We start from the raw sequence: 108,951 nt of genomic DNA, 5'->3' as shown, positions 1-108,951 counted from the left end.
TTACATAGTCACGTCTGGTGGGTCGGCCTATCTGGTGCAAGCAACTCGACCAAGCCCGAGCAAGCCTGATCGGTTATACCTGGACTGCCTGCGCTGGGTACCGGACCAGATACCCGCGGATGCCAGATGTTACAAACTCAACTGGTACCGTCGTTAGAGTCGATCAGCGGGAAGAAGGAAGCAATTTCCTGGTTAAATGCAGCGGCTCTGCTGAGACAGGTTGAAAAAAAACCCGTCAACTGGACGGGCTTTTTCATCATTTGCCACAGGTTTCCATTATTGGTCCTGGCCAGATGGAAGCTTCGCTCCCACAGCAGAATCTGGCGCAACATCAGAAGCACTACCCGCCTCAGTAGAAGAATCCGCCGCACCCACTGCTGGTTTGGCATTACGTTGCTCGTGAGCCTCGATCATTCCAGAGATGGTCGCGATGAGCTTTTGAATCGGCAAAGCGCCCGAAACCAGTTTTTCCTCGCCGGTCAGGCTGTCGACGATCAATGTTGCAGGAGTACCCGTTACCTTGTACTTCTCGGCGAGCTTCATATCCGCCTGGATCCGCTGGTCATACCGCCCACTTTTCAGGCAGTCCTGGAATTTGTCGGTGTCGAGACCAATCCCCGCAGCAAATTCATCCACGTCAGCGATTCCCTGACCGTTACCGCGCGTCTTGTTGAACATTTCCTCGGCAGCCACCCAGAAGCCTGCGGCGCCACGTTGTTCCGCGGCGCATTCTGTCATCACAGCTTCGCGTGTAGCCGCAGGATTATGGAAATCGAGAGGCATATGCCGCCATTCCCACTTCACGTGGTCTGGCGCCTGATCGACTAACTTTTTCGGGGTCTCATGGTAGCGCTTGCAGTAAGGGCACTCGAAGTCCGAGAATTCTACAAGCGTAAAGCGCGCTTCGAGCTTTCCATAGATCCGACGTCCGTCCGGTGCATCGTTAACCGCCAAGTCCTCGTACTTGGCCAGCTTTTTGTTGACCTCAGCAGCGTACTGTTCCGCCCGATTGAGCTTGATACTTTTGGCCACCATCACGTTGAATTGTGCTTGGTTGTCCGCAATGAACGGTTGGGTCGATTTCCAATAATAAAAAGCGCCAGCAGCGGCAGACAACGAGATCACCACCGACACACACGCCGTTCCGAAAAGGGCTTTGAAGGTCATATCGAGATATCCAAAATTAGGTGCAGGAAGAGTAAGAGCCAGGTCCCCGCATCCATCAGGCAATTGCCCCCCGCGGCGGGGGCAAACCTCACTCTCAGAAGCACTTCGCTCGATACAATCAAATGAGCAAAAAGCCGAGCAACCCATGTCGGGGAACTCAATCAGAGGACGCGTGAATGAACAAAGCTGAATTGATCGATGCAATCGCACAAAGTGCGGATCTGTCTAAAGCAGCGGCAGGTCGTGCGCTGGACGGACTGACTGATTCCATTACCAGTGCCTTGAAGGCTGGGGAAACAGTAACGCTGGTCGGGTTCGGTTCCTTCCAGGTGAAAGCCCGCGCTGAACGAGGGGGTCGTAATCCAAGCACGGGTGAAGCAATTACCATCCCAGCGGTCAACAAACCGACTTTCAAAGCGGGTAAAAGCCTGAAAGATGGCTGCAACTGAACACTTGGGGGCCTGGAAATTTTGGGCCCCCGACCTCTCGATCTAGGCCACTCTCAAATGTTTCTCGCGCAGCTCCTGTCTTTGCTTGGCTTCAATGCACAATGTGGTGGCAGGTCGAGCGAGCAAACGCTTAATTCCAATAGGCTCCCCGGTCTCCTCGCAATAACCAAAGTTGCGATCCTCAATTCGCTCAATTGCGCGGCGTAATTTCGGCAGATTCATGCGATCTCGCTCAAGCATTCGAAGCAACTTTTGCCGCTCTTCCTCGACCGATGCCTGATCAACATCATCGGCAGGTTTCTCCAATGCAGATAACCCCTGCTTCCCCCCGCTCACTCTCTCAAGACACTCCTGAATCTGCGATTGAAGTAACTCTTTGAAAAAGACCAGGTGATCGTCGTTCATGTAATTTGAATCACTAGACGCTAACAGCTCTTCTCTTGTCATCACAGACTCCAAAGCATGGAAAACCAGCACCGATCCTAGGAGGAAGCTGTTCAGAGCCACGGGCGGAATTGCCCCCTTGGAGGGGGACGTTTGGGCCGATGGCCCTGGAGAAAGGCCGCGAACATTGGAGCATTGATCGAGAAAGGGATTGGAGTCGTAATGATGTTCAAAGCGAGGTTTGCAGTCATGTGGCTGAGTGTTGCATTGATGGGAGGCTGTACCTCATCCATCAAAAACTTCTCAACCGAAATTACCGCGGCAGGTGGCCGTGCAACAGTTCTGCAAACGACCCCCTTCCCTCTGTTGGCGGCTGTCAAAAAACATGCTGAAGAATCGACGACGCTGCGCGTTTACATCGAAGACGACGGTAGCAAGGCATCAGAGTCACAGGGATCAACGAACCCTACCCCAAAAAAACTGATGCTGGTCAAACTGGCCCTCAACGATCCAGCCCCATCTGCGTATCTGGCGAGGCCCTGTCAGTACGTCTGGAGCGAACGTTGCGTTCAAACGGAGTGGTCCGAAAGACGCTTCAGCTCAAGCGTCATCACCAGCTATCAAGAAGCGCTGGAGTTCCTTAAAGGTGTCCATCACAACCAAACATTTGAACTGGTGGGCTATGGGGGGGGCGGCGCCGTAGCATTGCTACTGGCAGCTACAAGAACCGATGTGATTCAGGTTCAGACATTGGGTGGAAATCTAACGCCTTCAACCTGGAGCCGACTTCACCAGACGGCACCTCTAAAGGGCTCAATCGATCCAATAAGATTCGCCAAAAAACTGCAGATCATCCTGCAGCGTCACCTGGTCGGGAAAACCGACTTGGAAGTTCCCCAAGCGGTCGCAGAGGCCTACATGCTTGCCCTCCCGGAGGCGGACTGCCTCGAGGTCACCTTGGTAGAAGCAGATCACTCTCAGGGGTGGGAAGAGGCTTGGGGACGATACCGGGATCAGCCTGTCAGATGCCATAGACCCGATTTCGTCCCCTCACATTCGGTGCCAGGCCAAGAAGGTGAGGACGATGAGGATGAAGCCTTCAAGAATGACTTCAGCTTCGAATGAGGATGGGGTCGCCATTCAGTGAGCGTAAAATTTCAGATTTTGAAGTTTTGGCGGCTGGTTTTGCAGTTTCGATAAGGCTCAAGCGGAACTTGTCGAATAACCAGGTGGGAATCAGCCCCGTCATAAAGGTGCAAGCAACATTGAACTGCTCAATCAGCCTGCCTTTAAGTACCTGACGTCCAGACGGGGAAATAATGCGGCCCTCATCGGGATCGAAGACAAAGAAAGCGAAGCCCTCTTTGTTGGCGATTTCGAACCGATCATTGAACGCGTTCAGCGCGGCCTCGGCTGAATCCGCCGAGTTTAGCCCAGCCTCGACCTGGGCTTGGTAGATTCCTGGTACCAGCAAATCCTCTTCCATTGGCTCGCCTATCGGGAGCACCGCGATGTGCAGAGTCTTTTCCTTTCTTGCGTTCATATCCTTGAGTACCTTTTCGAGTTATTCGGACAGTTGCGATGTGTCTCAAACCTAGAATGACACCATCAAAAAAAACGCAAGTGACATGATTCAATTGTCACAAAAAAACCCCACTGTCAGAGTGTGACGGTGGGGTTGGGTGCTTATTGTTTCGTTACGACGGACTTAACTTTCACCGGGACATTTTCCCTCGTTTCAATCTTGAGCGGGAACCTGAGTGATGGAGCATCATTAATGGGGTTGACGGTAATCTGAATCGATGCAGGGAGAGACCACCCGCCCTCTTTATCCATCGCTCTGTATGTTAACGACGTCGTTCCATTCCAGTCCTTAAATGGAGTGAATGTAAAGACATCTCCATCAATTCTGCCGGTGCCTTTCTGCGAAGGTGATTGTCCTACTATCTGGAAAATGAATGGCGGTGAGCTATCAATATCTGAAGCAGTCAATCTCAATGTGCCAGGTATATCTTCATCTGTGGTCAAAGAAACATTCTGAACTACAGGTACATCGTTTACATTGAGAACAGTAATAGCAACTGTCGCCACATTTGAATAGGCGCCAGCTCTGTCACGAATTCTATAGGTGAGCGAAGTGGTACCAAACCAGTTAGGTGTCGGAGTAAAGGTTAATCGGTTCCCTGAAATCGATGCAGTCCCATGCGCTGAGTTTGGTGCTGCAACAATTTGCCAAGTGTGACTATCGCCTTCGAAACTGAGATCAACATCAGTCACGGGAAGGGTAATCGTTGCAGATGTATCTTCTGACAACGTCATGGACTGATCGGAGGCCAATGGTTGATCGTTAACCGGTGAAACTGAGATGGGAATCGAATACGTAAGTGAGCCACCCCCTCCCGCATAGACAGCGTTATATTCAAGGGATGTTGAGCCGTTCCAGTTCGCATTTGGGATAAACACGATAGAACTGCCGCTAAAATATGCGCTGCCATTCGCTGGCTGCTTCAAAATCTGGTAACTGATACCTGGATAGGACCCAAGGTCTACGGCCTTAGGGGTGTCTTCTTGTGTAGTAATTGCTACCTGAGCGCCCACGTATACACTTACATACCCCATGTTCGCCGATATCAAGAAAGGGTAGTTGTCCCTTGTACACGCATAGGTAAACCCAGTTGTACCGATAAACGATCCGCCCGGATTATAAACCATCAAACTGCTCCAATATGAAGCAGAACCAACGGAAGGTTGTGAGTAAATTGCTGCGACGGGATCGCCAGGGGTATTCGCGCATACCGCGCCGCCCCACCCTGTTTGGCCTTGGACTGTATAGATATACGTATTGCTAGTTACCGGATGCCCTGCGGGGTTCATTGAGCCATTAATACTGATGTTGTACGTTACAGGGCCAGACGCTGCACCAGTAGAGTCGTACGCTTGAGCAACAAACGAGTCGTTCCCGGTAAAACCATATGGCGGCGTGTAATACATCGACCCCGCCAACGCGGTAACTTTACCGTAGGTTGGTCCGGATAAAATCGTTGCAGTATCTTGTATTGCCCCCCCGTCAGGATCACGAAAAAGCGCCGAGATAGGGCCAACCCAGTTTTCAAACCGCCCCATCTGAACAAGAACTGGATTGCCTTGGGTACTCACAGGTGGTTGGTTTGCCAATGCTTGTGAACTCAACATTGAACCCAGCAGTAAACCTATAACGGAAAGTACGCTTAGCGGTTTGGATGCAGTAATAGGGTGTTTGATCATTAGGCGAACCATTGGCTAATTTAGGTTTAAGTGAGCTTCAGACGTTCATGAACATGATGATGAAGCTTCGCCTCCCCCCTTGGCGCCTGTGTTTGCCCCCTCGGTGGGGGTTAAAACGCCGCCAGTCTAGAGCTGCTTTGGATCAAGATGTCGGCATCGACACCGTGATCGTAGGGTTACGATCCGGGTCAAAATGCGCGAGGGCCAAAATGTGAGCGGTAAGAAAAAAACCGAAATCTGGATACACAGTTACAGTGCAGAAGGTGGCCTAAGGCACGCCTCAAAGGTTCATCCGCGCGCATTCCGATCAGTTGACTCCAGGGATCAGCAGTACCGGCGCTGGCTTCAGGAGCTGCTGCGCGGAGCGCCTGAGTCTCCATTGGCGATGTACATCAAATGCACGCGCTTCGTTGATCTCGCGAAGCCAGAACATCGAGAGAAGGCGCTGACTCCCCTGCCGTTTGTTTTTTTACACTACCTGCGTGAGTCCAAAGGTTGGACCTTGCCACAGCCTGGTTCGCCAGTCCTGAACCTTATCGCCTTCGATTGGCTGACTGCTGGTGGAAGCCAGATGGTTATTCCTCACTCGGTTCAAAGCTCAAAGTCGATCGATCAGATCGAGTTAGCAGGTCAGATAAACGAAATCTTTGAAGGTCTGAAATCTTCACGCCCCGACTTGCTTCCGAAAAACTTCACCAAAAATGCTTGACGAGGCCTTTGTTAGCCCAGTCTTGCGTTTTCCTTGCGCCGCTTATCTTGAGCCTGATGTCGCCTACCTCTACTGCTCATCATTAGCCCCCAACTCGGGGGCTAAAAGATCACAACGCAGAGGGGATCGATATACAGAATGAACATTGTCGCCGGTGAAGCAGTATCACTGCAGATGACCGACAGCATCCTCAAGTTCCAAGGAAGCAATGCCTATGAGTGAGATCTTTTCGACACAGCGGCCTGTCACCGCGGCCATGCATGCACTGCAACAAATGACCAACAGCAGTGGTTGTTTCTCTATTGGTTCGTGCCCGCACGACCGTAGTGATTTTGAACGCTCTCTCGGCACAATTTATACCGAGCTTGGGCACCTGTTTTTTGAAGAGACAGGTCCATCTGAACTCGGAATTTTCATCAGTGAAACGACTCTCCAGGGAATTACCAATCCTGGGATCTTGTTAACCGAGATTGTCAGGAATTTCATGCTGGCCTACAGCGACAAGGATCATCAAGGATCGGCCAGGGCTTTGTTCGACGAGCTTGACGCTATGGCTCTGTCAGTAAGAGAGCGCCGAGCCCCCGCTTTGAAAGCTGCGCTATCTGAGTTGGAGGACTGGCCAGCAACGCCCCGATCGCTCCCGTCGGTGACGGCTAAGATCCTGCCGTTTAGAAAGCGTCCAGTAGGGAGTTGAGGGTAATGACCGCTCTAGAAATCGTTCTGCTTTTAGCCGTCGCTGTGCTTTCAGTATTTCTAAGGCGCGTCTACGGCAAGCTCGTTGCCGAGAGGAAGAGCAACGATCAACTCTCGTTCGAGGCGCAGCACTTACGCGACCACCTTTACAGGATCGTCATGCATGTAGAGCACTTCAACGGAGGAGTGCTTTACCGAATTCACGAGTGCCGTGAAACCACAGAGGCCATCCTCAAGCATTCCCCGCATGTGTTCCGGAATGAAACAGGTTTGGTCCATTGGTTGAGTGCAGCAGACCAGTTCCTTACAGAGCTTGACCGAATCGTGCTCATCGATGGCCCCATGGCCTCCGAAGCAGCCAAACAGTCGGAGCTACCAGCCGAAAGACACCCAGCGACAATTTACAACCGAATCAAATACGGCCCCGCGATCGGTGCCGGTGATCAGTAGCGCTTGCGTTTTACGAGTTGGATGGATGATTGCAGTGCTCCACTCAACTCAAAACTAATACGTCCCCCTCCCATCAATTGCCAAGTGAGTTCATAAATGACTACTCAAGCTTCTCAACCTCAGCTGTTTCAACATCGCGTACAGCAGCTTTTCGTTCCTGGTTTGATTTACCTCCTGGGCACTGCGGGCGCGTTGGCCGCAACCTGGTGGTTGAAGCATCACCTGGAGCCAGTTCTACCGATCCTTCCATTCTTCGTTGCGCTGTTTATCCAGCAGAGCGGAGCTCGTGAGGATTTGACTCGGAAGGCCCGGGTCGGCAACGCAATTGCACTCACCGTCCTTGCAATTGCATGCGAGATTTTTTACCAAGCAGCAATTGGTTTCGATACGCCCACTGCTTACTTTTTTTACCCTTTCCTGTGCGCGCTTGGGCTTCTTGGTGACACTGCGTGCCGCTGGATCGACCACGCGGAGCAAAAAGGCAGTCCCTTTGTGAAGGTACTCGGCATCGCCATCTTCCTGACTGGTATTGGAATTGGTCTATACGCGTTCTACCTGAACAGCGTGTGAGTCTGAGATTACGAAATAGGGGGCCTTCGGGCCCCCTTGCGTTTTCTGCATGCCCAATATGCTTTCTCACAAAGAACCACATACCGAGAACAGACGGCAGCCATGAAAGAAATCATTCAGCCTCAGCAACCGAAGGATGCTTTTGAGCGCCTTGAGAAATTTCAGTCTCTATCTGCTGGCCAGTATTGGCGGGCATTAGTGGATGTACCCAAGTACGCAATCAAGCAAGACACGGTCCTACTGATCGAATCGATCGCCTGGGTAGATAATCAGCCTCATACCATTTCTGTCCGGGCGCATCCTGATCAGTACGGTCAACATTTGGAGGTGGAATGGACTGATGAGCAGGGCCAAAATCGGCAGGGCTACGTCAGATGTCAAACACATGATTTTCGGACATCGAGCTTCCTTCAACAGTTTGAGTTCGAACCAGCCCACGAGCAGATTCGCCAGCGGGAGTTAGCCGCCGCACAAGGCCGGGTGTTCGCTCTGCAGCAGGATCTCGTGGACACACAGTCGAGCCCAGAAAAGATGGCACAACTCATCGCTGAAGGGCTCGAGGAGTTCGCGCGCAAATCTGCAAATTCCAACCCAGCAGGGCAACTGCCAATCGCCATTGACCATAGCGCTCGTGTACCCCAGAACCTATCCAGCTTCCTCTCCTCCGGGATCACTGAAAGCTCGATCGCAGTAATGAAGGCTCAAGCTGAAAGGTCCCACACCATTGCAACGATTCAGGGGAATTGGATCACAAGCAAAACCAAAGAAATTGAGCAGGCAATCAAACGCATGACTCCGTACTTTGACGAGTATGGGGCCGCAGCGCTGGCCCACACTGAAGAGGTGCGCGTCTACGTCGACAAAATCATGGCAGGAATCAAGAGCCTCGATCTGTACATTGGCAAAGACGTTAAAGTGACAGCTATTCGCAAAGGCACCAGCGCTTGTAGTTCGATTCCTCTGACCATCATGCAGCGCAAGCTGATCATGGTTGAAGAAATAGCCGTGTTCACCCACGTCGATGAGGCCTCAGATCACCGAAACTTCAAAGGCTTGAGTCAGTTGCTTGCGTCCAACGACGAGTTTGTTGCTCAGATATTCCCTACCGAACGCTGCATCGTCTGCATGTGCAGTACTCGACGTGATGTTTATTACGAAAACGCATTCGAGGGGATGCAGCGCAATCGAACCAACCACGAAGTTTTCCTTCTGGTCAGGGATGGCGAAAATATTCATTGCGTGGATTCCCCAGTAACAACACACCTTGGTGCCTCGCGGCTTTTCCCATCGAAGAATGAAATTGATGAGCTATTCAAAGGTGTTGGTGGAGAACAGATCACATTTGACTCGTTGAAATACACAAAATCGCTCAGTGCATTCGAGGCTCAATCGCTCCACTACAAAAGGTTCCTGATCCTGATGGCGGGATTAGATCACCGTCTGCAGCTATTTGGTCAGTTTTACTCCGAGCCTCAGGGCCTAGATTTCGTGACCCTCTCCTTTCAGGAAAAGTACCTGCGGTTCATTCATGACGATGATGGGGAGTCTATGCTCCCGCGTGAGCAGCTGCAGCACGTCTCTGAGTGGATCAAGGAGATGAACAGCTACCTTGCGCCGGGATCGCGGGTCTACTGCCTCTGGCATCGTTTGAGAGGCGAAGACGTCTCTCCGGGCTTACTTCACTTCAAAGCCGATCCTGTTCGTAATAGTGGGATTGCGCTGGCATATAGAGATGGGAACGACATCTGTGTAGACGTCGACGCCAGGAGGCCACGCTGGCACGACAACCAGAACGTCTTTCAATCGAAGGTTTTCCTTAGCCGAACCGGCAATCTCACTCCGGGTGCCGAGCCCTATCTTGTTCTTGATGCGGTTCAACCCGATCAGCTTCGCCGCTACATCTATGATCGAGAGTCACGGGTGCATTCCGTCGAGTACATCGAGTTGTTCAAACAAACTCTTAAATTTGTGCAGCAAGAAAGGATGCACGAAGAACCCATGCGCTTTCGGATGCGCCAAGCACTCATTGAGGGGGGCATTATCGAGGCTTCGGAAGCTGACGCCCTTGTCGACAAAGCAGTCATTCGCTGGAGGGCTGCAAACAAAGGCGCCTCACTACCCAGGTTCGAAGGTTCAACCCCTCCGGAAGAATGGTCAGTCTTGCTCAATCTCCTGTTCATGCTGCAGCACCGTTCATTAGCGAGTCAGCGCGCCATCGAATCCTTTGCCCGAGACCGATCCTACAGTCCACTACGGTTGGTCCTGACTGGAAAATCGCAGTTAGTGCTGTATACCGCTCCGTCCCCCGCTGAGCGCGATGATCGCGTCTGCCGTTTTGCGTGGGTTCATCGAATTGTTTTACGGGTAGGAAAGCGCTCGATCGGAGAGCTTTCTCGTAAATGGGTGCTGCTCCAAGAGAAAAGCGCAGCGGAGCTTGTCCAGTATGAGTGGCCAGAGGCCAAAGAGTGGGAATCTCTCGAGTCTCCCTTTAAAAGCCCCCAGGCCAAGGTTGATGTCTTCAACCGGTTGACCTTAAACGCCGACCTATTCAAAGATTTTCTTGAAAGCGAGAGCGCTTTTGGCGAGTTTTCTAAAGCTTGGCGCCGCGAACATCGCCTGTCCAATGCGGGCCCACAGCGCACAATCTACCGCCCCACGTTCTTCCTTCCCATCGGACTAATTGGCCGTGGTACGAGCTTGAATTATGTAGGGTTTGGAAGCCAGAACGGTGCTTTTGCGCTGGCGAACTGCACCGCTTCGGAAGAAGCGTGGGAAGAGGTGGTTTCGGAGTATTTGCGCTTGAACAAATCCGCGCACATCGAAAACGAATTGCGCTCCCACCGAAATGGTCGGAGGGACCTGAGCGTGTTTCGGATTCATGAGATGCGGCTTTCGTCATCTCCGCACTGCACGCTTCCATTATTTCACGGGATAAAAAGCCCGAATGAGCATCAAGAAAATTACCTGAGAACCTCGGTTGATAACCCAGTGTCGTTTGACCAACGATTCCGCGCGCTCTACCCAAAGGACGACACAGGGGAATCCCGATTAGTCTGGATAGCCCCACCGCTTCGTGCTGGGGGAGAATCTTCCGAAGACTCATCCAATGTGCGTGTGGATGAATGGCTGGGCCTTGAAGGCATCCTGGCTACCGTTGCGATGAAGACCATCGTCACAGTGACTTTCACAAGCGAAGGCGCCAGCTTTCCCTACAAAAGCATGATGTGGGCATTTGACGGGAAGGTCGATACGTCTACATCGTCACTGTTTGACTTTAAAGGCTGGAGCGGAGCTTCGTACCGTCACGAGTACTACCGGTACCAGGACGAATACGACGCGGAATTTCAGAAACTGGAAAATCAGGCGATACCTATGGACAAAGCTCCTCCTGAATACCCCCAGCCGAAAAGGCCAGACAAGCTTTTAGCGTGCTGGTACCTGCCTGCCTGAACCGTTCTTACCACTCAAACGAGATGCCAGAAAATGATGAAAATAAACCCGCTTCATGCTCTTACAGTTCCAGCCGTAGCGATCGGCATATTCGTGCTGTGGCGCGCATTCCATCACGATGTAAATGACCTCGCCGCCGTCGACAAACAACCACCAGGAAAATATTTCCTGCTCCTAAAAGAGACTGGATCCGGACAGCACGACGCGGCAATTGTTGCCAAGAGTGCCGACGGCAAACAAACCGTACGCCGCGGTGTTGCAAAGGGTGACATCAATAGCCCGGTCAATAACCAACGACTGATCACCTTTTCGTCTACGAGTAAAGGCTGCGAAGGAACCGTCGTCGAGTTGCTACAGTATGGCGGCTCAGTGAAGGTTATTGGGCCAGTGAGCGTCGATCCAAGCTGCTCGCTTGACCAAGAGTTGCCCGAAAACACGGTACTGAAAAAACTTTAAGTAACCGCCCGCGGGGCTTAACCATGGCAGATCAGAACGGAACCTACATGCCAGACAAAAAAAAGACGTTCTCCGGTCCATCATGGGTGATGATCCTGGTCATCATCCCTGTTGCAGCCTATTTCGTGTTGACGCCGTTTACGCACGATTGGTTTTTACGTCAGGAGGCGTCTGCATCCGGCTACGCGATCGTAGCGGAACACTATCCGGAACTTTCTGCTCAGGCTCAGGAAGCAATATCAAGCAGGATTGCAAAGGGTTATCTTTCGAATGAAGACTTGCATCATCTGATGTCGGTGATGGTGAAAGAAACACCTGGCGGAATCCAAACCTACCCAGCTCCTGATTTTGGGGATGAGCGTGAATCAGCACTCACTCAGACAATACAAAATCTGTGGGGGGTGCCGCGGAAGTCAAAAGCTAAAGTTATTCTGCTGAGCCTTACCAGTCGTTAACCAACCATCATTCTCGGCGTCATCCCCGCTTATTCAAGCGGGGGCACGCGATCCAAGACGTTTCGCAACGTAAGTTTCGGCCTTCAGGCAAAGCGCCTTGATTCGCTCATCAGCTTCTCTGTACGCTCGATCAATTGCCTCCACACCATGTGTTGCAATTGCATCCTTACGAGCCTGTATGACCGCGGGGTGATCTTTGATCCGCGACATGTCCATGACAGGCATACCCATGTCATCAGGCGCCGGGGAAGAGTACATCTGCACCTGACTGCTTCGCGCCAACTCCACCTTGAATCCCAACCGCTCATAAAGCGGAACGCTCTCTACGAAACAAGTGAGCGTGGCTGAGGGGTATCGGCGCAGCATATGGTGGATCAATGCTGAGTAGACGCCCCGTCCTCGGAATCCCTCATGTACCGCACCGTAGTTGACTCCACAATGCTCTTGAGAGCCGGTGAGCGGCATGTAAAGCAGAAAGCCAATTAGCAAGCCCGGATGCTCATCGTCATCGAACGCCACCAGCACCTCCCCATTACCACCGCCAGGCTGACCGATCGCACTGAGGTATGCGTGAATTTCGAATTGCAGATAGATCTGGGAGATTGGATAGAGCGGATGGTCTGGTGGGCACGCATCCATTGCGAGTTCAGTGGTGTAACGCGCCGACATACCGATAATTTGCTGTGCAAGAGCCTCTGGTACCGCGTCGTCGTAAAGACCAAAACGAATCATGAAATAAGCCTATCAGAGACGTGTGAGTTTCGTTGAGATGCTCGAGTATACATTCGCGAGAATGTTGCTTCGATGCAATTAGCCGTTTCCCCCACCCTGTTGTAATCGCCCTCGAATATTCCGCGAACACCAGGGCATGCCTATGGTTAGAGCTCTCACACATCTCACCCCCATGGCATGGCTGCGAGATCGATTCCATCAGTTTTAAACGACTAATTGCTCCCTTTAAGGGGGCAGTTTCATGCTTGCTTTAATTTTTCACATGGGATGATTGCGAAGGTAAACGCCATGACCGCAAAAGAGCAAAGCACGCTGAAAAGCCTGCAATCAAAATGGGGTCAACGCACCGCTACACCTCGCGAGGGCTGAGCGCTGCATGGAACAGGAACAGAAGGCCCGCGCAGTAGCGCGTTCGTAAAGGAATAACGTGAATAACTCAAGATGGAAACTGTTCGGCATGTCGCCCAAAGCATTGGTTGCGACCGTCGCTGTGGGCATTGCACTGATGCTTCTGTTTAGCATCTGGATCGGCCTGGTTGCCGTCCTGATCGTATCTGGCGTTATCCAATATCGGAACTACCGCGAAGGTCGACCAGAGGCTGCGTATGAGGTCACTGAAAGCGGCACTCGGCTGCTGTGGAATGACGGCCAAAAAATGGTCGCACTCCACGTCGCGGCCTTATTGTTAGTGGAAAACACAAAGACAGGAGCTGGAAATGATTGACGCACAAAAGCAGAAGTCCGGATTTTTTGCTGAAAACATCCGCTGGGTTCGGCCACTAATCATCGCGTTAATTTTACAGGTTGTACCGGGCATTGCCGACCAGCTCGGCGGGATCAAAATGCCCTCTGCCGTATTCCTCCTCCTCGGGCTGCTGGCCATGGTTTACGCAGGCATCATGGCCCGTCTTACAGATACATTGGCTGCCAAGATTTTCACCTACATTGTGATCGCGGCGGCAGTGATTGTTCTAGGCGTGAAGCTGGCCCAGTACATTTAGCCCATTCACCACGGAAAGCGCCGCCGATATCAGCCCGCCAAGTCGCGGGCTTTGGCAGTACCAAGGCGCAGTTTCCAGCCGCCGTAATTACAGAGGATGAAGCATGAAAAGAATGAGTACGTTCAATCAGATCGGTGCAGGGTTACTTGCCGGTTTCGGTATTTCTTTTGTCTTGGGAAACATCGTTTTCCAGGCCGAAGTTTTTCGCCAGGGTGCAGAGTCTATTGGCGTTACGTTTTGGGGGTTCGGTTACTTCTTCGGCGGTCTGCTGACCAGCCTCATACTTTGGGCAGCATCGAAACGTGCCTACCATGGCAAGTGGCTGCTGTTCTTCTTTTTCACAATAGTGGCTGTCGGCTCCATCGGGCTGAACAACATGATCGCTGACCCATACGCAACGAATTCTCTGTATTTCCAGCAGAACATTGCTGCTATGGCGCAGCTTGTAGCTCAAATTCTCTTCTACGGCGTTCCGGCTGCGCTGGTCTTGTTCTACGGCAGTGGTCTGCAATCCCGGTCCAAGGCCTAGGAAAAATGATGGCGACCACTATCACTGACCGCGTTTTTGGGCTGGAAATTGACCGCCGTGCTGAACTGGCTGCGCTGGAGCGCGCCGAGCAGTCCGGCAACCATGTAGCTGTGGCTATCAATCGCGACCGACTCAGTGCCGCAACGAAGCGGCTTGGGGAAGCCGCTTCGTTGATCAGCCCCATCGAGCTAAGCGACGAGGCTTAAAACCTTGATCGCTCACAGCATTAAAGTGTTCTAGGAATCCACGGCGGATCTGCCGTCCAGGTACACCACAAGCAGGGAGTAGCCCATGAGCAACACATTCACCCTTCAACACACACCGATAAATTCGGGTAAAGGCAGAACTCCGATTGCTGATGCTTACGAGCAGATCCAGGCAGCGCTTGCGACTTATCAAGGCCTCCTGACAGCCGAACTGGGGAGCGAGGCCGATAGCTACGAGTTGGCTTGTGCTTCCGTGGTTATGGGACGCGAGAACGTCGGCATCGCTTTCAGTGTGAAAGATCACTGTGTCTACGTTCTGGTTTCGGACGATGGTCGGCCAGATCTGAGCTACCTGCCGAATTGGCTCCTGGATATGGCCAAGTGGCTCACAGAATCCTTGCGGACGTTCGTGGTGCCAGATCAGGGAAGCGAGTTCCCGTACTGGGGTGATAGCGAGCGCGGTCGGTTCATCGCATACAAATTCAAAATGGCGGATTCTCCGGCGAGCATCGTGCCCGCCGGCACAGAGCCGAAGTAAGCATGGGATTCGGCGCCCAAGCTGTTCTTTGGTATGGCCTTCGCGGTGAGGACAAATGATGAAAGGTTTGCTTATCAGTTGTGCAGTAGTACTCGGGATAGTGCTGTTTTCTAGCCTGCTCTGGGTGCCGGTGATCGAGTTGTTAGCTTCCGCGTGGTCAGATATCGACGCTGAAAAAAACTGGTTCTTGCTCTCAGGAATGATAGCGACCGGTGCTGTGGCAGCGTGCTTAGGTTGGCCCCTGTACGAGTCGAAGAAGCCCGCTGACCTTGGCAAACACAACTGAATTTACGGAAAAGTCATGTTCTACGAAACAGTCAAAGCAGCGTACGAAACTGGAAAAGTTCGGGTTGGCCTTCCGGCCCTCGGTGGGGGTAATCGCGTCACCATCGAGGCGAAAGGCCTCATCGGCTTTAAGGTAGCTTTTCTCTCCGAAGCAGAGCGGCAAAAGCTGGCCGAGCTTTCCAAAACCGATGCTATGGCGATGAAAGCCCGCCAGCCTAAGTAATAGGGAAAAAAAAGGTGCAACTATGAAAACAGTTCCTGAACGCAAAGTCGCTCTGAGGAAGCCTTTGATGATCATGGTGGGTGTCTTGGCGCTGGTGTTGGTCGCCATTGTCTGGGTGTCGATCATCCGGGCTCAACAGCGAAACCATTACGTGACGACTGACCCTTTCAGCAGACTTCTCGTTGTTAGTGCGCCGGGCTGCGAAGTTAATGGGCCTGATGGCAAGTCGCTCAGAGATGAAATAAGCAGTAAAGCTATGGGTGAAAAAATGCTTTTTCCCGAAGGCACAACTTTTACCGGTGACTGCTTTCCCGTTATCCCCAAGGAAAAGGTCAGCGCCGATGAATGAGCAGGGTTCCTTTCTCCGATCTCCCCAGCCATAGGGAAAGTCGCTGCCGATCCAGCCCGCCACCGCGCGGGCTAAGTCCGTAAGAGAGGGGCTACTCCAGCCCCGCAATCAGAGGGTGATGCAATGAGTGACCTTTACGCGGCGATCATGAATTTACCGTGCGACCCAGATTCGTCGAACCATGCCGAACGACTGGCATTCAAGCGAGGCCACAAGCAGGCACGACACACTGCAGCTGAGCTGGCATCTGAACACCTAGTCGAAGCAGATCTGCTAAGGCCCGATGCGGCGGTAGCAGCCATACAATTCGCCCTGAACGACGATGATGGCATGCAGTTCCTGCGACTTTGGAACGGCGGTGATTTCGATGTGATTCGCCGCGAGTGGCCCGAAGCTCCCGAGGAAGTTTTCATCGGCGCCGATCCGTTGCACAAACCATCGAAGTGAGCAGGCTATGTCTTGGGGAGATGCAGCGGCACCGGTCGTCGCAGAAGTGATTCGCAACGTGGGCCGGAGCGACATGAAAGCGCTGCGAAAGGCTTTGACCGAAGCCTACCCTTGGGGAGAGCGAGAAAACACGCCGTACAAAGCTTGGCTCAGCGAGATTCGTCGTCAGTTGGGCCATCCGTTGAATGCGCCTAAAGCAGATCCCGCGAACAAGCAAACTGACATGTTCAACCAGCGGTAGAAAAAATAATGCGAAATCCGATATTTCAATTTTCGACGATAACCGAGGTAGCTGCCCGTGATAATCGCACTGGAACTTCGCATGCGGTTAAGCACCAGTGCTCCGAGCAGACTCTATGCGGCATCGCGCAGCGCGAACTGGACGGCTCCTTGTGGGGCAGTCTAAGCGAGCACGATGGGGTCGTAAGCTGCGAGTCCTGCATGTCTGAACTTATACAACACAACGTGGTTGGTATGAACGCAGGCCCGAGGCCATTCATCAATGAGGCTGTCGTCGTAGATGGGGTAGTGCTCAATGACTTCGGTTGGGGCGTCTTTGATCGTAGCTACGAGCATTTCTTTGCTTACGGCTATCACGCACCAGGTACTGTCCTTGAGATCGGAAGAAAGCTTTCCGGAAACAGCCTGACATCCTGGGGTGAACTGCAGACGACAATCTTTGCGCACTGGACCATGTCCGTTGAGAGCGAGCCGCAAGACGGTCCCTACTGCTGGCTTGCTTGGCGAAAATCTGCTGAATCAGATCTCACGTTTCCCTCGCTGAAGATCGTTCCTCATGAGGTAACGGTGCTTCGGCATGATGCCTGGCTGATTCTTGGTGAGCAGGATATGGAGACAGAGTATTCGTGCAGGAGACTGAGAGATTGGTATAGCAGCTCTACCAAGCTCGGCAGGCCGGCAACTCTGGACGATTTCAATCCTGAATATGCCCCTGGTTACACCCTTTGGGGCATTCCTGAGGGGGATTCGGAAACGACTTGTTTGGAATGGCCAACTGCCGACTTTGAAGAAGCGTTAAGGTTTCTGAGTAAGTGGGATTTGGCTGGTGCAACTCAACTAGAAATTTCCGGCGACTCGATTTCCGTAAGCAAAGACCAGCTGGAAGCTGGGGCTACAAAAATCATAAGGCATGGAATTAGAAACCATGGCCGGGATGTTCCGTTCCACAATTTCCTTGAATGGTATCAGCTTAGAGAAGGCTGATCGCCTCGGAAATATAAGGAGCCTGCCGCATGGCACTCATTCACGTCATCAGACAAGGCACAAGCACTCAGCAACAAAGCGGTGTGGATTTTGATTGCTGTGATTGGCGCGGCTTGTCTTACGCTTATCGTAAAAACCATAGGCGTTCTGTTTAAGGCCGGATATTGGTGGCTGGCCCTGTTGATTATTGGTCCCTTGGGGACAGGCTTAACCTGACAGCGCTTTGCCCCTGTACGACATCTTAGAAAACGGTTCGCTCTGCTAAGCCGAGCAACCTTCGAGAAGGACGGAGCAAATTGGGAAAAACCTTGTTGGCAGGCTCTGTCCTCTTTCTGGCTGTCTGCTGCACACAGACTTCATATGCTGAAGAAAGCACCTGGAATCAGAATGGCGAAATCTTGCCTCTGGGGGTTGTCAGGAGATGCATAGGCGACCAGTTCTATCTATTGGTTGTGAATGGTGGTGTCCCCGGCGGTGGCTGGCCCCTATCAATTACCCCAGCGCTTAAAGACGGCCTGCCAGAACGATGCAAACAGCCCTCAGCTTCTGACGCATCTTCCGACCCAGGCCCTTATGGGCAGCGTCTTCGGGAGTTGGAGGCGGATAAATTGCGTCGAAAGGCTGCTGGGCATTCTTCCTAGCCAAAATTTCAACAAGTTGCAGCTGCCACTCCGGCCCATGCCGGGCCGAGGTGTACAAGGCGTGGCGATTACTGCGGTCATGATCTGGAAGGGTAAAAATGAGTACATGCGCGAACATATTTGTTCTTTTCAGTGGCACGCTCACAGACGCGCGTATCTCTGAAATTGAAGAGACGTTATCCAACAGAACTGCGGTGCCCGTTGACCACGACGAGAAGCGCTATGGCCGACTCTTTGCGCTTGAGCATGCGGATGAGTTTTTCGAAATATCAGATGATGGCGTTTTTCAATATCAAGACAATATGCGGTGCTTTGCGCCGAAAACCACGAACCTGCAAGGGCGTTTTTTTCACATCAGCTATGTCAGTAGGTGGTGGGACAAAATCTACCCGGAGGGTCCTGCGATCTTCTATTCACTGACCATGCTTTGGCTGATGTCTCAGGCAGACGTGGAAGGCGTTTGGTATACGAGCGATAGCTACAGTGAAGGTGATCGCTACCCGCGAATGAGCAAGTCCGAAGTGCATCAAATGATTGATGACTTTGTGGCTACCGGCGATATCACCAACGATCGGCCGACCCGGTACATCCGTGCAGTAGACGGCAGCATTATCAGCGTGTGACGAAATTGCGGCTCATACCGCGCACTCTCTCAAAATCCCCTCCCAGAGTGACGATACTTACGTTGACTCGAATAGCTGCACAAAAAAATAGGGGCCGCGCTTTAGCGGCCCCTATTTGTTGTTCACAGCATGATCCCAGGAACGCGCTGAACCATGTTCACCGCTGGCTGGGAACCGCGTTTCTCTTCAAGTGGCGCTATCCAGTTACAAACCTTTTCTTGTCCAATCATCTGGCAGTTAGGCACTACTTGGGGTAACGGGATAGAGGTGTAAGCCTGATCAGTACTCGCAGTGCGCTCGGGATGCCCGGTGCATCCGAGAAGAACCACTGAGAACAGATATAGGGCGATATCGCGGGCATTGATAGCAAAGTTCATGTGTGTCTCCAGGAAAAGGAGGCACGACTACCCCAACGGGGCAATAGCGCCCCGTATGGGTAAGGATTGGTGGGTGTTTGTTTTGAGTGATCACCGGTCACTATCAAACGATCAGTCTCAAGACTGAACGCAAGAATCTGCTTTCGTCGGCGCCAACGCCGCGGAAGAAGACTCCGAAATCAGTGTAGCAAAAAACCATATCGCCACTACGCGCTCGTTGAAAATTTCTGCCGAGCTACGAGTCCGGCTTGCATTTTTTCTATGACAGGCATGATGGATTCAAGAGGCAGGCATAACTCGAAGTTAATGACCGGCCAATATATCCAGACGTCCAGAAGGCGGTCCCTGCCACAAGTGGGATAGAGCCCGCAGAAGGTGCTCTCGACGATGAAGTCGGTAAAACAGCTGCAGTCTGTGATGGTTCGCGGACTTGTATCACCTGGTTTGGTTTACCCAGCGAAGGTACGAGCAGGTCACCTCCAGCAGGTCGATACGGTTAGTTCCGGTAGATCTGTCCTTCGCTACTTGTAGCGTTGGCCCCAACGGGAGAACCAGGCACAACCGTAGCCCCGCGTTAAGGGGCATTTATTCCCATGGCCCAGCAATGCTGGGCCATTTTTCATCTAAAAAAAACAAACACTCTTATTCGACGGGACAACCCACACCAGCCCACGTCGAGCACGAAACCCAAAAGGAATCCCACCTTTCAGGGGGGGCGTCGATAACCAGCAATTTGCGGCATCGCGTTCGTGCATCGTTCTTTCTTCAATCCACAACTTCTACATGATCCATGCTGCCTTTCCAGCGTGCTCCAGTATCTTTTTCAAGCACGGTTACAGCATCAATGGCCTCATGAACCTCAATTACTTGACCCTCACCATAGCTGGCATGGTCAGTCTGGAAATAGACGGACTTACCAATAAGGCCATGTGCTTCTATCTGTTGGTGATCGGTAACCATCTCCATCATTCCCTCATTAAATCGGTGGGTCACTCGGGGGCGTCCCCAGACCACCGCATAGATATCGGAGACCGACTTAAGCATTGCATCGCTCGGTCAAACGGGCCGCGCGCGCGATCAGGTTTCGTAGCTGCATTGGTTAGAGCGCTCACCGACTGTCCCCGAGGCAATTGTTGCAAGTGGGCAATGAGCGCTCTACCAATACAGCCCATGTCCAATGGGCTGCTCAAAATCGTTTTACGAACTATTGCAGCCGCACCCCAGAAATCCCCACCATCTGCGAAATCTCGTTTGCAACCGATGCGCCAAGTTTGCTTGCGAATCGATCAAATGGATTTTCCTTACGCGTAAAATCGACGATCGTTTCTTGCTGAATAACGTCGCGCGCCACCAGGTCGGTATCACCCAATTGATCAATTAGCCCCAGCTGCAAAGCCTGCTCACCAGTCCAGATCAAGCCGGAGAACAGCTCAGGGTGTTCAGCTGACTTAAGGCGATCGCCGCGACCATTCTTCACCGCCGTTATGAATTGCTGATGGGTCGTCCCGAGGACGTTTTGCCAAAACAAGGTTTCACTCTCGTTCCGTGGCTGGAATTGATCCAGAAACGCCTTGTGCTCTCCTGAAGTGTACGCACGACGCTCGACACCGAGCTTGCTCATCAGATCGACGAACCCGAAGGTCGCCGCCGTTACACCGATTGAGCCGACCAGACTGGCCTTGTCCGCGTAAATCAGGTCAGCAGCACTCGCGATGTAGTACGCACCTGACGCCCCTAGATCACCAATAACGGCATACACCTTGACGTCAGGATGTAGCACCCGCTGTCGCTTTATTTCATCGTATATGAGCCCCGCAGCTACGGGGCTTCCCCCAGGACTGTTGATTTCAAGTACGACGCCACGGGTTTTTGGGTCTTTAAATGCTGCAGCTAGGCTTCGCTTCACATTGTCAGCACTGGCTCCAGCACTATCTCCGATCGGTCCGTTCACCTCGATCTTGGCAGTTTGGGCACGTCCATCTCCCTCCCCTACCAAGTCTAACGGACTGTTCAGCACCACGGCGCCCACAACCACTGCAAAAGTCATGATTCGAAAAGCAATCTTCCAGCGCCTTGCTCGACGCTGCTCTGTAACCGACGCCAGAAGCACGCGCTCCAGGACTTCCAAATTCTTATCCATTGTTCGCCTTGAGGTAAGTCAGACCAAAATTAGGTCGGGAAACATCCACGCTGCACACGACAGGCAGGAGATGTTGAGGATCACCACCAGAGCAAACCTGTTGCGAAATCCATTTTTAAGAGAGCTGTAACCGATAAGCCCTCTCGCGATTAGACCGCCACCCCAACCGCCAAACGCATCAAAACCGAGCAGTTGCCACTCAGGGAGCCGCGCAAGGCCTGCAATAGCTTTCCGCTTGTCCATCATGTGAATCGTGAAAGAAGCCGCACTGGCTAGCAGTATGTAGAACAGCAGACCATGGGTCGTTTTCACGAGAACCCAGTTAATAAAGAAGGCGCTGGCTAAGGCCATCACACCCAGGAAGATTCGATTCAGTCTCGTCATGCGCAGGCTCCAGACAGTGTTTTTTCCTGGAAGAATCTTCTGCCGTCACTTTGGAACAGGCAGCTGGAAGGTAGGTAAAGCGTAAATTGCAGGATGTTTGCATGTGAATCGAATCTGCCCCCCAGCCAGGGGGAATCATTGAGGCTCATCCGCTCGCTATCACTAACTAATCGGCTCGTGGTGGTGCACTGCTCGCGCCACTAACGGTCGATACCAAATCCCGTATTTGCCCCCTGATAGGGGGGAGATTCGACGCTCCCTTCCGGAGATCGGATGCAACCATCTCACCATCACTCGAATGGCAGGGATGACAACTTTATGAAACTCGCACCCCCCCTCCTCCACGCGTGTTCTCCAGCGAACACACCGCTCGGGTTGTTCTGCGACCGCACCTAACCCCTTGCATTTTCCAAGGGTCAGGAAAACTGGAAACGCAGAACCCGAATCGAAACGCTCGCTAAAAGAGACCAGCGAGCGACCTTATTCAAGCCCCCGTGGGAACCACGCATGAATACCCAAGTGGAACAACTGAAGCGCGAGGTCATACCCAAGCTCTTCCTGGACTCCTCGTCGATTGGCACCTATGGCCGCGATGAGCAAAGCCTCAAAGTCATCAACGGACACTCCGATCTTCTGGAGCATTCGCCGGTCGCGAAGCTGACGCAAAAGCTGGCGCAAATCATGACAAAGATGTCCGACGCGGACCCTAAAACCATCAACGAAAAACCTAACTGGCTTCAGCGCTTCACCGGTCAGGCCGTCGAAGCGCAAGTGCGGTACGAGCACGCGCGCAAGTGTCTCGAAGACTTGCTACGCGAGGCGCAGGAACTTAGCCGCGAGGTCGACCGTACTGTGGTCAAAATCGACGAGATGCTGGCCAATAGCGGCGCTGAAGAAATCCGACTTAAAAATCTTATTCAGGCTGGGCGTGAATATCTTGATGAGAATCCCGACGCGGGTATCCCGACAGAGCACGAAGTTTCGTTCGACAAACCTCGTGAGCGGTTTTCGCGCAAGTTAACGAACCTGGCAACCTTGCTGGCATCCAGCGAACTCAGCAACAACCAACTCCGGCTAGCCCGCGCGGTGGCAATCGACATGCTCGATCGACACGGCGAAACCGCTTCCACTCTGGTTCCCGTTTGGCGGCACCACACGCTGGCCCTGATCACGACAAAGAACCTGCAACCCGAAACCATGGCCGCGGCCACAAAAGCCCACGATGCGCTGAAGCAAAGCCTTGCTATCGCGCTTATGAATCAGAACGGCTAACGGAGGCTTCACGATGACAACTCAAAAGAACACCAGCACCAGCGAGCTCGCTGTCACCGAGGCCACCACGCTTCTTCCCGCCGCTCTGGACCAACGCACCCTCGAAGGATTAGGTGTCAGCGCCCTGGATATGGCCCGAATTCGAGAAGTTGCCCAGAAACTCGACCCTAACGTGGTGCAAACGGTTTCAGAGTTCGGTCGTGACATTGACGGCGCTAAAGTCGATACCGATGACTTGCTTGGATCGGTCACAGCCGGTGACTTGGATGAAGCAGGCAAAAAACTTTCCCAGGTCGTGCACATCGCCCGTTCCATCAACCTCAAGGGTGCCTCCTCGCTCCGCTCGCCAATACCAGTAATTGGGCCGTTGATTGACCGCTTCAGCTTGTCGACCAGCAAGTTGCGCGGCCAGTTCGAATCAGCAAGCGTTCAGATCGATACGCTGGTAGCAGAGGTGGAAAAAACACAGAACAACCTCAGCCGCCACAACGCCTCACTCGAAAACATGAAAACCGCGGTGAAGCAGGACTATCGCGAAATGGGGATTCATATCGCCGCAGGCAAGCTGCGACTTGCGGAACTCAGCGACGAGCTCGCGCACCTCCGATCCACCGCTCAGACGCCGTTGGAAGTTCAGCAGGTTGCGGACTTGGACGCCTATATCTCGAACCTGGACAAACGGATTGGCGACCTGACAGTTTCTCAGCACAGCACTTTGCAAGAGCTGCCGATGATCGCGGTCATTCAGTCGAACAACACAATGCTGATTGACAAATTCGGCACTATTCGTGAAATCACAGTCCCGGCGTGGCGACGTCAGTACCGTCTCGCGCTGAGTCTGAAGCAACAAGAAAACGCTGTGGCCATGGCCAATGACATCGACAACGCAACCAATGAGCTGATTAAGCAAAACGCTCTTCTTCTAAAGCAAAACGCCATCTCGACCGCGAAGGCCAATCAGCGTCTGGTCATCGATATAGAAACCCTCAAGTTTGCACAGGACACCTTGATTGACACCGTCGAGGAGGTTATTCGGATCCAGAAAGCCGGAGTCGCAGAAAGACAAAACGCGGAGAAGCAGATCGAAGGTATGCGCCTGATGCCGCTGAGCCGCTTGACCAACCACAACAGCTCAGCTGTGCACTAAGGGGGTGTAAGTGGATACCTCTCGCGATAATTCAAAACCATCTCAACTGACGTTTGAGGAGTCTGCCAGCTCTGGGTCAGCTCCGCTGTTCATGAGCGAAATTGAAGCTCTCGAATTGAGGGCGTCAAAGATCAAAAAAATTGGCTGGATCACTTCTGGCTTAACACTGGCTTGCTGTGTAGTTGCTGTAATCGCAGCAGTAGCAAGTGGTGTCTTGGGGCCTGATGCGAGTCTTTCCAGCATTGACGTTCCTCAAAGCGTGCTTGACCAGTTTCCGGAACGATCAGCTTTTACCAGCATCAGCGCTGGAAATGATTCGTACAACCCTGTTTCAGGCCCACTCGAATCGTTAACCACCGCTATGACTGAAAAAATGAAGTTCATTGGCCCTTTATTGTCCGCAGTGTGCGTTCTCTTCGCGATCGTGCGTCAAAGCATAGCCCCCATTATGCTAGCTGTAATGATGGGATTTACCCCCTTCATAATGTCAGCTTTCACTGAGAGCACTGGTAATCGAAGCACCAGCTCTGGAGCAGTCGCTGAGGAGTCTCCGAGAAAGATTTTCGAGAATGCTATCGACGATCTCGATTACAAGAAAATCGAGAAAATGAGCGTTAGCCCCAACCAACAAAGCATGGCTACCCGATATTTGGTCGCACAAATTTCGGCAGCCATAGCATTGCGTGACGTTGACAAGGGCGATGCAGCGGTCAACCGTGATCGAGCAAAATCTGATATCGCCAACCTGTTCGCCGTCGATAATGGGGCATTCAAGGACCTCACCGCCAAACCACAAATTCTCTATGCACTGGATTCATTCGCCCATGACAAGGTAGTAAGCCCAATAGCTCAAGCATATGAGATAGACCGGCTGGCCACAGTCGCGGCCGCCGACACTGTACGGAAGCTCAGCACAAGTACAACATGGTCGGTCGCTGGGATGGCCACGCTTCTTATGGCTGCGGCGGGTTTCCTGGGTGCTCGAGTAAGGCGAATCAAGTACCTACTTGAACCAGGCAGTTTCGTTGATAGCCCACGCAAAATGTCAAAACGTTTTATCCCGATAAAGTGAACACAGCCCCAGCCTCAACTGGGGCTTTTCATTCAGGCCGTCGTCAGTTTGTAGACACCACCGTCAGATGCTTACCGCAGTACCCAATGACTACCACGCCATCAATAATCTCGAAATAGATACGCATTCCACGAGCAGATCCCGAGCAGTTTCCGATGCCAATGTGCTTTTCAAAAAAAAGCGACTCACCGTCTACTCGGAACGTTCTCTCTGAGCGCATCGCAGGAACCAAGCCAACGCTCTGAGATTCTTTGGCGCTGTACGCTGATCCGAGAATGTTTCTCGCTTCTGAGTCAGGTAGTCCATTTCTAAGCGCGTCACAATAGTCGAAAACAAGCTTGTCCAGCAGGTCCAACATACGCGCTGAAAACTCAAACCTTTCTGACTCTTTGGCAGATCTCCAGGCCGAAGGCAGGATTCTTAATCTTCCTTGGGCCAGCGTAGACATGAAGGTCAGAATTTCAGTGGGTGTGAGTTGTTCAGGATCGTTTATTAGCTTGCGCATCACCGCTGTTGGGATCTGGGCAATTGCGCTACAAGGACTTCCTTCATCCGCTTCCAGGTGAGCTGCCTTAACTCGAAGGTGGTGAGTATCACGCTTGAGGCTCTGCAGTTCGGCGCTCAGCGTTGAAACCTCCTGCAGAGCAAGCTCCAACATTTGGGACTCATTACCTCCCTCTGGGATTTTGGTTTCCAAGTGAGAGCCCTCGACAAGATTCGTCCAGCCCGTCATCACCGAAGAAAGCAATTCGAATGGGCCCAACAACTTATGAGCCGCATCAGCAATCAGGCGCTCAATGTCTTGGGTTGCAGCAGAAACCAACGATGCCTCATTAGAAATCGCCTGAACGTCCAGGTGGGTCTTCTGAGAAAGGCTCAAGATGCTTGCTCGCCTCTGAACGATTTCCGCCGTGCGCTCTTCGACTACCAAAACTTGCGTTTCCAGCTCCTTAAAATACGTAGCAAAATCGACTTTTGACCACAGAGGTGACAGTACGGCTACGTGGGCCTCAACCAGTGGCCCCGTATGCTCTTGGAGCTTGAAATCGTCGACTACACACAACGACCCCAAGCTCTGACGCTCGCCTTGAAAAGCTGCACTTTCCGCCTTTTCGAGTCGACTGAAAAAATCTTTGAGCCTTGGCAGCACATAGGCATTGGCGACCTCCTCCGCGGCTATCGTGAAACCTGCTTTACCATCACCCCACATTGCGTGAAGACTCGCCATAACACGTAGCAGATCGGTAGGATCGGACCAGTCCGCGTCGAGCTGTCGGGTTTGCTTCATCAGCGCTCCCCTCAAGGAGTGAGCAGACGTTAGAGGCAGACGCCCCTCAGCCCGGTGATGTTTCTCAATGGAGAGCTTGTGGGCCAGCACACCATTCAGTGCATTTCCTACCTTTTTACTGGTACTCAGCTGCGCAAGTGGAACATGAGTATCGATCAGCACCGTCATACAGGCGTATGCAGCGAAACAGGCTTGGAAGTACCGCTCTCCTCTTTCCGATTCGATCAGCTCCAACACGTCACGTAGAACCATCAAGGGGCTATAGAGCAAATCACTCCAACCAAAGCTGAACGCATACCTCGAAGCCGGAAAGCGTTTACAAATCGCGGCCTCAACTTCGGACGGATTCCCACTATTCAGTACCGACTGTTGCCGCTCTATTCCCTCGGGCCCTATCAAGTTTTCGATGAATGACCCGACGATCGACATTGGATCGAACTGGTCGAGTTGCTGCAGAGGCAGTTGCTTCGCTAACTGATGTAGCAGGTCAGGCTCTGAAAAATAAGCCGTTAAAACATGCGCGTCTTCCTGGATCTTCATTTGTTTTCTGCTGACCCAGGTACTACGAATTTTTACCTTTCGCAGCTTATCCGCCAAATCCTTTACTCGCTTATGCGAGCCCAACACAGCAACCCAGGCATCTGCTGCATCGCTCGTGACAAAGCATAAAGGTAATGGGGGCACATCCAGCGTTAATGCTGAAGGGAGCGCAAGATGCTCAGAATAACCTGCATGCCTAAGGGTCGTATTGCCGCCACCAGCAGCGCCATGCACAGAAATTGCCATATAAATCATTGCTCCATGTCTGGGTGGTAACGAACGCCGCCCACCTTTCAATTCAAGCTTCCATTACAAACTTTGAGTTTGCCGCTTTGCCGAGGATTCACTTTTATCGGCATACACACAGGTATCTAAACCCTGAAGGGTTGAGCGCCGATCCCAATAGTCCTACTCCATCCCCAACGTTGCATTTTTCTGGGGCGCTGGATACTCCCGCTATCGAAATGGGAGTACTCCATGATGAGCATTACGAAAGAAGTCCGAAGCGTCCCTTGCGGCCTTCAATGGTCAGTTAAAAACCGTGACATGACGCGACAACTCCGCTGGGGGTTCAGCGTTTCACTGGAACAATGCGACGATCAAGCACCTGGTGGACGCAGCCTCCTGAGGGTGTTCTTGCAAGCGGAAATTCATGGGGAATGCCAACAGGTTCTCGACACTCACCTGTTTGGCCAGGAGAGCTATTGGGAAGCCTGCTGCCAGGCAAAGGCATTCATTCGTAACAATGTGAAGCCCCTTATTTCAGAGCTCATCGCTAACCTGTTTCTGCCACCTGACGACGTAAATACCCGAGCTGTAATCGCCCCATTTTCTCCCCGCACGGCGATCTGCCTGCAATGACCTTTTCCAGCTCAGGAGCTTCATCAGTGGACATTCTCTACCCCAACATTCCGTGGGCTCTTCGGTGGGAAGCAATCAAACGGGCTTTGCACGATGCCAACACTTCGCTCGAGCGCATTGCGCGTGAAACTGGCGTTACAGCTCCAGCAATGGTCAAAGCCAAACACTACCCCTCCGGACAGCAGGCCATCGCCGACGCGCTTGGAGTCGCACCTGAAACGCTTTTCCCCGAGCGTTACAAAATAGTCTGGAGCGACCACCATCAACAGGAGATCAATCGGGTAATGGGGCCGCTATTAGGGCTAAGTGTTGGTGAATCGCAGAAGCAGTTCCGAGGTACGATAGAAGCCTGGTCAACCCAACCAGTTGATGTCAGCACGATGCCAACAGAGCCTAAGGCTAAGTGGACCTGGATCAAGGATCACCTTAGAGAGCGTGGCTTGGGAATCAAACAACTAGCCAATGAGTTGGGCCTGCGCCGAAGCGCTATCTACAATCTCGCGCATCATGCATACGAAAAGCCTCAAACGCTCATTGCCAAGTGCTTGGGCATAGATCCCCAATCGATATGGCCTGATCGCTACACGGCGGACGGTTCGCCTCTCAAATCCCGTGGCAGCAAACCTGCCTTTGCAACGCAACGAATAATCGACCCGCGTCATATGCTTGATCTGGTTGAAGGGCTCTGGCTTCCCATCCAAACGATCGAGGGACTTCCCGGTATCGCGTCACGAAGGGAATACGTCAGCGGCCAGGCTGAGCGCGAAGGATGGAAACTTCGAGAGCGTGAAGGGCTTATTGAGGTGGCCTTTGAGTGCCTTCCTAACCTTGCCAAGCTGCACCTGACCAGAGGATGGACGCCAAAGGATTTGGAAACGTCGGTCTCAGATGTTGGCGATTCAGGGAACACATTGGATCGCAGTGTGGAACTGAGCCGTGATCCACTGGCTGATCGTCATTTTGTGTTGAGGATGTCGACCTTTGGCCTCACAGGGCTCGCAGAACTTTCACTTACCTGTTTGAGGTCGAGTACCGGCGAGATTTTGAGTGAGCTCACAAGCGAGGTATCCGCCAGCAGCCTGCAACAGCTTTCACTGATCCTGAACGAGGTCAGAGGCTTCGCGGTTCGGTAGAGTGGTCAGTGTCACTCTTTCTCTTCAAGATCCACAAAGCTGTTCTTGTACTGGCTAATAACGGCACCTAACTCCGCGCTTTCGCCTTCGATGTAGTCAGGCCACGGCACAAACGGAGCGCCGCTGAACTGGTTCATGATGAACCCCTTCGGGCAACGATATTTAGCGGGTTGACCTTCAATAAATTTAGCCAAGATCAAGTCACTGCCACACTTCATGTCAGTGACTGACTCTCTGAAAAATTTGAAATTCACCATGCCAGAATTATCGTCGACAAAGCTTAATTGCTTTATGGTCGCCATCACACCTACCCCTCCTAGCACAGCACTGAGGACGAGCGCGCCCATCGACCAGAACCTGATCTGCTTTTTCAGCATTAGTGGCTGGACAAGACCATAGAGCGCGTGAGCGACTATCAGCAGAGCGCCGATCAGAGATAGCGAGACGACTAAAACACCCTGGGAAGGACTGACCTCCGCACCGGAGCTAAATCTAGCAGCGTCATAGAAGGTTGTGATAACTGGTGCAGCCATCAGCAGCGGAGCCGCAAGCCAAAAGAACGTTCGGACGCTCGACTGAAAATCGCTGAAAAAAAGCGCTTTAACGTGATTCGTAATCGCTAAAAGGAGGAGCGCCGTGCAAGCCAATACAAACATGTTGATCCCATTGTCCAGAAAGTGGACGGATTTTATCTAGTCCGTAGCGCTCAGCAAGCCAAATGCTATGTAAGTTTCATTAGCGCATCGCAACGACGCCCCAAAAGGTCGCTTAAAAGCTCTGCGTCCTGCGCTACGTCTACAGGGTCACGAACCAGAGCTGTCTCCAAGGCAGTATTAAGCCAACGACTGGTGGACGGAGACGAAACCAGAACCCGGATTTCTTCGTCCAGTTTGGCCAAACCATTTTGCTCGACAGGCATCTCAGACCTCACCATGAGTAGTAGAACGTGCCCCCATTATCCGCTGCGTGTATGGAGGACGCGTCATGATTAACCCCTGGCCAGGGGAAGGCTATAGATCCTCATAACTCCTCCCTAACACGGCACCGCCCTAAATTCCGCTGGTCGCTGGTTCAAAGACAACGATCAGCCCCCTTATAGGGGCCCATTGCGGATCCATCTTGTCGATCGTCATGGGACAATTGTGATTCCTGCCAGACCATTCCCCCCCTCGGCAGATGCAAAGCTCGAGCAACTAAACATCAAGGAACTGAGCCTCATGCATAGCTCATCGCAGATTCACGAACAGCGGTCGACAAGTCGTCCATTGCACACCTGGGAAGGTGAGACCGACGTGATCAAAACCGCAACTTTTGGCGGTCAGCAAATGACGGCGATGCAATGGTCAGAGGATGGATCTGAATACGCTCTTATCTACCTGGGGCAGACTTCTACCGGATATGAATCACTCACTGAGGCACAGCTCGCCGCCTCCAGCTTCGCGATTTCTGTCCTTGCAAAGATGAGCGCCTCAATCTCTGCCGTAGCTTGATCCCCGACGCCATTCTACAATCAGGCTTTGCCAGGATCCGGAAGCCTCATGCCCCACCTCGACGCCTCAGTATTATTCACGCTTGGTGACTTCAAAGCAGACATCGCAAAGCTTTTACAGTCGTCTCCTGTCATCTACGTCTGCGAACAAAGCCCTGAAGGGGCTTATGTTGTCCAATTGGATAAGTCCAAGCACCTTGTTGTCGACGATAAGCAGGGGCTAGCCGTATCACTTGGAGATCTGACCGCAAAGGTAAAACCGTCACGGGATGGCGGACGCATGGAGCTTCGCTTTCGCGCAGTAGAGCTTGACGTGTATGGAAGCGGTGACCACGCCCAGGTGAGCTCTGAGCATGGGAAAGGGATAGTGTTTAAAGAAGGTGTCAAAGTCGTGCTGATTTTCGGCGCTGAAACGCCTATCGAGTCTGGCCTGACTGGCGTATTGAAAAGTGAAATCAGTAGGGTTGCGAAATGGCGAGGCGGTGTCCTGAAATTCAAAGCTTCGCAATAAGCTCCCTCCCCCGAGCGCCGAAGAAGAATCTTCTCGCCGGTACGTAGTTTCTTCACCGGCAAGGAGCACGCCCCAAGATCGCCGGGGCGTGGAGCTGATTAGGTCCTCTCGCTTTTGTACCCCTCTAGAACATCAACAACGCCTGCCTCTGCGAGTCGCTCACCAAACAACCTATTGGCCATCAGTCGTGGTCCGCGAAGGATCAGGGCACCATGATCAACCGCGTCTTTGAACCAGTGCTCAGTGATCTCCGATTCGGTGAAACACCCACCAACAACAATGCCATCGGCTTCGACAGCAATGTATGCCTCGTCGGTTTGAAGAGGAGCTGTGTGTGCTGTAACGGCTGTAAACCCTTCAGGTAAATCAAACTTGTGCTGCTGTTCGCGCATCGTTACTACCTCGTTTTTCGGACGCGAAATGTCGTCCCATGAAATCCTCCCACGACCCAAAAAAATGCAAGCCAGCCGTCTGCTCCCAAAAGTGGAACAATCATTAATTCTGAAGGAAGTGAGGCAGCTCGTTTATTCTGAAGACTGGTCTGAAGGTGCATCCTCCGCGAGGCTTCGATACTCCGCAGTGCCCACCAGAAGTGAAATAGCCCCGACTGGCGGCCTTCGTCGACAGTGCACTAGGACATTCCCGGCGCTGAATGAGCGTCGATAAACTCTGCGGTTATTCCTTCGCCGTGCTCCCCTTCACCGCTCGCGTAGTCAATGACACTCACCAGCACGTCTGAAATGTCATCGTGACCGTACTCAGCCTCGAACGCTTCAACCCAGGCAGCCTGCGCAGCCGCCGCCTTTGCGTGAGCCTTTGCCGCAGCCCTTGCCAGTCTCACCAACGTTTTGCTCGCCATTGTTCCGGTCCCCTTTTGTTCAAAGCACCGGATAGCACGACGGTCGATCTTTCGAATCAATGCAAAGTTGTAAGTCGCTACCGCGAGCTTTGATAGTCACAGCGTCACCTTTCGACGCCGATACTGCAGCTTCCGTTTGATACCAGCCTTCGGATGTTTCTACAGTCGTAACCGTTGAAAAAGTGGTTTCGTGCAGTTGTAGATCGTTCACGACCCCAGCAGGACGAATTGTGGTTTGAGGCCAATACACATAGGCCAGCACACTAATAACAATTGCGACTACAGCAAATGTACAGCCACCAATTTTCCCAATATCGATTTCATCGTCCACCATGTTGCCCCCTTAGGCTTTGTGTCTGAATCGCAAGAGTGCAGGCGCCAAATAAATAAAAGTGCCTGCGACCAGGAGATATAGCCAACCACGAGCCAAAAGACGAAGTCGCTCAGGAGTTAACCCATCACCGATCTTTGCCATATCAATAAAGAGGTCGATCAGCATCGCAGCAAAAAAACCAATAATTCCAACGATTACCCACAACGCAACGAATAGTAGGGTGTTGCGAAATGGTGTTGATCTATAGCCACTGAGCACAGACGGAGGGGCAGACTCAGTCGACGCCTCCACTTTAATCTCTCCTTGAAGATCAGCTTCGATATCTGACACCGAACATTCTTTATTTCCGACAACCAACACCGTCAAGATTCGCCCTGATTGAGTGATGACTCTGAATTTTGTTTGGTTTTGTTGAGCCCGCATATCGTGACGACTCCGTATCATTAAAAAAAACATGGGTGGTGGACTGCTCAACAAGCTCTGATCTCAAAAGGGCCTTGGTGTTGTCGATCAGGGGTTGCTCCAACAGGGGCGTAGTCACCGCGTTCTGTTCATTTTGGACGCGAATCCGCGATCATGTACCGCTAAAGCCCGCGACTCGGCGAGCTTATATTGGGCATGTAGAATCTTTAGCCTCTAGGCTTAGGATCTCGCAACCAGTAAGCAACACCGGCCATGAGGAGTTGAAGGATGGTCGCGAGAATCACAATGGTTTTGATCGCGCCTGGAAACGGCTCAGCCCACTGCTCACTCCCCAGCCACAGCGCCACAGCGCCAATGACCAAAAAGGTCATTGTAATTTTCTGATGACCGCCACTGAGCTGGTGAACTACAGCGGCGATCGCCGAAGAGGCAAAAAAGAGCCCAACCAGAAATGGCGGAACAAGGTCGAAAATCAGCATTTTTCTTCTCTGCGGATCATAGTTCTCTACTATTTTCAGCTGGTACGCACACATCCGTGTCAGAGGAACTACCGCCATCGTAGGTGCCAACATCGCTATCGAGTTGTGAGCGTGATGGCTGGGATAGTGCGTTACTGGTGGTTTCTTACACGTCAACGCGTTGCTCAAAGAGGCCTGCATAAACCCCTTCTTCCTGCATCCGCTGGAGGGCTTTGAAAAGCGGTTCAAGTGGTTTGTACACCTCAGGCTCGATGCCAAGAATCGCATCAAGGAGGTCAATTACAGTTGCGCCCTCTGGCAGATCCGCAAGAACCGATATGAAAGTCGCCCTCTGGCTTTCATCGAGCGTTACGCCTGCTGCATGCTCAAGCAGTTGCAACATAAACACTGACTCCCTGCGGGCAGCGGTCAAAGGATCGAATCCAGAAGATTTTTTATTCGCTCCAAGCAAGAAACTGTTGCTTTTAACGAAGCTGGAAGCCTCGGAAAGATCCACCGACAGCTCGTCGCCGGTCGAGGTTTTGAACTTCAAAGTGTGCACATTCGAACCGAACGAAACGAGGGCGCCTGCGTGCGGTGCTTTGCTCAACTTGGCCTTCGCCTCGTTTTCAATGTGAGCGACCATCCTGGCCAAAATTCCTGCCTCGTCCTGGTTGAGCGCTTCCGCGTCCAGTAAACCAACCACGTATGCCTTCGTAACCAAAGTCGCCTCATGGATCGCGGTTTCAGTCGCAGCTGTCGCAACCTGATTGACGTTGGCATAGAAATTAGCCTTGATGCGCTCGCTCAAGTTCGGGAGTTGGCTTTCCCAAACGATCTTGTAACCGCCAATAGTCATAAGTCCTTCCCTTCCGTTCTCGAGCACGAAAATCGTGCTTGTCTCTAAGGCCACGGCCCGGTTTTGAGTCCGGGGCGATCGTTCATCCAACCAACATCCTTTACCGCCCAGGAGTTGCCAAAATCATCACTGGGTGGCCCGTAACCTTACCCGGTTCGAAGAGAACAACCAGCGATTGGCCAGCCTTTTTGGGTGTCATGATCGAGAATCCATTCGCTGCAGAACGAATATTCCACTCTTCCGGATTGCTGATCACAGCAGAGCTAAATTGCTTCGCGTTTATGCAGAGGCTTTCTTTCACTTCAATCCTTGTAACCCCCGCCACTTCGGTGCTCAGGTCATCCAGCGAAAGGATGGATCCGCACGCGGGTTGAAGCGGCTCAGCTAAAACAAATGTCGAAAACAATGCCAGAGCGATTCCGAGGGTCAGTTTCACGATTTTTCCGCTCTAATGCGATTGTCTTGGCAAGTGCGTTGTAGCCCCCGCACGTTATTTTCAACCGGTTCAAGACTAAGGACATAACTGCTAGAGAACGCCGCCACTCCTGAGCCGCCAAGCCCAAAAGCTAACCAACTCAGGGTCGAAAGCCAACCATCATGCCCCCCGTTCAGAAAATGATTCCCCAGCCCCCCTATGGCGCCCAAAATCATAAGCACGCTGAAGGCTGCGCCGATGATTATCAGAACAAAATTTTCATCATTCTTAGCTGATTTACTCATAATCCAACACTTTGGTTAGGTGAACGGCAAAGCGGCATCTCTCTGCGATCACAGCCCCACAAATGCAGGACTATGGCGCTCCGTTTAAACAGTGATGCATGCCAATTGCCGCGATCATCCCATGACAAGAAATAATGCAAACCCTTAACTGCCCCCAAAAAAGGAGCAGTTATGCGTTCCAAACCGTGGGGACATTCAACGCGATGCATCACTTTGAGTGGCGGTACTCCCAGGGTGCCGTCGGTTTAGGGTCTCGCCACAAGCCGAGTTGCCCCCGCCGCGCTTCCTCTTCTAATGCTGGAAGCCTGCTGTCACGGTTGTACCGCGCATACACCCAGGCGTATCCCGCCTTAACCTGCTCAGCGTTTACGTCCAACCCGCCAACAGAAAGCGAGCCAATCGTTCGACCATATTTATCACGGCCATGGTCAACAACATCGACCAATTTCCCGGCCACCATGGAGGCCAGGTTTTGCTTCGATCTTTGGCCATAGGCTTGGCTTTTTTCCGGCGCATCGATGCCCGCCAACCGAATACGTCTTTGCTCATGCTGATCGGTAAGCACTTCGACGGTGTCTCCATCGAGAACAGCTACAGTCACGCCGCGGAAATTGTCAGCGGACCAAGCAATCAAAGGACCGCCTAAAGAGGTACATAGCAACAAGATTGTGAGAGAACGCTTTAGGGTCACGATAAAAGCCTTGAGATTGGTTGTGCTGGTTGAGAGTTCTAGCGTGACGCTGACTCGAAAATTGGGCGCCGACTTTCCCAGAGATGGGCGTAGTTTGGCTCAGCTAAATCTCGGACCCAGGGATTGGTTCCAAGACGCTGACTGATTTTTCTTAAAGTCGTCTCGAACTGCTCATAATTTTCAGAGCAGATCCTGACCTTCACAGCGGACAAAACTCCTGGAGAGACATACCGGCGCTGTGAAGCCTCAGCCCTACCCAAGAGCTCATCAAACCATGCTTCGGGCATACCCGCGGCTTGAAACTCTGCCGAACAGGAGAGGCGTCCAGGATCACCCGTCAAATCTTCAAACCAAATGCCAAGCTCCATATATCTGAGCTCTTGCACCTCACGATCACGCAGTGGCTCGCAGATTTTCGAGATGATTTTCACTGACATCGCACCCGCATCAAATGCAGCCTGCTCAATAGTTAAGGTTTCTAAACGAGTCAGACCGCGTCCGTCAGGGCGCCTAGCAATAATTTCAATCGCAGGACGAAGGGTGAAAAATCTACCGCGCTGTAGGTGATTGAGTACGAGATTCAGTTGGGCACTTAACGCATCAGCGTCAGCAATGAGATCCTTCCCACGAGAGAAAGTCGGCAGCGTAGACGTGTCAATGATCTCGGCATTAGCCGTGATCTTGTTCGCCTCGATCTCAATTTTTATGGGGGCATTTCCTTGCCTGCGCAATATGAATGGGCCGACGAAACCTATGCCCAGCGATAAAACAATGAGCATGGCGAACAACAGATTATTAAAACTTTGCAAAACAGCCTGCCCCATGAACTGCATGGGAAAAATCAGGTGAGTAAAATTGTTATCAATGATCCCCGCCAGGGAAAAAAGGATCAATAAAACAGCACTATATCGCCCCATCGTTAGGATGCTCTTTAGCAGTTTGTTTGTGTTTTACGCCTACTTTCACAGGCAGTTCGACAGGAACGCAAAACAGGCCCCAGGCAATTACCCGCCGAAGTGTCCTCCTTACCCAATCTCTCCTCGGAAGATTGTCTTCAACCATCACCGCATACGCCCCGGACGCCATCAATCGAGCAGACCAATACCGAGACCAGACGCGCGGAAGATGCATGAAAAACCAGCGACTCACTGCAGACGGTTGACCACCATCTGCAGCTGGCTCGCGATCAGCGCCCTCTTCAATATTCAATCTGGACTTCGCCCAGGAGCACATCTGGCAGGCGCACAGGTACCCGCTCCATAATCCGATCGATGATTTCAGAAAGCGGTACCTTTGGTTGGCTGGAACAAATCTCGAGCTCAGATAGTCGGCGAGCGACCCTCTTTTTCCTCACCTCAGGTGTCGGAATCTGGGCATGGATCAAGCTCGGGTTGTAGAAAACCAAGCTGTAGTCATCCCATGAGACCACGCTGTAGGTCACTCCAACCGTACGAGGCGTACTACGCCCTGGCAGCGCAGAATTCCACGCCTCTTGACGTGAATTCCATTCATCATCGGAAATATCTTCTGGTCGATCAGTGGAGGTCTGGAAGTGGTAGTCCTTGAAGCCGACGCCAAGCAATGCCTCGCGGTAGCCAAGATCCGATTCAACGTAATAAATCGCCAGTACGTTACCGTTCGAAGGGATCAAGCAAACATCGAACGTGAAATCCCACTCGGTATTACGAACGCCTTTCCCGAGCACAGAGACCTTGGCCAAGTCGAATTTTTCCATGAGTTTCCAGGTTCTAAACGGCTGGATCTGTTCGCCCAGTACGCAGAAGTTTGCAGCTAAATCGACTGAGTAAGCCATCTCACGGGCACACACCTTGGCAGCTGCTTGTTCGGCAGCATCGACACACTGTGACTTGATGGATACAAGATGCTTCAGCGCTTGCTCAATTGAGCTGTCTCGCAGAATCAACCCGTTGTAGATCTTGGTACTCATTGCCGGAATCCTTAGTCGATGCATGTCAATAGCAGTGCCTGACTCATGGTTTCATGCGAAGCCTGAGTCGTTGCACGGGGTTCAACCCCGTTCAGGGGGTAGTTTTTGAACTCGTAATGATCAGTAAGCCGTGGCCACGCAATGGCCGTGGCTCATGCGGTACTCCCTGACTCGCTCATCCGACCAATCTCCGAACATTCTTCCGGCCTCCTGGATCTTCTTGGGCAGCAAGTCGAGTCCGAACACGCCATAGTTTCGATTCACCACTTTTGGGCCACTTTTCGTGGAAACGATGACGCTCTCTTGGCTTCGGTGTTTCTCGATTTTCGCAGCTTCAAGTTCAACCCACATTTCGAGGTGTGCTGGTTCAAAACGCCTCAAATACTCAAGCTCTTGCAGGCTGAGCCACGGACAGCTGCGGCAGTTAGATGGAGGGGGAACCATTTGGCCTGAATTGGCGATGTACTGCTGACACGCATCACGGTCCATACCGAGATCAATCAAGGGGTACAGATTCGAAATGCTTTCTCGGTACCAGCGATTGGGGTTTTTATCAGGCGATGCGACGCGGCGCTCTTCACCCTTGGCAATGCCAAGCATCACCTGAATTTTTCCGTAACACGCGGCGAACTCGCGTATTCCCTGCTTCCTGTTGCAGACAACCCCATACCTTTTACTCAGCCACTCCTCGAGAAACCTGTAGATGGGTTGAATCTTCAACCTGTCAGTGCAGGTCTTCGGATAGGCCTTGCTGCCGATCGTCCCTTTCGTACGGTAAAAGTGCGTGAGTGATAGCCAGCTCTCGGAATGAAATCCCATATCAGCTGTGAGGAAGTGAAACTCGATACCCTCGCTCTGGCAACGACGCCGAACATTTTCGACATGCACGTAGGTCTCGGGGTACTCATCACCCGTGTCACTCATGACCACCATGAAGTCGCGCGGCGCATACTTTTTACGAAACGCCGGATCCTGAATGTACAGCTCAAGTAGCGCGGTCGAATCCTGGCCACCTCCGAAGCTAAGTACTGTCAGACGGGACTCTTCGGGGTGGAACAGGTCAAGGTTTTGATGGTTCTTCATTTCGCAGGCACCGGATATTTAGAGCCAGTCTCCTACGCCCTCAGAAAATGCAACCGCGCGCGCAGTCAGGTTGCTGGAGGGGTATGCCCCAATGATGCGGCTAACTCTTTCTGCTTTGAGGTCAATGCAGGCCAAAACGTATGGACGTGGCCTGAAACCATTCCCCTCAACTCTTCCTGAAGATCCGCGGGCTTGAGGTTCACTTTGAACGCAGAGGGATTGTGGTCGATTCGATGACTGCGAAGGCGCCAAAAAATACTGTAAGCATGCTTGGGTGAAAGCATGGCGTGCTGTCTGTAGTAGTCCAACGCCAACTGCAGAATGGAACTTCCTTCAGACCCTGCCAATCTCTGCAGCGCCGCCAGGCACGAATCCATCTGCATTTTTTTCATCAGATGGTTCAGGTGTTTTTTGGCGTCGACGTCCGTGACTTCTTTTCCTTGCTCAAAGACGGGGACTTGGTATTTGAGAATGCAATGCGAGCCCACCCAGAGCGTTTTCTGCGTAAACCGATTGCGAATTTCAAAGTGGTACCGCAACGACTCCTGCTCGCAAAGCTCGCAGGTTTTTGTAGGTTTACCGTAGTCGTAAGCCCGCTCCGTAAACAGCCACTCAGTAAAAACCTCAGGGAGCGTGTCGCCGACGGACAACGGCAGAATGTTGTCTTGAACTCGTTGCGGGAATGAAGCCATCTCATTTTCTCTCTGGCCAGGGGTCGTCTTCAGACTTTGGCACCTGTCAGCTCGAAAACGGATCGGATCGTCCCCCCACATGGAGGTCCAAGGGATAGAACAGCTTACAGGCGAGGCCACAGCGTCCAAATCCGACAATTAGGCGTTTTTCCAGATAGAAATGAGTGTGCCGAATTTCCGTTTCACTAATTCCCTGACCAGGCTAGAGGTGCAGATCTGTCGGGATTGAGCACCAGGACATCTCAACCACGTATTAAGCGCGGCGCCCTAATTTTGAAACCCGGAATTTGTAGTCGACCGGTCTCGATTCACCGCGCAAAACCAAGGTTCGGCAACTTGTGGGCATGCCCTCCTGCGGTCGGTATTTGAGTGGCATAGGACATTTTCATAGTCCATTTTGAACAGTGAACGAATATACGTTGCGCCTACATTTACCTCTTCTGATGAAGGCTTGCCGTACACGGCATTAGTCACTATCAAGCCCCCTTGCATTTTTAAAACTGGTGAGACACTAGGAACGATTGCAATGAGCCTCCCGGCGCCCTGCCAATCCACATGCAACACCCATCGAGATCCTTACAACCACGGTTTCCGCACCGACTAAACGCACCTCCTTAATTGGGGGTTTCGGCAGTATCGAAAACTGTAAGAGATCACCAGCATGACAGACCTATCCCACGCCAAAATCGGCGATATCGTTGAGGACGCTTCGGAATTTTTCGCGCCCGTATCCGCTGACCTGGTAGATGGTCTGATTGGCGGCTATCTCTCTGAACGAGGGCGTATCGAGCAATTGCATGAAATGATGACCGGCGAAGGATTTAGCAGCGCCCTCTGGTACTTCATGGAAGGGAATACAAGCGATCAAGGCCGCTACTACACCACCGACGTCGCGCGGTTGATGCAACTCGAACCCGCGATTGCCACTCTCAATGCATCCTACTGGGGCAAAGCCTTATCGCTCACAGACGTTTATGAGTGCATGCCTCAAAAACGCCGTACGGAGTGGCAAGAACAGATCCGCAATCCGATGGGCAAAAAGTCATCGTCTCGTCGACATAACAATGAGTCACAGGACGAATGGGAGGTGCACCCGCTCCCGGAATTCGAAGAGACGACGGTACGTTCCACCCTGAACGACTTACTGCTGGCCCGTTCCAAGTTTTTCGCCGAGCGTGTAGACGGAATTTTCCGGGCGCTTTCAGGCGAGCACGTCACCAACAGCCCAGCTGCCTTCGGCAAGCGAATGATCGTTGCGAACATGATCACCAGCTACGACACCATTGATTACGAGCGTGCAGGCTATCTAAATGATCTGCGCTGCGTCATTGCAAAATTCATGGGGCGCGAAGAGCCTCGCCACGGCGACACTGGGCCACTGTTGGAAGTGTTCCGGCGCCGTACTGGTGAGTGGTATGAGGTGGACGGTGGCACCCTGCGCATGAAAATGTACAAGAAGGGTACATGCCATATTGAGGTGCATCCGGACATGGCATGGCGCCTAAATGCGGTGCTGGCCAGCTTATACCCGGCGGCTATTCCCGCCAGCTTCCGCACTAAACCCACCGCAAAGGGCAAGCAGCATAAAGTGTTCGGTCGCCCGCTACCATTCGCGGTAATTACCATGCTGTCCAAGTTGCGCTCAGAGCCAAACAAGCCAGTGCGATACGACCGCTGGGAGGAGCCACGGCCACCGCTGACAGCCAACCCTCATGCCCTTCAGTTCGACTATGGCGATCGCAGTGAGGCAGTACAGGCCGAAGCCGAAAAGGTTCTTGCGATGATAGGAGGGGTGCGCCACAACAAGAATGCACACGTTTGGTTTGAATTCGAGTTCAGCCCACGCGAGGCCCTTGATGAGATTATCGTCTCTGGCTGTGTGCCAGACCAGCGGGCTCATCAGTTCTATCCGACACCTGATGAGCTAGCAATCCAAGTCACCGAGTTGGCCAACATCGGCGAAGAGCATACTTGCCTGGAGCCTTCTGCAGGCATTGGTGGCATCGCCGATCACATGCCCAAGGATCGAACGCGTTGCGTTGAGATCAGCGACCTGCATTGCAAGGTGCTGGAGGCCAAGGGCTTCGACGTTACCCAAGCTGATTTTCTGAACTGGGCAGGTTCAACGGCTGACCGGTTCGACCGTGTTGTAATGAACCCACCATTTAGCGAAGGCCGCTGGCTTTCTCACCTGACCGCGGCTGCGGGCCTGTTGACGGCTGGCGGACAAGTCACAGCCGTGCTGCCCGCCAGTGCCAAAAACAAGGACATGCTCCCAGGATTCGAACTGGAGTGGTCGCGCGTAATCGAGAATGCTTTCGCCGGTACCACCGTGTCGGTGGTCATCTTGGTGGCCCGGAAGCAATAGGCCTCGAAATTGCCCGAGCCCGCCCAGTGCGGGCTTTTTTCGCGCATTTATTTCAGAGACCGCTGAGCCGACGCCCAATGTCAGATTATTCTTAACCGCGCGGACGCGCATTGTGCGCTCAGTCACAGCTCCAGTGTCAGGGTTGAACAGTGAGCTCCGATTTCGACTGAATGCTAGCTCAAGCTGGAGAAGCAAACATTTGGTTCCGGATATCTAGCCGTCGATTAAGTCACCATACGGAGAGCCGTCGAATTGGCCCTTGTCTAGATGCGTAGAGGGGGCTGGATTTGGGCTTGCATTCTCCGCAGTCGTGGGACGATTCCATCGAGTTGGGATTTGGCGAGCTGCCTTTATTCCGCGAACGAGGGTCACATGGTTTGGCCCGAAACCTTATTGTCGTGGGAAAGCAAGATGGGCAAACACATTAACAGCACCAAACTCACAGAGACCCTAACGCTTTCAGAGTGCAGCGACGGCTTCTGGCTGTATGACAATACTCGCGGCATGAATCTAAGTATGCGCGCTAAAACCACACAGGATGCCCTCGTAGAGTGCATTACCTACTACCAAGAGCGACTCGCGCAAGTGGAAGGTGAGCAGCGTGAACTAACTGCCAAGGTTGACGCCTTCGTGAGCCAGTTTGTGGAAAGCGATGACGCCTAACGGCGTGCGCTTACCTACCCAGCGAAGTGATAAAGGAAAGCAAAATGCCGCAGACAAATGCACTGAAACTAGCTCTCGAAGCGCTAACCTTGGCGGTTGAATGTGGCGGCGAGACTGACCGCGAAATCTATATCGAGGCTAAGCAGAAGCTCGATAAACTGGTGCGGAAAGTTGTCGCTTATGGTGTGGCGATGGATAGCGCCGAGCGACCACCAGAAGGCGCAGATTACAACCGGCTATTGTCGATCCTCGAAATTTAACGCTTACATTGAAGGACTGGAGATCATCGCTCCAAGGAAAAGTCGTCCAGGTACACCCCAAGCCCTGCCCTCAAAAGCGGGGCCGAGGACATAGGAGGCGCAATTCCGCGCTTTGGTGAGGAGATTATCGCAATGGCATCGAAACCTGAGCTTAACCAGCGAGACCACCAGAATATGGACGAGTTTCTCGGCCACGTGTTGGACGGCTACAAGACTGGCCAAATCACAAAAGACGCTGCTGTGGGTGCCTTGGCTCATGTAATGGCAGCACTTGATTTGGACAACTATGCCGAAGCCCGATCTTGGTTCGAACAAGGGCGGAAATTTTTAGCCGAAGAGCCGTATAGCGCGGGCTAAAAGTTGGTATCCGGCCCCGGTTCACCGGGGCTTTAAGGAAAAACGCCCATGACTACTACCTATTCACCCGACAATGGCTGCCCTAAGTGCGGGGGCCAGTCCGGCTACAGCTTCACAATGACTGAACGACACGCCATGGGCGGCGCCTGGGGGGATTTGGCGTCATCCGGCGACAATGGCGACCAGCGCTATAGCTTGGTGTCCTGCGAAGACTGTGGGCACAAATTCCAGATGGTGACACTGATCAATCTTGGGGCAATACCAGGACCGGAAGCCGCATGCGTGCCGCGCTTCAATTAACCGCAAACTGGTTACTGAAAAGATTGCTGCAAACCTCCGGCCCGAAAGGGCCTTTGGCAGTACTAGGACGTGGTTTCCCGTCTGCGAATCGAAGGAATGTAACTAATGAGAGTTCGCTCGATGTTGTTAAATGACCATATGGTTCGTGCCGTGTTGCAAGGGAGAAAGACCGTTGCCCGGTTTGCTGTGGAAGGTGCCGCTGCGAAGTGGTTAATCGATCAATCACCGGAGTGGGTTGCAGCTCGCGCTAATGAGCTCTGCGTGTACGGTCAGCCCGGTGATCGGCTGTGGGTGCGGGAAAACACCGAGGCCCAACTATCGCCCTGCGGTGCAGTGATTTTATCGCGCTACGCCGCAGACAAAGCGCCGGTGCTTTATTCGGGCTGTGACGATCCAGAATTCAACGGATCTGTAGCCCACTGGGACTATTCGAAGAATGTGCGGCCAGGTTCACGTATGCAAAAGTGGGCCCGGCGCATCTTGCTTGAGGTCACAGCTGTCGGGATCGAGCGGTTGCAATCAATCAGCGACGACCAGTGTGTCGCCGAGGGAATCATTCCCGTGCCAAAAATCAACCCTGCGAACGAACATGAACGCCAGTTCTGGCGTGATTACCATTTGAGCGGCGATGGATCTTCATGCGTTCACACGGCACGTGAGTCGTTCAAAACGCTATGGCGTCACAATAACGGTTGGTCGTTCCCAAAAGGCGCAACGCTTGAGACCAGCGCGCCTAATCGCTGGGATGCCAACCCTTGGGTATGGGTTGTTGAATTCAGGCGCATTGAGAAAGGCCAGTCGGCCACCTGCCGCGTCGCCGCTTAATTGTTATTGGAAAAGACCACATGATTCTGGGTAGCTTTGTTCGAGCAACAATTCGCCATGTCGAGAACGTCGAACCCTGCGATGACCCCGCTGACTTCTACAGCGGGCCGGAATTCGACAGCTTCACTGTGACAGTGGAGCGCGGCCCAGCCGAGGCTTTTTTGTCATGGTTTCACCAGACAAACGAGTACGGACTTTGCCGTGTTGGTGACACCGCCGAGTTCATAGACTTCGGTTCGTCCGATTCGCTGGACGAAGACAAGGTGATCGAATTTACCTTCGATCAATTTTTCCCTCTCTGGCTGGAGCACGCAGCAAGCCGTGCGAAAGCCGACATTGCAGCGATGGCAAGCGCAGCCCTGTGCAATCAGAACTGAATACACGGAAAACGACCATGGCGACGCTGACCCTGGCCCTCAAGGGCGAATACTTCGATGCGATCCGGGCTGGCACCAAGCCCGAGGAATTCCGTCTGCTGACGCCGTACTGGCGCAAGCGCCTGGAAGGCCGCATCTATGATCGCATCGAGCTGACCAAGGGTTACCCGGCGCGGAGTGATTTAGCCCGTCGCCTGTCGCTGCCATGGCGTGGCTACCGCGTGACGACTATCACCCACCCGCACTTTGGCGGTGAGCCGGTCGAGGTGTTCGCAATCAACGTGCAGCAGTGAAGGAAAAGTAGCCCACTGCACCCCAAGCCCCGGCCTAAGAAACCGGGGCCGCGGACGTAAAGGACGCCCTACAGTGTCCATCCTATCGAAACGTAAGGAGACACAACCCATGCCGCTTGATGAAACCAACCAGACCGAGTTCGATAAACTGCACACTCAGATCCATGAGGCGATCCACGCCGACCATGAGGTTCGTTGGATGCAGACCGTAGGCGGTTTTTCGGGGCGCCGCATGCCCGAGCAAGGCATGTTCGTGAAGACTGGACCGCATGGCGGCTCGATGCGCGGCTCAATCGGTTGGGTTGCCCAAGTGCGTCTAAAACAGGGCCAGTTCGGTTCGGACAATTACATCTTGTGTCATGCAGGCAACAGCGGATGGTTGATGCAGCACTCAAACAATGTTTTCTATCCGCTAACCCCTGACGAGGTTGAGCTGATCCGACCATTTTTTGCTGATCGGCTGCCAGAGAACGAGGATTTCAGTCATGGCTATACACTTGGCAGCGAAGACACTCGCGCTTTTGGCTTCCTGATCAATCCGCCCGAGGGGTTTGAGACACGTGGCGGTGAAGGGGCGCGGATGCAAATGTCCACCGTCGGCGCCGATGGGAGCAAGACCCTCACTGACACCGTTTTTTTATAGAAAGAGTCGCCCGCTACATCCAAGCCCTGCCCTAAGAAGCGGGGCTAGGTGCATAGAAGGACGAACTTTTCGCATCCATAGGAACCTGGGGAAATTATGACCATTGAGCAAAACAAGCCTTCTTCGTTGAAGATTCTGACCGATCCGTTGACCCTTACCTTGGACAACGAATCGTTGGAGGCATTGAACGTGTTCCGGCAGGCGCGCTGTGCCTATTTCCATCGCCCCGCAGGACTCAATCAGGATCAGATCGATGAGTTGAGAAATAACTGGGAGGCAGCAGGCCATGAACTTGGGGCCTGGGTCGCATCTGAGGCACGTCGGGTCCTGGGTGAGCTGGACGCGATCGACAGGTAGGTAAAGTCGATGGAATTCGAAGAGTGGAAGGACGAAGCCGCCTGCTACCTTGAGGACGCAGGCATTCCTTACAGCGCAGCGCTTGATGAAAAGCTGTTCTCGCTCTGGCAGTCAGGTACGAAGCCTCACGAAGTGATCCGCGAGTTTTCGGGATCGGCCAGCTAACGGAAAAAGGAATCGAAGATGGCCAATCAATCGGAAAACCGAGAGCTTGAATTACTGCGTTCAGAGCTTGCAACGGTCAAAAAGGTGGCGGCTGGCAACCTCGAGTTACTGCTGGAAAATGAATCTCTGCGCGTCAAGTTGGATAGCGCTTTGGCCGTGCTTCGTAAGACTGATATGACGCCGCTCGACCGGTGGTATGCAAGCGGTTTGCACGTCGAAGTCGCGCAGATCCTCCGTGACAACGAATCATCGTCCAGTTGAAGAAAAATCTCATGGCGAACCCATTTAAGCATCACCTGCGGCTCAAGCGTCCTTGCACGAACTGCCCGTTTCTCAAGCAAGGCGCGATTGAGCTCGCACCAGGTCGTTTAGACGGGATTATTGCCGGGCTGATCGAGGATGACCACAGCACGTTCCAATGCCATAAAACCGTCCACTCCGCTCGTGGCGGCGAATGGGACGATGATGGCAACTACGCGCCGTCAGGCCATGAATCCATGTGTGCAGGCGCTGCGGCCTACCTGTTGAAGCACAAGCGACCAACCGTGGGCATGCGTATCGCTTTCGCCATGGGCGCAGCGTCACCAACCGACTGGGACGATGCCCAGGCAATGACGATCGAGTAGAAGGGAACTAACGATCCGGACGGCGCATGGCGTTTATTTGATGGTCATTGCGGCAGAACCGGCCAGCAGTGCGCAACCCTTGTAAAATTTCCCCGGTTAACCGTCAGCGGGGTCGGCACCCAGGATGCCCTCATCGTGTCGGCTTTCGATTTGTAATGGGCAAGTAACGGATAGGCCTTGGCCTCTAAACCGGGGCCGAGTACGTAATACAACACCAATTTTCACGTTCACCCAGAGGATTAGGGCAATGAGTTTTGAAAAAGAAGCACATGAAGGTCGCAAATTTGGCGTGGAAGTAGTGCCAGCTACTGCAGCACCCCTTACGCCGGAACAGTTAATCGAACAAAACAAACAAAGCGCCATTGGCTACGTGCGCTCAGATATTGCCATGCTGTCCGAACAAAGCGACGACGGCGAACGTCGCGCCTATCATCATCGTGCGAACGCTGGCTTGCACGCGATCCGCGCTGGCGGTTTGATCACACTTGAAGAGCTTCGCGCGATCGGAGACGAAATCGGCGCTGCGAATGAACAAGCTGTGCGCCAAGTACTCGCCGCACAGCGCTAAAAAGGTCGCTCAATTGCACCCAAAGCCCCGTCCCTCAAAAGCCGGGGCCAAGTCAGTAGGAGAGGCGCGGTTTTCGCGTCCGTGATAACTGCGTAGGAATGACAATGAAGGACATTTTTCAGCCACAGAGCGAACCAGCAAAAAGCATTTATGAGGCTTTTCAGCTGGAGGCGTCCATGCGCGATGGTCGTAGCCTCGATGAATGGCAGGCTGCTGAGCGGACCGCCGTACACCGTGAGGCTGCAATTCAAGCCCGAAAACTGGGGCTGCATGTGCTAACGATGGAACAAGTGGAGCAGGCCGAGCGGCACGCTTTTGGCTCTATTGATTACGGGTCAAAGTGGGCCTCGGCGGTAGTCAGCGCAATGCGTCCACTCTGAAAGGGAACAGAAATGGCAATCACCAGTACCAAAGCCAATGACGCCCAGCTCGCTTGGCTCAAGCAGTATGAAGACCATACCGGTTTCGAGCCGCTGCATCAGGAAGAATTCGACCGCGGCGAAATGACTTTTGCCTCCGTGGCGCGAGCCAATATCGACTGGTTCGAAGCCTGGTCGACGGATGCTCATCTGGCCATCCAGAGGAACAATCCATCCGATCCGGACGAAGACGACTCGCACGCCGCTGGCTAAGAGGAAAACGACCATGGCAACGAAAGCACAGTTCGATGCGGCAGCCCAGCGCCTGCTGGGTGAAGAGAAGTTCTCCAACCTGCTCGGGTCTGGCTTCTCCCGCCCGGACTTCTGTCGGGAAATTGCTCAAGATGAATTCATCGACAACCTGTTCAGCCCGTCGACCAAACAGGCTGACCTCGATCTGATTCGTCGGGTCGCTAATCGCCTCTGGAAGGGCGATGGCGTCACCGGCCTGGACGACTAAGAAAATTAGATGCGCTCGTTTTTTGCCAAAGCCAAAACGGCTGTGTTCGTTTCAGAACCGGATATTCAGGCCGCGCTAGACCATCTGCGCGCTCTTCCGTACTCAAAGGCCGATTCAACACCTCGGGCATGGGATCGCCAAGGCTTGTTGGTTGAGCTACAGGAGCAGGTGAATAGGGGCGCGCTCCAGCAGATAGGCGACATGCAATCAATTGGCCCAGGTGTATGGGCTTTGGTGAAGCCGCTGGGAATGGATTTGTTGCGCATGCCCGGCAAGCCAGAAGGACTACAAGTCTGGCTGCTTTTACGCAGCGTCGGCACAGATCCATCCGCACTCACTGAGTTATAGGCATTAACGACGACGACCGTGAAACGGCTAATAGGAGTACCTCAGTGGAAACCCAGTCTGCACACGAAGAGCACCCATTACTGCTAGCTGCCATGGTGCAGTTGATCGCTGACGTTCCTGCTGTCGTATGGATTGTCGGGGACACGTGGGTACGGTGCGAAAACTGTGAGTACACCATTGACGCTGACGAACCTGCGACACGTGAACAAATTCGTCAACTTCTGGTAGACACTGACGGGAACGCTCAGCAATGGCTGAGCAATTGACGATGGAAAGAGCGGGTACTTCAGCATGAACGATAATCACAAGATTCAAATTCCTTCAGGTGGCTCGTTCCGTCGCCCTGCTGGGCCGTATGACCTGGAAAGCAGACTCCCACGTTATGACGTTGAAGTCCTCGCGGTTGATGATCATGCAAGCCATCAAGTCGAAATTGATTCAGAGATCATGGGATCCGTGGGTAACTACACTTGGATCTGGAAGATCGTGAACAATTCTTCTTGGCCGGTGTTTATTACCCTCAAAAAGAATGGAATTCCTGAGTAGCTCGAGCCAAAAAAGCAGAGCGCGTCAGGCAGTGCCATGGCGATATCCAACGCCCTAACCTGCGTGTGTACGAGAGCCAAAATCCTTTCCCTCTACCCCGGCCTCGCTTCTAAGGGGCTGCCCAAGGGGTAGGGAAGCATTTACTACCCAAAATCAAGCAGGAATGACATGTCGACACTCATTATTCAGTTAGTGATTTTGACAATCTGTGTCGGAGCACTTTTGATGTCCTACTGGAACTATTCGCGGTACGTTGAGGCGAAGCAGGACCAGGAAAAATCTAGTCAAAATCTGCGAATCGCCTTGCATGCGATGAACGATGCAGGGATTGGAGGCGCCGAGTTCAAGCGTATTGAAAGCTCACATTACCGCCCATACCAGAAGCGTTTTAGAGTTTCGCTCCTCGTGGGCATCAGCTTTGGGATTGCTGGTTTAGCTCTGCTACTCGCTTAGCCATGAATAAACCCGCGAACTACGGAAAGTATATGTCGTTTATTACCACTGATTTAACCGAAGGTGACATCGATCAAGCGATCAAGCTGGCTCGCGCCAACTACGTTGAGCTGATCAACAAGTTCGTGAAGCCTCACGGCCCCACGAGCAGTCTCTGCATTGCGCAGGTGGAGGCAGAGGTGCGGGAGTATCTCTTAGACGCCCTCACAGGCTGTTACGGAGGATTTGCTGAAGTTGTGCTCGCCAGAGATCAGGCAAGGGGCAATCTTGTCGGATTCCTGATTGTACTGCGTGGCAACGACCCGGAGGATTGTGGCATCAGCTACACCGTGGTCTGCGCTACTCACAGGCGGCAGGGAATCCTTCGTGAAATGCTGCGAAGAGTCCAAGGCCAATACAGTCACATTGGGCTGTCCTGCAACGTGGACAAAGTCCCCTACTACGAAGCGCTTGGGTTTCATATCACTGGCTCCGACTGCGCCCAGGTTGCAATGTGCTGCGGTACCGACAAACCTGATGCGATGATGGGGGCTCTGGATTTCAGTTTAAATTCAAAAATCGCCGACGCAGTGGCCTCGTTTCAACGCGTCCATGGCGCGAAGGCAAAAGGGATTTTAAGCAGGATGGGGGAAATACAGGAGCGTCGGTTCGAATACGTCGAGGGGTATGTCAACAAGCGCTTGTCCGGCCTTTCTCATGCTGATGCGTTATAGGTAAGCACCGATGGATCCTTAAGGGAGTGAGGGGATCAGACGTCACTGATCGAGGAGTTCGTGGTCAAAGCCTGACCATGAGCTCGCCCATCCAGAATCTGCCAAACCCATTCAGAAGATTCTTCCTCGACATATCTGACTTCAACCAGCCATATCGGGCTCGATGCAAGCTTGCATTTTTCCCACGTGCGTAACCATGGTTGCAAGTCACTGCTGTCGGCGGCTACCGGCGACCAGCTTGAAAAGCGCCGATGTTCGACGCGAACTCAGTAGAATCACGTATTTTTCGCTACGGCGAAACCACTTTAAAAGCCTGAGATAGTTATGAAATTTAAACCTGCGGCCTTAGCCTCCGTGCTTCTCGCAACGGCCTTAGCCTCCGTGCTTCTCGCAACTGTTGTGATTGGGTCGATAGCAGACCGCATCCAGTGGGCAGGGCAGATTGTTGGGCGCATAAATATGACGAACGTGTCGATCAACGACACCAACTGCGGTCCGAACGACTGGATGGAAGTGGCTCGAGGAAATGGCCCAACACGCGTGATGCGGTACCGCTGCGGCACGGTATTTTGGCCTTTTTACAAGTCGGGTGAATCAGCGCTTGTGGCGACCTATTTCAGCAGCAAACCGGCCACCACCAACGATTAGATAATGGATGACACATTGACGTCAGGCGCCGACTCGAACATCGGCGGTTTGTCACAAGGATTGAATCACATGAAATTAATCCAAACCCTATCAATTTTAGCGGTGCCAATCGTTCTCACCGGGTGTGAAGAAGCCCAAAAATCCATGCTTGTACTCAATGAGAACAAGCACGCGACCGTGATTTCGAATGACGGCTATCAAACCGTCACGGTTTCGGGCACCTATTCGATTGAGAAGGCAGATCAACAGGGTCACTACCTATTGGTTGACGCCCCCTGCGGGAGGCTCAGCTTTTCTTATCCAAAACCTAACGTTCTTCGATATGAGAACGGTCGCGCGCTCAGCAGTAACACTGCAGAGTGTGGTCTTCAATCACAGGTCGCGGATCAAGAATGGCACTTGGTCTTGAAGTCAGTAACAGGTTTCACCGCCTCCCCTCCTGAAGGCTGGCCCTATTAATCGCCCTTCTGATCATAAACGTACAGGCTAGAAACAGAGCAGCCGTTAGTCTCGGCGCCTCTCGGCCATCACTAGAATAATTAGAGAAAACTCGATGAGCAGCAGCAAAAATTGGGAAATTGAGTACTTGCGCGGTGTCGCGATCCTGATGACGTTGGTGACCCACGTAAATCAGATGCTCCCTTTCCACGCAGATTTTTTGGCCAAGGTTTTCAACGTCTACTCGCCCTGGTCAGGGGTGGATCTGTTCTTCTGCATATCCGGATTTGTCGTTAGCAAAAGCTATTTGGACTATTTTGATAACCATCGTGCGCAGGGCAATTTCGGTATTGCTGCGATTTCGTTCTGGATCCGCCGCGCTTACCGTCTTTTGCCGACTGCTTGGCTGTGGGTCTTAATTCCGTTGGCCTTTTCGATTCTCTTCAACCAGTCGAATGCATTTGACTCTTGGTACAACAACCTGCGCAGCATAACGGCTGTTGTCACCTTCAGTGGCAACCTTGCGAATATGTATGGTGTGCTTCTGGGCCCCAACTCTGTGTACTGGAGCTTGGCCCTGGAGGAGCAATTTTACTTCGTATTCCCCCTTTTCCTACTGCTGGTGACTTCACCGAAGTGGAGAGTGATCGCTCTGCTGTTGCTGATCGTGGCCCAGTTCGGCTTAGACCGTAACGCCTTCGCTGCTCCCCCTGCAGGTCTTCTATTTTCCTTCCGACTGGATGCGATGATGTGGGGTGTGCTGCTGTGCATCTTCACCCGTTCAGATCTCTACAAGCAGGTTGAGCCAACTGCCCTTAGCAACAGCCTTCTCCCACGAGCTCTGGTTACGTTGTTCCTGGTTTACATGCTCGGTGCCATTGCTGGACAACTGATCTTGACCCCAATAGCCGTGGGATTAATCGCAATCGTGTCCGCACTCATTGTGTGGCTCGCGAGCTACCAAAAGGGCTATATCTACTGCCCGGCAGTTCTGACCGGACCAATGAAATGGCTAGGTTCGAGATCCTACGCGCTTTATGTCATCCACATGTTTGCTTACCACCTAAGCACCGAGATCTGGAGCCGCGTAGCGGCTGGAAATGACTCACCACTCACAAGCACCTACACCGCCCAGTTGCTGCTGACCTCCGCGGTCATCATGCTCGTAATGAGTGAACTCAATTACCGGTATGTCGAGCAACCCTTGAGAAAGCGCGGTGCCGAAATCGCAAAAAGGAAACTGGCCCAGCTTGGAGCAAATGAACCCGCGCCAGCAGGCTCTTCTCTTGGCCTAACTAATGCGCCTGACACTGCCAAATGAGATCGCCGTAGTGGGTAAGCCTCGCTACGGATAAAAGACAGTAGTTTCGGAAGCATCCGACATAGCTCCCAGGCGCCAGGCGCTACAATCGACGATCGCAGCTTGCTTCTAAAGACAAGCTGCCCCCCTCCTCTGTACTTCCTCAGCCCGCCTCGCGGGCTTTACCAGTACCAGCGCACGACTTTCGCGTCCGCGAGATCAAGGACACTCAGATGACCCTTTTAGAAAGAACCATCGTCGACCAAGCCCGCCACGAGCTCGAAAACTTGCGCCGCGCGTTGTTGATGCCCAATGGCGACGATCGCACCTCAGCGCTGTCGTCAGCTTTCTGGATGCTCAGTGGGTTCACATTGCTGGCCTGCCTCAAAGATAGCGGGATGGGCGAGGACGCCTGCACTGAGCTACATGCCATAGACAGAGACGCCGGTCAGGCGATCTCTGCTGCAGGCTTGGTTGGTATGATCAACAAGAACACACCGACTTAAGGGGAGAGTCTCGCAAAACTCACTATTGGCCCCTGATTGAGCCTTGCAATATTTGAGTTCGCAGTAGTCTAAAATCGCTGCATCTAAATCCCCGGCCCTTCGACGGCAACGACTAGCAGAAATACTGATGACCCGACTCGCAACCGATGAGCTCACAGAGTCGCAGCGATTTCCGCCTCATTCAATCGAGGCAGAACAAGCTGTGCTTGGTGGTTTGCTGCTGGACAATTCTACGTTTGAGTCGATGGCTGATCTGGTTGCAGTCGACGATTTCTATACGTCAGAACACCGGGCAATCTTTCGCGCGATCAGCACCCTTGCTGATCGTGGTGTCGCTTTCGACGTCGTCACCCTCCATGACCATCTCAGCAGCGAGCCTGCAGCTGGTCAGCTTGGGCATATCGAATATTTGAAGGAGCTTTTGGCCAACACTCCGTCAACGGCAAACATCGATTCATACGCGAGCCTTATCAGAGAGCGAGCCAAGCTTAGAAGAATCATCACGACGTGCGAGGAAATTTCTCAGAGCGTGCAAAGCCCTGAAGGCAGATCCGCCGCCGAGTTGATTGAAGACGCAGAACGCAGAGTGCTGACGCTCGTCACTTCAACTCGGAAACGTGGTGGCCCAACAGGTGTTTCTCAACTCCTGACCAGGGCTAAAAAGAAAATCGATGCGCGATCAAAATCAGCATCGACCATGACAGGTCTCTCCAGCGGCTTCACGGATCTGGATTTAAAAACCAATGGCCTACAGCCTGCTGATCTGATCATCGTTGCCGGTCGACCATCAATGGGCAAAACGACATTCGCAATGAACCTCGTTGAAAATGCGGTGCTTCACGGGGAAAAGCCGGTATTGGTTTACTCCCTTGAGATGCCAGGCGAGTCGTTGATATTTCGCATGCTTGCGTCCATTGGCCGTATCGACTTGACCAAGATTCGCTCTGGACGCCTGAAGGACAATGATTGGCCTCGCCTGTCTTCCGCGGTCGATCTACTCAACGATAGAAAGCTGTTCATCGACGACACTTCCGGGATCAGTCCATCCGATATGCGCTCCCGCACACGACGCATTGCGCGAGAGCATGGTGAGCTCGGTTTGATCATGGTCGATTACCTGCAGCTGATGCAGATCCCCGGCGCCAGCGGGAAAAATCGCACGAATGAAATTTCCGAGATTTCCCGATCGCTGAAAGCGCTGGCCAAGGAATTCAACTGCCCAGTGGTAGCACTTTCCCAACTGAATCGCTCACTAGAACAACGTCCTGATAAACGCCCCGTTGCTTCCGACCTTCGTGAGTCAGGTGCGATTGAACAAGACGCCGATGTCATCATGTTTGTGTACCGGGATGAGGTTTACCAACCGGAAACCAAATTCAAAGGCACCGCGGAAATTATCATCGGCAAGAACCGAGACGGTCCAACGGGATTCTGCAGGTTGAAGTTTATCGACCGGTTTACCCGTTTTGAGACTCTGCTCCCAGGCACTCATGACTTTACCGACCTTGAACTGGGCATGGTGGAGGTCATAGATGAACATCCGCGCCTAGGCCGAATGGTAGCGTCAGAACTGGCCACCCAAAACAAATTGGTAAGAGTTATGAACCCAGTCTCTGGAATCCGAAGAGGTGCCAGACGCCCCAAGAAATAGCTTTACCGATGTCAGTAGTTCCTGCCGCGTCTTCTAAGAGGTCGCTTGCCCAAGGTCTGTTTCCAACCCATTGAGCCCGAGTCTATGAACGAAATCACCGCTCCCGAGCAATACGATCTACAAACCGCCGCGCTTAAGGTGCCACCGCATTCCATTGAAGCCGAACAGGCCGTACTCGGTGGTCTGATGCTGGACAACAACGCTTGGGAACGCGTGCTCGATCAAGTCTCCGACGGCGATTTCTACCGTCATGATCACCGTTTGATCTTCCGTGCGATCGCCAAACTTGCCGATCAGAATTCACCGATCGACGTGGTGACCCTTGCCGAACAGTTGGACAAAGAAGGTCAGACCTCGCAGGTCGGCGGACTTGGGTACTTGGGCGAGCTGGCGAAAAATACGCCCTCCGTCGCCAACATCAAGGCTTATGCTCAGATCGTTCGTGAGCGGGCGACTCTGCGTCAACTGATCGGCATCAGCACTGAGATTGCCGACAGTGCGTTCAACCCGGAAGGCCGTACCGCGGAGGAGATCCTCGACGAAGCCGAACGGCAGATCTTCCAGATAGCTGAGGCCCGACCTAAGACTGGTGGCCCAGTGGGTGTTAACGACTTGCTGGCCAAAGCCATTGATCGCATCGACACCCTGTTCAACACGGACAATGCAATCACCGGCCTATCCACGGGTTACACCGACCTAGATGAGAAAACCAGCGGCCTGCAACCTGCTGACCTCATTATCGTTGCTGGCCGCCCGTCCATGGGCAAAACCACATTCGCGATGAATCTGGTGGAAAATGCCGTGCTGCGAAGTGAGAAAGCCGTTCTCGTTTACTCGCTGGAGATGCCCGGTGAATCGCTGATCATGCGTATGCTCTCGTCGCTGGGCCGTATAGACCAGACCAAGGTGCGTTCCGGGCAACTGGAAGACGATGATTGGCCGCGCCTGACCTCGGCGGTCAACCTGCTTAACAATCGCAAGCTGTTCATCGACGACACAGCGGGTATCAGTCCCTCGGAAATGCGTGCGCGGACTCGGCGTCTGGTGCGCGAACACGGTGAGATTGGTCTGATCATGATCGACTACCTGCAGCTGATGCAGATCCCAGGCTCCAGTGGCGACAGCCGGACCAACGAGATTTCCGAGATCTCCCGATCGTTGAAGGCGCTGGCCAAGGAATTCAACTGCCCGGTGGTGGCTCTGTCGCAGCTCAACCGTTCCTTGGAACAACGTCCCAACAAACGCCCGGTGAACTCCGACCTGCGGGAGTCCGGAGCGATCGAGCAGGACGCCGACGTCATCATGTTCGTGTATCGGGACGAGGTGTATCACCCAGAGACCGAACACAAAGGCATTGCCGAAATCATTATCGGCAAACAGCGGAACGGCCCAATCGGTTTTATTCGCTTGGCGTTCATCGGCAAATACACCCGATTCGAAAACCTCGCACCAGGCAGCTACAACTTCGACGATGACGAGTAAACGCCACGACTTTCCGCATATGAAAGTGCTGTGCCGTCTAGCGAATTGAGAGCTTTTTATTCCCGACCAGGTGAATTTAACTTTCTTTAGAAACAGAAAGGCCCGCGCTAGGCGGGCCTTGTCGGCGTGCATCCGTGACTACGAGTAGCCTTCCGCCTTTCCCATTGCACGGGGTGGTGACATTACGGAACCGATTTGAATTCAACCGGTAAATAGGGAGCGAGTCAATCAAATTTCCGTGACCTTTCGGCGCGCGTAAGAATCCACTGTCCGATCCTGACATCGGGGGCCGGACGGCACCTCGCCCCAAGAAGAATCTCCTGTCTTGCATTATTTCTTATCGTGGGAGGATTGCGATGGTCGTGGCCTGCAACAGCAGCTCAGGCCAAAGCAGCCAAACAAGAAGGAATGACCAATGACCACCCAATTACCTAAGACCTCGGCAGACAATCAGCTTGTACAGCCAGCAGCCCGGATGAACACTGCCCAACGCAACCAGCTAATCACTCGAGCAATCCTTGAAGCTATCTCAACTGGCAAAGGCGAGTGGAGAACAGGAATCGTCCCAGCGGTGCGCGCCCTGAACGTCACCAAGTCAAATGACGGGCTGAAGGTTCGCAATTGCCTCCATTCTCTAATCGACAAAGGCGTCGTATATCGCGTTTGGTTCACCAGCGACGGTGAGCTTTATGACCTGACTACAAACAAGGTGGCCCCCGTTGCTCCTGTTGGCGGCTTCACCATTTTGGATGGCTTGTATCGTGGTCAGTTGGTGAACCTCATCTGCGCCGCCCACTGCGGGGTTCTTGATGATGATGAGCCATTGCCCGAGTCGGTTACCTGCAATGTCACCGGTATTCAGGTTTTGTTGAAATCCGGGAAGAGTGGGTTTGTTGTGACACTCAAAGACGGGACGGATGTTACCGAGCTGTTTAACACCGCACTCAATAAGGCGGTTGGGATGGCGTGAAGTGGTGACAAGTCACCCTCACGCATGCGAGAAAATCTAAACGCCCTGCCGTAAAGGCGGGGCAAGACTCCAAGAAAGGCTACACTTCGCGCCAGCGATCCTGCAGTCTTCGGGGCTACATTGGAGAGCGGTCTGGAGTACCGATTGCCAGCGATGGCCACGCCCTCAGATGGAAATCAAACGTCAGACCAGACCGCTCTACCAATGCAGCTACGAGCCAAATAATAGACCGAGCAATGTTCAAACCAAGTAATTCGTTCACCCTGCCCGAGCTGGCAGAGCAAGACACTATTTTTCCGCCATCAACTTTGAAATCAGCTTGCGCGTGATAGGAAACAGCAATGAAGTATTACGAATGGGAAGCCGAAGTGACCGAGGCGGTAGCCGAGGCTATGGCTATCAGTCATTCCGACGCCTCGGGCATCGTTGAGGCGCAACCGTTCTACATGCAGCAGTCGTGGGGAAAAGGTATGGATGCACAGCAGACCGCTACCAAGATCCTTAGCGCCGCTAAAGCCGAGTAATCGAGGATGAATCTGCCCATGACGCAGCTGATCGAGGCGCTACGCGCAACCGCCACAAAGTGGCGTGCTAGTAATCAGGAGCACCTTGGCGGTGTCGTGCTGGTGTGGGAAGGCGAGGTGTACGGCTGGAAGAACGAACTGCGCGATCCCGAAAGCGAGCGCCCAGGCGCCTACGCCGTGGACAAGGCCGGATTGATCTTCAAAGCAGAAGGCGGCGACGACTACAACGGTGCGAAAACGTGGGTTGCTGTTGACCCTGACGGAGAATAGGAAAAGAAGCGACCATGACCACCCATAGCGATGCTTTTTTTGCCAGGAACCTCATGGCAAGGCTGAAGGAGTACCACCCGACGTTTCCAGTGGAAACAGTGAAAGGCAGTCGGATCGGCGCCGGGTCACAGCGCGTTATCCACATAACTTTTAACGGGGGGAAGTTCGCCCAGTTCCCGTTTCCTACGAAGGGAACGCACACTGCTGCTGTGAGCGACGCTTTGTACCTGTCAGCGTGCAGCATGTTGCAACTCAAACCAGCCCCCGAAGCGACATAGGAAAAGTCGCTGCCCTTCTGCCCGCCCTGCGCGGGCTTCGGCAGGCCTTCGGGCTTGCATTCTTTCTTGTCATGGGATGATTCCGTCAAATTGATGATGCGAGAAATTGTTTAGTACTGCGTTTGGCGCAGCGCCACCATCTCCACCTGTCTTCATCGACCATCCCTTAGTCAAGGAAACAGCCATGATTCACAAGAACGAACGCAGCGTAGACGAAGAAGACGTTGGTGCGCTTTTTCACGCCCTTATTCGCTACATGGAGGCCAATGCAGAACGTTTGGATCGGACGATTGCTGCGGTCGGGTATGCCAGTCTGATGAATTTGGCCAAGCAGGCAGCTGAGCAAGTTGCCTTGCTGCACGATGATGAAGGGGAGCAATGGGACGGTGTTTTCTGGGATGAACTGTTGTGCGCCTTCGACGAAGACAGCCTTGTAGCTGGCCTATTGGCTACTGAGCAGCCTGATGTCACGGCGGTTGTAGTGAAATGGTTGCTTTCCTTCGGATATGTTGAAATTTCGCATGCTGGTGAACGTTGGTCGTTCGATGGTGACGAGCTGTCGGTATGGGACGAAGAGGTGGAAGGCTTTCATTTTCTTACCGGTCACCCTCTTGCTGATCCGACCATTGAATCCGTAACTCAATTCATCGACCAGTTGAACTACTCCAGATGACCACCGCCTCGGCGTGCTGGGTTTTCAGGGCTCACCGATGGTCGGTGCCGAAGCGTCGGGGGAAATTCTGCGAACAGTTAGTATGATCGGTCAACCAATGAGCTGATGCAGGACCTGTAACACCACAAGCCCAGCCGCTAGACCTCTGGACAAACGACGTATAGGGGCGCCGAAGTGGCGCCCGATTCATCTAAGGACTGAAGACAATGACTGAACACGCCTCTATTTCTCTCAAAGCCCTCGAAGGCCTTTATGCGGTCGCCACGGGGCAGCTCACCCATGTCAACAACGGCTTGTGCCCTGACATTCTGGAGGGTGCCATGGTTCGTGACGATGAGTGCCCGGCCTGCCAGATGCTGCTGGCTGCCGACGCCCAACTGCGCGATGCCGGTGTAAGTCTGCCGGATTTCGTAACCGCGACCACACCCGACAAGTGATCTAGGAAAACGCTTTATGACTCAGGTTCAAAAACAGGCGCTCGAAGTCCTTTCCGCTGCATTGAATGCGGCGACGGAATGTGGCGCGCTGGATATTCTCAACAACTTTCAACGCGACCCGGACAGCATCAACGATGTGGTTGATTCGCTGAACGAAGCCCTAACGGTTTGAGTAGGAAATCGACGATGGCCACGCACTTTGATCCCTACCCTGACGACGATGAAGCCGAGCAGGCGCCATGCGGCACTTGGCTCGGGGAAGCCAGCAACAGCACCAGCAACTGGTCGCACGTCGATTGCGGTTTGTGCCTGAGAATGAAAGCCAAGATCAGCGCCGCGCACGAAGCAAGCGAAGCCGCCATCGTCGAGCAGATGGGCGATATGGCGGCGTACATGCGCGTAGGCATACCAACGGCGGAACTTGAAGCGGCGGAAGCTTCCAGCTTCAAACTCCGCAAGTGACAGGAAACGCACCAGGCGCACCCAAGCCCCGCCGTCAAACATGGGGCCGAGGCAGTAGAGCAAGGCCACATTCGTTCCTCATGAGAGATAAGACAATGCGAAGGGCAACAGCGGCAAAAGCCTTACGCGTAGCCAGCATAGTCGCGATGATCGCGATTGGTTGGCAGGCGATACGGTTCATCATGGACGACGTTGGCAATCCGCTTGTGCCAGTTTCCGAGTTCGTCATCAAGATCATCGGTGAGGCTTCCGGGCTACCTCCTGAGGCACTGCGCAATTGGTATCTATCGTACATGGTCTGGGGTTTTGGCATTGCAGCCTGGGTGAGCGCTGCCCTGTTCACTGGCACTGTCGGCAAAGTTGCTGCGCGGGTGGTGCTGGTCGGCTGGAAGCAGTACCGGGCCGAGAATCGCGGGGCCGATAACCTGCCCCGACTGGAGTAGGAAAACCATGGTACAGCTAAGAATTATTTCAACTCTGATAGGCACGATGGCCATCTGCGCATCGTTAATGGCTGCTGAGGTAAATCCTCAAAACGTCATTGCTGATGGATCCGTAGACGCGCCAAATCAAAAGCTGGTTCGACAGATGGGTGCGACAATTCTCGCAGGCTATTGTGATGCAGTTTTTCCTCTGCCCCCAGACTCAACAAGCGTTAAAGGTGATCCGTCTAAAGAAACCCCAGACAACGCAGCTCTGCATCGATGCCAGTACATCCGTGAGTCTCCAGACTGCATTGGCAATTCCACATGCCCAAGTTACGAAGACTGGACTAAAACTAACGCCGAAATTTCACCATCGCTCCCACGCGCAAGTTTCTTGGATGCCTTGGACAAGCACCAAAAGCGATTGCAAGCTACCCAGGCAACGAATTGATCTCTCGTAATCAGCCCGCCGCGCTGCGGGCTTTGGGCACCAGACCACACACCGAGACCCGCCCAGTCTCATCTCCCCCTTGAAGAGCCTACCCCAGCATTACAACTACTCCTCAGTTCCCAGGGTCCGCTCTGTGGCCTGAATTGTGGTCGGAACGCTAAGGACGATCGGCGCGCGGAGTTCGTCAGCGTGAATGCGTACTTGGATTGAAGTGAGCTCGGAGGGGGGAGTGATCAGAAATATGTCGCCACTGGGGGATGACTCTCCAGCGTGAATCTTTCCAAAGCTGAAAACGGCGGTGAGCCTATCAGGTTCGATGTGCTCGTCGAACGGAGGTTTGAGCAGCGTAGCGAGGCTGGTAATTTTCGGCACAAAATCTGTACTGGGAACATCCTCAAGTTCAGCTTTAACACGCAGTGCGCCAGGTGGTTCAAAGCACAGGTGTACCCTCACACTGTTTGCTGAAGCGGTTCCTCGGTTCACCAGATTCATTCTGAACCCAAATGACTCAGCCTGCTCCTGCTGGTAGAGAGCCATGTCCCGGTAGTAATTTCGATTCACCAGCCTGTCGTTCAACTTGAGATACCCATGCGTCCCCTCGGTATAGTCCGGGTACTCATCGATAGTCAGGTGTGTGTATGCGAAGCTGATACCGCTGTTGAGCGATTTCTGGTCTTCAAGGCTGAATAGCTCAACGGACAACAGTGGTTCACCTGTCGAACCTTTGATGGCTTCCAATGCGCCCATCTTCGCTATCTGCGTTGGATCAGCGATCGCGGTCGAGGAGCCGTAACGGACATACACGACGTCCTTTTCAACAATCCCATATTTCTTCTTCGCGTAGATCGGGCGCTCCTGGACCTCAATGGTGTAGAGCCCCAGCGCCTGATTTTTGTAGGTGACTGCCCGGTAAGAGAACACTACGTGTTTGTTCGTCTTTCCGTTGATGAACTGCTGCAGTCTCGAGTCATCTGGGTGCCGAGTGACAGGGTAGAACTCCTGCTCACTCTCATCAAAGCCGATGAGGATGTAAGCGGGCTCCGTTCGCCAGGTATTGCTGAAAGCCAGGATATCTTTGAGCAACTCACTCTTCTTAACGTCATCAGCCCCATCGGTAACGTACCCTTCCCGCTTGTAATCGAGTGTGGTTCCTTCACCGGTATACAGCAGGCGGTCGATCAGGTCGTCATCTGTCATAGCTAACTCTTGAGCTTATAAAACGATGGTCTGACCGCGGCTGTCGTCGCACGCGCCCCACCCTGGCTTAGTCAAATACTCCGTTAGTGGCCCCTGACATTGATCTTTGGGGCATAGAACGGTTGGCTCACACTCATCGCCGCTTTTTGTTGCAAAACCGGAGACACCACCAGTTCACCTTTGACGACCTGCAGCGTACGGTGAACACCCGCCTGATCAACCGCCTGCACTGAGGCCCCAGTTTCCAACGCGGCAACCAAGCGCCGATGGCCCGTTACCAACTCAAACCCTTTTGCTGCAAGCTGTTCAATGATCGTCATGATTTTCCGTTCTCAAAGGTGACTATTGCTGAGTGCTACGCACATTCCATGTTGGCACAAGAGATAAAAAAGCAACTCTCTGAAGCGTCCGTCTCCGGACACAATTCCTGCGTCATTGTTCTAACCAGACAGCGAGCTTTTCGACTTCGCCGATCGCCAGATGCAAGTCCGGGCGCGTCACGTGGATTGTCGGATCGATGAGCAAGCCACCTGCGCCGTTCTGCATCAGCGTTTTCTCATGGTCACTAATGAACAGTGGGCTAGGGTATTTGTTGATAACCCCAGTGCTATGGCTGGCTCTTGTATCGGTGATGTGATTGACGTGCTGGCTGGCATTTCTGGCCAGCACCAGCTGCTCCAGGACGGCGAAATCCACGGGACAGTTTGTCCAGTCGACACCGTGCTTCGCGAAGCACGTGCGGTACCCACCGATGAAGCCCTTTTTGAAGGCTTTGGTGCCGCACTCAGCTTCGCAGTCCAACCCCGAGTTTCGCTCCAGCGTAAGAAAGAAAACTTTTAAGCTCTCGGAGAGCATCGAGACGCACGTCTGGCCGACTACCTCTAAGCCAGTCTGTGCTTGGAGCCACTCTTGAAGAAACGCGGGTTCACCATCCATCGTGTCTGGGTCGAAGTATGGAGGCTCGAACGGAGCTTCTTCCGCATTGATTTTCCGGATTGTCTCGAGAAATGGCGCTGTGGCCTCGTCGAAGTAATGCCGGATGAAAGCGGTTCGTTGCTCAAGAAAAAACCTGACATCCACTCGACCTACTCCATGGCTGATTGATGCGGTGCAGCTAAGGGCGCAATCTTTTTATTCCCAACCAGGTTGAATGTGAATTCAACCCACCGCGGCCAGTGCTTCGAGCGGTTCAAGCGGCTCGGAGAGATCCAGGCGCATCTGGTCGCTTTCCTTAAACCGGAATGTCAGACGCTTCACGGTGCGACCCTCGGTGTGAGTTTCGTAGGTGATATCAAGATTACTCTTGGCTTTCAGTTCCTTGATCGACGGGTCGATGACTTTCTGGCGTAGGTTGTTGAACCTGGCGTAGCTGTCACCTAGCTCCAACATTTCCCGGAATGCATCGACTTCGATCGTGTACCAACCGGTCTCACGGAACTGCATAAACAGCTCGAACATACGGATCGAGTGAATGCTGTTCAGGTGAGCTACACGCCTCAACTCATAAGTCGTGAAGTGTTTGTTCAGCATGCTGAGGTAAGGAAGAACGTGAACCGTAAAGTGAAGCGTTGCGCAGCCTTCACCCTTCTCGTATTCAACGCGATCCACCCAGCGAAAACGCACCGTCTTGGATTTGCTCTCTTTGGTCTTGATGTCGCGGTCGTACAACGTGTTGCAGGCGTCAATCATTGCCTCGTAGGCTTGTTTGAGCGGTATGTTGTAAACCTCGGCAAAATCCGTCGCCCGAACAGTGATTGGCTTATGGATCGGCTTACGCGAGTCTATCTGGCCGATCGTGATGAGCAACAACCGCTGCTCCTGCAACGTGAGCTTGTACGACGCCGACACCAGGTCATTGGCCTTTGTGACCTTATGACTGGTTTGTGGGTGAACCACGACGATATCGTTCATCGACTAAATACCAAAACTTGTTTAGTCGAATGTAATCGACTACGAGAGAAAAGGGAAATAGTCGATTCAATTTATTTTTAGACCCCGGAATCCTTAGTCGATGGCTTGCCCGGAATTGGTAGTCGAACCGACCCGAAATCCTTAGTCGTCAGTCGCCCGGTTTTTTTAGTTGATGCTGAAGAATGTTCTATCAGGACGGCAGACCCGGAATTCTTAGTCGCAAGAGCTGCGGGTCCTTTGCGAACAGCCGGAATTTATAGTCGATCCTCAAAGGGGGCCCCTGCGCCCTGTAAATACAGGGTCTCGCGCTTCTGGCTCGCTACCGGAATCCTTAGTCGATAGTGTTTTGGGGGACTGATTCAGGCCGGAATCGGTAGTCGATACCTGACATTGGCCTAGATCCAGGCCCCTACTCGGGCACACAGAACCCGGTTTTTTTAGTCGTAAGAGTGATCCAACCCCCCGACAACCCAAAGAAACTCCACGCAACCCGCTGAAACCTAGACAAATTCTGACCGTGAGCGCTAAATGAGTGCTGAGTTGATCAAAGATTGTTCGTATACAGACGCCCACCCGGAAAATAGAGTCGATAGAAGCCGGAATTGGTAGTCGTTGCCGGCCGGAATCTATAGTCGATAAGGCCCAAACTGCCCCTGTGGATAACAGCCGAAATGCTTAGTCGTCTTGGCCGAAATCGGTAGTCGAAGCACCCTGAATCGGTAGTCGTTACGCCCGATTTAATTAGTCGATACCTACCCTGGAGCCCTTGATTTACGTGGCTTGCAGCCTCTTAAAAACAAGGATAAACAAGAAGAAAGATTTAAAAAGGGCACATCAGAGTCGAATCAAGCTCGTTTGAAGGGGCGAATAGACTCCCGACAGCTCTCTCCTCAACCTCATAATCCTTTTCGAACACCACGACAATTCTCAACTCCTACCGGCAATCAGTTTTGGACAGGCCGGTCGCCATACCGGTACCTCATGACTATCCCCTCTGAGTTCCAACAAGCTTGCCTGCTGATAAGCATCCTTTACCTCGCGCCCATCCTAGTAATTCGTGCCTGGACCGTTGTTTTTTCCCTGATGACGAAAAAGGCTTGGTCGATATTTGTTTGGACTGGAGCCATCGGCGTCCCAATTCACGAGGCTTCACACCTTTTAGCTTGCTGGATCTTCGGACTCAAACCCACGAAAGTGGTGTTTTACCGACCAGACCGTTCCACCGGCACACTCGGTTACGTGAATTTTCGCTACAGACCAAGGTCGATCCGCGCGAACCTCGGTCTATTCGTTCAAGGCGTTGCACCATTGATCAGCGGCACTGTCATCGTCACGCTCTGCCTGGCGCACGCCTCAGCGAAGTCTGCAGTGCCACTGTCCATCTATGACGGTGAAGGAAATGGGGCAGGTATCGGGCTGTTTGTTTTAGACGCGGTCCTCAATACGCTGACCATGGCCTCAGTAGGAGTTCTTTCCGGTGTGACCGGCGCCCTCACCGTGTGCTTTGCTGCATGTGTTGCGCTACACGCAATTCCAAGTTGGGCCGACATTCAAATTGGTCTCCGCGGTGCAGTGGCCCTTCTCACCACCACCCTCTTCGGAATTATTTCCATCGGAGTTTTTTCTGATGTCACGGGCATCGGTGCTTCAAACGCGTTAACCAACAAGATCCAACCTCTGATCGTTGGTGTCGGCAGCTGGCTGGTTTCCTCACTATCGTTCGCTTTGTACAGTACGGTTTCCGTCTTGACGCTGGTGTTCACTACGACGCTCACCGTTTACGCCATCGCCGTGCTGGTGAAGGCAGTTCGCTGTTTCACAACGCGAGACGCGAAACAATCTTCTGATGACCCATCTGACTAGCCGAAGCGATGAAATCGATCGGCCAATGTCAGTTGCATTAATCCCTGGCATGGGAAAATGAAGGCATATACAGGAGGAACTGAAATGCAAAATTTCTGGATCGTTATCTGCAACTTGCTCTTCAACCTGGTCAACCCTCACCCTGCCGCAGTCCAGCCAGCCGCATCCGCATCGCGCCATGCGGATCCATTCAATCCTGCAACCGGTCAGCCCATGGTCGGCCAGTTCGACTCAACGGGAGCTTTCTACGGATACGACGCCCCCTAACAGGCAAGATCAGCACTGTTCGAGACTTTCCATCCCTGCTCTCCCCGCCCTTCAAGCTCCCGGCCTGAGGGGTTTTTTTCACGCCACCATTTCTCACTGGTAAATCCCAGCACCCTCTCTACGTCGTTTTGCATCCAGTCACGACCGTTTGGCATTCCGCCTTGACGCGAATAGGCGACGGCACATAATACGCTGTATGTTTATACAGGTATCCTCTATGCGCGCACTCAGCCTAATCGGACGAGCATTTCGGTCATCGCACACGAAAATTGTGGTGCCCTACTTCGGGCTTATTCACTGCGGATTTCCGTCTCCAGCGGAAGACTACGTTCTCGCAGAACTGTCGCTCGATGAGCTGATAATCCTCAATCCTCCTGCGACATTCATGCTGAGAGCGGCGGGCAACAGCATGCGTGATGTCAACATCAACGCCGGAGACATAGTCGTTGTCGACAAATCAAGGTCAGCCAAAAACAACAACATCGTGATTGCTGTGTACCAGGGAGATTTCGTGTGCAAACGCTTAGTGATCGATCGCCAAAGTAATCGCATCATCCTTCAAGCTGAAAACCCCGACTATCCATCAATCGTTGTCGAAGACAGGGACCAATTGGAGATATGGGGAGTCGTCACATGGACAGCGCATTGCCACCTGGACGCGCCATGACCACAAACGCATGGGGAGAAATCGCCCTCATTGACCTGAACAACTTTTACTTTGCCGCTGAAGCCGCTGTGTCCCCTCACCTTCAGGGATTACCGGTGATCATATTGTCCAATAACGACGGTACGGTGATATCTCGATCTCCAGCTGCAAAGGCGCTGGGTATCTCCATGGGAGAACCGGCGTTCAAACTCAAAAAATTGATATGGCAAGAAGGTATCGAGGTCCGTTCCAGCAACTACGAGCTTTACGGCTCGATGAGTCGTCGTTTCGTGCAAACAGTGTCAACACTCGTCCCTCGGCTCTACCAGTACAGCATTGACGAAGTGTTTTGTGACCTCCAAGGAATGCCAGCGCCTCCCTTGGAAACCGCAGCGTTACTTCGCTCACGGGTCTTGAAATGGACCGGCATGCCATCTGGCGTAGGTGTTGGTCCTAACGCAACACTCGCCAAGCTCAGCAATCACATCGCAAAGAAATTCACTGACACCGGGGTCTTTCGCATCGTAAGCGCGTTCGACCATGCTGAGTTGCTGTCAGAGATCGACGTGTCTGAAATTTGGGGAATCGGAAACAAAATTGCTTCGAAGCTATCCAGCCTCGGCGTAACGTCCGTGGCTGACATGCTGTATGTCGATAGAACCCTAATTCGTGAGCATTTCCCGATCACGGTCCAGAGAACCCATGCGGAACTGCAGGGACACCGCCTCATACATCCCTGGGAAGACGGAACAGATAAACAGGCGATTTCTTGTGGTCGATCGTTCGGTCGACCTGTCACAACACTCCACGAGCTGACCGAAGCAGCAGCTGAATTTGCAGATAGGGCTACCAACAAATTGCGCGCTCAAGGTTCTGTTACCTCAGTGATCCAAGTTTATGCACGTTCGAACCCGTTTTCGGCGCACGCGACTCCCTACAGTCGATCTAAAACCATCAAGCTAATCCGGCCTACGGATGACACTCGTGAAATCACACGCATGGTTGCCCTTGCACTGGCGTCGATCTTCAATGAGCGCGTTGCCTTCACAAAAGCTGGGGTCGTTCTTCTTGAACTAGAGGCCAAGCAGGGAATACAGACGGACCTTTTTTCAGCGTTTAACCTGAACGATAAGGCTGAAGCTGTGATGTCAGTGTATGACGCCATCAATAGAAAATTTGGAAGGCGCAGCGTTCGTCTAGGACGCGCAACTGGTGAGAACAAGTGGACCGCAAAGGCTGAACACATGTCTATGCGTGCAACCTCAGATTGGCACAGCATCCCTCCTTGCTACTGAAGCTTCCTGACCATTTCCTCGGTACAGCGGGTAGCCCTTCCCCGGCCATTTTTCGATCGATCCGAGGCGTCTGCCTTTCCCTAACCATTCGCGCTCGGAAGATCTTCATTGAAAGCCTTTCCCTAGCCATAGGAGCTTGGGAGATTTGCGGTGTGAGCCTTTCCCTGGCCATAGGCCCTTCGGGCCTTCCTCTCCTTAACGTGATGGCACCAGGCGAAGCCGCCGCGGACCACTCGCGCTAGTCCTGCTGTTATCAGGCTCAGTGCTTAGAGCTGAAAGTCGATGTTGTTGCAGGGCAAAGTCCGAACAGTGTTCGTGACTCTGAGTCGGCAGATAGTTCCACGGTGTCAGGATGAACTGTGAAAACCTCAGTTCGTGATCAGCGCCCAACCTTTTTACCTCGGTGAACAGATCTCCCCATACGTCCAATTCCTCATCGGTAAATCGATGCTCGCGCATGTCCGTGCCCTCTTGCTGGATAGTCCAACGACTTTACCGGAGGCTCCACCAATGCAAGCTCACATCTGCGAATCTAGAAACTCCTTACGCATTGCCGCAAGAGCCCGTTGGGTTTCGACAATAGCTGCGCGATGTTTTTTGATTGCGGTTCGAATAGCCGCAAATTTCGGCTCGTAAATGTGAAACAGCTCCTCCTGGCGTGCCGACATAGGACCCATAGATTTTCGGGTGAAGGTATCGCCCGCGCCTTTCGACACCGCAAACAATTGCCAGCTCCTCGACTTACCAGGCGCGGACGCCTGACGCCAACGTACCTTTGACCAAGTGATGGTTGGAGTACCTGAAGTGCTCCGGAACACCCTACAGGTATGGGTCTTTAACTCTTGGGTTGAATCGAGTCGTTGCCAGTGTTCCTCCTTGAGGCTCAACGCCAATTCAAACAAGGCATCAAGGGCCTCCTTAGAAGTGTTCAACACCTGGGTAGCTGAGTATAAATAGCCCGAGTTTTTTTCTATTCTATCTATCCGCATTTCTTTCATGTTTTGCTAATGTGAGAAATCGAGGTGAAAACCAGCCTCAACCCCCCGCAAATCCTATGTTTTTGGTCATCTATCAAGCGTTGCTAATCATCTGCAAACGCATGTGAATTTACGAATATGGTTTTTTCACTTCTTAAATTCAGCTGGTTTTACGAATAATCAGCAAGCAACCTTTCGAAAGCTAATAGCACCACATCACCTCATCATGGACAGCCCCTAACGACCCCCAACCAGGGGGTTGATCATCGACTTGCATTATTTTCAGGCATGCCAAGATCAAATCGACTCAAGACGCACTCCAGTATTTCGCGGGGACGACAAAGCCGTGATTGGTGGGTTTGGAGGGTTTAGTCGTTCTCGTGAACGACTAATGCCTCACGAATCACTGAGATACCAAATCTCATGCCGTGCGTTGCGGTTTGTCGTTCTGCTGAACGACTGAAATTTGACTGAATTGATTAATGGTGAGGAATTGGGAAATGGCAAAAGCCGTTGAAACAGGAAAACTGGTAGTTGGTCTCGACATCGGGTACAGCAACCTCAAGCTCGCCTACGGTTTCAAAGGTGGAGCTGAACCTACTGTCGTCGTCAAACCCGCGCAGGCAGCGCCAATTACTCAGATGCCTACTGGTTACGAAGATGGGTCGGCTCGGCGAGAAGGTGAATATCGTGTATTGGTCGATGGGCAGCCCTGGGTTGCTTGCATTGATCCGGGTAGATCCAGCGGTATGCAGCGGCAATTGCATGAAGATTTCACCTCAAGTGATGTTTACAAAGCCCTATTCCACGCCTCTCTCATTGAGGCTTGCCAGGAAGGTGACATCATCGATGTTTTGGTGACTGGGCTACCGGTATCTCACAATCGGAACCGGGCGATGCGTGAGGCTTTGATCGCTCGACTCAAAGGGGAGCATCAGGTCGCGGCAGCTCGCAAAATCACCGTAAAAGAGGTCATCGTGCTGGCTCAGCCGGTGGGTACCTTCGTAGACGTCTTTTCCTACCACGAAGATGGAGCTGCCTTTGACGAATCGAGCGTTCTAGTGCTCGATCCTGGGTTCTTTAGCTTGGACTGGGTTCTGTTTGTAAACGGTGAACTGGTTGAAAGCTCTTCAAACAGCTCGTTGAAAGCGATGAGCGTGATGCTTGATGCGGTCAATGAAGAGATCATCAAAGATCTGGGAGGAAGCCCCGGTACCGAAAAGCTTGAAATTGCCCTGCAGCAGGGCAAAACGACTATCCGTCTCTTCGGAAAAGTGGTGGAGCTTGAGGTGTACTTGCAGCGAGCAGCTGCGAGAATTGCACCGGCAGCGCTTGAAGAAGTAAGACGTGATATGAGGTTTTTAGCAGGCAAGGAGCTGGATTTTCTGGTCGGCGGCGGCGGCGGCGGGAAGTTTTATATGGACGCAGCTAAAGAAGTCTATCCGAAGACACAACCGATCATTTCCGACAGCCCTGTAACGTCCAATGCCACCGGATTTTTCTGGTATGGCGTAGATAAGGCAGCCTGATAAATGCCCTCCATCAAAACGCAAGTCATCGTTGATGAGTCCTCTCCTGAATTACTGGCCGAACTGGAGCACCTCTCCCCTCGAAGCAGAGCGGAGCGCGTGAGAGCCTTGGCTACAGCCGCCATATTTTTGATGAGAGGGCAGGGTCAAATGTCGAACCTCGCTGGGGCATCTGCGATCCAGTCTGGGACCATCGAAAAAGTGGTCGCAGCTACTCCAGAGGTCACACCAGCTCCAGCAGGCCCACCAATTACATCGCCAACTGAGAAGGATCCCTATTCGGCTCCCCCACCTCAGCAAACGGCCCCTCAGTTGGAACCTCAACGAGCTCGAAGGCAATTGCCCAGTAGCATCAATGCAACGATGTCATGATCACAAGGCCCCTGTAGGGGCCTTGTGTTTTTTTAGATCGGGGTAGAAAGAGATTTAAGAAAACGGGGGTAATTGAGTGAACACAATTACTGCATTACAGATGCCAGAAAGATACATCGATCGTACAGAGGTGCTTGCGTGCTACAGCGGCCTACAAGCGGGCTGGGAGGGCGTACTCATTGGAAGGATAGCTGGGATGGCAAAACCGGACACAAGCGGCTTACCTGCATCGTTAAGGCTTTCAGATGGTATTGGCAACGAGCTGAACGCAAAAGTATTTTCAAGCAACCCCGAATCAATCATAGAGGGGGCTGCTTTTGCGTACGCTGGCCGAGTGGTTGCTATACCAGACGAGCTGGTTTTTGAGTGTTTCGAACTCGCTAGACGGTATGTTGGAAAAGTAGAGCCGCAATATCGGATCTCAAGCAACGCTAGCCACTACTTCTCGCGTCTACCACTAGACGAATGGGAGGCCGAAAAATGGTCGGCAATAAATTACATGCATTTTGAGCTAGGACCTGTCCTTCCCAGGCTTCTCTCAGTCTCAGCTGCGCAGGTAGATGTTGAGCTATCAACAGCGCTTCAAGATCTGCATTACCCAGAAAGCCCTGAGGCTGGAAGAAAGGCCAGGTCCCGAATCGCCAGAATTCTCAAAGCCATCAATCATGAGAAGGCCCAACTCCAGCAGCTACTGACCGGAAAAGACTTCAACCGCTGGGCCCAAGATCCCCGCGGTTTCAGTCTTCAACCTGCTAGCTCTGCTTTTAGCGTTACAGGGGGGTGACTTCGAAATGGTTGAACAGCCGCCCGATAATGCTTACTCCTGGGTCGGTTGGATAAAACTCAGCGTCCACAGTCAATGTGAATCCTGGGTAAGTCGAGTTCACGGGCATGGCCATATATCCGCGGACCGTAGGGGAAACAACCCTAATGATTGCCGATCCCTGAACCGCCAGAAGAAAATAACCTTGAGTCAAAGGCTGTTTACGAATATCCACTAAACAGTGGTCCCCCGGTTTGAGCTTCGGGGCGTTCGTATCTGACGTGATTGTCAGCAACCTACAAAGATCTGGATCCCTTCCACCCAAGGCAAAATAGCTGCGGTCTTGGGTGAGAACAAATTTAGTTGCTGTTTCGTGTCCGACTGGCTTTTTGCGGATGTACCCCAACTGATAAGCGAGCTCATCTTCAGTCAGTGAAACGAGCTGGGCTTCTTTCTCATTTGCTGTCGCGGATTCGTCACCCGTTACCAACCAGGTGAAATTAGCCCCGGTAGCTTGGCAGAAGGACATCAAATTACTCAGGGTAGGCTCCACCTCTCCCTTGAGGTAGGAGCGAAGAGTCGAATCTGAAAAGCTCACGCGATCACAGATCCATGAATTCCCCTTTTCGCCCATTGCACGCTTCATCCGGGCAGCAAAGGCTTCCTTATCGAAAGTCGTGGGTAACACATCACTCATTTATAAGGGGTCTCATCGTTCAAGTGTTTGAATCCATTCAAAGCCTTAGGATTCTGCGTATTTAGTCTACATGAATACTAACCCTAAATAGGTGCCTACCATCGTAGTCAAAGATATGGCAACGCGCCATCATTTTGACTGTCTAGCAGGCGCAAACTTGTTAGCGTCAAAAAAACTTCAGAATCCTACAGAAGTGTAGGCCTAAACCACAGTTTAACCAAAAAAGACCACGGCAAGCTGCGAAAATTCCGCAGGTTAACGACGGCAACCTATTGCAACCCCCGACAACCCAAACTAGAATTCCGTCACAAATTAGGCGCCAATTTCCGTATCTCGCTGCGCTTTAGCGTTGGGATACCAAAGAAAAGCCACGGAATTATGAGAAAAACACTTAGGATCATCGTGTTCAGCACGGCAGTAGCTTCCACCGCACCGAACGTCTTTGCGTTTGATTTGCGCGGGACAGTGTGGGAGGAGTTTGGTAAGCCAAAATCTTTGGATCCGTTGCTGCTTTACGCGGTTGCCCTCCAGGAAAGCCGAACTGATGCCGGTGGATCCAAAGTAAGGCCGCACCAATACGCCATCAACTGCAAAGGCACAGGTGCTTTTTACCCAGAGACTCGGGTAAAGGCAGAGGAGATTCTCCGTAGAGAACTCAAGCGCACCAATCTGTGCGATGTGGGCCTCATGCAGGTGAACATTCGATGGAACGGGTACCGGGTCGATCGCGTAGAGGACCTGTTCGAACTCAGAACAAATGTAAAGGTAGGTGCGCAGATCCTTAGAGAAGCGATCGACGCTCGGCCAGGAGACATGGAGCTGGCCATTGGCGGCTACAACACCCAGAACCCCGACCTAGAAGAGACAAGCCGCGTTTATGCGAGAAAAGTCCTCTCTATTTGGCGGCGGCTACAGATTTTGTCAGCCAAGGTGAACTGATGTTTGAATCTCAGTTGCTTCTCGAGGCCCTCTCTTCTCTCAGTCAAACACAGCCCGATTCTTTCAGGAGTTTGACTGCATTTTCTCTCGCTGAGCGAGAGTGGATGAAGAAAGTCGACCATTCGACCTACATGGGATTGGCCAGCAGTCCTGTCAGCCCACTGACAATCAAATTTGATGACACTGCGACCTCACAGCTCAACGGCTCCGAAGACCTTTACAAGGTCATGTGTGTGCTTTTAGAGATTCGTGCGCAGTTAAAGAGCGACAAACTTAAAGCACAGCTACGGCATGGTCTCACCCGACAAATGGCGAGCTGGCTTCAGAACGCAAACTTTCAATCTGTTCATGATGCCCTTCGAGGCGGACGCATCCAGTTCCAGCTTCGCGCCGGTACTGATGTTGCGGACAGAAATAATGCTTTACAAACATTACGGATATTGGGCGGAAACGCTAAGCGAGGGAGAAAGCTATGAGCCAGGCAGCATCATCGGAAACCATCAATTTTGCGAGAAAGATGATTGGCGCAGGCTTTCGAAGTGTTGTGGTCAGAAACTCCACGGGGGTTTCCAGAAAGATCATTGAGAACATGCGAAAGAATTCCGACGCGCCTGAGTCCTCATGCGGCCCATTGAGCAGTGCTGAGACATTGATCAAAAGCAATGCCGCGGCTGTCGAGGCAACCATCTTCTTGCTCAGTTATCGTCAACTGGCGATTAAGCCGGATGAGGAAATCGACGTTGAAGCGGTTATCGCTGCATTCGATGTATACCAGGATGCACACGGGGCTGCTCGCGGAGGTAAAGTCGATGAGACGGTGCTCCTTGATATCAATGACGCCTGGGTCATTGCCCGTGATTACCGTTCTGCAGAGCTGAGTGAGCATTACTGCGGTCATTGCGGAATATCATTTTTTAGACCCGTTCGCCTTTCTCAAAAATCCTGCCCGCTGTGTCAGCTGCAGGACGTTGAAGATCAACCGTCTGCGTTTGATAACTGCCTTAACATTTCCCAAGTAAGGGATGAGGCGTTAAAAATGCGCAACTGGGGTCAATCAGACGATGAAATTGCTCGCTCACTCGGCGTGTCCAGTGATGATGTCGAGAAGTTGCTAAGCCACTGATACCCTCCCCTCCCCTTTCTTAACTGCAGCAGTAGTAAATGCACGTACAGACTGAAGAGCAGATCCACTGTGTGAATTCTGCTCTGGAAGCGGCGAACTCCTCTAAGCCATTGGTCATCGAGGCTGGTGCAGGATGCGGAAAGACCACTACTCTGCAGTCAATCTCATCTGCGTTGTTCGAAACAGGCCACGCTAAACAGTTGTACCTTGCGTACAACTCCGCTTTGGCTGCCGCAGGAAGAGAAGCCTTCTCTAGCGGTGTTGAGGTTCGGACCGTTCATAGTGCCGCCTATCGCGCACTTTCTAAAGCCTTGGCACATCGAAAAACGGGATCCGTTTACAGCAAGCACATCATCGATGCACTTGCTCTAGATGGTCGTGCAGGAATTCCTGATAAGTTTGCTTATGCCAGAGCGCTGCTCACATCAATGGAGCGTTTCTGCGCATCCGCTGACGACAACATATGCCTCGATCACATAGCCCAGTGGCTGCTGCACGACGCTATTAGCATCGAGCAGGCCATCGAGGATACTCAGCAGTTGTTCCAGCTGGTCTCCCCTCTTAGCAAAGGCAGCATCCCGGTCAGCCATGATGCTTATCTTAAAACATGGCACCTCTTGGGTGCTCCAGGTATGAACGAATATGACTCGGTCCTTGTCGACGAGGCGCAAGACAGCTCGGCGGTCATGTTGGGGTGCTTGGAGCATGCAAATAATCTGATCGCTGTCGGAGATTCTGCGCAACAGATCTACGCATTCAGGGGGGCTGTCGACGCTTTGAGAAACATGGATGGGAGACGGTGCTCGCTATCGCAAAGTTTCCGATTTGGCCCTGAAGTAGCTGTTCTCGCGAATAAGCTGCTTCAAAAGAAGAAGGCTAAACCTGGCTTAGTGCTGAAAGGTATGGCGTCCAAGGGAACAACCTTAACCGCTGCTCCAAAGGGTGAAGCGGTAACCAAGATTTATAGAACCAATGCAGAGCTCGTGAAAGATGCACTCATGCTGTACGACTACAACCGTTCGGATCAGGTTTTCGTCATAGGAGATTTAGAAGATTTAGCGTTAAAGGTCCGTACGGCCTTCGACCTAAAAAAAGGGATCCTTAGTGGGAAAAAGCACCCTTCGTTCTTTCAGTTCAAGTCTTTTTATGAGGCTGAATGCTGGGCTGAGAAATATGCTGATGCGGAAATTGCTCAGATAATCTCGATGACGAAGGAGTTTGATTCCCGATCAAGTGATGTAGTCGGGATGCTCGAAGATCTGGGGGCGCGCACCAAAGCCAATAAAAAACCACCTGTTGATGCGAGGTTTGTTCTAACAACCGCACATCGGTGCAAAGGGCTCGAATGGGCGAACACGATCATCGCGTCCGACTTTGATAAATTGTTCACACCGTTCAACCAGAAACGTCTTGGTTCTAAGGTCGATGATGAGCTAAACCTGCTTTACGTTGCATTGACTCGCGGTATTCAGACAGTGGACATCAGAAGCTCTTATCTTATGGATATCGCCAGCTCATAGTGCTGGTCATTACTCCCCTCTCCTCTCTTCTCCCACCTAACTCCCCCCACATCTCACAGTGTGCATGGCTTAATGGCCTTGTCTTTCGCTAGCCGTTGTCTAGCCATGATCTGTATCTAGAAGACACGGTCGGTGTCCCGATCTGTCGTTTCTTAGTCGTTCGCTAGAACGACATCGTGCGTGATTATCTTCGCTCTATTCCGCTGTCGTCTGGGAGAGCGACTGTAAAATGACTTGCGCTGTCGTTCAGGAGAGCGGCTTTAGAGCGAATTGCGCTGTCGTTCAGGAGAGCGGCTGTAGAATGGTTTTATATCTTAGCAGCTGTATTCGTTCCTACTAGGAACCAGCGCTCGATCAATAGACGTTCCTGTAATGGCGGTCTATAGATAGGGCCGCTATTTGATCAGTGTCGTTCCCGTTTGAATTTCATTTGTTTTTGGGCGGCTGAAGAGAGTTATGGTTATCTGGCCTCCAAAGTAACGGAGAGAACTGTTCCTAGTAGGAACAAGGGAGAATCTGTGTTTTTAGAGTGACCATGCCCGCCGCCCGCCTCCATTAAAAATTGGGTGGCTGCGTTCGCCGATGGTAAGCAGAAAATTTGAGAACCTGAGCTTTCTCTATGCTGAGTAGAAGAAAGGTCAATGCCTATAGCGATATCGATTGCGCAACGTGGTATAGCGTTCCTACTAGGAACAAAATGGAAGCGTGCTTTTTGTGGATTTCAGGTCAGGCGACTGTAGAATGTCTCCGCATCACCCTGGCCGATCCACCACGAATTTGAGCGTCCTTGCACAAAGGTGCCAAGCGTACCGCACGGAACTCGGAGCATCGACCTAGGGTTAAAACGAGGGAGCGCTTCAGGGTAAGCGTTCCTAGTAGGAACAAGGTATCGATGCTTGCGTTTTTCGAATGTGCGGTAGCATCAGATCAACATTTTTAAATGGGAGTTGAGCTGTGGGAAGCACGCCGAAATTGAAGAAGACAGTTATTTTCGTATTCGCGAATCATAAAGGGGGGGCAGCTAAAACTACCTCTGGCATAAATGTTGGTGACGAAATCGCGCAAATGGGTTACTCAGTTTGTTTGCTCGATTTGGATCCCCAGGCTAACGCCAGTCGGCACATCGGGATGAGCCACCCATCAGAAATTCAATATACCGCTGCTGAGATGCTGTCGATCATGGAGCTGCCACTTGCGGTATTCATCCATGATGAAACTCGGGTAGAAGGGTTGTCGCTGATATATGGCTCGATTGCTCTAGAGAATTCTGATGATTTGCTTAGGGCAGAACCACGGCCTAATGAAGTGCTAAAAGAGCGCCTTGCTCCTCTGATGGGAAAGGCGGACTTCATCATCATTGATTGCCCACCTAGTTTGAAATTGCTAACTACGAATGCGTTGGCGGCTGGAACACATCTGATTGTCCCAGTTGAGTCTGGCGATGCGTATGGCCTGCATGGTCATGAAGATTTGCTAAATCGAGTCAAGAAAATTAAGCAGATCAATCCCGAACTGGTAAATCTCGGGGTGCTTCTGAACCGTCATGACCAAAGACAGCTAGTCTGCAAAAATATGGAAGAAAACGCAGCGAGTCTCTATGGCACTGTTATTCCGGTAAAATTAGGAACTACTACAAAGGTAAAGCAAGCATCTAGCTTGCAAATGACGCTGCGTCAGCTTGAAAGCGGAAACACGGTAAGCAAGCAATTTCGCCAGTTGGCTGAATGGCTTGTAGATGAGACCAAAGAATTTAGGGGGGAAGCATAATGGCTGCTAAGTCGTCCGCACAGAAACCTGATCCGGAGATGGCTCCCCCAAAACCTCAAACGGTTAAGAGGGCAGGTTTGGCTGGCCTGTTGAAAGACTCTTTGTCTCATCAAGTAGGTCAACATCGGGAGATGCAGCCGAACGAGGCTGACGAGCAGGGGGCCAGGATGGCTCAGCCGCTTAGGGTTGATTTAATTGATCCCAACCCCTATCAACCTCGAATGTCTTTTGACGCAGAGGAGATTGAAGAACTTGCTCAGTCAATCGATGAATTAGGCTTGCAAAGTCCAATAACTGTCAGAGTGAAAGGTGAGCGCTTTGAGCTTGTCACCGGCGAATGTCGGCTGAGGGCTCACAAAGTACTCGGCAGGGTAATGATCAGCTCTTTCGTAGTGCAGATAGACGACGAAACCAGCGCTGCAAATGCACTGCAGGAAAATGTGCAGCGTAAGAATCTGTCTGACTTCGAGATATTTAATTCGATTATGCGAATGAGAGCAGACTTCCACTCGAGCAAGACAATCAAGCAAAAAATCAAAATTAGCAAAGCTCACCTTTCTCGAATTGATGCTTTTGAAGTGTTTACACCAGGAGCGCTTGAAATCCTGAGGAAGAACCCGAAAATCATGGGCAGTAATACTGCTGGAGCTCTTCGGTCTGCATTGAATTTGCTGCCTGAGCTGAATAAAACGGCGATCGATGACGCTTTCTGCAAAGCTCTCAGGGATCTAACAAGCAATAAAATCAAGCAGAATGCTTTTGTGAGCGCCGTACTTTCTCAACTCGGTGTGACTAAAACTCCTAAACCAAAAGCGGTTTCATCCGATATTCAAAGGGAGGGTGTAACTATCGCGTACGTGAAAGACACCAAGAAAGAGCGTGTGATCTGTCTTGATAGAAAGGAATTCACAGAGGATCAATTAAATAGCATTTGGGATTATGTAAAGTCAGTTTCGCCAACCAAAAAAGAGTAGGGCGATAAGGAAAGGGCTAGGGCGCAGATTAACGCTCTGGCCTTTCATCTTAGACCAAGATAAATAATCTGAACCATCAAATATCACAATTGATTAGAGCTCTTATGATTTCCCAAGCCCAGTTGCTCAGAGCGGCTTTCCAGTATTTACGAGTCAAAACTGAAGAGGATAATCCCGCGCGCGAACAAAAGGCTTCGATTCTTCATGCCGAACTGTTGACGCTTGTGCTGCTGAGAAACAGAAATCGAAAATTAGAGGACAGCTACCCGTGGATGGTTTGTGCCCAAGCATCTCAGAAAGCTGAAATTTTCTTGATGAATGGAGGAGGAGATTGGAAGTCCTTGTTTTTTCAAGATCCAACCAGTCACGTGATGTATTTGAGCTGGCTTGGTATGGAGCGAATCACCACGATAGCAGGAGTTATATCGCCCGAGGATCTGGTCTTTTTAGGTCACAAGGGAATGGTCATGGATGGATTGGCTGTACCAGATTTGGTCGGTTTGAATGACGAAGAGGGGAGGGCGGTTGCGGGGCTTATCGGATCATATCTTCAGCAATTTGAAATCAGACCTAGATAGATGGATTTGCTTTGGCTTGGTTATGCAGAAGTCTGCCGGTGGTTAGGCGGAGGATTTCTAGGGCGTCATGTATAGGGCATTTTGAACAGAGTGCGAGTTGAGTTAAGCCCAGTTTTCCAACACTGAATGCATCTGCAGGGCCGATCGGCACTGCAACCCTTTTCGTCCCTTCAGATACGCGGCAGAATATTCTTCCATTTTCGCCCTGATTTTCCAGCATCAATGATTTGTTACCGGCACCGTGGTTCGATGCTGCGAACATTGGTGCCCAGCCAAAAACTGTAGCTAGAAGCGCAGGTAGTTCTCTAGAGGTCACCTGGAAAATGATTTTGTCCTCCCAACGGTATTTAGTAGGTTCGCCGATGGCAGCTTCAATTAGCAGTGTCGGATCACCTGCTTCAGTTACAGTCGGTTCAAATTTAAGTGCGCCGCTACCGCCGTAGACTGTAAACCCAATTTTCTTGGCCTTCATGGATATGACCTCAAGCTATATTTGATCGTAATACCAGCCCTGCACTATAGATGATAGCGACCCCAACCTCTAAATTCTGCCTCCTCCTCGATGACCGCGCTCCGCGCGCTGGAAGGGATATGGAAGGAAAACGTTAGGTGAAGGGAAGGGGGCTTGTACGAGAGAGAAGGGATATGGTCTATATTGAACAGCGAGTATAGGGCTGGTATTACGCTGTTCGCTTAGGACTACGAGAGTATCGGCGACGAGAACGTGACAATGAGCGCACATGCTCTGACAGAGGTGGGGTGATGATTTTCGACTTGCACGATGCTTGGAACGAGATGAACCGGGCCCAGCTCGACTTCAATTCGGAGTGGACGTCCAAAGTCGTTGCAGCACAGGTATGGACGTTGCCAATAAAGGCTACTGCACAAAGTGCGAGCGTGATTACACCGATATTCATGGAAGGTCAGGGAGCGATAGAGGCGTCTAAAAAGGCCATTTCTCAGTTTGTAAAGGAAGAGACGCAACACCCTGGAACGGTTGTGCGTTTACCTGGCTGGATAGGGGTTCATACCTCTGTACTCGACTCAGCACGTGCGGCCAATCGGGCGAGGCAGAGTTTCTTGGAACTGCTCGGCACTGAAGTACAGAAAACAAACTTAAAAACAATGTCGAAAGGCAAATTTGTCCGGTCAGCGTTGAAAGTGCAGGTCGTTCTTAAACAAATTGAGCGGCGCATTCAGGTTTTTGACGGGACACCGCGACGTATTCTTTTCACGTGGGCGGGGAATACCGCCGCGCCGGAGACAGTGGCACTCTCAACGGTTGTCGAAAAACTGCAGATCCAGTTGGAAGATGCTATCCGTGATGGAGATCTCCCTAAAGAACAACAACGCCAAATGGAGCTTCGAGCTCTTAATGGATTGAGGTCGGATGCTGTGATGCATCGCTACAGGCCAATTGCACCTCATCCACGCGTGATGCTCTACTTTGGGGAGGGGGCTCGGTACGATGCAATGCCTCACGCCAACCTGCCGATTTTTGTTGTCATGGATGAAAAAGCTCCCTGGCCAAGGGTCGATGGATTAGGGACGTTCGATCCAGACAAGGCTAGGCGACTACGATCGGACAAGGCAACTCGCCACCCCGTTATTCCACGTCTGGACCTATACCTTCAGACAGATCGCGAGGCAATTAAAAGCGAGAACGACGATCAAATAGCTATGCCTGTAGCCACAACGTACAACCAAAAACCGTGAGTTCTTGCATTAGATAGGGGAGGGGTAAAATGGAAGTACAAACCAAGGAGAACCCCATGAATTACTTGAATCTGATTGTCGACGAAGCACGGATTGTTGAACTGCACATTGAGGCAGCTCTATCTGTGCGTGTGTCCATCACCCGGTTCATCGGGGTAACTCCAGGCTTGAGCGACCACCAAAACCTTCTGCTTCGTTCGATGGCTGCCATTTTGAGCAATGCCAAATCAAGGGGCGCTGACCAGGCACTGGCGGCTGATTTCATCAATATGGCCGATGAGCTGAAAGAAAGTGTGTCGACCAAAGCAGAGTACTTAGATCAGGCAAATAGTGAAATATTGCCTTGGGAAAGTCCTGCGCATTACGCAGTGAATGCGATTCAGAATGTCCTGCGTAAAATTGATAAAGCGACCGGTTCCTCATTGATCATGGGCCTGATCAAGCTTGGGCTCGCCTTAGCTATGGTCTGGGCAGTCAAAGAAGAAGGGAAGGGTGCTGGTCAGTTTCTTGCTGCAGTGACAGGGATGGTCTTCGTTATGATCTCTGTAATGGCACGTGTTAAAGGCAAAGATTTGTCGATCGCCTCGTTCGTCCTCGGCGCCGCTACTGCTTACGGTGCTGTCTACTTCACGATGCATGGTAGTACAGAGAATGCGCTTGGGATCTGCGCAGTCGGAGGCGTATTTGCATTGTTGTACATCCTTATCGCCAATGCTCAGCACGTAGATCCGGGGATGGGGCATTCGCCGGTCAGAGCAAACAGAAATGTGATGGGTGGGCCAGAAGAAACGTTCAAGATGACAAACCCCGCTACTGGCTTGCCGATGATGGGAGATGTGGATATCGAAGGGAATCCATTTGGAACTGGAATGGATCGTTGATCTCCACTTGTTGCTTAGCTGAGGGCCATGTCAGGATAGTTCTGAACGATTGCTGAGGGATAATCGGGCGGGAGTGGATTCACGAGGTGTCAGCATGGTTGACATAGTTATTATGGATTGACTATTATTCGTCTGCGCCTAGGCGTGAACCACAGGGTGGTTACAGGGATCTTCGGATCGCACCCCGCTTCTGATGAAAGTCAGATGGCCCAGTGCCAGGTAACAGCGTCCTGCCCCGTCGAATGCATGCGATCGACGGCTGAGAATCCCGCCTAGAGCGGGATTCGCCGTTTCTGGCACTTCACTTTTGCGCTCTCGGCCGATTCCGTACTTCCTTGGGGCATTGGCCCTTAGGCTTATTTTTCGTATCCATCGCGACCTTGAAGACACTAAACCCTTTCTTGATGATCGGGGTATCCGGTGAACCTTCGCCTGTGCGTGCGAAATACGCGCTTGTGACGTGAATCCGCAGCAATCGGTGTTCGCGAAAAAACGCTAAGCACACTTTGTACGGTTCTAGCAGTCCGGTAGCGCCGTTCAAAACGCTCATGGTGAAAAACCGCTCACCTTCAGTGTGGTAGATCGTAGCGACGTTGAGCTTCTCTATGATGCCCTTGAGCTGCTTGGAGGCTTCGTAGCGCTCTAGGCAGACCATTTGCCCGTGCCGACCATCTTCGTATCGGTACGGAATGTTGGCGCCGCTGTCGTCTTTCGTGAAGCAGTGGAGGCCATAAGTCACAACGAATTCGTAGTCTTGTTTATCAGCCTTGAAAACCACCAGGTGCGAAGACAGGTGGCCGAGGTCGTACTCAACGCCGTCGTGCTCAAACGACTGCCACTCTTGGATGGAGTCGACGTGAAATTTAGCCAAGCTCAGTCCTCGAGCACGTAGGGTAAGAGCTCGATTTTACACGAAAAAAACCGTTCGTCTGGCTAGCAGATGCGCAAGCCGAAACGTCTGCCATTCTCACTGAAAGTGAGACGAAGCTAGTCAGCCGCTATACCAATTCCGGCCATTGAGAAATTTCAGAAAGTTGCATAGGTCCTGCAGGCTTAGCGAATCAATATCCAGGATTCTGCGGGCTGCCACCTCCAGCGAAGTTCAACATATAAGGAAACCCGGCCATGGCCACAGTAACCCCCGAGCCACGCTACCCCTTGGCCCTAACGGAACGCCAATTACGAGCGCTGACTGGTTATCTGGACGCCGTGTCGACCAGTGAGGCGGATCCAGACGCTGAGGTGTTCGCTTTGTTAGACCAGGTGCGCTCAATCCGCAGGCAGGTGGCCGCTTCGACCATTGCGCCAATGATCTTGATCGAGCAGGACAAGCAGGACACCTGAAGCGCGCCTGCGAAACGGTTGCCGAGTAAAAAAAAGCCCCGCAAATAGCGGGGCTTTAATTACTGTCCAGGCATATAAGGCGGTTTATTAGTTGAGTCAGATTCCTGAGGTAGCTGCGGCACATCTAATATGTCATGCCCACCTGAGTACTGAGCTTGAGGCTGCCTCGGTGCAAAATCTGGTGACATCGCGCTTGGCCGTGTGTCCGCTGGAAGATGGGGGACATCGTTAACATCGTGCCCACCGGTCTGAGGTGGGGCAGGGGGAGGATTATCCAGCGAAGTCGGGACAGGCGAATCAGGCCTCAATTGACCTGGTCCGTATGCTCCAGCCGCGTTGGGATGAATGATCCCGGCTTCGGCTGCTCCCTCAAGCGCGGCACCCATTACACCTGCCGACTCACGCGCTACCTCATTAGTTAAACGCTCTCCCGCACCAAATTGACCAACCTTCGGTACCTCAAGTTGGTCTGCACGCTCTCTGTGGTCATTACGAGCAGCGTTGATGCCTGAATTACCCAGATTCTCTGCCTGAGTTTTTCCACTTTCAAACAGTGAGTCACGAGCACCAGCCCCCGCAGCGCCTGACACATCCTTGACGCCCATGTTATCAAAACGATTAGATAGCCCTGCAGCATCAATAGACGGTCCATTCATCATCATATTTGAGTTATGCGCGTCATTAGACACACCAAAGCCCGCGGTTCCAGGCATGACAGACGCAACAGTTTCCCAGTCTCCGCTGGTTGCCAATGCTTGAACCATACCAGCGACTTGTGCTGCTTTAGGATCAGCCATTGTCGAACCATAAGTTGAGGCAAAGGATGCAGCCTTCTCCTGAAGTCCTGCCCCGTACACAGCTTGTTGAAGCCGCTCCGCAGCACCATCAGACTTCAAAACGTCCTGAGCTACAGCATCGAGTTTTATAGAGCTCGAGGAGCCGAACATGTTCTGCAGACCAGACATTTCCTGGTAACTCTTCTGAGCAGAAAGAGTTTGTTGAGATTGCTTAGAGATCTGTTCCGAGTCGGAGGAAGAGAATGTCGATGTTTCAGCATTAGATAACGAATGGGCTTGCTGAGCGTTGACACCATTATTAATGGAGCCTGTAAGAGCTTTATTGAATCCAGTTTCTTCGCCAATTTGCGCAAGCCTGCTCAAATCCTTGTTATCAGACTCCGTCAAGTTCTTACCGACCTGGCCAGAAAGCTTCGCACCGGTACCTAGTGCCTCTAAACCTGCAGAACCGCTAGCGCCAATAGCGCCCATGTAAGCATTTACGGATTTCTCCGAGATCCCTTCCGAACGAGCTTGCGAAGCAAAGTCCTTGTACGAAGAAGACCCAGAAACACCGTAAGCCCCTCCTACCGTTTGTCCTAGCTGTGCAAGATCGGTCGACGAACTCGCATTCTGGTAGGAGTTCTGGACACCACGACTGAATGCCTGATTAAGCGACGTTTGGGCGCCCTCGGCGGTCTGTTGAGCCGACTGAACAGAGCTTGTAAGAGCAGAGTTCGAATTGAGGTTAGGGCGGTTCATCTCTGAGTTTGTGATACGGCTACCCATCGTCGGGTCATTTTGCGCAAGAGCCGACATGGCCATGCCAGCACCTGGAGAAACGACATCCGGGCTGGCAATCTTCTCATCGATTGTGTCCCGACCGTTCATACGGTTCGCAATGCTCATACCAGCAACCGAGCCACCCCAGACCAAGAAACCGCATAAGACAGGGACGGAGGATGCCATGTATCCGCCAACACCGACCCAGGTACCGAGAATACGTTCGACCTGCATAACGGACTCAAAGGTAATCTGGGATGTTTGCAACTGATTCAGCATCAGGCTCTGGATCTGATACTTAGCGCCAGAAATGATGAAGAGATTTACGATCGCCATGATGGGGGTCCAAAGCATCATCCAGGCGGCCATCAACAGATATTTCCCCAGCATCGAGATGCCTTGGCTTCCAAGAACAAGGATGAATGCCATCAACGGTGATATTGCGTAAATGAAACCCTCGAAAAACGTCAAGAATGGCCTGACGTTCCGGACGAACATATTTCCTTCTGCCGCCCACTGGGTGTTCTGCTGCATCACGGCCTGGCTCATCATGATCGCAGCTGCATCCTGCATATCAGCCATTGCTTTGGACGCTGGACCGTCCTGAAAAACAGGAAGAAGTGCGCTGGCCAACGCAAACTCACGGGCATCAGAAGCTGCAATACCTAACGAATTCAAAGAGTCTGTAACTTTGCCTTCAACTTCAAAGCCATCATTGAGCTTTGGAAAAGCCGACTTAGTAGAGTCCATCAATGAAGGTAGTTGGCTGGTTGTAAGCTCCACCAATCGCGTATGTGCATCGGAGCAGTTTAGCAACTCCTCACCACCCGGCGCATAAATGAGAGTTCCGTATACTGCGGAATCAAAACGAAGAGCTTGCATAGGCGAGCCCTCATTTTTGATTTTATTGAAAGCACTAGGGTCTCTTTCAATATTGACCATGGTACATTCACGGACGTAGTTCATCCATGAGGTATAGAGATCACCAGCTCCGCCAGTCTGATTAAAAGCAGGGATAGCTGTCATGTCTTGCGTGACTCTTCGAAACTTCATCAGAGTATCTAGAGGGTCAGCAAAGCCATATTGGGTCATGGCAGGGGTTGAGAATCCCTGTTCAAATAGTTCTGAAAGTGTGATTCCAATACCCGATAAAAAGGAACCGACGGCCACTGGCCCGAGAGGCACCCCATCGACAACTTCCACAGCGCCTGTATATTTGTCCTCAACAATGGCTGTAGCCGTAGCACCAAACATCGCAAGGTATAGAATGACGCAAACTAGTAACTTATGAAATTGAATTCCTGTATTGTTGCTTACTGCTTGAAAAGCAATCAAGAATACGCCAAACATCAAACCAATGCGGGCTAACGCCTCGACATCACCGGTGCCAGATATCATAGCAACAGCGTTGAGGATTTCACCTAGAAATCGGGCGTCCCCGATTGAATTAATAGTAAATTCGGCGGCCATCAGTTAGATGCCTCTGGATAATTAGCAGCGCGACCAATAAACAGACTTGTTTTAGGCATAGCGGCCATGAATTCTCGATATTGGCTGATCAGTTGAGGTTCACCACCGAACTGCATCCGTAATGAGATAATTTCAGAGTCAAATTTCTTCCGAGCTTCACCAAGCTTACGAACCGCTTCCTCGGTATGAGGGATGGTTGCGCCGGCAATCGCCATATCCGCACCTCTCAACAATTCATCCATGAAATATTGAGACATAGCAAGAGCAATTACGCGTGAGTTAGTTCGAACGTAAGTGCGGGCAAGACTATCAGATCGACTTGCCAAATTTCGGATCATGGTACCGAACGGTGTACCGTTCAAGCTACCAATCATGCGCTTCTCATCATCACTAAAGGAACCAGTATTATGGTAGAACTTGCCAATAATGCCGATGCTGCCTCCGACACCGCTGAAAGCCTTTTCAATTTTCTGAGCCAGGCCTTCAATTTTGATCTCCTTCATAGAAGGCTTAGTACAGTAATCATCGTCATCGCACTTGTAGACTGGTGCCGTGCCGTCTCCTGTGCCCTCTAGAAAGTCCTTCAGGCTCAGCCCAGTAGGCTGGATATAACTGATGGTCGGGACTTTACCTTTCCCATCTGAAGCGTTTTGATCGGGCGCTCCTAAGTTAATAGATCCGACGATACTCATGATTAATTCTTGAGTCTGGGTGTCGCCATATGTATATATGCCTTTAGTATTTTTCTCCTGCATAAGGCACCAGAGAACGTTACCTTGGTCCTTGCACATTTCGAATACACCGGCCTCATAGTTTTTCGAGCTCGTGGACTTTGTTGAATCCCCCCAGCTGCCGAAAACGTCGGAAAGCCCCTTAGAGACGGATTTGGTACTGGAAGCGCTCTCCCGTTTGCTGTCGATGGCACTGAAAGCATCGGTAACCAAGCCCTGTGCCAATTGGCAACTATTAGAAAATAGTTGGTTCAACTGTTGAACTTTCTTCTGAAGGGTTTCAATATGCTTTTGACAAGTAGGGCATAAAGCATCGAGGGCCATGTTGAATGCATAACCAGATGCGATACCTACGGCATTACTTGCAACAGATCGAAGCAACTGAACAAATTGCTGAGCGTTGATAAACGAAAAAGAGCCACCAAACATATCAATCCCGCCACAACCGGATTCGAAAGAAGGCGGTTTAACTGAAACAAGCGAGGTAGTCATTATCTTGTTTCTTGTGGTAAACGCACCACCAGTTAGAACACCACGGCGTGCCGTTTCGTAAGCACCAGGCGCTGTAGTGTTAGACATGTTGTTAAACATGCTATCAAGCTGCGAATTCAGGTTGGCATATGTAGCGGACGAGCTTAGGCCGAACGTTACCGAAAGCATGAGTGATAAAACAGTCTTACGGGGCAATTTCATCGTTATTCATCCTTACGGTTTCGCGTAAATGGTCTTGAAGGTATTGTGAAAGTTGAGCTGGATCTTCGAGCACTGCTTTATCGACCGACTGGAGCTCCTTAGATACTAGTAGGCCGTTATCAAATACTGGCTGAGTAGATTGATACTGTTTAGTTGTAATAACTTTAGCGTCTCGTGCCACGACAACTATCCTGTTTAGTAAAGTGTCTAGCGTCACGGCTCCAAAACCAACAACTTCGGTTCTTGAAGGAGGAATTGCAAGCGCTAATGCAGGCGTTTGATAAATGCCCAACTGTTCAGCTTGACCGGAGTCGACCTTGTAATCCGGGAACAGTTGATTATCTAAAGGTTTTCCATCAAGAGAAATGGGGATGATTGGAACGCCCGTTGCATTCCGAAGAGCAACCAAAACTCCAGCCTGTTCCGTACAAAGAATGCAGTTACTTTTAAAGAAAAAGAACAATCCCGACTTCGTACCGATCTCTTTCACAACTTCATTGCGCTTATCTAAAGCTTCCCTTGCCATAGCGTTCGCTGCATAGGTAGCTTGAGGACGCCGAGAATCTTCATCAAGAAATGGGTCTCTCATGATGACATTGGTCGACATTTCGGAGAACTTTGTGGCTTTATCCATGGCCATGCGTTGAAGATAATAATAAGCACGGACGTTTTCTGGCGAGGGATCGTCCATTGCCCGATCTCGGAATTTTGGAAGTTCAACTCGGATCCAGGCGGACGTGAATGGCTTAATTTCACCTGGTTCAACTTTGGATATTTGCTCAGGTTTAGGTGTTGGAGGGGAGGGCACAGGTGGCATTTCCTTGACCTCGGGCTCTGGATCCGGGTACTCCTGATACCAGAACCAACCTTCACTTTTTCCTTGATAGAAGGACTGGCCCGCGATCGCTTCCGGATTGCTGCCCTCTCTCTGACCATCGGCCACGGCAAAAGATGCTAGACACAAAGCAGCCGCACCAGCCAGCAATCCTAACGATCGACTTTCAATCATCAGCGATCACCAGCAGCGAATGCGGCTACCTTAATGGTAGAAAATGCGTCATTGCGCCCAGGTCTGACCCGTGCATTTCTGATTGGTAGCACCCAGGGCAGGTGTTCAAATCGCGAATAGCCGAGTTTTTTCTTCATCGTGGTTTCGGAAAGGCCAAGCTCAGAAGCCACCTGAGCCAAGGTCATTTTGGAGCCATACTTATGCTTGTAGTCCTGTTCAAAGTCTGACTTCGCGTCAGATAAAAGGCGTACAGCATCGCGGGCCAGGTTGCCCGCATAACTGAGATGCATCGAGGCGCTCACCCTATAACTCCTTATCCTGATTGGTTTTGTCTACAGGTAAGGTATTGAAACTGGAGAGAGCAGGGGGAGGGTGTTTGCCCCCGGTCTGGGGGTCAAGTTTCAGTGAGTTGTCAGTTTGGCCAGGGACCGCAGCTCCAAATGCTACTAGAAGTCTTCGCCTTTCATTATTTTCTGCTTCTCTTTGTCCCCTCGCATGTCATAAAGCAATGTAGTGGTGACGTTAGCGTGGTCGGCCAATTTCTGCGCCATCCCCTCACCATGCTTATCGATCATGCGAGTGATAAATGTGCGGCGAAGATCGTGGGGTTTCACCTTGACGCCGCATGCTTTGGAGCGTTTATCAAGAATGTAATAGATCGCCTGCGGTGTTAACCCCTCATCAGTTATCAAGCCAGGTGTGACTCTGTGCTCAGCAGGTCCAGAGGTAGTGGCCTGGCCATGAGCTGACTCAGCTAGAACCTTTTTTCTACCTTTCCTGATTCGTGTAAATAAAGGCCCTTCTGAACCAACCGCCGCGTTGCGGATCTCCAACCAGGCTCGTATACGCTTCACAGCGCCAGGGGCGATCCACTTTTTGAGCTCCTTGTTCCCCTTGCCGATGACCGTAACAAACCACTCGCTTTGGTTGAGGTTGTGAAGATCGATTGCCACGCCTTCGGCCCTTCGAAGGCCAGACCCATATAGCAACGAGATAATCGCAGCGTCTCGTAATCCTTGGTGCCTCCAGTCAGAAACACAATCAGCCAGAAGTTTGTGAAAGTCCTGCTCCTCAACAAATTTGCCAGTAGGCAGCCGCTGCTCACGGAATGGCTTCACCTCGCGCAGGCTGTGCAATCGATCGTAACTGATCAGCTCCAGGTGTTTGGCTTCATTGAAGACGCCTCTTAACGCCGACAGATAAAGGCCACAAGTTTTAGAAGCGTAACCATGCATCCGCATTTTTTCGACGAGTGCGTAAAGGTGAACCCGCTCAACTTTTTGCCAGGCAATCTCTTCCAGAGGCACATCCTCGGCCCCCAGCATTGTCGCGACCTCTTGAAGTGCGTACCTCATTGTGAGCTTTGAACCAGGGCCAAGCCTTCGGATGAAATTGCTGTACGGATTGTTTTGAGGGTGCCTTGAAGAGCTCAGAACAATGTTCTGATCATCATCAGCAAGCAATGTGTCGATGTCGAAGCTGGCCAGTTCAGTCGAGGGATCCAAAGTGACGCTCCACAGGTGAAATCAGGAAATCTCATTCTGCCTTAGGACACATGGCACTAAAGGGCAGATTTCTTATACCGTTTACTTTTCAAAACAACTATTTAGATAAGTAAAAATACAGCATGATTTTGACGCGCGCGACGATTTTCTAAAGGGATCAACGATGAGGCCGCTCTCTTCACCATCCGCAGCACAGAACGGCCCACCTGGGCGTCAACCCAGATTCACGTCAATCATCGACACTGTGTCCCCCGTGCTCATCGAAATGAGCTCTGTGATCAAGACTGTTCGAAGGTCCACACCAAAGTCACCAGCACCGTTTTCTGCAAGCCTTTCTATGGTCGCAAGCACCTGCAGCGGGCTTCCATCGCTATCTTTGTCCACTCTTATTGACTTTAATACGTAGATCAACATATTAGGTCTAAATATAACGTCAGCGTTTGGATAAAAACCATAACCAGACAATATGGTATGGGAAAGCATCGTTATCAACTGGACATTATTGGCAAGCGCAATTATTTGCTTAGATTGTTTTTTCTTCGCCACTTCCCTGTACATCTGAGGATCCTGGCTACGTAAAATAGTCAGCATCTTGTGACGATGTTGATCAATGTAGCCACGAACAACCTCTTCGGCTTGTTCATTTGTCAGTGAGTCGCTGATAAATAGTTGCAAGGATGTACCTTCCTTTCCTTTTCTCAATAACCATCTGCCAACCAGATTTTGTTTGGTAGTAGAAAGTGTTGTCTTGTCGAGATCCATAAAAAGCTCTTTTGTCCCGAATAACTTTCTTAGGAAGAGTAGTTACCGGCAGAGCCCCTTTGAGGTGTAACTGAATTTTACGAAACACTCTGTCTAAAGCGAGGTCTCCCCTTGTGCGCTGGTAGTACCTATGGATCGCATAAGGTGAAATGCAAACGTAGCCCAAACCCTGAGCCCAAGCGCCGGGAAGCTGTAACGAGCTTTCTGTCCAGACAGCACAGGCAAACGGCTCAAAGCCAGTATCCTCCGATGGGATGCCAACGAGGCGAATCTCGGCCCCTATAAACTGAGTCCGTAGAAATGTCGCGAGCTTGTTCAGACCAGCAGTCCTACTCTGTAAGCTGCAGGCTAGTACCACCTCTTCACGTGAGAACCCAATTTTCAGGCCTGTTCCCGCCCTATTCTGTCCAGCGACTTCAAAATGAACCAGCAAAAACCAAGTGGCGATCAGCGTCGCCCTTTCGTTATTTTTGTCTTCGAAACGGTCGCGTAGCGGGTGCAGTACCTTGATTTCGAGAGACCTAGGCGGTTTCCCATCGCACGAATAAATGCAGAGAATTTTGTCCTCGCCGATGAGGTATCGAGCATCAATGTTAAGCGATACAACCGACATTTTAGATCCTGAATGACGAGCTATGACTAGGATACACCACTTAAAGAAATTGCAATCTCAACTAATGATTTTTTTTAGGCTCTTAATAGATTAGTAGTGATTGCCAATTTTTCATAAAAAAAAAGACCGCACTTGGCGGTCTTTTAATTATTTCCCATTTTACTTCGGGAAATAACAATTTCTTCTAGAATCTTGATAGCCTCAACACTATACGGGCCTGTAATTGTTACTTGTCCAAGCTCAAAGCTCATTGAAGTATCTCGGATTCGTCGAGTATCCAGAGCGCTTGAGCGCTTACGCGCTCTTAGCAGCTCCCTATACTCATGATCACTTCCGACAAAACCGAGTGGTGGGCAGAATGGATTCACTGCACACGATCCCGGCTTAGTCGGCACTACTTTAGGGTCAAATATATAGCTCGTCATTATGACCCTCACGCAGCGTGTCGTTTAGATTGAGGAAAGCCAAACCGTCCGAGCTGGATTAGGACATCATTCCAATCGACAGATTTTCCACCTTCCGGAACTGTTAACGTCGGTGTGTGACGAGCACACTTCAACCCTAACGCCCAAGCTCGAGCTTGCAAAGCTTTTGCAGCCTTCTCACCTCCACCAGAAACATCTTTATCCTCCCAGATAACAAGGCCTTTGACGCCAGCTGGAGGGACAAAAGTTTCCATCAGTCCAGTGTTAACCAGCGGCCAGACTGGAACTCCCATCGCCATCGAAATGGCCAAAGCAGTCTCAATGCCCTCGGCTACATGCAAAATTTCACCAGGTTTCCCCAGTTGAATCGCACCACCAGTCACCGACCGATCGGATGGAATCGGGCACATCTTTTTAACGCTTTCAACAGGAGCTTTCTCTCCTTTGGGGGTCAGAAAAATCCTGTGGAGTGTCACTGGAACACCAGCTGCGTCGCGGATCAGCGCGACAATTGCTGGAAATTCACCTTCACAAACACCGTCCTCATTATACGACCGGAGTTTTGGGTGGAACCGCAACGTAGCCGCATAACCAGGAGCATCCCAATTAAGGATTTTCCTTGAGCTCAGGTAAAGTCTTGCTGGCTCTGCCTGAACTGTACTTAGAGCTAAAGTTTCGCTCCAGATTTTTTTCAGGATGTAGCGGATACGCACATCGTTTTCTTTCTGATATTGAGCTTGTTTCTCTCTCAATCTCTGTATGTGCGCAGCTTCCTGTTGATTGTCGTGTGCGGCTTTTCTTTCGTCTTTACGATCTTTGATGTTGAGGTATTCCCCTACCTCTTCAACAGCGTCCGCAAATACATATCGACCGTTGTAGGATTGTCGGTACCACATGAGCAAAGCGAAACCATCTCCTTTGAACCCACATGTGTTGCAACCGCCAGCGCCTTTAAATGCTCCGTCATCATTCTTCTTGAGCATTCGGAAACCATCTACCCCACCATGCACCGGGCATGGGGAGCGTTTACCAACCTTTTTACACGATGGACTGATTCCAGGAATAATGGCACTTAGTATTTCCAACCACTTACCTTGAGCGGCCTCGCGCACAGTCTTTGCATTCAAGTTTCGCATGGTGTACCTCCAGGTTTAGCCCCGTCTGGGACTTCCCAAAACCCTCCAAGAGGGCTTTGGGAAGCCTCAGACAGGGTTTGGAATCTGGGGGTACACTCTCCCTAAAGGAGGTGTCCCCCTTTAGGGAATTAGCACGATTTTTCCGACAGTTACTTTTTCGGATCTGGCGTGCTTGGATTTTTTGTCGGCGGGATGTCGCAGAGTTGCTGCATCAGCCTGACGAATGAATCATCAGACAATGCTGCGACAACAACCCGATTGGTGTCTGTCGTTTTCTGTTGGTTACTCATGATGAGCCCTCAATAAACGACAATTACGCGACCACATAAGAGAATCTCAATCACATGAGATCCGGCCAAAAAATGGTCCTGATCAATTTGTTTGAGTCCAGCTATGCGGAAGCTTGAGATTTCAGCAGCCATGGGATTACCTCTATTCGAGGCGAAGCTGCTCCCCAGCGGGAAGAAGCCCCGCGTGGGTGTGCCTTTCGGCGATGGGTGGGTGTGAGTTTAAAGTGGTCACCGGTCACTATCGAACGATCAGCCTCATGGCTGACCGAAGGAATCTTCTTTCGTCGGCGTACTGGCCGCGAAAGGAGACTCTAAAAAAGCCCCCTAAATAGGGGGCTTGAATCAACGTGCCTTTTTACGATCGTCGAGGTGATAAGCAAGCCAAAAGGCTGCGCCTATAATGCCGACCACGAAAAGCATTGTGGATGTCACGTATATACCAAGGGGACTCATCATTACGAATTCCTCTTCAGTGGACTTGGGTTGAGTCTACCAGAAAATCGATAGTGTCAACCGCCTCTGTCGAGAAAGCCGACAAGGATCACCAGGGCTAACGAGCCTACGATCATGATCGCACCGAACGTACCGAGAACAACCGACCAGAAAAGGCCATCGATGCTGAGTTCTGAAGTAGTAGCGATCAAGAATATCCCTGTGACAAGAAAGCCACCCCCCAGACTGAGGAGCGCATCTTTGATCCAGAGCAATATTAAGTTTTTCATCTTTCACTCCGTAACGCCCTCCTTTCAGGCTTGGGTTATTGGGCCCACAAAGAAAGGGTCATGGAGATCCCCAGGAAGGGATTTCCCCTTCATGGGTTGCGAGCGCAGCTCGACTTTAAACGCAAAAACCTCTGAGCGCTTTTAACGCGTCAGATGAATTTACGACTGCAAGAACAGTGTTATTAATGTGATCAGGATATCTAGCACTTTGGAAGCTCCGTTGTGAAGGCTTCGCCCCTATCGGGCAGAGGCCCGGTAGGGTTGTGTAAGGTGGGTGTTTAATTTAAGTGATCACCGGTCACTATCAGACGAACAGCCACAAGGCCGCACGAGAGAATCTGCTTTCGTCGGTATTGACGACCGCGGAAGTAGACTCTGTTTAAAGAATATACGAAACCATCGAGCGTGCAAGAAGCCTTTAAATCCTCCCCCTAAGAGGGGGAGGATTTAAAGGCTATGGAACATCACCTCTGAGAGTTAAACATTGTGCCAAATTGCCCAAGTTTTAAACCCAGATAGCATGGTGCTAATCCAAGCAAGCGCGTCCGAAAAAGACATTTCTTCTGATACTTGCTCAACTGCTCCATACCTCATTTCTTCAGCTACAAACCCACCCGATGAATTCTGACAAATCCTGAAGCCAGATAAGGTCGCATGGTCGAAATGGATTCTAAATCCATATGGAATTGCGTGTTGGAGCTCTAGTTGTACGAGATCTGCGACCTCGCTTATTTCAACGCAAGTATAGACCTGCTCTTGAAATTGATTATTTTCGGCTACCGCAAATACGACCGCTTGATCGTAATCGTTGGCATGAATGTCGTAAACCTTATCCAGGAGCGAAAACCTAAACGCTTTTTTGAACTGATTCAGCACTCTTACGTCTGCATCAAATCCGGCGTGGTTTTTGATCCACTGTGCAGCCTCCGACGACGTTGAATGTGTATTCGAGAATTTCTCTAGATGCGGTGGAAATACAGATCTCCACGTCTCGCCATCGTGTTCGACATAAAAAACGAGTGGCATACGTGGAGCGTGCTCAGATTTCACAGTTATTGCCCACTCTTCAAACGGACGTGGCTCGAATTGAAACCAGGCGTTTTGGCTCACAAGAGTAGATAAAACGTGTTGAAGCTGGGCATCACCAACATAAATAAATTCTGCAGTATTCATTTTCGCTCCTTGCTAAAATTAACAGAAGGAGCGACCCCAACAGGGTGCTCCCCTGCGGGTTTAATCATGCCGCTATAGATGTCTTAGCGACCTCATTTCCTTGTGTTTTGTAAACAGTTGGGCGCCATAGCAGGTGCCATTCATAACAGTTAAGGAAAACCTTACGTTCGTTTTGCTTAGGCATGATCTCTTTGTAGTACCACGGAACCCTGGCAACAAATTCCTTACAAAATACATCTTTGTAAAAGACAACATCAAAATTGTCTGTCTCACCAGTAGCGTCAGGTTCCTTACGGGCAAATACTTGAATTGGCTGCATGTCCTACTCCTTTGAGCGGGACTTCGCCCATAGGGACGTAAATCCCAATGGGTTGCCAATAGGCTTCGAGTTATCTACAAAAAGCAGATAACAGATTTATAGAATTGTGCGTTCGTCAGCAAACCAGTTTCCACACCGGACAATATATCGGTGATCAATGATTTGATTATTAATGCGTTCAGTGTATTCGATGCTCCTTGGAGCGCCGCAATCAGCCAAAAATGCATGAGCAACTGCAAGCATTACCGTTGGAGCGGTGATTCTTATCTCTTGACCTGTAAAGGTATTTTTCACCGAGTAACTAAAGCCAGTCCGCGCTTCTCTCGGTCTGCCATAACTCGTCTCCGAGCTAGCTACCATTGGGAATTCCCAAACAGGTGAATTGTTAAGCGACGAATCGTTTAATAAATCCATCTTGCTTACCAGTCGAAACTTGTAAGTTCCTCGTGTCTGTTTCCATCCGAATCAAAGGCGAGAAGCAGGAGGCCTTCATCCAAGGCGGAATCGAGTAACTCCGTAAGCTCTTTGCTGATCGGTGCCAGTTTGATTCTGGCCACTGTGAGAACGCCAATCATGATCAGGAAACCATGCTTGGTATCAAACACATAAGGCGCGTCCTCACTTCCGAACGCATAATCTGCGGCGAATCGGGTGAGGCACTCAGAATCATATTTCGTGATGTGTGCAGTAGACAACTCAACTGCTTGTACAGCGGCAAAGTCCAAAAGTTTCATGTCGTATCCTCAATTCAGGGGATACGACCCCAAAGGGGTAGAATCCCCCAGGGTAATAGTTTAGGTGGCTGTTTTTTTTCTCAGGTCAGCAGCCTGCTCAATAACTGTTGCCTCAAGGCGACAGTCTATGATCTGTTTGTAACGCGACTGCCTAGAAGAATAACCAGCAAAATCTGTAAATCATAGACTCGAAGATTTAAAAACCCCCGCACAGGGGGTTGCCCTCCTGTGCGGGATTTAATTTAATCACAGCCGCTTCGCAATCCAACTCACGCGATCGACGGTGACTGGCTCTTCTCCAATGACAGTGCCAAATTGGTCGATGACATTCTGCATGACTTGTACGGGGACCTTTCCGATTCGCTTGAGGGCGATTAGGTCACCAATATCAATGTCATATTCAACCATGCACCGTTCCAAATCCACACCCCATACCTCAAGAGTGCCGAGGCGAATCATATAACTAATTTTTTCGCCTTTTTGATGCTTGTATGGAAAAGCACCAAAGGACGTAACCTCCCCTTTCAACGCATCAGCCCACACATCTATCTCCGGGGCAGTGTCAGCGCAGTTTTGGAAGTGTTGCTCGTAAGCCTCCATATCCGCGCGCAGAGACTCGCTGTCGAGCTCTTGATAGTTGTGCTCAACTTCAGGTGCGGTTTCACTTAATACGCGATCCCACAGCTTCTGTTCTTCGGAACGGCCGGGTAAAGCCTTGACGCGCACGGGAGCAGGCAACTGCTTACACGGAGCATCATTGGTACGTCTAAAAGATCGCAATGAGCCTTGGCTTTTAATTGCCGCGGCACGATGCTGAATCTCACAACGGCGTTTATTGATCTCTTCGTTTTCGCGAGCTGCAGATTCATTCATCAAACGAATTCTGCTTGCCAGCGGAGATTCTTCCAGAGAAAAATCTTTCAGTTGGTGAACGAAGGTTGCAGGTACAGAGCTATCGAATTGTTGAAAACGCATGGTGTTTCTCCTGATTAGAGGTAGCTACACCCCATAGGGGTGTTAAGCCCCGATGGTTTAGGTTCTTCAATAAGTGGATAAACACGCCTCTGAATTTTTTACGAAGAGCCAGGCAGATACCCAGGCACCGCTTTCGGTTTCAGAAATAACAGCGTGTGAATCTATTTCGATGTTGTCACTTGAACCTAGGCAGTATCGATTTTGAGCGGCTACCGCGAAGGCATTCGATTCAACATCCTCTCCAAACTCTCGAACGCACTGACTGAAGTCGAGACCGTTTTCTTTCGCGGCCTTCAACATCTCTGTCATTGAGTTCTCAGCCTGGAGCTGATCAAGAAGCGCTTTAACTCGACCATCATTATCAGAAGCTTGCGCAACTTGAAAAATGGTTGAAACGAGCAAAGCCTGATTTTCGTGAGAAAGAAGAAGAATCTTCTGCGAGGACATGGGACGCTCCTGTAACAGGGCGAACCAGCCCAGAGGGTGGTAGCCCTGTGGGTTTGAAATAATGCGAGAGGTGGGTGTTTGTTTTGAGTGATCACCAGTCACTATCAAACGATCAGCCTCAAGGCCAAACGCAAGAATCTGCTTTCGTCGACGTCGATGTCGCGGAAGAAGACTCGATAAACTGTGGCCCCGAAAGGCCACAGATATTACAGCATCGAAACGCTTCTACAGCAACATTTGCTGAGTAGAAACCGCCGCTATGGGGGGCGGCATCGTGAATGCCGAGTCAAGATTTTTTGGATAATCATGACCAGCATCGAGGCTTGCTAAGTTGGGGCTTAATGAATCGGGAATAGCTGGTGATTCATTGTCTGTTCTGAACATCGAGCTGCCCATTTCTTCACCTATCGATTCAAAAAGTATGAAGGCAACGCTTTGCCCCATTATTTGGTGTGCTGTCGTCTCTGAGACTCCTTCCGTCAGAACTTCAGGGATTGTTTTTAATCGTGTGTGCTCAAGCCGCGTGAACAACCGGAACAGGTCAGGGTTTTCAGGGTGAATCAAGAAGGGTTCAGTCGATCGCCCCTTAAAGTAGTGTCGACCAATCGTTCCACATCCGTTCTCATCTCCTGTTAATCGCTGGAGTCCGAAGTTCTTGCCAGCCGCCTTATCATTGATCGCCTTCTCAGACAAATATGTGTATGGCTTCCAACGCGTTGAATCCAACGGAACCGGCTCAAGGATCTCTTTGATAGAGGCCTCTCGCACCTTGTTGACTTTGAGATTATCGAACGACAAAAGATCTCCCAGACCAGGGGTATAGGCGATCATCACCATTCGTTTTCGCTTCTCAAGCGCGCCGAAATCAGAGCTATCCAGCACTTTCTCGTTGAGCACGTATCCCAGCGATTTTAAAACACTTCGAATTACCGCCATTGAGGCAGTGGTCTGGTACTCAGGCACATTCTCCAAAACCACGATGGCAGGATTGGTTGCCTTCACCCATGACAGGTAGTCAAAAAACAACGTACCAGCGCTGTCATGCTCTTCTGCAAACTCTAAATCGTTCTTGACCCTTCCCGCTTTTGAAGCCCCTGTACAAGGCACTCCCCCTGTCAAAATGTCACATTGGGGAACGTTCCCCTCAAGGCTGACATCCCTGATATCAGAGCAAATCGCAATAGAGTCCGCTTGCCAAATATCCGGGTTGTTGCGCAACGATGCGTTGAGGTACTCAGCTTCTAACTCAACACCCACTTGCACAAAAGAACCAACCCCAGCTCGCAGTAGTCCTGAGTGGATAGCCCGATCAAGCACGCCTCCACCGTGAAATAAACTGGTAACGGCAAGTTTTTCGCCGCGATCCAGTTTTTCTTTAAGACGTTTGAGTCGTTCACGGATTTTGGTTTGCAGTTGCAATGCCGTTATGACAATGCGACCGTTTCGAATCGCAATCCGGACCTTCTCGTCATCCTCAAACACCTGGCGTATCTCATCACTGCGCAGTTGAAGGAGTGGATGCACCGTCCCATTACGCTCGCGCTTTGAGACAGTGAATGTGCTGCCGACAAAGTTAGCGGGTACTGCGACCAGCTCCAAGCGCCTAGCGGCTTTATCAGATCGAATTGTGTACTTATCTCCGATCCGCAGACCTCCGTGAGCAAGCTTTTGGCCTTCCATCCAGATTGAAGGTTTCTGGCGAGCCTCACCAATTTTCGCGTTAATAATGGTCGTCATTTCATGCTCCAGATTGCGGAGGCACGACCTCCCCTTACAGGGAGATCGCCCCCTGTAAGGGATTGCCACCCGTGAGGTGGCCTTTCAGATTTAAATCAAGAAGCCAGTCGATACACGCCGGGCTTTACTCGTTCAAAGAAGATTTCGTTCTGCAGGACCTGACGAATCTTCGCGGCCCAATGTTGGTTGTTCCTGGTCTGTGCGTATGGCTCTAAGGCTGCGTTTATTTCTTTCAAATGCAGCACCTTGCCCCCCTGCAGTACTCGTCGAACAGCGGCACGCCAAGTGATATTGACCATGGCCTCCGCGCGTTTTTCGATAGTGGCAAGGAAGAACAACGCCTCCTGTTGCTTACGAAAAACCAATAGTTTTTCATGAGCAATCCGGATTAAGCGGCCCCGATATTCTCTGGAGTCACTGACGCAGTTGTGTTGAACCTTGATTACCTCATCGATGAGACGTCCAGGGGAAACCCGTTCAACGAGCGACGAAAGGTTGAAGTACTCTCCTCCCTTCCGCAGATTGCCCATAAGAATTCCATACACACCACCGCGTTCAACTGCGTCGTGAATGTTCATCACGGCAAGCTCCAGGGCCTCTGTAAAGTCCGGGAGTCTCATCCGGGACATATCCCACTTGTTTGGCTCACCCCACTCAACACCGCTGTACTGAAGCATTCCGGCGTACGGAGGATGCCACCATGCCAAATGTGCCTCTTCGCCAACATGTGACTTGAGGTCGTCGACAAGAAGGTTGAAGCCTTGATGCAGATCAGTCCCAAAAAATCGCAGCCCCAGATCTCGAGCCACATCAGCACTTGTACCGCCGCCAACGCTTGGATCGATAACAAGACCATCTTTTCGGCGCTGGTAGGACTCGACAAATCCTTTGACGATATGACCAGTGCAGTTGCCGCGGTAATTGGACTTGCCCCAAGGGCCCCGATCGGGAAACGATACGACTGATGAATTGAACATGGTGCGCTCCAGTTTTTGAAGGACCATGCCCCAGCAGGGAATGGCCCCTGCATGGGTTTAGTGTTGGCCAAGTGGCCTTTAGTCAATGAATGATGTCGGGAGTGAATACGCGATTCTGCGTTTTCTCTCGGAAACGATTTACGAGTTCATCGAAGCTTTGATTGAGCTTTGATGGCGTTTCAAAAGCACCGCCGACGTTACGAAGGATGATGACCTCACCGGTGGAAAGCTCCCACAAGTGAACCTTTACCACTCCGCAGGTTGACCACGCTTTTCGTGTGACCTTCGCGTCGCCCTGAAGGCGCGCAGCGACCATTATCGGACTCATACTTTTCTCCAGGATTTCGCGGAGAAAAGCCCCAAGCGGGCTTACCCCGCTGGGTTGGTGTGTGGGTGTTTATTTCAAGTGCTCACCACGCACATTTCAAACCCGATCGCGCAGCGACCGAGCCAGAAATCTTTGTTGGCCAGGCTCATGGAACCAGCCCAACAAAGTATTCTGGAAGTACCACCCCCGTTTTACGGGGGGTGGATTTAAGCGACCTGTCTACGTAGTTGACTTCGCGCTTTTTCATCTCTCATTCGATGGGTTCTTCTTTCCATCCCAGCTATGTTGCTGCGAAGAGCATCATGATCGATGACGCCCCACTCAGTCATAGCTGTCCCTAACGCGCAGCAGGCTCTGAAACTGAAAGGACGGAGAGAATCATCGTTGATCCAACTCCAGATCTCCTCCCTCATTTCAACGCTAGCACGGCGGTCCAGAGCTGTTTGTAGTGCATCCCGAAGGATGCGGTCGTACATCACCTGGATATCTGCATCGGACCAGTTGATCCGAATGAAAACATCTTCTGGCATGGCCAGAATGTCTAGGAACGAAAACTGTTCCACATCGGCTTGATCTCGGCGCCGACGCTGCGGAACCTTGGCCAGAACGGCGAGTTGAATTTCACTCTCCGATGGCGCCTCAAAAAAACTCATTTGCATGCTGCACCTCCAGATTAAGCAGAGGTAGCAGCCCCAGTGGGGCGCTCCCCCCACTGGGTTATGGCTGACGAGTGTCAGGCCACTTTTGCTGTCAAAACGTTTTGCACGAGCTCAAACAAAGCCTGTCGGAGGTCGCTCACTCCGCTGATATAGCGGTAGTTGCTTCCAAACAACACTCTCAAGTTCGAGCTTTGCGTCCCCATTGCAATACCGAGCACTTCAACACCGCTATTGCGGCATCGTTCGATAATGTCAGTTGCGGACGTAACGTCGTCAGGATCACCGTCGGTCACCACAATGAGAATCTTGCGATCCTCACGTTGCCGCACCAGAAGCGATGACACAGTCCAAAGCGCTTGCGCTAAAGGCGTGGAGCCTTCAACGCTCACAGCGAACCGTCCATCACGCCTCGCTTTCTGGAACATCTCTCCGTGTTTGAGAATCGGCGCGATACCCAGTCGACCGTTGACGGTTACTGGAAACCGATAACCAGCAGGATTAACTCCCGGTAGGCCATCCATCGCTTGTAACAAGGACGCCACAGCCACTGTTGCCTGTCGAATCGTGCTCTGCATTGATGGCGAGTTATCCAAAAGCACTTGGAGGGCCGCATTGGTTTTGACGATTGGGTCTTTATGCCGAAAAATTCGGCTATCCCCAACCATCAGCCTTGCGATCCGAGTGCTATCAGGTGACCTGCCAGTACGTCGCAGTGAAGGTCTGGTATTTCTAACCCCCTGCATCAATCCATTCAGCACAGCACGTAGACCCATCGCGCTTTCAAATGCCTTGTCGGCAATCTCGTCGCTAAAGTCACTTTGTCTGGCTGGAACATCATGAAGATCTGCAGGTGTCGATTGGCTGTAGTCAGCATGCGACCTCAAAAGCTCTGAGGCCGCTTGACCCTTGTCCGATATAACACCCTGCAGATCTGCGTCAGTAGCATTCAATATTTGCTGGATGAGGTTGTCGTCGCAGGACGATATGTCACCAGCTTGCGGATCATCAGTTGCCTGTTGCTGAGATGTCGTAGAAGAATCTTCTCCGTCGTCACCTTGCTCATTGCTCGGTTCGGATGAACTACCTGGATCCGCGGTTGGCTTCGGTTCAGCATTTCCACCAGATTGATCATCCGGCTTATCAGAATTGTCCGATGTGTCTTGTTCATCCTCCTCGGGTTCTTCTTCAAGTACCGAGAGAAGTTTCTTTGCAAGTCCGAATGATTCAGCCGTCGATGAAAGACCACCAACGCTGGCACCTAGCAATCCCATGACTTTGGTCGTTTTGCCTTTTCCCAAGACGTCGACCATAGCCACAAGAGCTTGATCGGCTTCTTCGCGAATCGGCTGCCTGAGGTACCTGGCACATCCATTCAACAGGAGTCCATTCAGCAAAATTGCAGCTGGATGACTGTTCTGCCGAATGTCAGTACCTCTGAACAAGTGAACAGCCAAAGCATCAAGATCACGTCGACTACCTGGATACTCATTCATCATGAGCTGTTCGATCCGAAGATCTTCGACCAGGTTGGTCATTCGACTCTCAATCGGGGACGGCTCTGCACCACCATAAACATCAAGACTAAAGTCTGTGTGTTTCACATGTGATGCTTCGTGAGCTAAATACCCGTAGGCGATCTCTGCACCTTTGACATCATCAGGATCGATGTTCGGCAAGTTAATGACCTTGCCATCGGTACTTGCGATAACACCGCCAAACCGTAGCTTCACTCCCAAGTTGTCAGCAAGAGCACGTGCAACGATTGGCATAGCGCTGGTTAAAGTTTTCATGGTGCGTCTCCAGAAAAAGCAGGTGACACACCACCCCTAAAGGGGCGGTATGCCCCGTTAGGGTTGGTTTTAAAACCATACGACTGATTGCGACTGTGTCGGTGGCGCCGTAGAGGCCACTACCGGATCAGTCATCGTAGGTGTGATGGTTTCTTCTGTAGCCACCACTTCTGCAGCCTTTGTTTCGGCTGGCGTCGTTGATGGCTGGCTCAGGTGAGCCCATTCTTCAGCAGCTTCCGAATACATGATCGGCAGAGGATCTGCGCTCACAGGCATTACGGGAATCACCTCTTGAACATTAGAGGTCGGTTCAATCAGAGCATTGCTATCCACAACAGCCGCGATTTGAACCGGAGGTTCCGTTTCAAGCTCCGGTTCGTCATCAGCCATTTGCACGCCCATTGAGGCCGCGTGAAACCCCCTGGCCAGTTCAAGGATCTTCGTCTCATCTGACAGGTTCATCATCAGACTCAATACCAGCTGAAAATCCTGTCCCTCAACGTCTCCCTTGTCAGGGAGTCGCATCAACACATCGTCAAACGTCTGAGCGACAGTTGCGACCTGAGGATTTAGAAACGACAAACTTGCGAGCTTACTTTGCATTTTCTTGAGTGCGTTGACCGCACGCTGCCCAATGCTCTGTTTGCCCAAAAAGCTGCTTTCCAATGCCTCGCGAGCTGCTTGCGCAATTTCACGGAACAGCTGGCCAGCAAGACCGCTAACCTCCTTTTCCAAGCCTCGATTGAGGATTGGCTGATCGCCACCCGCGGGTGCCAACCGACACGCCGTGTAATGACAACCCAAGCGACTTTCAACCACCCCTACAGGCGTGATTGCGACTTCTAGCGCGCTTTTGAAGTTAGGATTTGCAACGATCCAGTCCTGGGCAAGCCATTCCTTGATATTTTTGTCGTAGTCCTTACAGAACACTGAACGCGCATCTACAAACTCACGCTCAATCACGTCCAATTTATCTGCCAGTTCAACGGACCTGGAAACAGGTACCGCATAACCACCGAGAAATCGAACTCCGACTTCTTCACATGCGCGAATCGCGCGGCGCTTCAGCCGATCGAACACCTTGGTTGTTTCAGGATCACAGATCCGTTTCGACCCCAAGCTGACCAACTGCTCGGGGGGAAGATCTACAACGCCAAGGTCTTCGGGTTTGAGCTTCTTACGACCGGACCAAATACTGATATCCAAACCGAAGAGCAGAACTTCTTGTAGGACTTTTACGTCTTGAATTTTCATGGAGCATCTCCGAAAAAGGTGCTCCTCCCTTGCGGGGTAGAGACACCCCGCTGGGTTTAGGTTTGAGCTAAAACCAAACCCCAGTAGGGACTTTGGTTTCAGCAAAAGCTGCTTGTAGGTTGATGCGTTTGGCTATTACGCCTAGCGCCTCAAGTGCATCAAGGTACAGCTGCTCATCTGAGCCAAGTGAAGGGTTTGGCACCAAGAACAGCGAACAGATCTGCTTTGAGTCGAGGGAGACTCCTTCGTCGCCATCTTCTCTAGAGAACAGCACCAGCTCGGTGCCGTTAGCCGTAAATAATTGCGAAAGCTTTACCAACAGGATGAGCTTCAGTCGTTGAGCACGGTTCTCGAGAAGAATCTCTCCAGAACCGAAGCCCTGGAGGTCAAGCTCTAGCTCGGCCCATGCAGGCGCCAGCTCCTCGTAAACCCTTAACTCGACTTCGTCCTCTCCCATACCTGAAAGAAAAATTGGCATTGCGTCCAACGCTTCCTGAGTATTCATTGCCACCCAGTTGACGTGATTCATGCCTCAGTTTCCTTCCAGAGTTGATCACCGAATATCTCTTCACAAATTTTGTGAATTGCTGTGCGCTGAAGAAAATCTGTGCGGTTTGTCAATGACTGCCTCATCGACACATATAGTGGCGACTCGCATGGTGTCTTCGACAAACCCGCTTGGATTTTCGCCCAGCGCACCAGGGTTCTGGTGCTCATGGTGATGGTTAACTGCCCGCGATCATCGGCGGTTGCGGATCCTGTGGTTCCAGGGTTCGCATTTGCGACAATACGGTGTCGCTCTTCTTGATCGCACCCAATAAACTGAGCGCGGATTTTGTTGGCGACCTTTACGAAGGGTTCCAAAATTCTTGCATCCACACCGGGCAACGCACTTTGCAACACCTCCACTTCGTCTTCCGGGTCCATGTATGGCACTCGCAAAACTCGATATCGGTCCATCGTTGCAAGGTTCTGTTGCTGAGTACCGCCGTACAGGCCAGTATCATCACCCTGCCCCACAGTGTTGGCTGTACCAACGAAGCGGAAGTTGGGGTGAGGACGGATTACGCGACCGCCATCTTCAGCGATCACCAGTGGACGCCCCTCCAATACCGCGTTAAGCGCGGAAGCAGTCGAGGGATCAAGAAAGTCCATTTCATCAAGGATGAAAATGAACCCTCTCTCAATTGCCATCGTCAGCGGACCATCGACAAAGACCATTTTCTGGTCGCCTGTGGCAGGTTCAACTGTTAGCGAGTGGTGACCGACTAATTCGGGCCACTCCAAGCGGCTATGGGCATTGGTTTGCAATGCAGGCCAGTTAAGACGCCCAGCCGCTTCAAGAACCAACGAAGTTTTGCCCGATCCTGTGGGACCGACCAAAAGCAACGAATCATCCATCGGGTCACTGAGCCAGGACAGAACGCTGCGAAGAAGCTCGCGGCGAAATTTGTAGCCGCTCGACACTTTCGGAATAAATTCCATATGGGCATGACCAGGCGCAAAGCCGGGCACGCTTACAGGAGCTTGGATTCCAAACGAAGTCAGCGGGATTTGAGCATCAAATTGCATGGTGTATCTCCAGAAAAAAGAGACACGCCAGCCCCAACGGGACGGTGTGTCCCGAAGGGTCGTAGGAAGGTGGGTGTTTGTTTTGAGTGATCACCAGACACTTACTAGCCAAGTCGTACCATGACGACAGAGCGAGATACTTGAAGCAAATTGCTTTGGTCAGGCCTGTGACCTCACCAAAACATTCTGCCTGTAAATTTAACGTAGTCAGCCATCACGGGCTACACGTCGCAAAGCAGTACCCCTGATAAGGGGGTGAATAGCAGAGGGCCCTAGGGCCCCCGCTAATTTTTCTTCAGAACCAGATGCCTCCTCGCATCTCGGCCAGCACTTCATCAATCGAAGCTGAATCAGTAGCCGCGTTGGCATCAACAGTCAACCGAACACGACCACCACCAGCTTTACGGTGCGTTGCATACTTCTCATCGGACAAGTCCGGATCGAGTTGCATCGCCACTGCCTTCCAATCGATCGAACCATCCTGGATATATCGCGTGATGGATATGCCATCAGCTTTGGCTGAAACATACCCCCCCATCAACGCCACCAGTTCATCCCGGATGGTCTCTCGTTGTTCCTTACAGACTTTGACCGTCTGCATGGCCTTGGCCAAATCAGCATCGACCCGTTTCAACTGATCCGCGAACGTTGCCCACTGCACTCTCACTGCATCCTCAGGGGTGTAGTGATCGCGCTCAGGATCTTTAAGTGGAGCTTTGCCAGTCTGAACCATCTCCCAGAAATCCAACTCGCGATCCAGCATCATGTCGATGAAAGAATCTTCTCGTTGAATTTCAAATACCACGGGAGAATGACTGGGGTGGTAGAACACCAGATACCCCATGTCCGCACCGGCTACAGCAATTTGGTGCTGAACCTGCGGGTAGTACAGTCTGTAACCCTTGCTGCCCATTCGATTGACTACAACGTCCTCGAAGTTACTGGTGCTCGGGCATTTTATCTCTAGAGGGCGTCCTTGATGTTGAATCCCATCGAACGACGCTCTGATGATCGAGTTAACAGATGACTCCGCACAAATGGGCAGAGCTATCGTGTCGTACTCCTCTTCAAACCACTGTCTTGCATAGGGCTCATGAACTATCCCGTGTCTGACCCAAGGGTTCTTGGACAGATCGTCGACAGGCAGCACTCCTCGAATTTCGCCCCATAAACGCCAAGGCGTTTTGAAAGGCGAGCTCCCCAGGATAACTGCAGCGTTCGAGGCCGAAACACCGCCCCGACGCCACTCATGCCACTGTGTTGTTCTTTGCCCAACATCAACGACTCGCATAACAGCCTCCTCGTGAGTTGGGGCTGCCCCAAGAGGGGAAAGCCCCTCTTGGGTTAATGGTTGATGATGAACCTCTCATCATGCTGATTGCTGTTGGGATGCGGCCTCGGACTGTGCCTTGTCAAGCTCACCCAGCGAATACTGTAAAAGCTCGCGAGAAAAACCTGACTGCTCTTCGAACCAATCTCGAGCAGCTTGCCAGCAACCTGTTTTGTAAGCCCGGTCAATCACTGACTGGATACGCTGTAACACCCTCGGAAGTATTGTGGCTGGGTCAAATTGAGGCTGAAGCTCAACATGTCCCATTTCCTCAAACTCAGCGTCCGCGACCACATGAGTATCCATGTGGGAAGTCACGAATGGATGATTGTGACCAGGGGCCTGAGAGCTCATTGGCACAACAACCGGGTCAGCCGCCGGAACAAGCATGGCTTGACCGTCGATCACAGCGTCAGGATCACCAGAGAAGCCCTCTCCGTTCTGAATATCCAGAATCTCCATAGCGGTATCCATGCGCGGACTGGACAATGGCCAATCCTTACGTGCTCGCTTGGTGATGGTTTTGAGGTACATCTCTTCCGCCCAGTTCATCCATGGTCCTTTGTCCTTCTTGAAGGCTTCGGAGGAATCACGGATCTGGAAAATCTTCTCAGCCCGTACAGGCGTCACGAGATGATCGCCACTAGGCAGTTTCGCGATGTTGTAACCGCCTCGAAACTTACCCCGCTCCTCGATCGATGCAAAAGCGTCGAACTCGTGAACGGGAAGCTGCGCAGGACCGCGAAATTTGAAGTGATCGTTGCTGTAAACCAACTCGGATTTTGACCAGGAAATACTACCGGTATCGGTAGCAATCTTGACCAACCCCCGATAGCTGATATCCAGCATGATTCTTCCATCTCGCGGCACCAGGTAGGCAAGTGCCAAGGCTGGATTCAACGTCAACCCTACAGCCGCGACGTTGATCATCGCCATGATCACGCTAGAAGGATTGCTTTGGGCAATCTTCAGAGCGAAATCCTTATTTTTTCCACTGAACTGTTGGACCGCATACAACGCTTCTGCGTTGAAATTGAGACCAACGTTTGTGCTTTGCACCATCTCAAGAAACTTCACCTCCGAACGTTTAACGAGGGAGGTAACAACCTGAATCGGGGATAAAGCTTGATTGGACATTTCACGCCTCCAAAAAATAAAGGCGCCACCCCAACAAGGGGTGGCGCCCCTTGTGTGGGTTGTGTATCTATAAATTATCGCTCTAAATAAGAATGATAATCATTCGGGCCTAGAACGGAATATCGTCATCAAAACTGTCAAAATCAGGAGCAGGCTGAGGTGCCGCCTGCTGCTGAGGTGCCGAACGTGACTGTTGTTGAGACTGTTGTGGTCGGGCTTGCTGGGGACGCGGTGCGGCATTAGATGGTGTCTGCTGAGACTGTCCGTTTTGAGGACGTCCGCCTAGTAACTGCATAGTGCCCTGCATGTCGACCACGACTTCAGTGGTGTAACGCTTGATGCCGTCTTTTTCCCATTCGCGAGTTTGCAGTTTGCCCTCGATATAGACCTGAGAGCCTTTACGCAGATATTCACCCGCGATTTCTGCAACCTTGCCGAACAACGACACACGGTGCCATTCAGTCTTTTCAACTTTTTGGCCGGTTTGCTTGTCGGTCCATGATTCACTTGTAGCAAGACTCAGGTTGGTGACGGCATTGCCGTTAGGCAAGTACCGCACTTCAGGATCTTGGCCACAGGTGCCCACGAGAATTACTTTATTTACGCCACGAGCCATGGGTTATTCCTCCAGGAACAAATGAAGGGCACGACTCGTCCCTGAGGGGCGTGGTGCCCCAAAGGGGTTGGGATTGGTGGGTGTATGTTTTAAGTGATCACCAGACACTTTTTCCGCCGCTCCGCATGGAGCTGGACGAGAAACTGGTAGGAAATATTTGGCTGAAAGTACCTTCCGCAAACAGGAGGCTTCCTGTCTCTGGAAGGCGCTTTCCGGAGAGGTTTCCCTCTCCGGTGCAAGAAGCGAC

136 protein-coding genes are annotated in these 108,951 nt (G+C 51.7%); 79 read left to right on the top strand and 57 right to left on the bottom strand.

What is annotated here, in order from left to right; all coding sequences use genetic code 11:
* Positions 1-276: 276 nt before the first annotated feature.
* A complete protein-coding gene (locus AEQ63_RS13895) occupies positions 277-1,167 on the bottom strand; it encodes a DsbA family protein (RefSeq protein ID WP_064363829.1) in 891 nt (296 codons plus the stop codon).
* A 176-nt stretch (positions 1,168-1,343) separates the two neighbouring features.
* Between AEQ63_RS13895 and AEQ63_RS13890 the strand changes: the two genes are divergently transcribed.
* A complete protein-coding gene (locus tag AEQ63_RS13890; RefSeq protein ID WP_064363828.1) occupies positions 1,344-1,616 on the top strand; it encodes an HU family DNA-binding protein in 273 nt (90 codons plus the stop codon).
* A 42-nt stretch (positions 1,617-1,658) separates the two neighbouring features.
* Here AEQ63_RS13890 and AEQ63_RS13885 read toward each other — a convergent pair whose 3' ends face one another.
* On the bottom strand, positions 1,659-2,021 hold the full coding sequence (locus AEQ63_RS13885) for a TraR/DksA family transcriptional regulator (protein WP_236705261.1): 363 nt from the start codon (positions 2,019-2,021) through the stop codon (positions 1,659-1,661).
* A gap of 201 nt (positions 2,022-2,222) precedes the next feature.
* Here AEQ63_RS13885 and AEQ63_RS13880 point away from each other — a divergent pair, with 201 nt between their 5' ends.
* On the top strand, positions 2,223-3,125 hold the full coding sequence (locus AEQ63_RS13880; RefSeq protein ID WP_064363826.1) for a hypothetical protein: 903 nt from the start codon (positions 2,223-2,225) through the stop codon (positions 3,123-3,125).
* Here AEQ63_RS13880 and AEQ63_RS13875 read toward each other — a convergent pair.
* Positions 3,112-3,543, bottom strand: coding sequence for a hypothetical protein (locus tag AEQ63_RS13875; RefSeq protein WP_064363825.1), 432 nt, complete (start codon positions 3,541-3,543; stop codon positions 3,112-3,114). The genes AEQ63_RS13880 and AEQ63_RS13875 overlap by 14 nt on opposite strands.
* 143 nt (positions 3,544-3,686) lie before the next feature.
* Complete coding sequence (locus AEQ63_RS27235; RefSeq protein WP_161806081.1) at positions 3,687-5,264, bottom strand: tandem-95 repeat protein; 1,578 nt, start codon at positions 5,262-5,264, stop codon at positions 3,687-3,689.
* 211 nt (positions 5,265-5,475) lie between these two features.
* On the opposite strand from AEQ63_RS27235, the gene AEQ63_RS13870 reads away from it, so the two are divergent.
* The 7 genes from AEQ63_RS13870 (at position 5,476) to AEQ63_RS13840 (ending at position 12,047) form a co-directional block, all read left to right on the top strand.
* Positions 5,476-5,973: a hypothetical protein gene (locus tag AEQ63_RS13870; protein ID WP_152972371.1), complete on the top strand. Its 498-nt coding sequence runs from the start codon at positions 5,476-5,478 to the stop codon at positions 5,971-5,973.
* 214 nt (positions 5,974-6,187) lie between these two features.
* Positions 6,188-6,667 (top strand): hypothetical protein, encoded by a 480-nt coding sequence (locus tag AEQ63_RS13865; protein ID WP_064363823.1) that lies wholly within the window; start codon positions 6,188-6,190, stop codon positions 6,665-6,667.
* A gap of 5 nt (positions 6,668-6,672) precedes the next feature.
* Positions 6,673-7,116, top strand: a complete 444-nt coding sequence (locus AEQ63_RS13860) for a hypothetical protein (protein ID WP_064363822.1) — start codon at positions 6,673-6,675, stop codon at positions 7,114-7,116.
* Positions 7,117-7,212: 96 nt separating this feature from the next.
* Positions 7,213-7,686 (top strand): hypothetical protein, encoded by a 474-nt coding sequence (locus AEQ63_RS13855; protein ID WP_064363821.1) that lies wholly within the window; start codon positions 7,213-7,215, stop codon positions 7,684-7,686.
* Positions 7,687-7,788: 102 nt separating this feature from the next.
* Positions 7,789-11,136, top strand: coding sequence for a hypothetical protein (locus AEQ63_RS13850; protein WP_064363820.1), 3,348 nt, complete (start codon positions 7,789-7,791; stop codon positions 11,134-11,136).
* 33 nt (positions 11,137-11,169) lie between these two features.
* Positions 11,170-11,592, top strand: coding sequence for a hypothetical protein (locus AEQ63_RS13845; protein WP_064363819.1), 423 nt, complete (start codon positions 11,170-11,172; stop codon positions 11,590-11,592).
* Between the two features lie 23 nt (positions 11,593-11,615).
* On the top strand, positions 11,616-12,047 hold the full coding sequence (locus AEQ63_RS13840) for a hypothetical protein (protein WP_152972370.1): 432 nt from the start codon (positions 11,616-11,618) through the stop codon (positions 12,045-12,047).
* 33 nt (positions 12,048-12,080) lie between these two features.
* Here AEQ63_RS13840 and AEQ63_RS13835 read toward each other — a convergent pair whose 3' ends face one another.
* The gene (locus tag AEQ63_RS13835; protein ID WP_064363817.1) at positions 12,081-12,779 is read right to left on the bottom strand and encodes a GNAT family N-acetyltransferase; all 699 of its coding nucleotides are present in this window, start codon (positions 12,777-12,779) and stop codon (positions 12,081-12,083) included.
* Positions 12,780-13,206: 427 nt separating this feature from the next.
* On the opposite strand from AEQ63_RS13835, the gene AEQ63_RS13830 reads away from it, so the two are divergent.
* From AEQ63_RS13830 to AEQ63_RS13770, 12 genes are all read left to right on the top strand, one after another.
* Entirely contained in the window at positions 13,207-13,503 is a 297-nt protein-coding gene (locus AEQ63_RS13830; RefSeq protein WP_152972369.1) for a hypothetical protein, read from the top strand.
* On the top strand, positions 13,496-13,780 hold the full coding sequence (locus AEQ63_RS13825) for a hypothetical protein (RefSeq protein ID WP_064363815.1): 285 nt from the start codon (positions 13,496-13,498) through the stop codon (positions 13,778-13,780). Before AEQ63_RS13830 ends, AEQ63_RS13825 begins: the two co-directional genes overlap by 8 nt.
* Positions 13,781-13,883: 103 nt before the next feature.
* Positions 13,884-14,309, top strand: a complete 426-nt coding sequence (locus AEQ63_RS13820) for a hypothetical protein (RefSeq protein ID WP_064363814.1) — start codon at positions 13,884-13,886, stop codon at positions 14,307-14,309.
* Between the two features lie 8 nt (positions 14,310-14,317).
* Positions 14,318-14,515: a hypothetical protein gene (locus tag AEQ63_RS13815; RefSeq protein ID WP_064363813.1), complete on the top strand. Its 198-nt coding sequence runs from the start codon at positions 14,318-14,320 to the stop codon at positions 14,513-14,515.
* An 85-nt stretch (positions 14,516-14,600) separates the two neighbouring features.
* Entirely contained in the window at positions 14,601-15,053 is a 453-nt protein-coding gene (locus tag AEQ63_RS13810; RefSeq protein ID WP_064363812.1) for a hypothetical protein, read from the top strand.
* A 58-nt stretch (positions 15,054-15,111) separates the two neighbouring features.
* Positions 15,112-15,339, top strand: a complete 228-nt coding sequence (locus AEQ63_RS13805) for a hypothetical protein (protein ID WP_064363811.1) — start codon at positions 15,112-15,114, stop codon at positions 15,337-15,339.
* 15 nt (positions 15,340-15,354) lie between these two features.
* On the top strand, positions 15,355-15,561 hold the full coding sequence (locus tag AEQ63_RS13800) for a hypothetical protein (RefSeq protein WP_064363810.1): 207 nt from the start codon (positions 15,355-15,357) through the stop codon (positions 15,559-15,561).
* A gap of 22 nt (positions 15,562-15,583) precedes the next feature.
* On the top strand, positions 15,584-15,910 hold the full coding sequence (locus AEQ63_RS13795) for a hypothetical protein (protein ID WP_152972368.1): 327 nt from the start codon (positions 15,584-15,586) through the stop codon (positions 15,908-15,910).
* A gap of 123 nt (positions 15,911-16,033) precedes the next feature.
* On the top strand, positions 16,034-16,357 hold the full coding sequence (locus AEQ63_RS13790) for a hypothetical protein (RefSeq protein WP_064363808.1): 324 nt from the start codon (positions 16,034-16,036) through the stop codon (positions 16,355-16,357).
* 73 nt (positions 16,358-16,430) lie between these two features.
* Positions 16,431-16,598 carry a hypothetical protein gene (locus AEQ63_RS13785; protein ID WP_236705260.1) on the top strand — a complete coding sequence of 56 codons (168 nt, stop codon included), beginning with the start codon at positions 16,431-16,433 and terminating at the stop codon, positions 16,596-16,598.
* Positions 16,599-16,798: 200 nt separating this feature from the next.
* Positions 16,799-17,581, top strand: a complete 783-nt coding sequence (locus AEQ63_RS13780) for a hypothetical protein (protein WP_152972367.1) — start codon at positions 16,799-16,801, stop codon at positions 17,579-17,581.
* A gap of 739 nt (positions 17,582-18,320) precedes the next feature.
* Complete coding sequence (locus tag AEQ63_RS13770) at positions 18,321-18,845, top strand: hypothetical protein (protein WP_064363804.1); 525 nt, start codon at positions 18,321-18,323, stop codon at positions 18,843-18,845.
* A gap of 122 nt (positions 18,846-18,967) precedes the next feature.
* Here AEQ63_RS13770 and AEQ63_RS13765 read toward each other — a convergent pair whose 3' ends face one another.
* The 4 genes from AEQ63_RS13765 to AEQ63_RS13750 form a co-directional block, all read right to left on the bottom strand.
* The gene (locus tag AEQ63_RS13765; RefSeq protein ID WP_064363803.1) at positions 18,968-19,222 is read right to left on the bottom strand and encodes a hypothetical protein; all 255 of its coding nucleotides are present in this window, start codon (positions 19,220-19,222) and stop codon (positions 18,968-18,970) included.
* 765 nt (positions 19,223-19,987) lie between these two features.
* Entirely contained in the window at positions 19,988-20,266 is a 279-nt protein-coding gene (locus tag AEQ63_RS13760; RefSeq protein WP_064363802.1) for a hypothetical protein, read from the bottom strand.
* A gap of 160 nt (positions 20,267-20,426) precedes the next feature.
* Entirely contained in the window at positions 20,427-21,362 is a 936-nt protein-coding gene (locus AEQ63_RS13755; RefSeq protein ID WP_064363801.1) for a S49 family peptidase, read from the bottom strand.
* 18 nt (positions 21,363-21,380) lie between these two features.
* On the bottom strand, positions 21,381-21,746 hold the full coding sequence (locus AEQ63_RS13750; RefSeq protein ID WP_064363800.1) for a DUF1294 domain-containing protein: 366 nt from the start codon (positions 21,744-21,746) through the stop codon (positions 21,381-21,383).
* A gap of 507 nt (positions 21,747-22,253) precedes the next feature.
* Between AEQ63_RS13750 and AEQ63_RS13745 the strand changes: the two genes are divergently transcribed.
* The 3 genes from AEQ63_RS13745 to AEQ63_RS13735 are packed head-to-tail and all read left to right on the top strand — an operon-like array spanning position 22,254 to position 25,237.
* Positions 22,254-23,018 carry a toxic anion resistance protein gene (locus AEQ63_RS13745; RefSeq protein WP_064363799.1) on the top strand — a complete coding sequence of 255 codons (765 nt, stop codon included), beginning with the start codon at positions 22,254-22,256 and terminating at the stop codon, positions 23,016-23,018.
* A gap of 13 nt (positions 23,019-23,031) precedes the next feature.
* Positions 23,032-24,165, top strand: coding sequence for a toxic anion resistance protein (locus tag AEQ63_RS13740; RefSeq protein WP_064363798.1), 1,134 nt, complete (start codon positions 23,032-23,034; stop codon positions 24,163-24,165).
* 10 nt (positions 24,166-24,175) lie between these two features.
* On the top strand, positions 24,176-25,237 hold the full coding sequence (locus tag AEQ63_RS13735) for a hypothetical protein (RefSeq protein WP_152972366.1): 1,062 nt from the start codon (positions 24,176-24,178) through the stop codon (positions 25,235-25,237).
* Positions 25,238-25,280: 43 nt separating this feature from the next.
* On the opposite strand, the gene AEQ63_RS13730 is transcribed toward AEQ63_RS13735, so the two are convergent.
* The gene (locus tag AEQ63_RS13730; protein ID WP_152972365.1) at positions 25,281-27,311 is read right to left on the bottom strand and encodes a hypothetical protein; all 2,031 of its coding nucleotides are present in this window, start codon (positions 27,309-27,311) and stop codon (positions 25,281-25,283) included.
* Between the two features lie 231 nt (positions 27,312-27,542).
* Between AEQ63_RS13730 and AEQ63_RS13725 the strand changes: the two genes are divergently transcribed.
* Both AEQ63_RS13725 and AEQ63_RS13720 read left to right on the top strand, forming a co-directional pair.
* Complete coding sequence (locus AEQ63_RS13725; protein WP_064363795.1) at positions 27,543-27,926, top strand: hypothetical protein; 384 nt, start codon at positions 27,543-27,545, stop codon at positions 27,924-27,926.
* Between the two features lie 26 nt (positions 27,927-27,952).
* Positions 27,953-29,059: a helix-turn-helix domain-containing protein gene (locus AEQ63_RS13720; protein WP_064363794.1), complete on the top strand. Its 1,107-nt coding sequence runs from the start codon at positions 27,953-27,955 to the stop codon at positions 29,057-29,059.
* Between the two features lie 11 nt (positions 29,060-29,070).
* Here the strand turns inward: AEQ63_RS13720 and AEQ63_RS13715 are convergent, their stop codons facing one another.
* Entirely contained in the window at positions 29,071-29,715 is a 645-nt protein-coding gene (locus AEQ63_RS13715) for a hypothetical protein (RefSeq protein WP_064363793.1), read from the bottom strand.
* Between the two features lie 561 nt (positions 29,716-30,276).
* On the opposite strand from AEQ63_RS13715, the gene AEQ63_RS13710 reads away from it, so the two are divergent.
* Together AEQ63_RS13710 and AEQ63_RS13705 are read left to right on the top strand one after the other, a co-directional pair.
* Positions 30,277-30,549: a hypothetical protein gene (locus AEQ63_RS13710; RefSeq protein ID WP_064363792.1), complete on the top strand. Its 273-nt coding sequence runs from the start codon at positions 30,277-30,279 to the stop codon at positions 30,547-30,549.
* A 48-nt stretch (positions 30,550-30,597) separates the two neighbouring features.
* On the top strand, positions 30,598-31,059 hold the full coding sequence (locus tag AEQ63_RS13705; RefSeq protein WP_064363791.1) for a hypothetical protein: 462 nt from the start codon (positions 30,598-30,600) through the stop codon (positions 31,057-31,059).
* A gap of 98 nt (positions 31,060-31,157) precedes the next feature.
* Here the strand turns inward: AEQ63_RS13705 and AEQ63_RS13700 are convergent, their stop codons facing one another.
* The 13 genes from AEQ63_RS13700 to AEQ63_RS13645 form a co-directional block, all read right to left on the bottom strand.
* On the bottom strand, positions 31,158-31,451 hold the full coding sequence (locus AEQ63_RS13700; RefSeq protein ID WP_064363790.1) for a hypothetical protein: 294 nt from the start codon (positions 31,449-31,451) through the stop codon (positions 31,158-31,160).
* A gap of 239 nt (positions 31,452-31,690) precedes the next feature.
* Entirely contained in the window at positions 31,691-31,918 is a 228-nt protein-coding gene (locus AEQ63_RS13695) for a hypothetical protein (RefSeq protein WP_064363789.1), read from the bottom strand.
* Between the two features lie 19 nt (positions 31,919-31,937).
* The gene (locus AEQ63_RS28140) at positions 31,938-32,252 is read right to left on the bottom strand and encodes a hypothetical protein (RefSeq protein ID WP_152972364.1); all 315 of its coding nucleotides are present in this window, start codon (positions 32,250-32,252) and stop codon (positions 31,938-31,940) included.
* Positions 32,253-32,261: 9 nt separating this feature from the next.
* On the bottom strand, positions 32,262-32,675 hold the full coding sequence (locus AEQ63_RS13690; RefSeq protein ID WP_064363788.1) for a hypothetical protein: 414 nt from the start codon (positions 32,673-32,675) through the stop codon (positions 32,262-32,264).
* 206 nt (positions 32,676-32,881) lie between these two features.
* Positions 32,882-33,154 (bottom strand): hypothetical protein, encoded by a 273-nt coding sequence (locus AEQ63_RS13685; protein ID WP_152972363.1) that lies wholly within the window; start codon positions 33,152-33,154, stop codon positions 32,882-32,884.
* Positions 33,155-33,299: 145 nt separating this feature from the next.
* A complete protein-coding gene (locus AEQ63_RS13680) occupies positions 33,300-33,992 on the bottom strand; it encodes a hypothetical protein (protein WP_064363786.1) in 693 nt (230 codons plus the stop codon).
* Between the two features lie 100 nt (positions 33,993-34,092).
* On the bottom strand, positions 34,093-34,428 hold the full coding sequence (locus AEQ63_RS13675) for a hypothetical protein (protein WP_064363785.1): 336 nt from the start codon (positions 34,426-34,428) through the stop codon (positions 34,093-34,095).
* Positions 34,425-34,712, bottom strand: a complete 288-nt coding sequence (locus AEQ63_RS13670) for a hypothetical protein (RefSeq protein WP_064363784.1) — start codon at positions 34,710-34,712, stop codon at positions 34,425-34,427. Before AEQ63_RS13670 ends, AEQ63_RS13675 begins: the two co-directional genes overlap by 4 nt.
* A 208-nt stretch (positions 34,713-34,920) precedes the next feature.
* Positions 34,921-35,403 (bottom strand): thermonuclease family protein, encoded by a 483-nt coding sequence (locus AEQ63_RS13665; protein WP_064363783.1) that lies wholly within the window; start codon positions 35,401-35,403, stop codon positions 34,921-34,923.
* 38 nt (positions 35,404-35,441) lie between these two features.
* Entirely contained in the window at positions 35,442-36,320 is an 879-nt protein-coding gene (locus tag AEQ63_RS13660; RefSeq protein ID WP_064363782.1) for a hypothetical protein, read from the bottom strand.
* A 281-nt stretch (positions 36,321-36,601) separates the two neighbouring features.
* A complete protein-coding gene (locus tag AEQ63_RS13655) occupies positions 36,602-37,351 on the bottom strand; it encodes a hypothetical protein (RefSeq protein ID WP_064363781.1) in 750 nt (249 codons plus the stop codon).
* Between the two features lie 120 nt (positions 37,352-37,471).
* On the bottom strand, positions 37,472-38,434 hold the full coding sequence (locus tag AEQ63_RS13650) for a phosphoadenosine phosphosulfate reductase domain-containing protein (RefSeq protein WP_064363780.1): 963 nt from the start codon (positions 38,432-38,434) through the stop codon (positions 37,472-37,474).
* A 65-nt stretch (positions 38,435-38,499) separates the two neighbouring features.
* Complete coding sequence (locus AEQ63_RS13645; protein ID WP_064363779.1) at positions 38,500-39,126, bottom strand: hypothetical protein; 627 nt, start codon at positions 39,124-39,126, stop codon at positions 38,500-38,502.
* Positions 39,127-39,787: 661 nt separating this feature from the next.
* Here AEQ63_RS13645 and AEQ63_RS13640 point away from each other — a divergent pair.
* The 35 genes from AEQ63_RS13640 (at position 39,788) to AEQ63_RS13475 (ending at position 59,949) form a co-directional block, all read left to right on the top strand.
* On the top strand, positions 39,788-41,494 hold the full coding sequence (locus tag AEQ63_RS13640; protein ID WP_064363778.1) for a DUF4942 domain-containing protein: 1,707 nt from the start codon (positions 39,788-39,790) through the stop codon (positions 41,492-41,494).
* A gap of 372 nt (positions 41,495-41,866) precedes the next feature.
* A complete protein-coding gene (locus AEQ63_RS13635) occupies positions 41,867-42,157 on the top strand; it encodes a hypothetical protein (RefSeq protein WP_201784919.1) in 291 nt (96 codons plus the stop codon).
* Positions 42,158-42,201: 44 nt separating this feature from the next.
* The gene (locus AEQ63_RS13630) at positions 42,202-42,417 is read left to right on the top strand and encodes a hypothetical protein (RefSeq protein ID WP_064363777.1); all 216 of its coding nucleotides are present in this window, start codon (positions 42,202-42,204) and stop codon (positions 42,415-42,417) included.
* A gap of 132 nt (positions 42,418-42,549) precedes the next feature.
* Positions 42,550-42,774 (top strand): hypothetical protein, encoded by a 225-nt coding sequence (locus AEQ63_RS13625; protein WP_064363776.1) that lies wholly within the window; start codon positions 42,550-42,552, stop codon positions 42,772-42,774.
* A gap of 48 nt (positions 42,775-42,822) precedes the next feature.
* On the top strand, positions 42,823-43,074 hold the full coding sequence (locus tag AEQ63_RS13620; protein ID WP_064363775.1) for a hypothetical protein: 252 nt from the start codon (positions 42,823-42,825) through the stop codon (positions 43,072-43,074).
* A 105-nt stretch (positions 43,075-43,179) separates the two neighbouring features.
* Positions 43,180-43,899, top strand: coding sequence for a hypothetical protein (locus tag AEQ63_RS13615; protein ID WP_064363774.1), 720 nt, complete (start codon positions 43,180-43,182; stop codon positions 43,897-43,899).
* 20 nt (positions 43,900-43,919) lie between these two features.
* On the top strand, positions 43,920-44,276 hold the full coding sequence (locus AEQ63_RS13610; protein ID WP_064363773.1) for a hypothetical protein: 357 nt from the start codon (positions 43,920-43,922) through the stop codon (positions 44,274-44,276).
* A gap of 17 nt (positions 44,277-44,293) precedes the next feature.
* Entirely contained in the window at positions 44,294-44,569 is a 276-nt protein-coding gene (locus AEQ63_RS13605; RefSeq protein ID WP_064363772.1) for a hypothetical protein, read from the top strand.
* A 109-nt stretch (positions 44,570-44,678) separates the two neighbouring features.
* The gene (locus AEQ63_RS13600; protein ID WP_064363771.1) at positions 44,679-45,212 is read left to right on the top strand and encodes a hypothetical protein; all 534 of its coding nucleotides are present in this window, start codon (positions 44,679-44,681) and stop codon (positions 45,210-45,212) included.
* A gap of 96 nt (positions 45,213-45,308) precedes the next feature.
* Positions 45,309-45,569 (top strand): hypothetical protein, encoded by a 261-nt coding sequence (locus tag AEQ63_RS13595; RefSeq protein ID WP_064363770.1) that lies wholly within the window; start codon positions 45,309-45,311, stop codon positions 45,567-45,569.
* Between the two features lie 9 nt (positions 45,570-45,578).
* Positions 45,579-45,734: a hypothetical protein gene (locus tag AEQ63_RS28645; protein ID WP_161806080.1), complete on the top strand. Its 156-nt coding sequence runs from the start codon at positions 45,579-45,581 to the stop codon at positions 45,732-45,734.
* 18 nt (positions 45,735-45,752) lie between these two features.
* Positions 45,753-45,995 (top strand): hypothetical protein, encoded by a 243-nt coding sequence (locus AEQ63_RS13590; protein WP_064363769.1) that lies wholly within the window; start codon positions 45,753-45,755, stop codon positions 45,993-45,995.
* An 11-nt stretch (positions 45,996-46,006) separates the two neighbouring features.
* Positions 46,007-46,360, top strand: coding sequence for a hypothetical protein (locus tag AEQ63_RS13585; protein ID WP_064363768.1), 354 nt, complete (start codon positions 46,007-46,009; stop codon positions 46,358-46,360).
* Between the two features lie 247 nt (positions 46,361-46,607).
* Complete coding sequence (locus AEQ63_RS13580; protein WP_064363767.1) at positions 46,608-46,928, top strand: hypothetical protein; 321 nt, start codon at positions 46,608-46,610, stop codon at positions 46,926-46,928.
* Between the two features lie 104 nt (positions 46,929-47,032).
* The gene (locus tag AEQ63_RS13575; protein WP_064363766.1) at positions 47,033-47,308 is read left to right on the top strand and encodes a hypothetical protein; all 276 of its coding nucleotides are present in this window, start codon (positions 47,033-47,035) and stop codon (positions 47,306-47,308) included.
* A gap of 12 nt (positions 47,309-47,320) precedes the next feature.
* Positions 47,321-47,560 carry a hypothetical protein gene (locus AEQ63_RS13570; RefSeq protein WP_064363765.1) on the top strand — a complete coding sequence of 80 codons (240 nt, stop codon included), beginning with the start codon at positions 47,321-47,323 and terminating at the stop codon, positions 47,558-47,560.
* 13 nt (positions 47,561-47,573) lie between these two features.
* The gene (locus AEQ63_RS13565) at positions 47,574-47,807 is read left to right on the top strand and encodes a hypothetical protein (protein WP_064363764.1); all 234 of its coding nucleotides are present in this window, start codon (positions 47,574-47,576) and stop codon (positions 47,805-47,807) included.
* Between the two features lie 9 nt (positions 47,808-47,816).
* Positions 47,817-48,155: a hypothetical protein gene (locus AEQ63_RS13560; protein WP_064363763.1), complete on the top strand. Its 339-nt coding sequence runs from the start codon at positions 47,817-47,819 to the stop codon at positions 48,153-48,155.
* 291 nt (positions 48,156-48,446) lie between these two features.
* Positions 48,447-48,701: a hypothetical protein gene (locus AEQ63_RS28135; protein WP_152972362.1), complete on the top strand. Its 255-nt coding sequence runs from the start codon at positions 48,447-48,449 to the stop codon at positions 48,699-48,701.
* Positions 48,702-48,869: 168 nt separating this feature from the next.
* Positions 48,870-49,154 carry a hypothetical protein gene (locus AEQ63_RS13550; protein WP_064363761.1) on the top strand — a complete coding sequence of 95 codons (285 nt, stop codon included), beginning with the start codon at positions 48,870-48,872 and terminating at the stop codon, positions 49,152-49,154.
* A 32-nt stretch (positions 49,155-49,186) separates the two neighbouring features.
* A complete protein-coding gene (locus tag AEQ63_RS13545; RefSeq protein ID WP_064363760.1) occupies positions 49,187-49,867 on the top strand; it encodes a GNAT family N-acetyltransferase in 681 nt (226 codons plus the stop codon).
* 324 nt (positions 49,868-50,191) lie between these two features.
* Positions 50,192-50,515 carry a hypothetical protein gene (locus tag AEQ63_RS13540; protein WP_064363759.1) on the top strand — a complete coding sequence of 108 codons (324 nt, stop codon included), beginning with the start codon at positions 50,192-50,194 and terminating at the stop codon, positions 50,513-50,515.
* Between the two features lie 69 nt (positions 50,516-50,584).
* Positions 50,585-50,974: a hypothetical protein gene (locus AEQ63_RS13535; RefSeq protein ID WP_152972361.1), complete on the top strand. Its 390-nt coding sequence runs from the start codon at positions 50,585-50,587 to the stop codon at positions 50,972-50,974.
* 94 nt (positions 50,975-51,068) lie between these two features.
* On the top strand, positions 51,069-52,274 hold the full coding sequence (locus AEQ63_RS13530; RefSeq protein ID WP_064363757.1) for an acyltransferase family protein: 1,206 nt from the start codon (positions 51,069-51,071) through the stop codon (positions 52,272-52,274).
* Positions 52,275-52,486: 212 nt separating this feature from the next.
* Positions 52,487-52,759 carry a hypothetical protein gene (locus tag AEQ63_RS13525; RefSeq protein WP_064363756.1) on the top strand — a complete coding sequence of 91 codons (273 nt, stop codon included), beginning with the start codon at positions 52,487-52,489 and terminating at the stop codon, positions 52,757-52,759.
* A 127-nt stretch (positions 52,760-52,886) separates the two neighbouring features.
* Complete coding sequence (gene dnaB / locus AEQ63_RS13520) at positions 52,887-54,410, top strand: replicative DNA helicase (RefSeq protein ID WP_064363755.1); 1,524 nt, start codon at positions 52,887-52,889, stop codon at positions 54,408-54,410.
* Between the two features lie 84 nt (positions 54,411-54,494).
* Positions 54,495-55,892, top strand: coding sequence for a replicative DNA helicase (gene dnaB / locus AEQ63_RS13515; protein ID WP_064363754.1), 1,398 nt, complete (start codon positions 54,495-54,497; stop codon positions 55,890-55,892).
* Positions 55,893-56,307: 415 nt separating this feature from the next.
* The gene (locus tag AEQ63_RS13510; RefSeq protein WP_064363753.1) at positions 56,308-56,862 is read left to right on the top strand and encodes a hypothetical protein; all 555 of its coding nucleotides are present in this window, start codon (positions 56,308-56,310) and stop codon (positions 56,860-56,862) included.
* Positions 56,863-57,203: 341 nt separating this feature from the next.
* Complete coding sequence (locus tag AEQ63_RS13505) at positions 57,204-57,386, top strand: hypothetical protein (protein ID WP_064363752.1); 183 nt, start codon at positions 57,204-57,206, stop codon at positions 57,384-57,386.
* Between the two features lie 18 nt (positions 57,387-57,404).
* The gene (locus tag AEQ63_RS13500) at positions 57,405-57,656 is read left to right on the top strand and encodes an antirestriction protein ArdR (protein ID WP_064363751.1); all 252 of its coding nucleotides are present in this window, start codon (positions 57,405-57,407) and stop codon (positions 57,654-57,656) included.
* 462 nt (positions 57,657-58,118) lie between these two features.
* Positions 58,119-58,607: a hypothetical protein gene (locus AEQ63_RS13490; protein ID WP_064363749.1), complete on the top strand. Its 489-nt coding sequence runs from the start codon at positions 58,119-58,121 to the stop codon at positions 58,605-58,607.
* A gap of 206 nt (positions 58,608-58,813) precedes the next feature.
* Positions 58,814-59,044, top strand: a complete 231-nt coding sequence (locus tag AEQ63_RS13485) for a hypothetical protein (RefSeq protein ID WP_064363748.1) — start codon at positions 58,814-58,816, stop codon at positions 59,042-59,044.
* Between the two features lie 16 nt (positions 59,045-59,060).
* Positions 59,061-59,216, top strand: a complete 156-nt coding sequence (locus tag AEQ63_RS28640; RefSeq protein ID WP_161806079.1) for a hypothetical protein — start codon at positions 59,061-59,063, stop codon at positions 59,214-59,216.
* A gap of 14 nt (positions 59,217-59,230) precedes the next feature.
* Positions 59,231-59,506: a hypothetical protein gene (locus AEQ63_RS13480; protein ID WP_177330600.1), complete on the top strand. Its 276-nt coding sequence runs from the start codon at positions 59,231-59,233 to the stop codon at positions 59,504-59,506.
* A 146-nt stretch (positions 59,507-59,652) separates the two neighbouring features.
* Entirely contained in the window at positions 59,653-59,949 is a 297-nt protein-coding gene (locus AEQ63_RS13475; RefSeq protein WP_152972360.1) for a hypothetical protein, read from the top strand.
* Positions 59,950-60,487: 538 nt separating this feature from the next.
* On the opposite strand, the gene AEQ63_RS13470 is transcribed toward AEQ63_RS13475, so the two are convergent.
* From AEQ63_RS13470 to AEQ63_RS13455, 4 genes are all read right to left on the bottom strand, one after another.
* Positions 60,488-61,579: an AlbA family DNA-binding domain-containing protein gene (locus AEQ63_RS13470; protein ID WP_064363746.1), complete on the bottom strand. Its 1,092-nt coding sequence runs from the start codon at positions 61,577-61,579 to the stop codon at positions 60,488-60,490.
* Positions 61,580-61,662: 83 nt separating this feature from the next.
* The gene (locus tag AEQ63_RS13465; RefSeq protein WP_064363745.1) at positions 61,663-61,899 is read right to left on the bottom strand and encodes a hypothetical protein; all 237 of its coding nucleotides are present in this window, start codon (positions 61,897-61,899) and stop codon (positions 61,663-61,665) included.
* 112 nt (positions 61,900-62,011) lie between these two features.
* A complete protein-coding gene (locus AEQ63_RS13460) occupies positions 62,012-62,659 on the bottom strand; it encodes a hypothetical protein (RefSeq protein ID WP_064363744.1) in 648 nt (215 codons plus the stop codon).
* A 78-nt stretch (positions 62,660-62,737) separates the two neighbouring features.
* Entirely contained in the window at positions 62,738-63,490 is a 753-nt protein-coding gene (locus AEQ63_RS13455; RefSeq protein ID WP_064363743.1) for a replication initiation protein, read from the bottom strand.
* Between the two features lie 981 nt (positions 63,491-64,471).
* Here AEQ63_RS13455 and AEQ63_RS13450 point away from each other — a divergent pair.
* The 4 genes from AEQ63_RS13450 (at position 64,472) to AEQ63_RS13435 (ending at position 67,561) form a co-directional block, all read left to right on the top strand.
* Entirely contained in the window at positions 64,472-65,353 is an 882-nt protein-coding gene (locus AEQ63_RS13450) for a hypothetical protein (RefSeq protein WP_064363742.1), read from the top strand.
* An 84-nt stretch (positions 65,354-65,437) separates the two neighbouring features.
* Positions 65,438-65,620 (top strand): hypothetical protein, encoded by a 183-nt coding sequence (locus AEQ63_RS13445; RefSeq protein WP_064363741.1) that lies wholly within the window; start codon positions 65,438-65,440, stop codon positions 65,618-65,620.
* 217 nt (positions 65,621-65,837) lie between these two features.
* The gene (locus tag AEQ63_RS13440; protein WP_064363740.1) at positions 65,838-66,287 is read left to right on the top strand and encodes a LexA family protein; all 450 of its coding nucleotides are present in this window, start codon (positions 65,838-65,840) and stop codon (positions 66,285-66,287) included.
* On the top strand, positions 66,254-67,561 hold the full coding sequence (locus AEQ63_RS13435; protein WP_161806078.1) for a Y-family DNA polymerase: 1,308 nt from the start codon (positions 66,254-66,256) through the stop codon (positions 67,559-67,561). The genes AEQ63_RS13440 and AEQ63_RS13435 overlap by 34 nt, the downstream gene beginning before the upstream one ends.
* 518 nt (positions 67,562-68,079) lie before the next feature.
* Here AEQ63_RS13435 and mobI read toward each other — a convergent pair.
* Complete coding sequence (gene mobI, locus AEQ63_RS13430; RefSeq protein WP_152972359.1) at positions 68,080-68,559, bottom strand: conjugative transfer protein MobI(A/C); 480 nt, start codon at positions 68,557-68,559, stop codon at positions 68,080-68,082.
* Between the two features lie 479 nt (positions 68,560-69,038).
* On the opposite strand from mobI, the gene AEQ63_RS13425 reads away from it, so the two are divergent.
* Together AEQ63_RS13425 and AEQ63_RS13420 are read left to right on the top strand one after the other, a co-directional pair.
* Complete coding sequence (locus tag AEQ63_RS13425) at positions 69,039-70,067, top strand: ParM/StbA family protein (RefSeq protein ID WP_064363737.1); 1,029 nt, start codon at positions 69,039-69,041, stop codon at positions 70,065-70,067.
* Positions 70,068-70,515: 448 nt separating this feature from the next.
* Positions 70,516-71,223 carry a hypothetical protein gene (locus AEQ63_RS13420; protein ID WP_152972358.1) on the top strand — a complete coding sequence of 236 codons (708 nt, stop codon included), beginning with the start codon at positions 70,516-70,518 and terminating at the stop codon, positions 71,221-71,223.
* Here the strand turns inward: AEQ63_RS13420 and AEQ63_RS13415 are convergent.
* Positions 71,210-71,899, bottom strand: coding sequence for a hypothetical protein (locus tag AEQ63_RS13415; protein ID WP_064363735.1), 690 nt, complete (start codon positions 71,897-71,899; stop codon positions 71,210-71,212). The genes AEQ63_RS13420 and AEQ63_RS13415 overlap by 14 nt on opposite strands.
* 402 nt (positions 71,900-72,301) lie before the next feature.
* On the opposite strand from AEQ63_RS13415, the gene AEQ63_RS13410 reads away from it, so the two are divergent.
* The 7 genes from AEQ63_RS13410 to AEQ63_RS13380 all read left to right on the top strand — a co-directional run bounded on the left by AEQ63_RS13410 (position 72,302) and on the right by AEQ63_RS13380 (position 78,800).
* Entirely contained in the window at positions 72,302-72,838 is a 537-nt protein-coding gene (locus tag AEQ63_RS13410) for a lytic transglycosylase domain-containing protein (RefSeq protein ID WP_161806077.1), read from the top strand.
* A complete protein-coding gene (locus AEQ63_RS13405) occupies positions 72,838-73,314 on the top strand; it encodes a hypothetical protein (RefSeq protein WP_064363733.1) in 477 nt (158 codons plus the stop codon). Before AEQ63_RS13410 ends, AEQ63_RS13405 begins: the two co-directional genes overlap by 1 nt.
* Positions 73,311-73,961, top strand: coding sequence for a FlhC family transcriptional regulator (locus AEQ63_RS13400; protein WP_064363732.1), 651 nt, complete (start codon positions 73,311-73,313; stop codon positions 73,959-73,961). Before AEQ63_RS13405 ends, AEQ63_RS13400 begins: the two co-directional genes overlap by 4 nt.
* 38 nt (positions 73,962-73,999) lie before the next feature.
* A complete protein-coding gene (locus AEQ63_RS13395; protein ID WP_064363731.1) occupies positions 74,000-75,481 on the top strand; it encodes a UvrD-helicase domain-containing protein in 1,482 nt (493 codons plus the stop codon).
* Positions 75,482-76,453: 972 nt separating this feature from the next.
* Positions 76,454-77,248, top strand: a complete 795-nt coding sequence (locus AEQ63_RS13390; RefSeq protein WP_236705259.1) for a ParA family protein — start codon at positions 76,454-76,456, stop codon at positions 77,246-77,248.
* Complete coding sequence (locus AEQ63_RS13385; protein ID WP_064363729.1) at positions 77,248-78,222, top strand: ParB/RepB/Spo0J family partition protein; 975 nt, start codon at positions 77,248-77,250, stop codon at positions 78,220-78,222. The genes AEQ63_RS13390 and AEQ63_RS13385 overlap by 1 nt, the downstream gene beginning before the upstream one ends.
* 104 nt (positions 78,223-78,326) lie before the next feature.
* A complete protein-coding gene (locus AEQ63_RS13380) occupies positions 78,327-78,800 on the top strand; it encodes a hypothetical protein (protein ID WP_064363728.1) in 474 nt (157 codons plus the stop codon).
* Here AEQ63_RS13380 and AEQ63_RS28130 read toward each other — a convergent pair.
* Entirely contained in the window at positions 78,793-79,272 is a 480-nt protein-coding gene (locus AEQ63_RS28130; RefSeq protein WP_152972357.1) for a hypothetical protein, read from the bottom strand. The genes AEQ63_RS13380 and AEQ63_RS28130 overlap by 8 nt on opposite strands.
* 290 nt (positions 79,273-79,562) lie before the next feature.
* On the opposite strand from AEQ63_RS28130, the gene AEQ63_RS13375 reads away from it, so the two are divergent.
* Positions 79,563-80,516: a DNA replication terminus site-binding protein gene (locus AEQ63_RS13375; protein ID WP_064363727.1), complete on the top strand. Its 954-nt coding sequence runs from the start codon at positions 79,563-79,565 to the stop codon at positions 80,514-80,516.
* 56 nt (positions 80,517-80,572) lie between these two features.
* A complete protein-coding gene (locus AEQ63_RS13370) occupies positions 80,573-81,397 on the top strand; it encodes a hypothetical protein (RefSeq protein WP_064363726.1) in 825 nt (274 codons plus the stop codon).
* A gap of 301 nt (positions 81,398-81,698) precedes the next feature.
* On the opposite strand, the gene AEQ63_RS13365 is transcribed toward AEQ63_RS13370, so the two are convergent.
* The gene (locus tag AEQ63_RS13365) at positions 81,699-82,268 is read right to left on the bottom strand and encodes a hypothetical protein (RefSeq protein ID WP_064363725.1); all 570 of its coding nucleotides are present in this window, start codon (positions 82,266-82,268) and stop codon (positions 81,699-81,701) included.
* Between the two features lie 254 nt (positions 82,269-82,522).
* Between AEQ63_RS13365 and AEQ63_RS13360 the strand changes: the two genes are divergently transcribed.
* Positions 82,523-82,741 (top strand): hypothetical protein, encoded by a 219-nt coding sequence (locus AEQ63_RS13360; protein WP_064363724.1) that lies wholly within the window; start codon positions 82,523-82,525, stop codon positions 82,739-82,741.
* A gap of 59 nt (positions 82,742-82,800) precedes the next feature.
* Here the strand turns inward: AEQ63_RS13360 and AEQ63_RS13355 are convergent, their stop codons facing one another.
* The 25 genes from AEQ63_RS13355 to AEQ63_RS13235 form a co-directional block, all read right to left on the bottom strand.
* Positions 82,801-85,770, bottom strand: coding sequence for a conjugal transfer protein TraG N-terminal domain-containing protein (locus tag AEQ63_RS13355; RefSeq protein ID WP_064363723.1), 2,970 nt, complete (start codon positions 85,768-85,770; stop codon positions 82,801-82,803).
* Positions 85,770-87,194 carry a conjugal transfer protein TraH gene (locus AEQ63_RS13350; protein WP_082367821.1) on the bottom strand — a complete coding sequence of 475 codons (1,425 nt, stop codon included), beginning with the start codon at positions 87,192-87,194 and terminating at the stop codon, positions 85,770-85,772. Before AEQ63_RS13350 ends, AEQ63_RS13355 begins: the two co-directional genes overlap by 1 nt.
* On the bottom strand, positions 87,178-88,203 hold the full coding sequence (gene traF / locus AEQ63_RS13345) for a conjugal transfer protein TraF (protein ID WP_082367819.1): 1,026 nt from the start codon (positions 88,201-88,203) through the stop codon (positions 87,178-87,180). The genes AEQ63_RS13350 and traF overlap by 17 nt, the downstream gene beginning before the upstream one ends.
* A complete protein-coding gene (locus tag AEQ63_RS13340) occupies positions 88,203-88,505 on the bottom strand; it encodes a hypothetical protein (protein WP_064363721.1) in 303 nt (100 codons plus the stop codon). The genes traF and AEQ63_RS13340 overlap by 1 nt, the downstream gene beginning before the upstream one ends.
* Before the next feature lie 144 nt (positions 88,506-88,649).
* Positions 88,650-89,708 (bottom strand): site-specific integrase, encoded by a 1,059-nt coding sequence (locus tag AEQ63_RS13335; RefSeq protein WP_064363720.1) that lies wholly within the window; start codon positions 89,706-89,708, stop codon positions 88,650-88,652.
* 213 nt (positions 89,709-89,921) lie between these two features.
* Positions 89,922-90,470 carry a hypothetical protein gene (locus AEQ63_RS28125; RefSeq protein WP_152972356.1) on the bottom strand — a complete coding sequence of 183 codons (549 nt, stop codon included), beginning with the start codon at positions 90,468-90,470 and terminating at the stop codon, positions 89,922-89,924.
* Positions 90,471-91,516: 1,046 nt separating this feature from the next.
* Positions 91,517-92,644, bottom strand: a complete 1,128-nt coding sequence (locus tag AEQ63_RS13320; RefSeq protein WP_064363717.1) for a DUF7146 domain-containing protein — start codon at positions 92,642-92,644, stop codon at positions 91,517-91,519.
* Positions 92,645-92,793: 149 nt separating this feature from the next.
* Positions 92,794-92,934: a hypothetical protein gene (locus AEQ63_RS28635; protein ID WP_161806076.1), complete on the bottom strand. Its 141-nt coding sequence runs from the start codon at positions 92,932-92,934 to the stop codon at positions 92,794-92,796.
* 509 nt (positions 92,935-93,443) lie between these two features.
* Positions 93,444-93,656 carry a hypothetical protein gene (locus AEQ63_RS13315; RefSeq protein ID WP_064363716.1) on the bottom strand — a complete coding sequence of 71 codons (213 nt, stop codon included), beginning with the start codon at positions 93,654-93,656 and terminating at the stop codon, positions 93,444-93,446.
* Between the two features lie 477 nt (positions 93,657-94,133).
* Positions 94,134-94,829, bottom strand: a complete 696-nt coding sequence (locus tag AEQ63_RS13310) for a hypothetical protein (RefSeq protein ID WP_064363715.1) — start codon at positions 94,827-94,829, stop codon at positions 94,134-94,136.
* A 64-nt stretch (positions 94,830-94,893) separates the two neighbouring features.
* A complete protein-coding gene (locus tag AEQ63_RS13305; RefSeq protein ID WP_064363714.1) occupies positions 94,894-95,148 on the bottom strand; it encodes a hypothetical protein in 255 nt (84 codons plus the stop codon).
* Between the two features lie 419 nt (positions 95,149-95,567).
* Positions 95,568-95,882: a DUF5983 family protein gene (locus AEQ63_RS13300; RefSeq protein WP_064363713.1), complete on the bottom strand. Its 315-nt coding sequence runs from the start codon at positions 95,880-95,882 to the stop codon at positions 95,568-95,570.
* Positions 95,883-96,128: 246 nt separating this feature from the next.
* Complete coding sequence (locus tag AEQ63_RS13295) at positions 96,129-96,857, bottom strand: hypothetical protein (RefSeq protein WP_064363712.1); 729 nt, start codon at positions 96,855-96,857, stop codon at positions 96,129-96,131.
* Between the two features lie 66 nt (positions 96,858-96,923).
* The gene (locus AEQ63_RS13290) at positions 96,924-97,304 is read right to left on the bottom strand and encodes a hypothetical protein (protein ID WP_064363711.1); all 381 of its coding nucleotides are present in this window, start codon (positions 97,302-97,304) and stop codon (positions 96,924-96,926) included.
* 225 nt (positions 97,305-97,529) lie between these two features.
* Positions 97,530-99,041 carry a DNA cytosine methyltransferase gene (locus tag AEQ63_RS13285; RefSeq protein ID WP_082367817.1) on the bottom strand — a complete coding sequence of 504 codons (1,512 nt, stop codon included), beginning with the start codon at positions 99,039-99,041 and terminating at the stop codon, positions 97,530-97,532.
* 95 nt (positions 99,042-99,136) lie between these two features.
* Complete coding sequence (locus AEQ63_RS13280; RefSeq protein ID WP_064363710.1) at positions 99,137-100,018, bottom strand: DNA adenine modification methylase; 882 nt, start codon at positions 100,016-100,018, stop codon at positions 99,137-99,139.
* A gap of 82 nt (positions 100,019-100,100) precedes the next feature.
* On the bottom strand, positions 100,101-100,346 hold the full coding sequence (locus AEQ63_RS13275; RefSeq protein ID WP_064363709.1) for a hypothetical protein: 246 nt from the start codon (positions 100,344-100,346) through the stop codon (positions 100,101-100,103).
* A gap of 206 nt (positions 100,347-100,552) precedes the next feature.
* Positions 100,553-101,005: a hypothetical protein gene (locus AEQ63_RS13270; protein ID WP_064363708.1), complete on the bottom strand. Its 453-nt coding sequence runs from the start codon at positions 101,003-101,005 to the stop codon at positions 100,553-100,555.
* 74 nt (positions 101,006-101,079) lie between these two features.
* Complete coding sequence (locus tag AEQ63_RS13265; RefSeq protein ID WP_064363707.1) at positions 101,080-102,795, bottom strand: VWA domain-containing protein; 1,716 nt, start codon at positions 102,793-102,795, stop codon at positions 101,080-101,082.
* A gap of 69 nt (positions 102,796-102,864) precedes the next feature.
* Complete coding sequence (locus tag AEQ63_RS13260; protein WP_064363706.1) at positions 102,865-104,049, bottom strand: DUF3150 domain-containing protein; 1,185 nt, start codon at positions 104,047-104,049, stop codon at positions 102,865-102,867.
* 67 nt (positions 104,050-104,116) lie between these two features.
* Positions 104,117-104,578: a hypothetical protein gene (locus AEQ63_RS28630; protein WP_064363705.1), complete on the bottom strand. Its 462-nt coding sequence runs from the start codon at positions 104,576-104,578 to the stop codon at positions 104,117-104,119.
* Positions 104,575-105,621: an AAA family ATPase gene (locus AEQ63_RS13250; protein WP_064363704.1), complete on the bottom strand. Its 1,047-nt coding sequence runs from the start codon at positions 105,619-105,621 to the stop codon at positions 104,575-104,577. Before AEQ63_RS13250 ends, AEQ63_RS28630 begins: the two co-directional genes overlap by 4 nt.
* A 295-nt stretch (positions 105,622-105,916) precedes the next feature.
* On the bottom strand, positions 105,917-106,912 hold the full coding sequence (locus tag AEQ63_RS13245) for a YqaJ viral recombinase family nuclease (RefSeq protein WP_064363703.1): 996 nt from the start codon (positions 106,910-106,912) through the stop codon (positions 105,917-105,919).
* A gap of 78 nt (positions 106,913-106,990) precedes the next feature.
* Positions 106,991-108,088 (bottom strand): RecT family recombinase, encoded by a 1,098-nt coding sequence (locus tag AEQ63_RS13240; protein WP_064363702.1) that lies wholly within the window; start codon positions 108,086-108,088, stop codon positions 106,991-106,993.
* A 109-nt stretch (positions 108,089-108,197) separates the two neighbouring features.
* Positions 108,198-108,704: a single-stranded DNA-binding protein gene (locus tag AEQ63_RS13235; protein ID WP_064363701.1), complete on the bottom strand. Its 507-nt coding sequence runs from the start codon at positions 108,702-108,704 to the stop codon at positions 108,198-108,200.
* Positions 108,705-108,951: the final 247 nt, after the last annotated feature.

The organism is Pseudomonas sp. RIT-PI-o, assembly GCF_001297215.1.
GTDB classification, from domain to species: Bacteria; Pseudomonadota; Gammaproteobacteria; order Pseudomonadales; family Pseudomonadaceae; genus Aquipseudomonas; species Aquipseudomonas moraviensis_A.
Note: the sequence above shows the minus strand (reverse complement) of the source record. Positions and strands in the feature narration are given on the sequence as shown.

What these genes read in the sequence shown, in the direction of transcription:
- AEQ63_RS13655 (WP_064363781.1), bottom strand. Translation starts at nt 37,351, where the DNA reads ATGAGTACCAAGATCTACAACGGGTTGATTCTGCGAGACAGCTCAATT.
- AEQ63_RS13385 (WP_064363729.1), top strand. Translation starts at nt 77,248, where the DNA reads ATGGCTGCTAAGTCGTCCGCACAGAAACCTGATCCGGAGATGGCTCCC.
- AEQ63_RS13835 (WP_064363817.1), bottom strand. Translation starts at nt 12,779, where the DNA reads ATGATTCGTTTTGGTCTTTACGACGACGCGGTACCAGAGGCTCTTGCA.
- AEQ63_RS13780 (WP_152972367.1), top strand. Translation starts at nt 16,799, where the DNA reads ATGTCTGAACTTATACAACACAACGTGGTTGGTATGAACGCAGGCCCG.
- traF (WP_082367819.1), bottom strand. Translation starts at nt 88,203, where the DNA reads ATGATTGAAAGTCGATCGTTAGGATTGCTGGCTGGTGCGGCTGCTTTG.
- AEQ63_RS13285 (WP_082367817.1), bottom strand. Translation starts at nt 99,041, where the DNA reads ATGACGACCATTATTAACGCGAAAATTGGTGAGGCTCGCCAGAAACCT.
- AEQ63_RS13540 (WP_064363759.1), top strand. Translation starts at nt 50,192, where the DNA reads ATGAAATTTAAACCTGCGGCCTTAGCCTCCGTGCTTCTCGCAACGGCC.
- AEQ63_RS13700 (WP_064363790.1), bottom strand. Translation starts at nt 31,451, where the DNA reads ATGCGCGAACAGCAGCACAAGTTTGATTTACCTGAAGGGTTTACAGCC.
- AEQ63_RS13565 (WP_064363764.1), top strand. Translation starts at nt 47,574, where the DNA reads ATGGCAACGAAAGCACAGTTCGATGCGGCAGCCCAGCGCCTGCTGGGT.
- AEQ63_RS13445 (WP_064363741.1), top strand. Translation starts at nt 65,438, where the DNA reads ATGCAAAATTTCTGGATCGTTATCTGCAACTTGCTCTTCAACCTGGTC.
- AEQ63_RS13280 (WP_064363710.1), bottom strand. Translation starts at nt 100,018, where the DNA reads ATGTTCAATTCATCAGTCGTATCGTTTCCCGATCGGGGCCCTTGGGGC.
- AEQ63_RS13895 (WP_064363829.1), bottom strand. Translation starts at nt 1,167, where the DNA reads ATGACCTTCAAAGCCCTTTTCGGAACGGCGTGTGTGTCGGTGGTGATC.
- AEQ63_RS13610 (WP_064363773.1), top strand. Translation starts at nt 43,920, where the DNA reads ATGATTCTGGGTAGCTTTGTTCGAGCAACAATTCGCCATGTCGAGAAC.
- AEQ63_RS13395 (WP_064363731.1), top strand. Translation starts at nt 74,000, where the DNA reads ATGCACGTACAGACTGAAGAGCAGATCCACTGTGTGAATTCTGCTCTG.
- AEQ63_RS13795 (WP_152972368.1), top strand. Translation starts at nt 15,584, where the DNA reads ATGAAAACAGTTCCTGAACGCAAAGTCGCTCTGAGGAAGCCTTTGATG.
- AEQ63_RS13570 (WP_064363765.1), top strand. Translation starts at nt 47,321, where the DNA reads ATGGCAATCACCAGTACCAAAGCCAATGACGCCCAGCTCGCTTGGCTC.
- AEQ63_RS28130 (WP_152972357.1), bottom strand. Translation starts at nt 79,272, where the DNA reads ATGAAGGCCAAGAAAATTGGGTTTACAGTCTACGGCGGTAGCGGCGCA.
- AEQ63_RS13275 (WP_064363709.1), bottom strand. Translation starts at nt 100,346, where the DNA reads ATGAGTCCGATAATGGTCGCTGCGCGCCTTCAGGGCGACGCGAAGGTC.
- AEQ63_RS13265 (WP_064363707.1), bottom strand. Translation starts at nt 102,795, where the DNA reads ATGAAAACTTTAACCAGCGCTATGCCAATCGTTGCACGTGCTCTTGCT.
- AEQ63_RS13510 (WP_064363753.1), top strand. Translation starts at nt 56,308, where the DNA reads ATGACCACCCAATTACCTAAGACCTCGGCAGACAATCAGCTTGTACAG.
- AEQ63_RS13360 (WP_064363724.1), top strand. Translation starts at nt 82,523, where the DNA reads ATGGCCACAGTAACCCCCGAGCCACGCTACCCCTTGGCCCTAACGGAA.
- AEQ63_RS13405 (WP_064363733.1), top strand. Translation starts at nt 72,838, where the DNA reads ATGTTTGAATCTCAGTTGCTTCTCGAGGCCCTCTCTTCTCTCAGTCAA.
- AEQ63_RS13630 (WP_064363777.1), top strand. Translation starts at nt 42,202, where the DNA reads ATGCCGCAGACAAATGCACTGAAACTAGCTCTCGAAGCGCTAACCTTG.
- AEQ63_RS13245 (WP_064363703.1), bottom strand. Translation starts at nt 106,912, where the DNA reads ATGCGAGTCGTTGATGTTGGGCAAAGAACAACACAGTGGCATGAGTGG.
- AEQ63_RS13635 (WP_201784919.1), top strand. Translation starts at nt 41,867, where the DNA reads ATGGTTTGGCCCGAAACCTTATTGTCGTGGGAAAGCAAGATGGGCAAA.
- AEQ63_RS13755 (WP_064363801.1), bottom strand. Translation starts at nt 21,362, where the DNA reads ATGGATAAGAATTTGGAAGTCCTGGAGCGCGTGCTTCTGGCGTCGGTT.
- AEQ63_RS13800 (WP_064363810.1), top strand. Translation starts at nt 15,355, where the DNA reads ATGTTCTACGAAACAGTCAAAGCAGCGTACGAAACTGGAAAAGTTCGG.
- AEQ63_RS13640 (WP_064363778.1), top strand. Translation starts at nt 39,788, where the DNA reads ATGACAGACCTATCCCACGCCAAAATCGGCGATATCGTTGAGGACGCT.
- AEQ63_RS28140 (WP_152972364.1), bottom strand. Translation starts at nt 32,252, where the DNA reads ATGGTGGACGATGAAATCGATATTGGGAAAATTGGTGGCTGTACATTT.
- AEQ63_RS13440 (WP_064363740.1), top strand. Translation starts at nt 65,838, where the DNA reads ATGCGCGCACTCAGCCTAATCGGACGAGCATTTCGGTCATCGCACACG.
- AEQ63_RS13535 (WP_152972361.1), top strand. Translation starts at nt 50,585, where the DNA reads ATGAAATTAATCCAAACCCTATCAATTTTAGCGGTGCCAATCGTTCTC.
- AEQ63_RS13650 (WP_064363780.1), bottom strand. Translation starts at nt 38,434, where the DNA reads ATGAAGAACCATCAAAACCTTGACCTGTTCCACCCCGAAGAGTCCCGT.
- AEQ63_RS28125 (WP_152972356.1), bottom strand. Translation starts at nt 90,470, where the DNA reads ATGGATCTCGACAAGACAACACTTTCTACTACCAAACAAAATCTGGTT.
- AEQ63_RS13815 (WP_064363813.1), top strand. Translation starts at nt 14,318, where the DNA reads ATGGCGACCACTATCACTGACCGCGTTTTTGGGCTGGAAATTGACCGC.
- AEQ63_RS13435 (WP_161806078.1), top strand. Translation starts at nt 66,254, where the DNA reads ATGGACAGCGCATTGCCACCTGGACGCGCCATGACCACAAACGCATGG.
- AEQ63_RS13235 (WP_064363701.1), bottom strand. Translation starts at nt 108,704, where the DNA reads ATGGCTCGTGGCGTAAATAAAGTAATTCTCGTGGGCACCTGTGGCCAA.
- AEQ63_RS13475 (WP_152972360.1), top strand. Translation starts at nt 59,653, where the DNA reads ATGATCGCGATTGGTTGGCAGGCGATACGGTTCATCATGGACGACGTT.
- AEQ63_RS13645 (WP_064363779.1), bottom strand. Translation starts at nt 39,126, where the DNA reads ATGGCTTCATTCCCGCAACGAGTTCAAGACAACATTCTGCCGTTGTCC.
- dnaB (WP_064363754.1), top strand. Translation starts at nt 54,495, where the DNA reads ATGAACGAAATCACCGCTCCCGAGCAATACGATCTACAAACCGCCGCG.
- AEQ63_RS13840 (WP_152972370.1), top strand. Translation starts at nt 11,616, where the DNA reads ATGGCAGATCAGAACGGAACCTACATGCCAGACAAAAAAAAGACGTTC.
- AEQ63_RS13605 (WP_064363772.1), top strand. Translation starts at nt 44,294, where the DNA reads ATGGCGACGCTGACCCTGGCCCTCAAGGGCGAATACTTCGATGCGATC.
- AEQ63_RS13670 (WP_064363784.1), bottom strand. Translation starts at nt 34,712, where the DNA reads ATGAGTAAATCAGCTAAGAATGATGAAAATTTTGTTCTGATAATCATC.
- AEQ63_RS13760 (WP_064363802.1), bottom strand. Translation starts at nt 20,266, where the DNA reads ATGCTTAAGTCGGTCTCCGATATCTATGCGGTGGTCTGGGGACGCCCC.
- AEQ63_RS13590 (WP_064363769.1), top strand. Translation starts at nt 45,753, where the DNA reads ATGGCCAATCAATCGGAAAACCGAGAGCTTGAATTACTGCGTTCAGAG.
- AEQ63_RS13545 (WP_064363760.1), top strand. Translation starts at nt 49,187, where the DNA reads ATGTCGTTTATTACCACTGATTTAACCGAAGGTGACATCGATCAAGCG.
- AEQ63_RS13785 (WP_236705260.1), top strand. Translation starts at nt 16,431, where the DNA reads ATGAAAGCGCTGCGAAAGGCTTTGACCGAAGCCTACCCTTGGGGAGAG.
- AEQ63_RS13455 (WP_064363743.1), bottom strand. Translation starts at nt 63,490, where the DNA reads ATGAACGATATCGTCGTGGTTCACCCACAAACCAGTCATAAGGTCACA.
- AEQ63_RS13490 (WP_064363749.1), top strand. Translation starts at nt 58,119, where the DNA reads ATGATTCACAAGAACGAACGCAGCGTAGACGAAGAAGACGTTGGTGCG.
- AEQ63_RS13810 (WP_064363812.1), top strand. Translation starts at nt 14,601, where the DNA reads ATGAGCAACACATTCACCCTTCAACACACACCGATAAATTCGGGTAAA.
- AEQ63_RS13860 (WP_064363822.1), top strand. Translation starts at nt 6,673, where the DNA reads ATGACCGCTCTAGAAATCGTTCTGCTTTTAGCCGTCGCTGTGCTTTCA.
- AEQ63_RS13740 (WP_064363798.1), top strand. Translation starts at nt 23,032, where the DNA reads ATGACAACTCAAAAGAACACCAGCACCAGCGAGCTCGCTGTCACCGAG.
- AEQ63_RS13400 (WP_064363732.1), top strand. Translation starts at nt 73,311, where the DNA reads ATGAGCCAGGCAGCATCATCGGAAACCATCAATTTTGCGAGAAAGATG.
- AEQ63_RS13550 (WP_064363761.1), top strand. Translation starts at nt 48,870, where the DNA reads ATGTCGACACTCATTATTCAGTTAGTGATTTTGACAATCTGTGTCGGA.
- AEQ63_RS13470 (WP_064363746.1), bottom strand. Translation starts at nt 61,579, where the DNA reads ATGACAGATGACGACCTGATCGACCGCCTGCTGTATACCGGTGAAGGA.
- AEQ63_RS13240 (WP_064363702.1), bottom strand. Translation starts at nt 108,088, where the DNA reads ATGTCCAATCAAGCTTTATCCCCGATTCAGGTTGTTACCTCCCTCGTT.
- AEQ63_RS13315 (WP_064363716.1), bottom strand. Translation starts at nt 93,656, where the DNA reads ATGAAAAACTTAATATTGCTCTGGATCAAAGATGCGCTCCTCAGTCTG.
- AEQ63_RS13290 (WP_064363711.1), bottom strand. Translation starts at nt 97,304, where the DNA reads ATGTCCTCGCAGAAGATTCTTCTTCTTTCTCACGAAAATCAGGCTTTG.
- AEQ63_RS13415 (WP_064363735.1), bottom strand. Translation starts at nt 71,899, where the DNA reads ATGAGTGATGTGTTACCCACGACTTTCGATAAGGAAGCCTTTGCTGCC.
- AEQ63_RS13690 (WP_064363788.1), bottom strand. Translation starts at nt 32,675, where the DNA reads ATGCGGGCTCAACAAAACCAAACAAAATTCAGAGTCATCACTCAATCA.
- AEQ63_RS13595 (WP_064363770.1), top strand. Translation starts at nt 45,309, where the DNA reads ATGACCATTGAGCAAAACAAGCCTTCTTCGTTGAAGATTCTGACCGAT.
- AEQ63_RS13730 (WP_152972365.1), bottom strand. Translation starts at nt 27,311, where the DNA reads ATGGCAATTTCTGTGCATGGCGCTGCTGGTGGCGGCAATACGACCCTT.
- AEQ63_RS13715 (WP_064363793.1), bottom strand. Translation starts at nt 29,715, where the DNA reads ATGTTTGTATTGGCTTGCACGGCGCTCCTCCTTTTAGCGATTACGAAT.
- AEQ63_RS13525 (WP_064363756.1), top strand. Translation starts at nt 52,487, where the DNA reads ATGACCCTTTTAGAAAGAACCATCGTCGACCAAGCCCGCCACGAGCTC.
- AEQ63_RS13370 (WP_064363726.1), top strand. Translation starts at nt 80,573, where the DNA reads ATGAATTACTTGAATCTGATTGTCGACGAAGCACGGATTGTTGAACTG.
- AEQ63_RS28635 (WP_161806076.1), bottom strand. Translation starts at nt 92,934, where the DNA reads ATGAGTAACCAACAGAAAACGACAGACACCAATCGGGTTGTTGTCGCA.
- AEQ63_RS13770 (WP_064363804.1), top strand. Translation starts at nt 18,321, where the DNA reads ATGAGTACATGCGCGAACATATTTGTTCTTTTCAGTGGCACGCTCACA.
- AEQ63_RS13295 (WP_064363712.1), bottom strand. Translation starts at nt 96,857, where the DNA reads ATGCGTTTTCAACAATTCGATAGCTCTGTACCTGCAACCTTCGTTCAC.
- AEQ63_RS13560 (WP_064363763.1), top strand. Translation starts at nt 47,817, where the DNA reads ATGCGCTCGTTTTTTGCCAAAGCCAAAACGGCTGTGTTCGTTTCAGAA.
- AEQ63_RS13865 (WP_064363823.1), top strand. Translation starts at nt 6,188, where the DNA reads ATGAGTGAGATCTTTTCGACACAGCGGCCTGTCACCGCGGCCATGCAT.
- AEQ63_RS13620 (WP_064363775.1), top strand. Translation starts at nt 42,823, where the DNA reads ATGACTACTACCTATTCACCCGACAATGGCTGCCCTAAGTGCGGGGGC.
- AEQ63_RS13485 (WP_064363748.1), top strand. Translation starts at nt 58,814, where the DNA reads ATGACTGAACACGCCTCTATTTCTCTCAAAGCCCTCGAAGGCCTTTAT.
- AEQ63_RS13790 (WP_064363808.1), top strand. Translation starts at nt 16,034, where the DNA reads ATGAGTGACCTTTACGCGGCGATCATGAATTTACCGTGCGACCCAGAT.
- AEQ63_RS28630 (WP_064363705.1), bottom strand. Translation starts at nt 104,578, where the DNA reads ATGAATCACGTCAACTGGGTGGCAATGAATACTCAGGAAGCGTTGGAC.
- AEQ63_RS13350 (WP_082367821.1), bottom strand. Translation starts at nt 87,194, where the DNA reads ATGAAATTGCCCCGTAAGACTGTTTTATCACTCATGCTTTCGGTAACG.
- dnaB (WP_064363755.1), top strand. Translation starts at nt 52,887, where the DNA reads ATGACCCGACTCGCAACCGATGAGCTCACAGAGTCGCAGCGATTTCCG.
- AEQ63_RS13705 (WP_064363791.1), top strand. Translation starts at nt 30,598, where the DNA reads ATGCCCCACCTCGACGCCTCAGTATTATTCACGCTTGGTGACTTCAAA.
- mobI (WP_152972359.1), bottom strand. Translation starts at nt 68,559, where the DNA reads ATGAAAGAAATGCGGATAGATAGAATAGAAAAAAACTCGGGCTATTTA.
- AEQ63_RS13300 (WP_064363713.1), bottom strand. Translation starts at nt 95,882, where the DNA reads ATGAAACTTTTGGACTTTGCCGCTGTACAAGCAGTTGAGTTGTCTACT.
- AEQ63_RS13310 (WP_064363715.1), bottom strand. Translation starts at nt 94,829, where the DNA reads ATGAATACTGCAGAATTTATTTATGTTGGTGATGCCCAGCTTCAACAC.
- AEQ63_RS13585 (WP_064363768.1), top strand. Translation starts at nt 46,007, where the DNA reads ATGGCGAACCCATTTAAGCATCACCTGCGGCTCAAGCGTCCTTGCACG.
- AEQ63_RS13765 (WP_064363803.1), bottom strand. Translation starts at nt 19,222, where the DNA reads ATGAACTTTGCTATCAATGCCCGCGATATCGCCCTATATCTGTTCTCA.
- AEQ63_RS13270 (WP_064363708.1), bottom strand. Translation starts at nt 101,005, where the DNA reads ATGCAAATGAGTTTTTTTGAGGCGCCATCGGAGAGTGAAATTCAACTC.
- AEQ63_RS13750 (WP_064363800.1), bottom strand. Translation starts at nt 21,746, where the DNA reads ATGACGAGACTGAATCGAATCTTCCTGGGTGTGATGGCCTTAGCCAGC.
- AEQ63_RS13660 (WP_064363782.1), bottom strand. Translation starts at nt 36,320, where the DNA reads ATGGGGCGATATAGTGCTGTTTTATTGATCCTTTTTTCCCTGGCGGGG.
- AEQ63_RS13375 (WP_064363727.1), top strand. Translation starts at nt 79,563, where the DNA reads ATGATTTTCGACTTGCACGATGCTTGGAACGAGATGAACCGGGCCCAG.
- AEQ63_RS13825 (WP_064363815.1), top strand. Translation starts at nt 13,496, where the DNA reads ATGATTGACGCACAAAAGCAGAAGTCCGGATTTTTTGCTGAAAACATC.
- AEQ63_RS13615 (WP_064363774.1), top strand. Translation starts at nt 43,180, where the DNA reads ATGAGAGTTCGCTCGATGTTGTTAAATGACCATATGGTTCGTGCCGTG.
- AEQ63_RS13250 (WP_064363704.1), bottom strand. Translation starts at nt 105,621, where the DNA reads ATGCAATTTGATGCTCAAATCCCGCTGACTTCGTTTGGAATCCAAGCT.
- AEQ63_RS13710 (WP_064363792.1), top strand. Translation starts at nt 30,277, where the DNA reads ATGCATAGCTCATCGCAGATTCACGAACAGCGGTCGACAAGTCGTCCA.
- AEQ63_RS13450 (WP_064363742.1), top strand. Translation starts at nt 64,472, where the DNA reads ATGACTATCCCCTCTGAGTTCCAACAAGCTTGCCTGCTGATAAGCATC.
- AEQ63_RS13725 (WP_064363795.1), top strand. Translation starts at nt 27,543, where the DNA reads ATGATGAGCATTACGAAAGAAGTCCGAAGCGTCCCTTGCGGCCTTCAA.
- AEQ63_RS13320 (WP_064363717.1), bottom strand. Translation starts at nt 92,644, where the DNA reads ATGCGAAACTTGAATGCAAAGACTGTGCGCGAGGCCGCTCAAGGTAAG.
- AEQ63_RS13480 (WP_177330600.1), top strand. Translation starts at nt 59,231, where the DNA reads ATGGCCACGCACTTTGATCCCTACCCTGACGACGATGAAGCCGAGCAG.
- AEQ63_RS13745 (WP_064363799.1), top strand. Translation starts at nt 22,254, where the DNA reads ATGAATACCCAAGTGGAACAACTGAAGCGCGAGGTCATACCCAAGCTC.
- AEQ63_RS13820 (WP_064363814.1), top strand. Translation starts at nt 13,884, where the DNA reads ATGAAAAGAATGAGTACGTTCAATCAGATCGGTGCAGGGTTACTTGCC.
- AEQ63_RS13885 (WP_236705261.1), bottom strand. Translation starts at nt 2,021, where the DNA reads ATGAACGACGATCACCTGGTCTTTTTCAAAGAGTTACTTCAATCGCAG.
- AEQ63_RS13505 (WP_064363752.1), top strand. Translation starts at nt 57,204, where the DNA reads ATGAAGTATTACGAATGGGAAGCCGAAGTGACCGAGGCGGTAGCCGAG.
- AEQ63_RS13695 (WP_064363789.1), bottom strand. Translation starts at nt 31,918, where the DNA reads ATGGCGAGCAAAACGTTGGTGAGACTGGCAAGGGCTGCGGCAAAGGCT.
- AEQ63_RS13575 (WP_064363766.1), top strand. Translation starts at nt 47,033, where the DNA reads ATGAAGGACATTTTTCAGCCACAGAGCGAACCAGCAAAAAGCATTTAT.
- AEQ63_RS13845 (WP_064363819.1), top strand. Translation starts at nt 11,170, where the DNA reads ATGATGAAAATAAACCCGCTTCATGCTCTTACAGTTCCAGCCGTAGCG.
- AEQ63_RS13680 (WP_064363786.1), bottom strand. Translation starts at nt 33,992, where the DNA reads ATGACTATTGGCGGTTACAAGATCGTTTGGGAAAGCCAACTCCCGAAC.
- AEQ63_RS13805 (WP_064363811.1), top strand. Translation starts at nt 15,112, where the DNA reads ATGAAAGGTTTGCTTATCAGTTGTGCAGTAGTACTCGGGATAGTGCTG.
- AEQ63_RS27235 (WP_161806081.1), bottom strand. Translation starts at nt 5,264, where the DNA reads ATGATCAAACACCCTATTACTGCATCCAAACCGCTAAGCGTACTTTCC.
- AEQ63_RS13530 (WP_064363757.1), top strand. Translation starts at nt 51,069, where the DNA reads ATGAGCAGCAGCAAAAATTGGGAAATTGAGTACTTGCGCGGTGTCGCG.
- AEQ63_RS28135 (WP_152972362.1), top strand. Translation starts at nt 48,447, where the DNA reads ATGAACGATAATCACAAGATTCAAATTCCTTCAGGTGGCTCGTTCCGT.
- AEQ63_RS13875 (WP_064363825.1), bottom strand. Translation starts at nt 3,543, where the DNA reads ATGAACGCAAGAAAGGAAAAGACTCTGCACATCGCGGTGCTCCCGATA.
- AEQ63_RS13465 (WP_064363745.1), bottom strand. Translation starts at nt 61,899, where the DNA reads ATGACGATCATTGAACAGCTTGCAGCAAAAGGGTTTGAGTTGGTAACG.
- AEQ63_RS13890 (WP_064363828.1), top strand. Translation starts at nt 1,344, where the DNA reads ATGAACAAAGCTGAATTGATCGATGCAATCGCACAAAGTGCGGATCTG.
- AEQ63_RS13855 (WP_064363821.1), top strand. Translation starts at nt 7,213, where the DNA reads ATGACTACTCAAGCTTCTCAACCTCAGCTGTTTCAACATCGCGTACAG.
- AEQ63_RS13685 (WP_152972363.1), bottom strand. Translation starts at nt 33,154, where the DNA reads ATGCTGATTTTCGACCTTGTTCCGCCATTTCTGGTTGGGCTCTTTTTT.
- AEQ63_RS28645 (WP_161806080.1), top strand. Translation starts at nt 45,579, where the DNA reads ATGGAATTCGAAGAGTGGAAGGACGAAGCCGCCTGCTACCTTGAGGAC.
- AEQ63_RS13305 (WP_064363714.1), bottom strand. Translation starts at nt 95,148, where the DNA reads ATGCAGCCAATTCAAGTATTTGCCCGTAAGGAACCTGACGCTACTGGT.
- AEQ63_RS13850 (WP_064363820.1), top strand. Translation starts at nt 7,789, where the DNA reads ATGAAAGAAATCATTCAGCCTCAGCAACCGAAGGATGCTTTTGAGCGC.
- AEQ63_RS28640 (WP_161806079.1), top strand. Translation starts at nt 59,061, where the DNA reads ATGACTCAGGTTCAAAAACAGGCGCTCGAAGTCCTTTCCGCTGCATTG.
- AEQ63_RS13425 (WP_064363737.1), top strand. Translation starts at nt 69,039, where the DNA reads ATGGCAAAAGCCGTTGAAACAGGAAAACTGGTAGTTGGTCTCGACATC.
- AEQ63_RS13355 (WP_064363723.1), bottom strand. Translation starts at nt 85,770, where the DNA reads ATGGCCGCCGAATTTACTATTAATTCAATCGGGGACGCCCGATTTCTA.
- AEQ63_RS13600 (WP_064363771.1), top strand. Translation starts at nt 44,679, where the DNA reads ATGCCGCTTGATGAAACCAACCAGACCGAGTTCGATAAACTGCACACT.
- AEQ63_RS13625 (WP_064363776.1), top strand. Translation starts at nt 42,550, where the DNA reads ATGGCATCGAAACCTGAGCTTAACCAGCGAGACCACCAGAATATGGAC.
- AEQ63_RS13580 (WP_064363767.1), top strand. Translation starts at nt 46,608, where the DNA reads ATGAGTTTTGAAAAAGAAGCACATGAAGGTCGCAAATTTGGCGTGGAA.
- AEQ63_RS13260 (WP_064363706.1), bottom strand. Translation starts at nt 104,049, where the DNA reads ATGAAAATTCAAGACGTAAAAGTCCTACAAGAAGTTCTGCTCTTCGGT.
- AEQ63_RS13880 (WP_064363826.1), top strand. Translation starts at nt 2,223, where the DNA reads ATGATGTTCAAAGCGAGGTTTGCAGTCATGTGGCTGAGTGTTGCATTG.
- AEQ63_RS13500 (WP_064363751.1), top strand. Translation starts at nt 57,405, where the DNA reads ATGACGCAGCTGATCGAGGCGCTACGCGCAACCGCCACAAAGTGGCGT.
- AEQ63_RS13380 (WP_064363728.1), top strand. Translation starts at nt 78,327, where the DNA reads ATGATTTCCCAAGCCCAGTTGCTCAGAGCGGCTTTCCAGTATTTACGA.